General features: G+C 71.7%; 108 protein-coding genes (1 of these 108 running past the window's edge). 58 read left to right on the top strand and 50 right to left on the bottom strand.

The window, feature by feature from the left end; all coding sequences use genetic code 11:
• A protein-coding gene (locus tag ACSIH6_RS12035; RefSeq protein ID WP_435108331.1) for a serine/threonine-protein kinase crosses the window boundary here: on the bottom strand, positions 1-25 show its beginning. 1,772 nt of this gene lie to the left of the window's left edge; 25 of the gene's 1,797 nt are visible here — the first part of the coding sequence; the start codon lies at positions 23-25; the stop codon falls past the left edge of the window.
• A gap of 255 nt (positions 26-280) precedes the next feature.
• On the opposite strand from ACSIH6_RS12035, the gene ACSIH6_RS12030 reads away from it, so the two are divergent.
• From ACSIH6_RS12030 to ACSIH6_RS11970, 13 genes are all read left to right on the top strand, one after another.
• The gene (locus tag ACSIH6_RS12030) at positions 281-664 is read left to right on the top strand and encodes a DUF3054 domain-containing protein (RefSeq protein WP_435108330.1); all 384 of its coding nucleotides are present in this window, start codon (positions 281-283) and stop codon (positions 662-664) included.
• Positions 665-713: 49 nt separating this feature from the next.
• A complete protein-coding gene (locus tag ACSIH6_RS12025) occupies positions 714-1,103 on the top strand; it encodes a hypothetical protein (RefSeq protein WP_435108329.1) in 390 nt (129 codons plus the stop codon).
• 36 nt (positions 1,104-1,139) lie between these two features.
• The gene (locus ACSIH6_RS12020; protein WP_435108328.1) at positions 1,140-1,892 is read left to right on the top strand and encodes a TrmH family RNA methyltransferase; all 753 of its coding nucleotides are present in this window, start codon (positions 1,140-1,142) and stop codon (positions 1,890-1,892) included.
• Positions 1,893-1,943: 51 nt separating this feature from the next.
• Positions 1,944-2,579, top strand: coding sequence for a GNAT family N-acetyltransferase (locus tag ACSIH6_RS12015; RefSeq protein ID WP_435108327.1), 636 nt, complete (start codon positions 1,944-1,946; stop codon positions 2,577-2,579).
• A gap of 126 nt (positions 2,580-2,705) precedes the next feature.
• Positions 2,706-3,344 (top strand): GNAT family N-acetyltransferase, encoded by a 639-nt coding sequence (locus tag ACSIH6_RS12010; RefSeq protein ID WP_435108326.1) that lies wholly within the window; start codon positions 2,706-2,708, stop codon positions 3,342-3,344.
• Positions 3,345-3,403: 59 nt separating this feature from the next.
• A complete protein-coding gene (locus ACSIH6_RS12005; protein ID WP_435108325.1) occupies positions 3,404-4,369 on the top strand; it encodes a glycoside hydrolase family 113 protein in 966 nt (321 codons plus the stop codon).
• A gap of 158 nt (positions 4,370-4,527) precedes the next feature.
• Positions 4,528-5,028 carry a hypothetical protein gene (locus tag ACSIH6_RS12000; RefSeq protein ID WP_435108324.1) on the top strand — a complete coding sequence of 167 codons (501 nt, stop codon included), beginning with the start codon at positions 4,528-4,530 and terminating at the stop codon, positions 5,026-5,028.
• On the top strand, positions 5,025-6,254 hold the full coding sequence (locus ACSIH6_RS11995; RefSeq protein WP_435108323.1) for an NRAMP family divalent metal transporter: 1,230 nt from the start codon (positions 5,025-5,027) through the stop codon (positions 6,252-6,254). Before ACSIH6_RS12000 ends, ACSIH6_RS11995 begins: the two co-directional genes overlap by 4 nt.
• A 1-nt stretch (position 6,255) precedes the next feature.
• On the top strand, positions 6,256-6,645 hold the full coding sequence (locus tag ACSIH6_RS11990; RefSeq protein WP_435108322.1) for a hypothetical protein: 390 nt from the start codon (positions 6,256-6,258) through the stop codon (positions 6,643-6,645).
• Positions 6,642-6,974, top strand: a complete 333-nt coding sequence (locus tag ACSIH6_RS11985; RefSeq protein ID WP_435108321.1) for a PRC-barrel domain-containing protein — start codon at positions 6,642-6,644, stop codon at positions 6,972-6,974. Before ACSIH6_RS11990 ends, ACSIH6_RS11985 begins: the two co-directional genes overlap by 4 nt.
• A gap of 78 nt (positions 6,975-7,052) precedes the next feature.
• Positions 7,053-7,253 (top strand): Arc family DNA-binding protein, encoded by a 201-nt coding sequence (locus ACSIH6_RS11980; protein WP_435108320.1) that lies wholly within the window; start codon positions 7,053-7,055, stop codon positions 7,251-7,253.
• A complete protein-coding gene (locus ACSIH6_RS11975; RefSeq protein ID WP_435108319.1) occupies positions 7,250-7,636 on the top strand; it encodes a type II toxin-antitoxin system death-on-curing family toxin in 387 nt (128 codons plus the stop codon). The genes ACSIH6_RS11980 and ACSIH6_RS11975 overlap by 4 nt, the downstream gene beginning before the upstream one ends.
• Positions 7,637-7,730: 94 nt before the next feature.
• A complete protein-coding gene (locus ACSIH6_RS11970) occupies positions 7,731-7,931 on the top strand; it encodes a CopG family transcriptional regulator (protein WP_435108318.1) in 201 nt (66 codons plus the stop codon).
• Positions 7,932-8,001: 70 nt separating this feature from the next.
• On the opposite strand, the gene ACSIH6_RS11965 is transcribed toward ACSIH6_RS11970, so the two are convergent.
• The 3 genes from ACSIH6_RS11965 to ACSIH6_RS11955 are packed head-to-tail and all read right to left on the bottom strand — an operon-like array spanning position 8,002 to position 11,348.
• A complete protein-coding gene (locus ACSIH6_RS11965) occupies positions 8,002-8,748 on the bottom strand; it encodes a succinate dehydrogenase/fumarate reductase iron-sulfur subunit (protein WP_017564106.1) in 747 nt (248 codons plus the stop codon).
• On the bottom strand, positions 8,745-10,691 hold the full coding sequence (locus ACSIH6_RS11960; protein WP_435108317.1) for a fumarate reductase/succinate dehydrogenase flavoprotein subunit: 1,947 nt from the start codon (positions 10,689-10,691) through the stop codon (positions 8,745-8,747). The genes ACSIH6_RS11965 and ACSIH6_RS11960 overlap by 4 nt, the downstream gene beginning before the upstream one ends.
• Positions 10,692-11,348, bottom strand: coding sequence for a succinate dehydrogenase cytochrome b subunit (locus ACSIH6_RS11955; RefSeq protein ID WP_435108344.1), 657 nt, complete (start codon positions 11,346-11,348; stop codon positions 10,692-10,694).
• A 131-nt stretch (positions 11,349-11,479) separates the two neighbouring features.
• On the opposite strand from ACSIH6_RS11955, the gene ACSIH6_RS11950 reads away from it, so the two are divergent.
• Entirely contained in the window at positions 11,480-12,430 is a 951-nt protein-coding gene (locus ACSIH6_RS11950; protein ID WP_435108316.1) for a LysR family transcriptional regulator, read from the top strand.
• Positions 12,431-12,738: 308 nt separating this feature from the next.
• Here the strand turns inward: ACSIH6_RS11950 and ACSIH6_RS11945 are convergent, their stop codons facing one another.
• Both ACSIH6_RS11945 and ACSIH6_RS11940 read right to left on the bottom strand, forming a co-directional pair.
• A complete protein-coding gene (locus tag ACSIH6_RS11945) occupies positions 12,739-13,209 on the bottom strand; it encodes a hypothetical protein (RefSeq protein WP_435108315.1) in 471 nt (156 codons plus the stop codon).
• Between the two features lie 495 nt (positions 13,210-13,704).
• On the bottom strand, positions 13,705-14,253 hold the full coding sequence (locus ACSIH6_RS11940; protein ID WP_435108314.1) for an EF-hand domain-containing protein: 549 nt from the start codon (positions 14,251-14,253) through the stop codon (positions 13,705-13,707).
• 614 nt (positions 14,254-14,867) lie between these two features.
• Between ACSIH6_RS11940 and sdhC the strand changes: the two genes are divergently transcribed.
• Genes sdhC through ACSIH6_RS11925 form a run of 3 tightly spaced genes read left to right on the top strand, consistent with a single transcriptional unit; the run spans position 14,868 to position 18,570 of the window.
• Positions 14,868-15,680 carry a succinate dehydrogenase subunit SdhC gene (sdhC, locus tag ACSIH6_RS11935; protein WP_435108313.1) on the top strand — a complete coding sequence of 271 codons (813 nt, stop codon included), beginning with the start codon at positions 14,868-14,870 and terminating at the stop codon, positions 15,678-15,680.
• 26 nt (positions 15,681-15,706) lie between these two features.
• Positions 15,707-17,782 (top strand): fumarate reductase/succinate dehydrogenase flavoprotein subunit, encoded by a 2,076-nt coding sequence (locus ACSIH6_RS11930; RefSeq protein WP_435108312.1) that lies wholly within the window; start codon positions 15,707-15,709, stop codon positions 17,780-17,782.
• A complete protein-coding gene (locus ACSIH6_RS11925) occupies positions 17,779-18,570 on the top strand; it encodes a succinate dehydrogenase/fumarate reductase iron-sulfur subunit (RefSeq protein WP_435108311.1) in 792 nt (263 codons plus the stop codon). The genes ACSIH6_RS11930 and ACSIH6_RS11925 overlap by 4 nt, the downstream gene beginning before the upstream one ends.
• Positions 18,571-18,666: 96 nt before the next feature.
• Here ACSIH6_RS11925 and ACSIH6_RS11920 read toward each other — a convergent pair whose 3' ends face one another.
• The 4 genes from ACSIH6_RS11920 to ACSIH6_RS11905 form a co-directional block, all read right to left on the bottom strand.
• Positions 18,667-19,170 carry an ATP-binding protein gene (locus ACSIH6_RS11920; protein ID WP_435108310.1) on the bottom strand — a complete coding sequence of 168 codons (504 nt, stop codon included), beginning with the start codon at positions 19,168-19,170 and terminating at the stop codon, positions 18,667-18,669.
• Entirely contained in the window at positions 19,167-19,847 is a 681-nt protein-coding gene (locus ACSIH6_RS11915) for a hypothetical protein (protein ID WP_435108309.1), read from the bottom strand. Before ACSIH6_RS11915 ends, ACSIH6_RS11920 begins: the two co-directional genes overlap by 4 nt.
• Before the next feature lie 339 nt (positions 19,848-20,186).
• Positions 20,187-20,369, bottom strand: a complete 183-nt coding sequence (locus ACSIH6_RS11910; RefSeq protein ID WP_435108308.1) for a DUF397 domain-containing protein — start codon at positions 20,367-20,369, stop codon at positions 20,187-20,189.
• Positions 20,362-21,177 carry a helix-turn-helix domain-containing protein gene (locus ACSIH6_RS11905; protein ID WP_435108307.1) on the bottom strand — a complete coding sequence of 272 codons (816 nt, stop codon included), beginning with the start codon at positions 21,175-21,177 and terminating at the stop codon, positions 20,362-20,364. Before ACSIH6_RS11905 ends, ACSIH6_RS11910 begins: the two co-directional genes overlap by 8 nt.
• A 237-nt stretch (positions 21,178-21,414) precedes the next feature.
• Here ACSIH6_RS11905 and ACSIH6_RS11900 point away from each other — a divergent pair, with 237 nt between their 5' ends.
• The 6 genes from ACSIH6_RS11900 to ACSIH6_RS11875 all read left to right on the top strand — a co-directional run bounded on the left by ACSIH6_RS11900 (position 21,415) and on the right by ACSIH6_RS11875 (position 24,394).
• Positions 21,415-21,732 (top strand): hypothetical protein, encoded by a 318-nt coding sequence (locus ACSIH6_RS11900; protein ID WP_435108306.1) that lies wholly within the window; start codon positions 21,415-21,417, stop codon positions 21,730-21,732.
• 92 nt (positions 21,733-21,824) lie between these two features.
• Complete coding sequence (locus ACSIH6_RS11895) at positions 21,825-22,175, top strand: hypothetical protein (protein ID WP_435108305.1); 351 nt, start codon at positions 21,825-21,827, stop codon at positions 22,173-22,175.
• 209 nt (positions 22,176-22,384) lie between these two features.
• Positions 22,385-22,507 (top strand): hypothetical protein, encoded by a 123-nt coding sequence (locus ACSIH6_RS11890; protein WP_435108304.1) that lies wholly within the window; start codon positions 22,385-22,387, stop codon positions 22,505-22,507.
• Between the two features lie 359 nt (positions 22,508-22,866).
• Complete coding sequence (locus ACSIH6_RS11885; protein ID WP_435108303.1) at positions 22,867-23,361, top strand: hypothetical protein; 495 nt, start codon at positions 22,867-22,869, stop codon at positions 23,359-23,361.
• A gap of 13 nt (positions 23,362-23,374) precedes the next feature.
• Positions 23,375-23,584 (top strand): hypothetical protein, encoded by a 210-nt coding sequence (locus tag ACSIH6_RS11880; protein ID WP_435108302.1) that lies wholly within the window; start codon positions 23,375-23,377, stop codon positions 23,582-23,584.
• A 54-nt stretch (positions 23,585-23,638) separates the two neighbouring features.
• Positions 23,639-24,394, top strand: coding sequence for a methyltransferase domain-containing protein (locus ACSIH6_RS11875; RefSeq protein ID WP_435108301.1), 756 nt, complete (start codon positions 23,639-23,641; stop codon positions 24,392-24,394).
• 349 nt (positions 24,395-24,743) lie between these two features.
• On the opposite strand, the gene ACSIH6_RS11870 is transcribed toward ACSIH6_RS11875, so the two are convergent.
• The 4 genes from ACSIH6_RS11870 to ACSIH6_RS11855 form a co-directional block, all read right to left on the bottom strand.
• A complete protein-coding gene (locus tag ACSIH6_RS11870; RefSeq protein ID WP_435108300.1) occupies positions 24,744-25,085 on the bottom strand; it encodes a hypothetical protein in 342 nt (113 codons plus the stop codon).
• Between the two features lie 121 nt (positions 25,086-25,206).
• Positions 25,207-25,842 (bottom strand): MBL fold metallo-hydrolase, encoded by a 636-nt coding sequence (locus tag ACSIH6_RS11865; RefSeq protein WP_435108299.1) that lies wholly within the window; start codon positions 25,840-25,842, stop codon positions 25,207-25,209.
• A 101-nt stretch (positions 25,843-25,943) separates the two neighbouring features.
• Positions 25,944-26,927 carry an adenylate/guanylate cyclase domain-containing protein gene (locus tag ACSIH6_RS11860; RefSeq protein ID WP_017564090.1) on the bottom strand — a complete coding sequence of 328 codons (984 nt, stop codon included), beginning with the start codon at positions 26,925-26,927 and terminating at the stop codon, positions 25,944-25,946.
• Positions 26,928-27,294: 367 nt separating this feature from the next.
• On the bottom strand, positions 27,295-28,155 hold the full coding sequence (locus ACSIH6_RS11855; RefSeq protein ID WP_435108298.1) for a biotin--[acetyl-CoA-carboxylase] ligase: 861 nt from the start codon (positions 28,153-28,155) through the stop codon (positions 27,295-27,297).
• A gap of 129 nt (positions 28,156-28,284) precedes the next feature.
• On the opposite strand from ACSIH6_RS11855, the gene ACSIH6_RS11850 reads away from it, so the two are divergent.
• On the top strand, positions 28,285-28,893 hold the full coding sequence (locus ACSIH6_RS11850; protein ID WP_435108297.1) for a Uma2 family endonuclease: 609 nt from the start codon (positions 28,285-28,287) through the stop codon (positions 28,891-28,893).
• An 80-nt stretch (positions 28,894-28,973) separates the two neighbouring features.
• On the opposite strand, the gene ACSIH6_RS11845 is transcribed toward ACSIH6_RS11850, so the two are convergent.
• A complete protein-coding gene (locus ACSIH6_RS11845) occupies positions 28,974-31,619 on the bottom strand; it encodes a phosphoenolpyruvate carboxylase (protein ID WP_435108296.1) in 2,646 nt (881 codons plus the stop codon).
• 301 nt (positions 31,620-31,920) lie between these two features.
• Between ACSIH6_RS11845 and ACSIH6_RS11840 the strand changes: the two genes are divergently transcribed.
• The 3 genes from ACSIH6_RS11840 (at position 31,921) to ACSIH6_RS11830 (ending at position 35,601) form a co-directional block, all read left to right on the top strand.
• Complete coding sequence (locus ACSIH6_RS11840) at positions 31,921-33,531, top strand: acyl-CoA carboxylase subunit beta (RefSeq protein ID WP_435108294.1); 1,611 nt, start codon at positions 31,921-31,923, stop codon at positions 33,529-33,531.
• Positions 33,528-33,752, top strand: coding sequence for an acyl-CoA carboxylase subunit epsilon (locus ACSIH6_RS11835; RefSeq protein WP_274974715.1), 225 nt, complete (start codon positions 33,528-33,530; stop codon positions 33,750-33,752). The genes ACSIH6_RS11840 and ACSIH6_RS11835 overlap by 4 nt, the downstream gene beginning before the upstream one ends.
• Before the next feature lie 82 nt (positions 33,753-33,834).
• A complete protein-coding gene (locus ACSIH6_RS11830) occupies positions 33,835-35,601 on the top strand; it encodes an acetyl/propionyl/methylcrotonyl-CoA carboxylase subunit alpha (RefSeq protein ID WP_435108293.1) in 1,767 nt (588 codons plus the stop codon).
• 74 nt (positions 35,602-35,675) lie between these two features.
• Here ACSIH6_RS11830 and ACSIH6_RS11825 read toward each other — a convergent pair whose 3' ends face one another.
• Positions 35,676-36,338: a Uma2 family endonuclease gene (locus ACSIH6_RS11825; protein WP_435108292.1), complete on the bottom strand. Its 663-nt coding sequence runs from the start codon at positions 36,336-36,338 to the stop codon at positions 35,676-35,678.
• 428 nt (positions 36,339-36,766) lie between these two features.
• On the opposite strand from ACSIH6_RS11825, the gene ACSIH6_RS11820 reads away from it, so the two are divergent.
• The 3 genes from ACSIH6_RS11820 (at position 36,767) to ACSIH6_RS11810 (ending at position 41,686) form a co-directional block, all read left to right on the top strand.
• A complete protein-coding gene (locus ACSIH6_RS11820) occupies positions 36,767-38,209 on the top strand; it encodes a dicarboxylate/amino acid:cation symporter (RefSeq protein WP_435108291.1) in 1,443 nt (480 codons plus the stop codon).
• A 190-nt stretch (positions 38,210-38,399) separates the two neighbouring features.
• The gene (locus ACSIH6_RS11815) at positions 38,400-39,644 is read left to right on the top strand and encodes a chemotaxis protein CheA (RefSeq protein ID WP_435108343.1); all 1,245 of its coding nucleotides are present in this window, start codon (positions 38,400-38,402) and stop codon (positions 39,642-39,644) included.
• A gap of 704 nt (positions 39,645-40,348) precedes the next feature.
• Positions 40,349-41,686 (top strand): HNH endonuclease signature motif containing protein, encoded by a 1,338-nt coding sequence (locus ACSIH6_RS11810; protein ID WP_435108342.1) that lies wholly within the window; start codon positions 40,349-40,351, stop codon positions 41,684-41,686.
• A 360-nt stretch (positions 41,687-42,046) separates the two neighbouring features.
• Here the strand turns inward: ACSIH6_RS11810 and ACSIH6_RS11805 are convergent, their stop codons facing one another.
• From ACSIH6_RS11805 to ACSIH6_RS11795, 3 genes are all read right to left on the bottom strand, one after another.
• Complete coding sequence (locus tag ACSIH6_RS11805) at positions 42,047-42,691, bottom strand: AAA family ATPase (RefSeq protein WP_435108290.1); 645 nt, start codon at positions 42,689-42,691, stop codon at positions 42,047-42,049.
• A 34-nt stretch (positions 42,692-42,725) separates the two neighbouring features.
• Positions 42,726-43,097 carry a TFIIB-type zinc ribbon-containing protein gene (locus tag ACSIH6_RS11800; protein ID WP_435108289.1) on the bottom strand — a complete coding sequence of 124 codons (372 nt, stop codon included), beginning with the start codon at positions 43,095-43,097 and terminating at the stop codon, positions 42,726-42,728.
• A gap of 113 nt (positions 43,098-43,210) precedes the next feature.
• Positions 43,211-44,590, bottom strand: coding sequence for an NAD(P)H-quinone dehydrogenase (locus ACSIH6_RS11795; protein WP_435108288.1), 1,380 nt, complete (start codon positions 44,588-44,590; stop codon positions 43,211-43,213).
• A gap of 166 nt (positions 44,591-44,756) precedes the next feature.
• Between ACSIH6_RS11795 and ACSIH6_RS11790 the strand changes: the two genes are divergently transcribed.
• Together ACSIH6_RS11790 and ACSIH6_RS11785 are read left to right on the top strand one after the other, a co-directional pair.
• On the top strand, positions 44,757-45,311 hold the full coding sequence (locus tag ACSIH6_RS11790) for a gamma-glutamylcyclotransferase family protein (protein ID WP_190394620.1): 555 nt from the start codon (positions 44,757-44,759) through the stop codon (positions 45,309-45,311).
• Positions 45,312-45,438: 127 nt separating this feature from the next.
• On the top strand, positions 45,439-46,260 hold the full coding sequence (locus tag ACSIH6_RS11785; RefSeq protein WP_488185981.1) for a purine-nucleoside phosphorylase: 822 nt from the start codon (positions 45,439-45,441) through the stop codon (positions 46,258-46,260).
• 431 nt (positions 46,261-46,691) lie between these two features.
• Here the strand turns inward: ACSIH6_RS11785 and ACSIH6_RS11780 are convergent, their stop codons facing one another.
• The 5 genes from ACSIH6_RS11780 to ACSIH6_RS11760 form a co-directional block, all read right to left on the bottom strand.
• A complete protein-coding gene (locus ACSIH6_RS11780) occupies positions 46,692-47,321 on the bottom strand; it encodes a PH domain-containing protein (protein ID WP_435108286.1) in 630 nt (209 codons plus the stop codon).
• Positions 47,321-48,418, bottom strand: coding sequence for an adenosine deaminase (locus ACSIH6_RS11775; RefSeq protein ID WP_435108285.1), 1,098 nt, complete (start codon positions 48,416-48,418; stop codon positions 47,321-47,323). Before ACSIH6_RS11775 ends, ACSIH6_RS11780 begins: the two co-directional genes overlap by 1 nt.
• 202 nt (positions 48,419-48,620) lie before the next feature.
• Entirely contained in the window at positions 48,621-49,859 is a 1,239-nt protein-coding gene (locus ACSIH6_RS11770) for a M20 family metallopeptidase (RefSeq protein WP_435108284.1), read from the bottom strand.
• Positions 49,860-49,884: 25 nt separating this feature from the next.
• Complete coding sequence (locus ACSIH6_RS11765) at positions 49,885-51,057, bottom strand: glutamate--cysteine ligase (RefSeq protein ID WP_435108283.1); 1,173 nt, start codon at positions 51,055-51,057, stop codon at positions 49,885-49,887.
• A 182-nt stretch (positions 51,058-51,239) separates the two neighbouring features.
• Positions 51,240-52,364: a YihY/virulence factor BrkB family protein gene (locus tag ACSIH6_RS11760; RefSeq protein WP_435108282.1), complete on the bottom strand. Its 1,125-nt coding sequence runs from the start codon at positions 52,362-52,364 to the stop codon at positions 51,240-51,242.
• 231 nt (positions 52,365-52,595) lie between these two features.
• On the opposite strand from ACSIH6_RS11760, the gene ACSIH6_RS11755 reads away from it, so the two are divergent.
• Both ACSIH6_RS11755 and ACSIH6_RS11750 read left to right on the top strand, forming a co-directional pair.
• Positions 52,596-53,717, top strand: a complete 1,122-nt coding sequence (locus tag ACSIH6_RS11755) for a galactokinase family protein (RefSeq protein WP_435108281.1) — start codon at positions 52,596-52,598, stop codon at positions 53,715-53,717.
• Between the two features lie 254 nt (positions 53,718-53,971).
• Positions 53,972-55,267 carry an LCP family protein gene (locus ACSIH6_RS11750; protein ID WP_435108280.1) on the top strand — a complete coding sequence of 432 codons (1,296 nt, stop codon included), beginning with the start codon at positions 53,972-53,974 and terminating at the stop codon, positions 55,265-55,267.
• Between the two features lie 566 nt (positions 55,268-55,833).
• Here ACSIH6_RS11750 and ACSIH6_RS11745 read toward each other — a convergent pair.
• Together ACSIH6_RS11745 and ACSIH6_RS11740 are read right to left on the bottom strand one after the other, a co-directional pair.
• Positions 55,834-57,051, bottom strand: a complete 1,218-nt coding sequence (locus tag ACSIH6_RS11745; protein ID WP_017564068.1) for an NADP-dependent isocitrate dehydrogenase — start codon at positions 57,049-57,051, stop codon at positions 55,834-55,836.
• Positions 57,052-57,234: 183 nt separating this feature from the next.
• On the bottom strand, positions 57,235-57,723 hold the full coding sequence (locus tag ACSIH6_RS11740) for a DUF3017 domain-containing protein (protein WP_435108279.1): 489 nt from the start codon (positions 57,721-57,723) through the stop codon (positions 57,235-57,237).
• A 526-nt stretch (positions 57,724-58,249) separates the two neighbouring features.
• Here ACSIH6_RS11740 and ACSIH6_RS11735 point away from each other — a divergent pair.
• Entirely contained in the window at positions 58,250-58,855 is a 606-nt protein-coding gene (locus ACSIH6_RS11735; RefSeq protein WP_435108278.1) for an FHA domain-containing protein, read from the top strand.
• Positions 58,856-58,992: 137 nt separating this feature from the next.
• On the opposite strand, the gene ACSIH6_RS11730 is transcribed toward ACSIH6_RS11735, so the two are convergent.
• From ACSIH6_RS11730 to purN, 3 genes are read right to left on the bottom strand one after another with little or no spacing between them, the layout of a single operon-like run.
• Positions 58,993-59,850: a bifunctional methylenetetrahydrofolate dehydrogenase/methenyltetrahydrofolate cyclohydrolase gene (locus ACSIH6_RS11730; protein WP_435108277.1), complete on the bottom strand. Its 858-nt coding sequence runs from the start codon at positions 59,848-59,850 to the stop codon at positions 58,993-58,995.
• 16 nt (positions 59,851-59,866) lie between these two features.
• Complete coding sequence (purH, locus tag ACSIH6_RS11725) at positions 59,867-61,435, bottom strand: bifunctional phosphoribosylaminoimidazolecarboxamide formyltransferase/IMP cyclohydrolase (protein WP_435108276.1); 1,569 nt, start codon at positions 61,433-61,435, stop codon at positions 59,867-59,869.
• Positions 61,432-62,067 (bottom strand): phosphoribosylglycinamide formyltransferase, encoded by a 636-nt coding sequence (gene purN / locus ACSIH6_RS11720; protein ID WP_435108341.1) that lies wholly within the window; start codon positions 62,065-62,067, stop codon positions 61,432-61,434. Before purN ends, purH begins: the two co-directional genes overlap by 4 nt.
• Before the next feature lie 497 nt (positions 62,068-62,564).
• Between purN and ACSIH6_RS11715 the strand changes: the two genes are divergently transcribed.
• The 9 genes from ACSIH6_RS11715 (at position 62,565) to ACSIH6_RS11675 (ending at position 74,096) form a co-directional block, all read left to right on the top strand.
• On the top strand, positions 62,565-62,957 hold the full coding sequence (locus ACSIH6_RS11715; protein WP_435108275.1) for a DUF4190 domain-containing protein: 393 nt from the start codon (positions 62,565-62,567) through the stop codon (positions 62,955-62,957).
• A gap of 239 nt (positions 62,958-63,196) precedes the next feature.
• Positions 63,197-65,653 (top strand): lipopolysaccharide biosynthesis protein, encoded by a 2,457-nt coding sequence (locus ACSIH6_RS11710; protein ID WP_435108274.1) that lies wholly within the window; start codon positions 63,197-63,199, stop codon positions 65,651-65,653.
• Entirely contained in the window at positions 65,653-67,080 is a 1,428-nt protein-coding gene (locus ACSIH6_RS11705) for a ligase (RefSeq protein WP_435108273.1), read from the top strand. The genes ACSIH6_RS11710 and ACSIH6_RS11705 overlap by 1 nt, the downstream gene beginning before the upstream one ends.
• Positions 67,077-68,306, top strand: coding sequence for a phosphotransferase (locus ACSIH6_RS11700; protein ID WP_435108271.1), 1,230 nt, complete (start codon positions 67,077-67,079; stop codon positions 68,304-68,306). The genes ACSIH6_RS11705 and ACSIH6_RS11700 overlap by 4 nt, the downstream gene beginning before the upstream one ends.
• Before the next feature lie 161 nt (positions 68,307-68,467).
• On the top strand, positions 68,468-69,349 hold the full coding sequence (locus ACSIH6_RS11695) for a sulfotransferase domain-containing protein (protein ID WP_435108269.1): 882 nt from the start codon (positions 68,468-68,470) through the stop codon (positions 69,347-69,349).
• Entirely contained in the window at positions 69,346-71,109 is a 1,764-nt protein-coding gene (locus ACSIH6_RS11690; protein WP_435108268.1) for a lipopolysaccharide biosynthesis protein, read from the top strand. Before ACSIH6_RS11695 ends, ACSIH6_RS11690 begins: the two co-directional genes overlap by 4 nt.
• Before the next feature lie 228 nt (positions 71,110-71,337).
• Positions 71,338-71,796 (top strand): glycosyltransferase family 28 protein, encoded by a 459-nt coding sequence (locus ACSIH6_RS11685; RefSeq protein WP_150251844.1) that lies wholly within the window; start codon positions 71,338-71,340, stop codon positions 71,794-71,796.
• On the top strand, positions 71,793-73,454 hold the full coding sequence (locus tag ACSIH6_RS11680; RefSeq protein ID WP_435108267.1) for a glycosyltransferase: 1,662 nt from the start codon (positions 71,793-71,795) through the stop codon (positions 73,452-73,454). The genes ACSIH6_RS11685 and ACSIH6_RS11680 overlap by 4 nt, the downstream gene beginning before the upstream one ends.
• A gap of 57 nt (positions 73,455-73,511) precedes the next feature.
• The gene (locus ACSIH6_RS11675; RefSeq protein ID WP_435108266.1) at positions 73,512-74,096 is read left to right on the top strand and encodes a GNAT family N-acetyltransferase; all 585 of its coding nucleotides are present in this window, start codon (positions 73,512-73,514) and stop codon (positions 74,094-74,096) included.
• Positions 74,097-74,262: 166 nt separating this feature from the next.
• Here ACSIH6_RS11675 and ACSIH6_RS11670 read toward each other — a convergent pair whose 3' ends face one another.
• The 7 genes from ACSIH6_RS11670 to ACSIH6_RS11640 form a co-directional block, all read right to left on the bottom strand.
• Positions 74,263-75,387 (bottom strand): glycoside hydrolase family 26 protein, encoded by a 1,125-nt coding sequence (locus tag ACSIH6_RS11670; RefSeq protein WP_435108265.1) that lies wholly within the window; start codon positions 75,385-75,387, stop codon positions 74,263-74,265.
• A 103-nt stretch (positions 75,388-75,490) separates the two neighbouring features.
• Entirely contained in the window at positions 75,491-76,381 is an 891-nt protein-coding gene (locus ACSIH6_RS11665; RefSeq protein WP_435108340.1) for a sulfotransferase, read from the bottom strand.
• A 136-nt stretch (positions 76,382-76,517) separates the two neighbouring features.
• Entirely contained in the window at positions 76,518-77,882 is a 1,365-nt protein-coding gene (cysN, locus tag ACSIH6_RS11660) for a sulfate adenylyltransferase subunit CysN (protein ID WP_435108264.1), read from the bottom strand.
• A 115-nt stretch (positions 77,883-77,997) separates the two neighbouring features.
• Positions 77,998-78,927, bottom strand: a complete 930-nt coding sequence (cysD, locus tag ACSIH6_RS11655) for a sulfate adenylyltransferase subunit CysD (protein WP_435108263.1) — start codon at positions 78,925-78,927, stop codon at positions 77,998-78,000.
• A gap of 50 nt (positions 78,928-78,977) precedes the next feature.
• A complete protein-coding gene (locus ACSIH6_RS11650) occupies positions 78,978-79,769 on the bottom strand; it encodes a 3'(2'),5'-bisphosphate nucleotidase CysQ (protein ID WP_435108262.1) in 792 nt (263 codons plus the stop codon).
• A gap of 3 nt (positions 79,770-79,772) precedes the next feature.
• Complete coding sequence (locus ACSIH6_RS11645) at positions 79,773-81,206, bottom strand: sugar transferase (RefSeq protein ID WP_435108339.1); 1,434 nt, start codon at positions 81,204-81,206, stop codon at positions 79,773-79,775.
• A 473-nt stretch (positions 81,207-81,679) separates the two neighbouring features.
• Complete coding sequence (locus tag ACSIH6_RS11640) at positions 81,680-82,666, bottom strand: DsbA family protein (protein WP_435108261.1); 987 nt, start codon at positions 82,664-82,666, stop codon at positions 81,680-81,682.
• 73 nt (positions 82,667-82,739) lie between these two features.
• Here ACSIH6_RS11640 and ACSIH6_RS11635 point away from each other — a divergent pair, with 73 nt between their 5' ends.
• A complete protein-coding gene (locus tag ACSIH6_RS11635) occupies positions 82,740-83,306 on the top strand; it encodes a TetR/AcrR family transcriptional regulator (RefSeq protein WP_435108260.1) in 567 nt (188 codons plus the stop codon).
• An 88-nt stretch (positions 83,307-83,394) separates the two neighbouring features.
• Here the strand turns inward: ACSIH6_RS11635 and ACSIH6_RS11630 are convergent, their stop codons facing one another.
• The 3 genes from ACSIH6_RS11630 to ACSIH6_RS11620 form a co-directional block, all read right to left on the bottom strand.
• Positions 83,395-84,690, bottom strand: a complete 1,296-nt coding sequence (locus ACSIH6_RS11630; protein WP_435108259.1) for an SGNH/GDSL hydrolase family protein — start codon at positions 84,688-84,690, stop codon at positions 83,395-83,397.
• A gap of 80 nt (positions 84,691-84,770) precedes the next feature.
• Positions 84,771-85,493 (bottom strand): polysaccharide deacetylase family protein, encoded by a 723-nt coding sequence (locus ACSIH6_RS11625; RefSeq protein ID WP_435108257.1) that lies wholly within the window; start codon positions 85,491-85,493, stop codon positions 84,771-84,773.
• 116 nt (positions 85,494-85,609) lie between these two features.
• On the bottom strand, positions 85,610-86,626 hold the full coding sequence (locus tag ACSIH6_RS11620; RefSeq protein ID WP_435108256.1) for a LacI family DNA-binding transcriptional regulator: 1,017 nt from the start codon (positions 86,624-86,626) through the stop codon (positions 85,610-85,612).
• A 163-nt stretch (positions 86,627-86,789) separates the two neighbouring features.
• On the opposite strand from ACSIH6_RS11620, the gene ACSIH6_RS11615 reads away from it, so the two are divergent.
• Positions 86,790-87,980, top strand: coding sequence for an endo-1,4-beta-xylanase (locus ACSIH6_RS11615; RefSeq protein ID WP_435108255.1), 1,191 nt, complete (start codon positions 86,790-86,792; stop codon positions 87,978-87,980).
• A gap of 166 nt (positions 87,981-88,146) precedes the next feature.
• Here the strand turns inward: ACSIH6_RS11615 and pth are convergent, their stop codons facing one another.
• The 4 genes from pth to glmU all read right to left on the bottom strand — a co-directional run bounded on the left by pth (position 88,147) and on the right by glmU (position 92,560).
• Positions 88,147-88,812, bottom strand: coding sequence for an aminoacyl-tRNA hydrolase (pth, locus tag ACSIH6_RS11610; RefSeq protein ID WP_435108254.1), 666 nt, complete (start codon positions 88,810-88,812; stop codon positions 88,147-88,149).
• A 91-nt stretch (positions 88,813-88,903) separates the two neighbouring features.
• A complete protein-coding gene (locus tag ACSIH6_RS11605; RefSeq protein WP_435108253.1) occupies positions 88,904-89,512 on the bottom strand; it encodes a 50S ribosomal protein L25/general stress protein Ctc in 609 nt (202 codons plus the stop codon).
• 601 nt (positions 89,513-90,113) lie between these two features.
• Complete coding sequence (locus ACSIH6_RS11600; protein WP_435108252.1) at positions 90,114-91,082, bottom strand: ribose-phosphate diphosphokinase; 969 nt, start codon at positions 91,080-91,082, stop codon at positions 90,114-90,116.
• A 17-nt stretch (positions 91,083-91,099) separates the two neighbouring features.
• Positions 91,100-92,560: a bifunctional UDP-N-acetylglucosamine diphosphorylase/glucosamine-1-phosphate N-acetyltransferase GlmU gene (gene glmU / locus ACSIH6_RS11595; protein ID WP_435108251.1), complete on the bottom strand. Its 1,461-nt coding sequence runs from the start codon at positions 92,558-92,560 to the stop codon at positions 91,100-91,102.
• Positions 92,561-93,232: 672 nt separating this feature from the next.
• On the opposite strand from glmU, the gene ACSIH6_RS11590 reads away from it, so the two are divergent.
• From ACSIH6_RS11590 to ACSIH6_RS11575, 4 genes are all read left to right on the top strand, one after another.
• A complete protein-coding gene (locus ACSIH6_RS11590; RefSeq protein WP_435108250.1) occupies positions 93,233-94,195 on the top strand; it encodes an acyl-CoA desaturase in 963 nt (320 codons plus the stop codon).
• Positions 94,196-94,209: 14 nt separating this feature from the next.
• Positions 94,210-94,866 carry a TetR family transcriptional regulator gene (locus ACSIH6_RS11585; protein WP_435108249.1) on the top strand — a complete coding sequence of 219 codons (657 nt, stop codon included), beginning with the start codon at positions 94,210-94,212 and terminating at the stop codon, positions 94,864-94,866.
• An 86-nt stretch (positions 94,867-94,952) separates the two neighbouring features.
• On the top strand, positions 94,953-95,462 hold the full coding sequence (locus ACSIH6_RS11580; RefSeq protein ID WP_150251828.1) for a MarR family winged helix-turn-helix transcriptional regulator: 510 nt from the start codon (positions 94,953-94,955) through the stop codon (positions 95,460-95,462).
• 302 nt (positions 95,463-95,764) lie between these two features.
• A complete protein-coding gene (locus ACSIH6_RS11575; protein ID WP_435108248.1) occupies positions 95,765-96,748 on the top strand; it encodes a GDSL-type esterase/lipase family protein in 984 nt (327 codons plus the stop codon).
• Between the two features lie 87 nt (positions 96,749-96,835).
• On the opposite strand, the gene ACSIH6_RS11570 is transcribed toward ACSIH6_RS11575, so the two are convergent.
• Positions 96,836-97,330, bottom strand: a complete 495-nt coding sequence (locus tag ACSIH6_RS11570) for a glutathione peroxidase (RefSeq protein ID WP_435108247.1) — start codon at positions 97,328-97,330, stop codon at positions 96,836-96,838.
• Between the two features lie 287 nt (positions 97,331-97,617).
• On the opposite strand from ACSIH6_RS11570, the gene ACSIH6_RS11565 reads away from it, so the two are divergent.
• Positions 97,618-97,869 carry a type II toxin-antitoxin system Phd/YefM family antitoxin gene (locus ACSIH6_RS11565; RefSeq protein ID WP_435108246.1) on the top strand — a complete coding sequence of 84 codons (252 nt, stop codon included), beginning with the start codon at positions 97,618-97,620 and terminating at the stop codon, positions 97,867-97,869.
• Positions 97,866-98,126, top strand: coding sequence for a Txe/YoeB family addiction module toxin (locus tag ACSIH6_RS11560; protein WP_435108245.1), 261 nt, complete (start codon positions 97,866-97,868; stop codon positions 98,124-98,126). The genes ACSIH6_RS11565 and ACSIH6_RS11560 overlap by 4 nt, the downstream gene beginning before the upstream one ends.
• 104 nt (positions 98,127-98,230) lie before the next feature.
• On the opposite strand, the gene ACSIH6_RS11555 is transcribed toward ACSIH6_RS11560, so the two are convergent.
• Together ACSIH6_RS11555 and ACSIH6_RS11550 are read right to left on the bottom strand one after the other, a co-directional pair.
• Positions 98,231-100,012, bottom strand: coding sequence for an ABC-F family ATP-binding cassette domain-containing protein (locus tag ACSIH6_RS11555; protein WP_435108244.1), 1,782 nt, complete (start codon positions 100,010-100,012; stop codon positions 98,231-98,233).
• A 68-nt stretch (positions 100,013-100,080) separates the two neighbouring features.
• Positions 100,081-101,019 carry a sugar-binding transcriptional regulator gene (locus tag ACSIH6_RS11550; RefSeq protein ID WP_435108338.1) on the bottom strand — a complete coding sequence of 313 codons (939 nt, stop codon included), beginning with the start codon at positions 101,017-101,019 and terminating at the stop codon, positions 100,081-100,083.
• A gap of 177 nt (positions 101,020-101,196) precedes the next feature.
• Here ACSIH6_RS11550 and ACSIH6_RS11545 point away from each other — a divergent pair, with 177 nt between their 5' ends.
• The 4 genes from ACSIH6_RS11545 to ACSIH6_RS11530 are packed head-to-tail and all read left to right on the top strand — an operon-like array spanning position 101,197 to position 105,421.
• Positions 101,197-102,198: a zinc-dependent alcohol dehydrogenase family protein gene (locus tag ACSIH6_RS11545; protein ID WP_435108243.1), complete on the top strand. Its 1,002-nt coding sequence runs from the start codon at positions 101,197-101,199 to the stop codon at positions 102,196-102,198.
• Positions 102,199-102,216: 18 nt separating this feature from the next.
• Positions 102,217-103,575 (top strand): ABC transporter substrate-binding protein, encoded by a 1,359-nt coding sequence (locus ACSIH6_RS11540; RefSeq protein ID WP_435108242.1) that lies wholly within the window; start codon positions 102,217-102,219, stop codon positions 103,573-103,575.
• A complete protein-coding gene (locus tag ACSIH6_RS11535; RefSeq protein WP_435108241.1) occupies positions 103,572-104,528 on the top strand; it encodes a carbohydrate ABC transporter permease in 957 nt (318 codons plus the stop codon). The genes ACSIH6_RS11540 and ACSIH6_RS11535 overlap by 4 nt, the downstream gene beginning before the upstream one ends.
• Positions 104,525-105,421, top strand: a complete 897-nt coding sequence (locus ACSIH6_RS11530; RefSeq protein WP_435108240.1) for a carbohydrate ABC transporter permease — start codon at positions 104,525-104,527, stop codon at positions 105,419-105,421. Before ACSIH6_RS11535 ends, ACSIH6_RS11530 begins: the two co-directional genes overlap by 4 nt.
• 58 nt (positions 105,422-105,479) lie before the next feature.
• On the opposite strand, the gene ACSIH6_RS11525 is transcribed toward ACSIH6_RS11530, so the two are convergent.
• The 3 genes from ACSIH6_RS11525 to ACSIH6_RS11515 all read right to left on the bottom strand — a co-directional run bounded on the left by ACSIH6_RS11525 (position 105,480) and on the right by ACSIH6_RS11515 (position 108,160).
• Entirely contained in the window at positions 105,480-106,379 is a 900-nt protein-coding gene (locus ACSIH6_RS11525; protein ID WP_435108239.1) for a transketolase family protein, read from the bottom strand.
• A 9-nt stretch (positions 106,380-106,388) separates the two neighbouring features.
• On the bottom strand, positions 106,389-107,093 hold the full coding sequence (locus tag ACSIH6_RS11520; protein ID WP_435108238.1) for a thiamine pyrophosphate-binding protein: 705 nt from the start codon (positions 107,091-107,093) through the stop codon (positions 106,389-106,391).
• 83 nt (positions 107,094-107,176) lie between these two features.
• Positions 107,177-108,160, bottom strand: coding sequence for a 4-(cytidine 5'-diphospho)-2-C-methyl-D-erythritol kinase (locus tag ACSIH6_RS11515; RefSeq protein ID WP_435108237.1), 984 nt, complete (start codon positions 108,158-108,160; stop codon positions 107,177-107,179).
• 262 nt (positions 108,161-108,422) lie between these two features.
• Between ACSIH6_RS11515 and ACSIH6_RS11510 the strand changes: the two genes are divergently transcribed.
• Positions 108,423-110,378: a serine/threonine-protein kinase gene (locus ACSIH6_RS11510; protein WP_435108236.1), complete on the top strand. Its 1,956-nt coding sequence runs from the start codon at positions 108,423-108,425 to the stop codon at positions 110,376-110,378.
• 250 nt (positions 110,379-110,628) lie between these two features.
• Here ACSIH6_RS11510 and ACSIH6_RS11505 read toward each other — a convergent pair whose 3' ends face one another.
• The gene (locus ACSIH6_RS11505) at positions 110,629-111,327 is read right to left on the bottom strand and encodes a hypothetical protein (protein ID WP_435108235.1); all 699 of its coding nucleotides are present in this window, start codon (positions 111,325-111,327) and stop codon (positions 110,629-110,631) included.
• 68 nt (positions 111,328-111,395) lie between these two features.
• Here ACSIH6_RS11505 and ACSIH6_RS11500 point away from each other — a divergent pair, with 68 nt between their 5' ends.
• Complete coding sequence (locus ACSIH6_RS11500) at positions 111,396-111,845, top strand: Lrp/AsnC family transcriptional regulator (RefSeq protein WP_435108234.1); 450 nt, start codon at positions 111,396-111,398, stop codon at positions 111,843-111,845.
• Positions 111,846-111,905 lie beyond the last annotated feature (60 nt).

The raw sequence follows: 111,905 nt of genomic DNA, 5'->3' as shown, positions 1-111,905 counted from the left end.
GCATGGGCGAGGGGGCGGCGCTCATGTGGCGTGGACGACCTTCTGGATCCGGGGTTCGGGTGGGGCTGCGGGGGCACGTTCGCCACCGGCGGTCGGAGCGATCGGCGACCACCAACCTAGGACACTCCCGCGACGGTAGGGGTTCTCCCCCTCTCCGCCCGCCCCACCGGTTTCCCCCGAACCACCGCGCCCCGCGCCCGCGGCCCACCGCCGCGACACGTCGCGACGCACCGCACCGCCCCGCCCGACCGCTCCCGTGACCCGGGCATAGCCTGGCCGTATGCGTTCCTCCACCGCGCCCCGCGCCCTCGCCGCGCTGCTGGCCGACCTGGTCTGCGTGCTGGCCTTCGTCGTGATCGGCAGGACCGACCACGGGACCGGCACGGCCCTGGCCGAGATCGCCTGGACCGCGTGGCCGTTCGCCGCCGGGACGGTCCTGGGCTGGGCGGTCACCCGCGCCTGGACCGCCCCCGGCCGGATCTGGCCGACGGGCGTGTTCGTGTGGGCCGTGACCGTGGCCGCGGGGATGGCGCTGCGCGTGTTCCTGGGAGAGGGTGCCCCGCTCAGCTTCGTCATCGTCACCTCGCTGTTCCTCGCCGCGACCATGCTCGGCTGGCGCGGGGTCGCGCTTCTCGTCGCGAGAAGGCGACAGCGCCGCGCCTGAGGGGGAAGACTGGGTACACAACGCAACCTCCCTCACGAAGGAGCCCCCCGTGGCCGATCCCGTCACCCTCGCCATCGCCGCCGCCGTCGTCACCGGCGCGGTCGGCAAGATCACCGAGGCGGCGACCGGCGGCACCGTCGCCGCCTTCAAGTCCCTGCGCAAGGCGGTCTTCGCTCGCTTCCGCTCCGACCCCGAATCCCAGCAGGCCCTGGACGACGCCCTCCTGGAGCCGGAGGACCCCGAGGCGCTGGCCGCCGTCGCCGAGCACCTGGAGCGGGCCGAGGGCGCGGACCCCGGCATCCGCGGCCTGATGCAGGAACTGCGCCGCGAGGTCGTCCAGGAGGGCGACGGGGCCGTGCACAACAGCATCCAGGGGGACGTCAGCGGCAAGGCGCGCGTGTTCCAGGGCCGCGACTTCCACGGGGACATCCACCTGTAGGAGGCCCCACCGCGGAGCGTTCGTAAGCTGGAACGGATGAACGAGCACCCCGCACCCCAGTCCCCTCCCTCCGGCGCCGTCCGCGGTCCCGCCTCCCGCGCGTCCGCGGACGGCGCCGACGAGGACGAGGCGCGCGAGGTGGGCGTGGGCCCGTGGGAGGGCCCCTGGCCCGAGGGCGACCACTACGACCCCGAACTGCTGGCCGGTGGCGACCGCCGCAACGTCGTGGACCGCTACCGGTACTGGCGGCGCGAGGCGATCGTGGCCGACCTCGACACCGTGCGCCACCCCTTCCACGTCGCCGTGGAGAACTGGACGCACGACTTCAACATCGGCTCGGTCGTGCGCACCGCCAACGCGTTCGGATGCGCGGCCGTGCACATCGTGGGCCGCCGCCGCTGGAACAAGCGCGGCGCGATGGTGACCGACCGCTACCAGCACGTCCACCACCACCCCGACACGGAGGCGCTGGTGGCGTGGGCCGAGGAGCGCGGTCTGGCACTGCTCGGCGTGGACAACCTGCCGGGCTCTGTGCCGCTGGAGACCTACCCGCTGCCCAGGAACGCGGTGCTGGTGTTCGGGCAGGAGGGTCCGGGGCTCTCGGAGGAGGTGCGGCGGGTGTGCCGGGCGGTGCTGTCGATCTCCCAGTTCGGCTCGACCCGGTCGATCAACGCCGGGGCCGCGGCCGCGATCGCGATGCACGCCTGGGTGCGGGCCCACGTGTTCGACCAGCCGGTCCCGGCCGCGTTCTCCGCGGACGCCCCGGCCCCCACCACGGCACTGTCGTGATGGTTCCGTGATCTACCATGGTCGAAAGGCCCCTAGCAGAGAGATTCCGGGATGAGTCCAACCGTCACAGCAGCCTCCCGTGCCGCCACGATCGACGACGTCGCCGGTGTCGCGCGCGTTCTGGCCAGGTCAGCGCAGGAGGACCCGCTCTTCCGGTGGCTGTTCCCCGACGACGAGCTGCGGATGGCCAGGACTCGCCGCTTCTTCGCCCTGACCGCGGGTTTCGGCTACGTTCCCTCGGGTGAGACCAGGGTCGCCGAGACCAGGGACGAGAGCGAGGAGGCGCCGGTGGTGCGCGGCGCGGCGCTGTGGGCGCCCCCCACCGCCAACCCCGAGGGCCAACTGGTGTCACTGCGCACCTGGCCGCACTGGGGTCCCCTGATCGGCCGCACCCGCCTGGCCGCGTTCGTGCGCGTGTTCGCCGAGTGGAAGCTGGCCGCGCCCCAGGAGCCCCACCTGTACCTGGCGGCGCTGGGCGTGGACCCGGCCGCCTCCGGCACCGGCGTCGGCGGCGGACTGCTCACCTCGGGCCTGGACCGCGCCGACTCCGAGGGGCTTCCGGTGTTCACCCAGACGCTCAACCCCAAGACCGTCGGCTTCTACGAGCGGTTCGGGTTCCGGCTGGTGCGGGAGGCGGAGAGCCCGGAGGCGGGGACCAACTACTTCCTGCTGCGCGACCCCTCCTGAGGCCCGGCGGGCCCGCTGCCCCTTCCTGAGGAAACACCCCACCCGCGACGGTCGCGAGCCCTACCATGAGCGGTGATCGGAGCCCCGGCACAAGGGAACCCCGGCCCCAGGGAAGAGGCAGCGCCCGTGACCCCCACAGCGGTACAGGCGGTCCGCACCGCGACCATGAACGACGTGCCCGCCGTGGCACGGGTGCTGAGCCGCGCCCTCTACCACGACCCGCTCTTCCGGTGGCTCTTCCCGGACGACGGCCTGCGCATGGCGCAGAACTTCCGCGCGTGCGCGCTGCTGGCCGGGTTCGGCCACGTCCCCGGCGGCCACGCCGTCGTGGCGGAGTCCCTGGAGGGCCCCGCGCGCGAACCGGTGGTGCGGGGCGCGGCCCTGTGGACGCCGCCCGGCATCAGGCGGGAGGGCGCCGCGGTCCCGCTGCGGTCGCTGCCGCACTGGATCCGGCTGGTGGGGTTGTCCCGGCTGCCGGAGCTGGCCTGGTACAACGGCGAGCTCAGGGCGTCCGTGCCGGAGGACCCGCACTGGTACCTGTGCGTGCTGGGCGCCGACCCCGCGGCGGACGGGAGCGACGCGGGGGCGCGGCTGCTGCGCGCGGGCCTGGCCCGGGCCGACGCGGACGGCGTGCCGGTCTACCTGGAGACGGCGGACCCGGCGGACATCGGCTACTACGAGGACTACGACTTCCGGATGGTGCGGGCGGTCCACCCCACGGCGGCCCCCTCCGCCTACTGCATGCTGCGCCCCGCCGCCTCCTGAACCCGGTCGGGGACGGATCGGGTCTTCTGATCCACCGGGCCTCCTGACAGGATGGGCGCGTGGACATCCGAGGAATCTCCCACCACACCGACGGCGTACCCGAGGAGGCGGCGGCGCGCGACATGCGCGTCATCCGCGAGGACCTGCACTGCACCGCGGTGATGCTGATCGGCGCCGACACCGAACGCCAGCGGGCCGCCGCGCGCGCCGCCCTGGAGGCGGGGCTGGACGTGTGGGTGCGCCCGCAGCCGGAGAACCCGCCGGTCGCCGAGCGGCTGGAGCACCTGGCCGCCACCGCCCGCATGGCGCAGGAGCTGCGCCTGGACCACCCGGGCCGGGTGACCCTCATGGTCGGCACCGAGTTCTCGCTGACCTCCCCCGGCCTGCTCCCCGGGGCGGGCGAGTTCGCCCGCCTGCAGTTCGTCATCCGCCCGTGGCTGCGCCGCCCCTTCGAGCAGAGGATGCAGCGCAGGCTCGCCGCGCTGCTCGCCGCGGCCCTGGACGTGGCCCGCGAGAACTTCGGGGGGCCGGTGACCTACGGGGCCGGGGGCTGGGAGGAGGTGGACTGGTCGGGCTTCGACCTGGCCGGGGTGAACCTGTACCGGTTCGGGACCGACGCCGACGCCTACGAACGGCGTCTGGACGCCCTCCGAAGCGGTTCCGCCAAGCCCCTGGTGATCACCGAGTTCGGCTGCGGCGCGCACGACGGGGCCGACCTGCGGGGAGCGGGGTCCTTCCTCGCGGTGAACTGGTTCGCCGATCCGCCGCGCCTGCGCCGGGGCACCGCGCGCAACGAGGCCGTGCAGGCCGGATACCTCGACGCGCTGCTGGGGCTGTACCGGGAGCGGGGCGTGCACGGCGCGTTCGTGTTCACGTTCGCCATGCCGGACTTCCCGCACAGCGAGAACCCCGTGTACGACCTGGACGCGGCCGGGTTCGGCGTGGTGCGGACGGCCGAGGGCGATCCGTCGTCCTGGGAGCCCAAGGAGGCCTTCCACACGGTCGCCCGGCGCTACCGGACCTGAGGGCCGCGGGTCCGAGGACGGCCGCCGCGCCCCCCGTGGCGCAGCACGACCGCACGGACGACATGCCGTGACCTCGCCCGTGGCATGGCGCGGCCGCCCCGGTGACACGCCGCGGATGGGCGCGGTCACCGGATCCCGCGCGGTTAGGGTCCTGAGCCATGACCCGCAGCGATCCGCCACCGCGGGGGCGCCCCCGCGGGGCTCGGGGCCTCCTCACGCGGTGCGCGCTCACCGCTCTGGCCGCGGCCCTGGCGCTGACGGGCACGGCCTGCACCTCCCCGGCGCTGACCACGGACGCCTACCTCGACGACGCCCGGCAGACCACCGGGGACCTGCTGTCGGCCGTCCGCACGGGGACGCTGGTCGCGGAACTGGCCGAGGACGACCGGGCGTTCCAGCCCTACCTGGAGGTCAGCGCACAGGACGTGGAGGAGTCCGCCCGGTCCCTCACCGACACCTTCGGCGCCCTCCAACCGCCCTCTCCGAGCTGCGACGGCCTGCGGGACGAGTTGACGGACCTGTCCGACGCCGCCGTCCACGACCTGTCCGCCCTGCGCATCGCGCTGAGGCGGGAGGACCCCGACGGAGTGGCCGGGGCCGCCGAGGCGCTCCATGAGACCGCCGCCGCGCTGGTGGAACTCCAGGAGGAGCTCCGGTGAGGGTCCTCCTGTCCTTCACCCTGGGCATGCTCACCGCCGTCGGCGGGTTCCTGGACATCGGCGACCTGGTCTCCGCCTCCGTGGTCGGCTCCCGCTTCGGGATGTCCCTGGCCTGGGTGATCCCCCTCGGCGTCATCGGGATCATGCTCTTCACCGAGATGGCGGCGCGCGTCACGGCCGTCAGCGGCCGGGCCGTCTTCGACCTGGTCCGCGAGCGGCTCGGCGCCCGCGCGGGCCTGGCCAACCTGCTGGCGTCCTACGTCATCACCCTGCTGACCATGTCGGCGCAGATCGGCGGTATCGCGCTCGCCCTCGAACTGGCCAGCAGCGTCCACTACCTGCTGTGGGTCCCGGTGGCCATGGTCCTGGTCTGGGTGGTCGTGTGGCGGATGCCGTTCGGTTGGATGGAGAAGACCTACGGGCTGCTCGGCCTGGCCCTGGTCGTGTTCGCCGTCGCCCTGTGGCGGCTGGGCCCCGACTGGGGCGGTCTCATGGCCAGCGCCACGAGCCTCTCCCCTCCCCCGAACGAGGAGTGGTCGGTGTGGTCCTACTACGCGATCGCGCTGTTCGGCGCGACGATGACCCCCTACTCGGTCCTGTTCTTCTCCTCCAGCGGGGTGGAGGAGAGGTGGACCCCCCGCGACCTGGCCACGGCCCGGATCAACATCTTCTTCGGCTTCCCGGTGGGCGGCCTGCTCGCCCTGGCCATCATGGGCTGCGCGGCGGCCTGGCTCATGCCCGCCGACGTCCACGTGGAGGACCTGGGCCAGGTCGCGCTCCCGGTGGTCGCGGCACTGGGCAAACTCGGACTGGTCGTGGTCATCGTGGGCTTCTTCGCGGCCACCTTCGGCGCCGCCCTGGAGTCGGCCCTGGCGTCGGGCTACAGCGTGGCCCAGTACTTCGGCTGGCCGTGGGGCAAGACCCGGCCGCCCGTGCGGGCGGCGCTCTTCCACTCCGTCATCCTGCTGGGCCTGGTGGCGGGCGCCCTCTTCGTCCTCACCGGGATCGACCCGATCAAGGTGGTCGAGTACAGCATCGTGCTGTCGGCGGTGGCGCTGCCGCTCACCTACCTGCCGATCTTCGTGGTCGCCAACGACCGCCGCTACCTGGGCGACCGGGTGAACTCGCGGTTCACCAACATCGTGGGATCGATCTACCTGGTCCTGCTGCTCGTGGGGTCGGTCGTCGCCATCCCCCTGATGCTCTACACGAAAGCGGGGCAATGAGATGTCGCAGAACCAGGAACGCGAATCCGTGTTCCGGGTCGGCTTCGCCGTGCTGGACCGCCAGATCGTCGACCGCGACGGGCAGCCGGTGGGCAAGACCGACGACGTCGAGTTCTCCTGGGAGGAGGGAGCCTCGCCGACCATGACGGCGCTGCTCACCGACTCCGCCGCGCTGGGTCCCAGACTCTCGGGACGCCTGGGAAGGTTGTGGCGCACGGCGCTGAGGAGGCTGCGGCCCTCCGAACACGAACCCGTGCGGATCCCGGTGGGCGACGTCGAGGACTTCTCCCCCACGACCCGTCTGTCCACGCCCGCCCCCGAGGGGAGCCACGCGGCGGAGAGGTGGCTGAGCCGCAACGTCATCGGGCGGATCCCAGGAGCGGGGCGATGAGCGCGTTCCTGTTCAGCGAACTGCTCGGCCGCCGGGTCACGGACAGCTCCGGGCACACGGTCGGGACCGTCCAGGACGTGGTCGTGCGCCGCGACGGGGAGGCCTACACCGTCCTGGGCCTGGTGCTGGGCCGGGGCGCGTTCGCTGGCCGCCTCGGCTACGGGGGCTCGCTGGAACCTCCCTCCCCGTGGCACCGGGTCCTGAGCTGGATGCGCCGCCACGAGCGCTACGTGGCCTGGGAGGACGTCGAGAGCCTGGACGGGGCGTCCGTCGGGATCGGCGTCGGGTACGGGGACCTGCCCCGGCACTGGCGCGAGCACGAGGGCTGAGGCCACCCGGGAGGGCTCTCCTCCTCCGCCCGTCCTTCTACACCAGCAAGTGATACCACTTCCAGGTACCATCACGGCATGAACATGCATCTACGCCTGCCCGAGGACGTACACGCGGAGATCAGGGAGGTCGCCGAAGAGGACGGCAACAGCGTCAACACCGAGGTCGTCATCGCGCTGAAGGAGTTCCTCGCGAACCGTCAGACCGAGAGGGTTCGCCAGTACGCTCTGGAGATCGCCGAAGAGGACGCTGAGCTGCTGGCGAGGCTCGCCGAGTGACGCGTTACCTCACCAAGGCCGATGTCCGCGTGATCATCGAGGCGACCCTTCCCTCCTATGTGACGGTGAGGGACATCGGCCAGCTCCACGCGGCGCTGCTGCGCCCGCAGACCACCGCCTTCGGTGACGACGCCTATCCGGACGTGTGGCAGAAGGCCGCCGCCCTCATGCAGTCGATCCTCATCGGCCATCCCCTGTCGGACGGGAACAAGAGGCTGGCCTGGGTCAGCGCCAAGCTGTTCCTCCGACTCAACGGCCAGAAGGTGGGCAGACCTGACCAGAGCGCCGCCTACGACCTGGTCATCGCCGTCACCACCGGCGATCCGGTGGACGTCTCCGAGATCGCCGACCAGCTCAGAAAACTCATGCCTCCCATGGAGTGACCTCCGGAGCCGGCGACGGGCCGCACCCCCGCTCCGACACGTCGATCACCGCGTTTCCCGCCCGCCAGCCTCCGGCAGTCGCTACCTTCGTGCCATGGACATGCATCTGCACATGCACGACGGCCTCCACGCCCTGATCAGGGAGGCCGCGGAGGAGGACGGCGTCAGCGTCGAGGCCGCGGTCGTCACCGCCGTCGAGGACTTCGTCGCGGGCCGCCAGACGCGCGAGGCCCCGGAGCGCACCGGGGAGACGGCGGAACAGGGCGCCGGACCGCTCCGGCACCTGGCCGAGTGACCTCCGGGAAAGGCGACGGGCCGCGCCCCCGGAAGGAGCGCGGCCCGTGCGGTGCGACAGGGGTCGGAGGCTAGCCGACGCCCTTGCTGAGCGAGCCCAGCAGGTCGCGGTTGAGCTGCGAGATCGTGTCCAGCGGGATGCCCTTCGGGCAGACCGCGGCGCACTCACCGATGTTGGTGCAGCCGCCGAAGTCCTCCTCGTCCTGCTGGTTGATCATCTTCACCACGCGCGAGGACCGCTCGGGCTGTCCCTGCGGGAGCATGCCCAGGTGCGTGACCTTCGCGGCGGTGAACAGCATGCTGGAGGCGTTCGGGCAGGCCGCCACGCACGCGCCGCAGCCGATGCAGGTCGCGGCGTCGAACGCGCGGTCCGCGTCCGGCTTCGGGATCGGGTTGGCGTGGGCGTCCGGCGCGGTACCCGTCGGGGCGCTGATGTAGCCGCCCGCCTGGATGATGCGGTCGAACGCGCCGCGGTCCACGACCAGGTCCCTGACGACCGGGAACGCCTTGGCCCGCCACGGCTCCACCGTGATGGTGTCGCCGTCGTTGAAGCTGCGCATGTGCAGCTGGCAGGTCGTGGTGCGCTCGGGGCCGTGCGCCTCACCGTCGATCACGACACCGCAGGCACCGCAGATGCCCTCACGGCAGTCGTGGTCGAAGGCGACCGGGTCCTCGTTCTCCAGCGTGAGCTTCTCGTTGAGGACGTCGAGCATCTCCAGGAACGACATGTCCGGGGAGACGTCGGTGAGCTTGTACGTGGCCAGCCGACCCTCGTCGTCCGGCCCCTTCTGACGCCATACGCGCAGGGTGATGTTCACTTGTAGCTCCGCTGCTTCATCTCGACGTACTCGTACTCCAGGTTCTCCTTGTGGAGTACGGGCTTGCTGTCATCGCCGCCGAACGCCCAGGCAGCCACGTAGGCGAACTCGTCGTCGTGGCGCAGCGCCTCGCCGTCCTCGGTCTGGCTCTCGGCGCGGAAGTGGCCGCCGCAGGACTCGCGGCGGTGCAGGGCGTCGATGCACATGAGCTCGCCCAGCTCCAGGAAGTCGGCCACGCGGTTGGCCTTCTCCAGGGCCTGGTTGAACTCCTCGTTGGTGCCCAGCACCTTGACGTCGCGCCAGAACTCGGCGCGCAGCGCCCGGATGAGCTCGATGGCCTTGGTCAGGCCCTCCTCGCTGCGCTCCATGCCGCAGTACTCCCACATGATGTGGCCGAGCTCCTTGTGGAAGGAGTCGACGGTGCGGGAGCCCTGGATGGAGAGCAGCTTGTCGATGCGGGAGACCACCTGGTCCTTGGCCGACACGGCCTCGGGGTGCGACTCGTCGATGGCGTCGAAGGGACCCGCCGACAGGTAGTCGTTGATGGTGTTGGGCAGGACGAAGTAGCCGTCCGCCAGCCCCTGCATCAGCGCGCTGGCGCCCAGGCGGTTGGCGCCGTGGTCGGAGAAGTTGGCCTCACCGGTCACGAACAGGCCCGGGATGGAGCTCTGGAGGTCGTAGTCGACCCACAGGCCGCCCATGGTGTAGTGCACCGCCGGGTAGATGCGCATCGGAACCTCGTACGGGTTCTCGCCGGTGATGCGCTGGTACATGTCGAACAGGTTGCCGTACTTGGCCTCGACGGCGTCCTGCCCCATGCGCCCGATGGCGTCGGCGAAGTCCAGGTAGACGCCCAGACCGCCGGGGCCGACGCCGCGGCCCTCGTCGCAGACGTTCTTGGCGGCGCGGGAGGCGATGTCGCGCGGCACCAGGTTGCCGAAGGCCGGGTAGATGCGCTCCAGGTAGTAGTCGCGCTCGTCCTCGGGGATCTGGCGCGGGTCGCGGGTGTCCCCGTGCGCCTTGGGCACCCAGATGCGGCCGTCGTTGCGCAGCGACTCGCTCATCAGGGTCAGCTTGGACTGGTAGTCGCCGCTGACCGGGATGCAGGTCGGGTGGATCTGCGTGTAGCACGGGTTGGCGAAGAGCGCGCCCTTGCGGTGCGCGCGCCAGGTCGCGGTGACGTTCGAGCCCATCGCGTTGGTCGACAGGAAGAACACGTTGCCGTAGCCGCCGGTGGCCAGCACCACGGCGTCGGCGAAGTGCGTCTCGATCTCACCGGTGACCATGTCGCGGACGATGACGCCGCGCGCCCGGCCGTCCACGACGATGACTTCCAGCATCTCGTGGCGGGTGTTCATCTTGACGCTGCCCGCCGCGACCTGGCGCTCCAGCGCCTGGTAGGCGCCGATGAGCAGCTGCTGGCCCGTCTGGCCGCGCGCGTAGAAGGTGCGCGAGACCTGCACGCCGCCGAAGGAGCGGTTGTCGAGCAGGCCGCCGTACTCGCGGGCGAAGGGCACGCCCTGGGCGACGCACTGGTCGATGATCTCGACACTGGTCTGGGCCAGGCGGTAGACGTTCGACTCGCGGGAGCGGAAGTCACCGCCCTTGACGGTGTCGTAGAACAGCCGGTAGATGCTGTCGCCGTCGTTGCGGTAGTTCTTGGCGGCGTTGATGCCGCCCTGGGCCGCGATGGAGTGCGCGCGGCGCGGGCTGTCCTGGTAGCAGAACGAGGTGACGTTGTAGCCCGCCTCGCCCAGGGTCGCGGCCGCGGAGGCGCCGGCCAGGCCGGTGCCCACCATGATCACCGAGAGCTTGCGCCGGTTCGCGGGGTTGACCAGCTTGGCCGAGAAGCGCCGCTTGTCCCAGCGCTCGTTGATCGGGCCCTCCGGGGCCTTCTCGTCCCGGATCGGGTCGCCCACGCGGTAGAAGTCGTTCTCAGACAATTAACTCACCAGTCCAAAGGTGACCGCCAGAGGCGGGAGCAGGAAGCCGACGGTCACGATCAGCGACAGACCCACGGCGACCGCGTTGAGCATGCCCTGACGGCTGGCCTGGTTGACGCCGAGGGTGGCCAGGGCGCTCCAGATGCCGTGCCGCAGGTGCAGGCCCACAGCGATCACGGACAGGACGTAGAACAGGGTCACGTACCAGAACTCGGGCTGGAACCCGTTCACGAGCCGCTCGTAGGGGCTGTCGGACGCACCGCCGGGAGCGATGGTGTTCGTGGTCAGGTGCAGGATGTGGAAGACCACGAACAGCGCGACCAGGACGCCGCCGTAGCGCATGGTGTAGGAGGCGTAGCTGCGGGCCACCCTCTTCTTCACCTGGTAGCGCTGGGCGGCGGGACGCGCCTTGCGGGCGCGGGCCCACAGCGACACCGCCGCGTAGATGTGGATCAGGACGCTCGCCAGCAGGACGATGCGGAAGATCCACAGGAATCCGCTCTCGGGCAGCAGCGGGTAGCCCAGCTCCCGGAGGCTGTGGGCGTAGCCGTCAAAAGCCTCCTGGCCCGAGAAGATCTTGAGGTTGCCGTACATGTGCGCGATCAAATACAGCACGAGGATCGCCCCGGTGACCGCCATCGCTGCTTTGAGCGCCACCGTGGACCCGTAGGCCGTAGACCGCTTCTTGGTCAAGGTACTGTTCGCCACAGCCTGTCACTGTAAGTTCTGGTTAAGTCTGACGTCCAAGTCATCAGGATGCTTGAGTCGATAGACGTAGGCTATGGAACATGCAGTTCCAGCAGCTCGCCTACTTCGTCGCGGTGGCCCGCACACGCCATTTCACCCGCGCAGCAGAGCTTTCGCGCGTCGCGCAGCCCAGTTTGAGCAAACAGATCCGCGGCCTTGAGCAGGAGCTGGGTGCGCCGTTATTCAGTCGTGCCCGGGGAAACATCACACTCACACCGGCCGGTGAGGCGCTGCTTCCGCTGGCCCAGCGCATGCTCGCCGACCTGGAGACGGCCCGGCGCGAGGTCGCGGAGCTGGCCGGGGTGCGCCGGGGCCGCGTGCGGCTCGGCGCGACCCCGTCGCTGTGCGCGGGGCTGCTGGCCGACGTGCTCGCCGACTTCCACACGCGATTCCCCGGGATCGAGCTCCAGGTGGAGGAGAGCGGCTCGCGCGACCTCATCCGCGACCTGGGGCGGGGCGAGCTGGACCTGGCGCTGATCATCCTGCCGCTGCACAGCAGCGACCCCGACTTCTCCACCACGCCGATCCTGCGGGAGAACCTGGTGGTGGCGAGCCCGATGTCGGGCCCCTCCCCCAACGGGCGGGCCTCGATCCGCATCACCGAGCTGCGCGGGCGCCCCCTGGTGATGTTCCGGCGCGGCTACGACGTGCGCGAGGCGACGCTGCGCGCGTGCCGGGCGTCCGGGTTCGAGCCCGAGCTGGCCGTGGAGGGCGGGGAGATGGACGCCGTGCTGCGGTTCGTGGAAGCGGGCATGGGGCTGGCGGTGGTGCCGAGCATGGTGCTGCGCAACCGGCAGAGCCTGCGCGGAACGCCGCTGGCCCGCCCCCGCCTGCTGCGGACGGTGGCGCTGGCGCGGCGCCGGGACGTGGAGCCCTCGCACTCGGCGGAGGCGTTCCGCCGCCACCTCAACGGCTACCTGCTGGGCATGTCGCCGCAGGACCTGGGGCCGGACCTGGAGGTCCTGCTCTCCGGCGGGGACGAGTCGGACTGACCCGCCGGGCGGATGGCCGCACTCCGCCGTGTTCGTCGTCGGCCGACCAACACGAGGGTGTGGCAGGCGGTGCGCGACGAGGACCGACCGAGCACTCCGGAAAGGGTGCGGAGCGGTGTGTCGGCGGCACCCGAGGGCGGTCCGGCCATAGTGACAAGTCGCCCCTGCCCGCACTCAGACAACCCCGGTTGACGAAACCGGGCACAGCGGAGCCCCCGCGCGACGCGCGGGGGCGGTGGCGACCGGGTCGTGACCCCAGTGTCACCGGGCAACCACTGGTCACCCGCCTCCTGGGGCGCCGGACGTCACTAGTGGATGGAAATCAGCTTGATGTCGAACATCATCTTCTCCCCCATGGCCGCGCCGTCGATGCTCATCCGCAGCCAGCCGTCTTTGGGGTAGAGGGTGATCTTGCCGCTGACGAAGGACACTGCGAACTGGACGGTGACCCCCTCGGGGAGACTGCTCGTTGTCTTGACCAGGCGCAGGGTGGGGTGGAAGGGCAGCGCACAGCCCAGCTCGGCGGACATGACGCTCTCGTCGAAATCGAAGTTCACGTGCACCTGCAGGGTGCCCCACTTCCGCGGCACCTGGATGTCGTAGCCTCCCGACGAGATCCACACGTCCTCGCCGTAGACCGGGTTGCCGTTCGCGGCCTGGGCGTAGACGTGGATCTCCTCGTCGCCGGTCTTGGCGGAGGGGTACTCGACGCGGTGGTGCCCGTCCATCCAATCCTGCAGGTCGGTGTCGGTTCCGTCGGTCATGGTGAAGGCGGACATCGTGTGCTCCTTCTCAGTGGGTCGCGTGCTCGGACCGGGCCATCCTCGCCCCGTGTCCAGCCACGGCCGGGGAGAACCGGCCGGGTGTGCCGCGATCGGCCGCTGCGCGGGTCCGGTGGGTGCGCATATGGGCCGTTACCGCCCCGGGCCGGGGCACCGATGCGGTCGGTCCCGAAGGGGAACCCGGGCCGGTCCGGGTCGGCCCCGAAAGGGCCGGTATCACCGCTGCCTGCGCAAATGGGGTCTATGCCCGCCCCGGCCCGCCGCCGCCCTACGACCGCACCCACCGCGAGGCCCGCGGTTCCCCGGTGTTCGACCATGCCGCCCTCCCTGCGCTGCTGCGAGCGGGCGCCGGGGCTGTCCCGGTGCCAGGTCCGGGCAACAGAAACCCCCACGCGACGGGGCGTCGCGCGGGGGCTGTCGTGGCCGCACCGTGGCCGAACGCGGGAGGGTGGGGATCCTCCCCGTCCTCCGATCAGGAGTCGGGGCCTGTGCTCACAGGACGCCGAAGGCCACACCGCCCGCAGCCTCGGGGTCCGCACTGTGGAGGAACTCCCGATGCGCGCGGATGAACTCCTGGCGGCTGATCCGGCCGTCGCCGTCGGCGTCCAGTTTCGCGAAGCGCCGTACCGCGTCGTGGCTGACGGTCTTCTGGCTTTCCAGGAAACGGTTGCCTTCCTGCACGCTGATCTCGTTGTCGCCGTCGGCGTCGATGAGGTCGAAGACGGCGTGGGGCAGCCCGTCGTTCATGTTGAACCGGCTGGTGTCAACCGTGGTGAGGCGCAGGGCCTCGACGAACTGGTCCCGGTTCAGGCGGCTGGTGTCGGCGTTGCTGTGGCGCAGCAGCTCCACCCACAGCATCTGGTAGCAGGACAGCAGCGCCTGGGCCCTGCGGTCGTAGCGGTCCACCCCGTAGACCGCGAGGTAGCGGTCGACGAGGCGCTGGAAGTCGTCCCACTCGACGCGGCCGTCCTCATCGGTGTCGAAGGCGTCGAAGAGCCGGCCATAGCGGGTGGCGATCGGGTCGGCGGAGGCCGTGGTCATGTGGTGCGTCCTCTCGGTTGGGGAACGAGACCATCTCGTTCACCCTCCGTTACTACCCAACTACCGAGAGATGTGCACGGGGATTTTGCAAACCAGTCATGCACCGGTTCCACCCCCTGGACGTGTGCGGTGCCGACCAGCGCGGACGCGAGACCGCACTGGAGTGTGGTCCTACCGGTCAACCTCGGCCCACCAGCCCATGACCGGCCACAGCTCGCCGGGGCCGGGGGAGGCGCCAGCGAACGTGCCCGCGAGCCATCCCTGCGGCGGTTCGCCGACGGTCTCTGGGTCGAGCGTCGGATTCCGGCGGATATCTCCTTTACCACATGCCACTTGTGCCCCTGGAGCAACGGGTTCGGCATAAGGGATTTCTACCTACTTAACCCGACAAAACACCCCAAATAAGCGCTCCCAAGTGGCCTATTTCACACAGCTTTCCCCGACTCCCATCGCCCTCCGGGACGTGACCGTGATCACAACGCCCTAACGTTGCGTTGCGGGCCGGTTCGCTACGGCTCCTCCCCGCAGCCGTCCGGCGCAGCGGTCGCGGCCGAAGCGGGCGGGTACCGCGCCCCGCCCGGCCGGGACCTTCCCACAGGAGGTGCAAGACAACGGTGACAGCGACCGAAAGCGCAGGCCCCGGGGGCGGCCGGGCACGTGTCCCCCAACGAACCCTGCGCACCGACAACTGGTGGCTCGGCCCCCTCCTCACCGCGCTGGGGCTGGCCACCTTCGTCGTCTACGCGACCCTGCGGGTGCTCCAGCAGGACCACTACTGGGTCCAGGAGCACCACTACCTGACCCCGTTCTACTCGCCGTGCATCGCGCAGCAGTGCGCGCCCGACGCGGCCCTGTTCGGACGCCTGCCGGTGGAGTTCCCGCCGCTCATCCCCTACGCCCTGATCAGCCTGCCGATCCTGCTGCTGTTCCGGCTGACCTGCTACTACTACCGCAAGGCCTACTACCGCTCGTTCTGGTTCTCGCCCCCGGCCTGCGCCGTGCGCGAGCCCCACGGGGCCTACACCGGCGAGACCCGGCCGCTGATGCTGGTCCAGAACGGCCACCGCTACTTCTTCTACGCCGCCCTCGCCCTCACGGTCCTCAACACGTGGGACATGCTGGTCCCCTTCTTCCACGGGACCGACGGCGGCTTCGGCATCGGGCTGGGCAACCTCATCATGCTCCTCAACGTGGTCATGCTGTGGGGCTACACGCTCAGCTGCCACTCGTGCCGCCACGTCTTCGGCGGACGGCTGCGCAGCTTCGGCAGGCACCCCGTCCGCTACTGGATGTGGGGCCGCCTCTCCACGCTCAACCACCGGCACATGTACTTCGGCTGGCTGAGCATCGCGACCCTGATCCTCACGGACGCCTACATCGCCCTGATCGCCAGCGGCACCATCAACGACCTGCGCATCCTCAACTGAGCCAAGGGGAAGGAAGGCACGACCAGATGCCCCCCACAGCAGAACCCGGGATCACCCGGTACGCCTACGACGTCGTGGTGATCGGGGCGGGCGGAGCCGGGCTGCGGGCCGCGATCGCCGCCCGCGAGCAGGGCAAGCGCACCGCGGTGATCTCCAAGTCGCTGTTCGGCAAGGCCCACACGGTGATGGCCGAGGGCGGCGCGGCGGCCGCCCTGGGCAACGCCAACCCCGACGACGAGTGGCGCGTGCACTTCCGCGACACCGTCCGCGGCGGCAAGTTCCTCAACGATCCGCGCATGGCCGAACTGCACGCCCGCGAGGCGCCCGAGCGCATCCTGGAGCTGGAGTACTGGGGCGCGCTCTTCGACCGCACCGCCGAGGGCAAGATCAGCCAGCGCAACTTCGGCGGCCACGAGTACCCGAGGCTGGCGCACGTGGGCGACCGCACCGGCCTGGAGATGATCCGCACCCTCCAGCAGCGGGTCGTCGCGCTCCAGCAGGAGGACGCCGCGGAGCTGGGCGACCCCGAGGCGCGGATCCGCGTGTTCGCCGAGACCGCGATCACCCGCCTGGTCACCGAGGAGGACGGACCCGGCGGCGGTGCTGGTGGCAGCACTGGTGCCGGTGGCAGTACTGGTGCTGGTGGCAGTGCCGGTGCCACGGCCGTGGACGCGGACGGGAGTGCTGGCAGGGGCGCGGACGGGAGGACTCCGGGCCGGATCGTCGGCGCGTTCGGCTACCGCCGGGTGGACGGCGGGTTCGTCCTGTTCGAGGCGCCCTCGGTGGTCCTGGCCACCGGCGGCATCGGCAAGGCCTTCCGCACCACCTCCAACTCCTGGGAGTACACCGGCGACGGCCACGCGCTGGCCCTGCGGGCCGGGGCGTCCCTGATCAACATGGAGTTCGTCCAGTTCCACCCCACCGGGATGGTCTGGCCGCCTTCGGTGAAGGGCATCCTCGTCACCGAGTCGGTGCGCGGCGACGGCGGCGTGCTGCGCAACTCCGAGGGCAGGCGGTTCATGTTCGACTACGTGCCGGACGTGTTCCGCTCCCAGTACGCGGAGAGCGAGGAGGAGGCCGACGGCTGGTACGACGACCCCGCCAAGCACCGCAGGCCGCCGGAGCTGCTGCCCCGCGACGAGGTGGCGCGGGCGATCAACACCGAGGTCAAGGAGGGGCGCGGCTCGCCGCACGGCGGCGTGTTCCTGGACGTGTCCACGCGCCTGCCCGCCGAGGAGATCAGGAAGCGGCTGCCGTCCATGCACCACCAGTTCAAGGAGCTGGCGGACGTGGACATCACCGCCGAGCCCATGGAGGTGGGCCCGACCTGCCACTACGTGATGGGCGGGGTGCGGGTGGACGCCGACACCGCCGCCTCCGACGTGCCCGGGCTGTTCGCGGCCGGTGAGGTGGCGGGCGGCATGCACGGATCCAACCGGCTGGGCGGCAACTCCCTGTCGGACCTGCTGGTGTTCGGGCGCAGGGCCGGGCTGGGCGCCGCGGCCTACGTGGACGGGCTCGGAGAGCGGCCCTCACCGGCCGGGCTCCTGGACCGGATCGCGGCCGAGGCGTCCTCGTACGCGCTGGACTTCCTCAAGCAGGGCGACGGCGAGAACCCGTACACGCTGCACACCGACCTCCAGGAGACCATGAACGACCTGGTGGGCATCATCCGCAAGGGCCCGGAGATGGAGCGGGCCCTGGAGCGGCTGGCGGAGCTGGAGGAGCGGTCGCGCATGCTCAGCGCGCCGGGCGACCGGGTGTACAACCCGGGCTGGCACCTGGCGCTGGCGCTGCCCAACATGGTCCTGGTCTCGCGCGCGGTCACCACCGCCGCCCTGGAGCGCACGGAGTCGCGCGGCGGGCACACGCGCGAGGACTTCCCCGGTATGTCGGCCGAGTGGCGGCGGGTGAACCTGGCGGTGCGGGCCGACCGCGCCGACCGGGTGTCGCTGTCGCGGCTCCCGGTCGCCGACATCCCGGCCGGGCTGCTCTCCCTCTTCGAACGCGACGAGCTGGCCAAGTACCTGACGGAGGAGGAGCTGCCCGCGGCGGGGACGACGGGGGCGGCGGACGACGCGGCCGAGGAGGGCCAGTCATGAGCGAGCGTGTGTTCCGGGTGTGGCGGGGTTCGGGCGAAGGCGGGCTCGCCGAGTACCGGGTCGAGGTCAACGAGGGCGAGGTGGTGCTCGACGTGCTGCACCGCCTCCAGGCCACGCAGACCCCGGACCTGGCGGTGCGGTGGAACTGCAAGGCCGGCAAGTGCGGTTCGTGCTCGGTGGAGATCAACGGCCGTCCCCGGCTGTCGTGCATGACGCGGATGAGCGTGTTCGACGAGGACGAGGTGGTGACCGTGGCACCGATGCAGACCTTCCCGGTGATCCGGGACCTGGTCTGCGACGTGTCGTACAACTACCAGAAGGCGCGGGAGATCCCCTCGTTCAGCCCGGATCCGGCCAAGGCGCCGGGTGACTTCCGGATGCGTCAGGAGGACGTGGAACGCCAGCAGGAGTTCCGCAAGTGCATCGAGTGCTTCCTGTGCAACAACGTGTGCCACGTGATCCGCGACCACGAGGAGAACAAGGAGCACTTCTCGGGGCCGCGCTACCTCATGCGGGTGGCGGAGTTGGAGATGCACCCCGAGGACACCGCCGACCGCAGGCTCATCGCCCAGGAGGAGTTCGGGCTGGGCTACTGCAACATCACCAAGTGCTGCACGGAGGTGTGCCCGGAGAACATCCGCATCACCGACAACGCGCTGATCCCGCTCAAGGAGCGGGTGGCGGACCGCAAGTACGACCCCCTGGTGTGGCTGGGGTCCAAGATCGGTGTGCGGCCGAAGGACACTCCGCCGGTGCCCAACGTCGGGCGGTACTCGGACCTGACCTGACCTGGCCTGACCTGAACCCGGTCCCGTCCGCTGCCCCGGGGCGCACTCCCGGGGCGGCGGACGGGGTCGGCAACCGGAATCCGGGCTCGGCCCGGGTCAGCAGGTGAACACGAAGGGCCGCAGCCCGGCGGGGACCGTGGCCGGGGCCACGTCGAAGACGGCCCACACGTGGGTGCCGAGGTCGGCCCAGGGGGCGAGGCGGAAGTGCCCCCACTCCCGGGCCAGGTTCTCCACCAGGAGCAGACCGCGCTGACCCTCGGCCCAGTTCCAGTCGTCTTCCGTGCGTTCGGCCGGGATGGCCGGAATTCCGCCCCCGCCTCCCGAGTCGCTCAGGGACAGTCGCAGGGTTCGCTCGTCGGGCATGGACAGTGCTCGGACCACCTCGCCGTACGTCCGGTGCGGATCGGTGTACTTGGCGCAGTTGGCGTGGAGTTCGCTGGCGCACAGTTGGAGGGTGTCGACCAGGTCGGGGTCGAATCCGGCCAGGTCGCGGGCGAGGTCGGCGCGGACCCGGGAGAGTTCGGACAGCTCGCCGGTGTAGACGCGGTGCTCCCAGCGGACGAGCGGGCGGGGGTCCTCCTTCGTGAGGGTGGTGTTCACGCCGTCGCCCCCTGCCGCTGGTGGAGCAGGGCACGGATGCGGGAGGTCAGTTCGTCCCATTCACCGGGTGGGACGGGCCTGGGTTCCGGGGGACCAACGACAGGGCCGACCACAGGGCCGACGACGCCGAACCGGGGTGCGGGGTCGCCGAGCAGGTCGCCGCTCGGGTTTTCCCTCTGCTGCCGAACGAGGGCGGCGGCGCGTACCCGGGCCTGCTCGAACGCGCGGCGCACCTCTTCGGTTTCAGTCTCACCGGGGTTGGGGCGGAGGCTGGGGCCGCCGGGTGCGGGCTTCCGGGGTGTGGGCTGCTGGGGTGCGGGTTTACGAGGTGCGGGAACCCGGGTCTCGGCAGCGCGAAGGCTTTCGTGGGCGGCGAAGTAGGGGCGCACGAGGGCGACCTCGTCGGCGTTGAGCTGTTCGCTGGGGGGTGTGAGTCGCGGCGCGGGAAAGCTGGGGCGCGCGGGAGGCGCAGAGTTCTCGGGAGTCTCGCGACGGAAGGAGACCCGGTTCCGGCTGACCTGCACGGGAGCAGCGGGCGGCGAGGGAGCGTAGCGGCGGACGCGGGTGGAGCGTCGTCGGCGGCCGACCTCGGTGGAGTGGCGTCCGCACGGGGAGGCGAAGAGCGCGATCAGCGGGCCGAAGGCACGGCTGAGAAGCGCAGCGCTAAACTGGCGCATGCTGGCAAAATCCTTGCTGTAAAGGTGCTTAGTTGCTGGCCACGACCCCGGGCGGTGGGAAACCGTCGCGGGGTCTTTCTGCGTATGGAGTTGTGTGTTCGGGTAGAAGATTAGGGCACACGGAGCGTGATGGCGAACTTTTCTTCGAACCTGACCCCAAAAAGCCACCCGGTCGGACATAACCCCAGATCAGAGCGCCCACCAGAAAAGGACAGGTGCGTTTTCGCGCCTTGTCAGAAGTATCCTCTTCGCCCGAATTAGAATCATTTGCGCGCGCTCTGGAGGGCATGAAGAAGGGCAGCGCCTCCCCTGGAAGCACTGCCCCTTGCTGTGTGGTCGCTAGCCGTGGAGCTTGAGGGAGTCCACGAGCGCGGTCCACTCGCTGGCGGCGAACTCCAGCTGCCCCAGCTCGCGGTTCTGGGTGTCACGCACCGCCGTGCTGGCACCCTCAGCGACCTCGACGCAGTTGTTGTTACTTCCGCCGCTGTAGCTGCTCTTGTGGAAGGAGCGTCGTTCAGTCATCGAGTTCTCCTCGTACCTGCTGGACCAGTTGAAAGCTGTCGCTGGTGGATAGTGCGCCCGCCTGGATGGCTCCAAACAGCGTTACGCACTCGCGGACCTTCTCGTCGTCATCGATGATCATGTCATCCGCGACGTACTCGGACGCCGCCACCATCGGCCGATCGGGGAACACGAACACCCTGAACGACCCGGAGAGCCCCGGAGGCAGCCGCAGGCTGAGAGGAACCACCTGAAGACAGATGATGCCGTCCGCCACGAGCTTCAGAAGGTGGTCCAACTGCTCCTTCATCGTCGTGACGTCACCGAGAACGCGGCGGATCACAACCTCATCCAACACGATCCACAGTAGCGGGCGTTCCGGCACTTCAAGGACGGCGTGGCGCCTCATGCGAGACTCGACGAGCGCGTCCAGCATGTCAGCGCTTGCCCACGGACGACAGGCCCTGAAGATCGCCCACGCGTAACCCGGTGTCTGGAGGAGACCCGGAACGAGCGTCGCGTGGAACTCCCGGATCTCCACGGCCGTCCGCTCGAAGTCGATGGCGTTCTGCGAACCAGCGGGGTAGATGCTCTCCGAGTTCGACTTCGACCAGAGCCGCGCGAACACCCCTGAGGTCTCGAAGAGTTCGTCCAGCCTCCGTGCCTCCTGGAGCTGGGGTGCGTGCACGGCCAGCTCCCAGTACGAGACGAGCGACGACGAGACGTTGACGTGCTCGGCTAGGCGACCCTGCGACCACCCCCGCGTCTTCCTCCGTTTTCGCACTTCAGAGGCTATTTTCTTGTACTCGGGCTTCGGCTCCCGCGTCATCGGTCCTCCAACGGCCGCCAGCACTCGCCACATACGGCCAGGCAGTAGCCACACTTTTCCAGGGTTCAAGCGAGTTACTGAACCCGCGATGGAAGCTATAGCACTCCGACTTCCACACATGCATTATCGGGAACCAGAAAAGCACAACCGGCGACGAAGCGAGAAGTGGAACCGGATATTCCACGTTTCCATTTGTCTGTTTTAAGGGGGTCGCGCGGTGCGAGCAGAGGAAGAACGGTGAGCGCAGTGGCCTGGGACGTGAGCGACGACCGCGCGCAGTACTCGGCCGCCGAGCAGCTCCACGCGCTCCACCGCCGCCTCTGGTGGGTCATGTGGGCACCGGCGACCCGGCGCTTCTTCGCCTTCTACCAGGGCGACGCCGAGTTCGAACCCCTCTCGGACGCCACCCCGCACGGGCTGGACGCCCAGATCCGCCGCGCCCAGACGCTCATCGCCCGTACCCGCCCCACCGCGCACTGGCGCTGCCCCGTCTCCGGCTGCGCGTGGACCTCCGTCAATCCCACGCTCCACGGCCCCTGTCCCGCCCCGGGATGAACAAGCCCCGTACCGGGGGCTCGGTGTCCTTCCCCGGCTGAGCCCCCTCCCCCGCTCACTACCGCACGAACAAGCACAAGCAGGAGTCACCCATGCCCCAGCGGACACAGACGGACTACGCCCCGCTCCCCCGACGTGCCCGCTCCGGGAACCACCAACCCCACGTTCCGCACGTTCACATCCATCGGGACTCACCACACGACCCCGACGACCTGTCGGCGCTGGCCGAATCCGTCCGCCGCCTGCTCCGACAGCGCCCTGACCTGGCCTATCCCGCTCTCCATCCCGACCCCGAGAACGGAACCGCACCCTCCGTGTTCACGCTCATCGCCGACCTCCTGGTCACCCTGACCGAGGTCCACCGACTCGCCCTGACCATCGGCGCCCACGACGAGGCCGCCGACATCGCCCGCCTCATCGACACCCTCCGCACCACCACCTGATTCCGCAGAAGACCGCACTTCCCCCGCCCGCACCCAGCCACACGGACAGACCGATCCTGGCCAATGTCCTGACGCAGCGTGCTGGTGACCTCACCATTAATTCAGCCGCCCTCTCAGCCTCCACACGCCCGGTGTGGAATCACGGGCGCGCGGGCCAAAGGCGCTGACAGAGAAGTCAACGCTCACCTACATCCCACCAAGGAGCCCAGATGCACGAATCCACCGAAGACTTGTTCGTGACCCCCGAGCGCCTGGAAGTCCCGGACCAGGTCACGGAATACACGAAGACCAACGGCGACGGCGACATGCCCAACCGGTACGACGAGATCTGATCCTCTCCCGGGGCGGCCCCACGCGAGGCCGCCCCTTCCTCGTAGCGGAGCCCCCATGCTGACCGTTCACCTCCACCCCCAAGACCTGGACGACCCAAGCCTGTGGCACACCACGCCAGCAGGTGACCGCTGGACCCTGGGAACCTCACACCTGACCCCCTACCTGCATCCCTGTCTGGAAGCAGGCATGACCCTCAGACGATGGTGCTCTCCTCGTCGAGGACGGGTATCTCGACGAGTCTGAGCTGCGATGCTCTGCCCAGGAGTTCATAGCCACGGGTGCGCGCACGTTCGACGTGTACCGCCCACTGATACTGGAGACCGGCTTGGCCTCCTTACGGGCCAGGAGAGGGGGAGCGATGCAAATCCGACCAGCGTGCGCGGATGACTACGACGGTGTCGAAGCCATGGTGGCCCGGCGTGCGGCGTGGATGCTTGAGCGTGGCTTGTCCGCCCGTCCGGAGGTAGCGCAGGCCATGGCCGAGCAAGCGGCAGAAGACGACACGCCCATGTGGGTACTGGTCGACGATGCGACGATCCTGGGCTGCACCAGCGCCTACACCGAATCCCCCGAATGGGGGTTCACCGATCAGGAACGAGCGATACCGGCCCTGTTCCTGGCTTCCACCTGGACCGTGCCGAACACTCACCGGTGGGGGTGGACCCTGGCCCGGTGGGCTCTGGACCACGCCGCCCGCACCGGTCGGGACGAGGTACGTCGGGGCACGTTCGCGCCTGGGTTGGTGCGGTACTACACCTCGGTTCAGGGATGGCGCGTGGTGCGGGAAGTGGACCGGCGAACGCGCACATGCACCTTCTTGACGCGTCCCTCGGAACGGCGGTCAGACTTCTAACCTGTTCTGGGACGTGTCCACGGGATCGCAGGCGTGGCTGCGCGCCGGGGACGACGGCGGGCCGATCGTGCGCCAGCACGGCCCCAACCGGCTGTGGAGCGCTGTCGAGGAAGCCCTCACGGTATGGGAGAAGGCCGGTTCGCCACCGATCGACGCATTCGGACTGACAGCGAACCCGAGCGGTCAACGGGTGTGGCTCTGCTCACCGGACGGTCCGTCCTGACGCCTTCCGGTGTAAGGGATCCAGCGGCGGAGGAAAGCACGAGCGCGACGACACATGACCAACCCCGAAGACCTCCGGTCCCGCCTCGCTGAGGAGATCAACCCCTCCTCAGCCTGGCGGGACGGCTTCATGCGGGTTCCCCGCCACCGCTTCATCCCCGACCGGATCTGGATCGAGGACGGGGACGACCTGACGACCCTCGACAGGGCCGACGATCCCGACGCGTGGTTGCGTGCCTGCTACGCCAACCGGCCCGTCATCACCCAGATCGACGATGGAGACCCGACCGGGCGCGGGCACCGGTCCTCGTCGGCGTCCATGCCGAGCATCGTGGCCACGATGCTGGACGCCACCAACCTCGACGCCGGACAGCGGGTGTTGGAGATCGGTACCGGAACCGGGTGGAACGCCGCACTACTCGCCGACAGGGTCGGCGCCGGGAACGTGACATCGGTGGAGATCGACCCGGCCGTGGCCGCACGTGCCCAGGAGAACCTGGAGGGTCGCGGTGTCCGTGTGGTCGTCGGGGACGGTGAGAAGGGTTGTCCGCCTGACGCCCCCTACGACCGGGTGCTGGCGACCGCCGCCGTCCAGCGGGTTCCCTACCCGTGGGTGGAGCAGACCGCGCCCGGCGGCCGGATCGTGACCCCGTGGGGGACGAGCTTCCACAACGGCACGCTGCTGCGGCTGCGGGTCGGCGCGGACGGGACGGCGGCCGGGCGCTTCGGCGGGAACGCGGGCTTCATGTGGACGCGCGGCCAGCGGACACCGCACGGGCACCCTCGAAGAGCGCGTCCGTCCCGACCATGAGTACACCGAGACCACCACGGACCTGCACCCGTACGAGCCGGTCGGGGACTTCGACGCGAGCTTCGCGATCGGTCTGCGGGTTCCCGGTATGAAGGACCTGCTGGTCTTCGACGACGACGTGCCGGGCAACCCGAACTACACGGTGTACCTGATGGACCCCGGTTCGGGTTCTCGTGGGCCTCGTGGCGCGTCCAGCCCGGCCCTCATGAGTTCACGATCCGACAGCACGGCCCGCGCCGGATGGTCGGACCGCCCTGACGCCCGAGCGGCCCGGCGAAGCAGCGCCGGGCCGCGACGGTACCCCGGACCAGAGCCGCGCCCCGGGCCCAAGCGATCGCCCCGGGCCCGGTCAGAGGGCGGAGCCGTCCAGCCGGAACGGGCCCCCGCTGTCGCCGGGGCGCCAGCCCTCGGCCAGCGCGCCTCGGACGGCGGCGACCACCCGCGCCGGGGTGACCGGCTCGGGTTCCGGGCCGGTCGAGGCGCGGAAGGGGCGGCAGTACCCCCGGGGGCGGGTGTGGCCCAGGGTGACCACGAGCGGGTTACCGGGGGTCTCGGCCCCCTCGACGACGAAGGTCATCGGGCCGCCGTCGGGCTGTTCGCACTGGGCCCGCGTGAGCCTCTTACGGGTGCGCCACCGGTAGGCGGTCCCGTCCACCGTGATCCGCCGGGTTCCCTTGCGTACCAGTGTCATCCGCTCCCACCTCTCGTCGTCGGAGAGCCCACGCTAGAGGTCCGGGCGGGCTGGGTTCCACCGGTTTTCCGCGCGGCGGACCGCCGGGCACCGGACAGGCCCGCCGGAGCGACCGCCGGGCTCAGAACCCGCGGGACGCCCAGGCGTCGAGGTGTTCGGCGGCCTCGGCGACGGTGGTGGACTCCCCGTGGCCGGGATGGACGACCGTGTCCTGCGGCAGGCCCGCGAGGTGTTCGCGGATCGAGGCGATGATCGTCGGGAAGTCCGAGAACGGCTGGCCGGTGGCGCCGGGGCCGCCCGGAAAGAGGGTGTCTCCGGTGAAGACCACCCCGAGCGCGGGCGCGTACAGGCACACCCCGCCCGGCGTGTGGCCCGGGGTGTGCAGGACGTCCAGCTCCACTCTCCCCACCACCAGCGTCTCGCCGTGCAGCAGCGGGGCGTCCGGCTCCCGGTGCGGGTGCACGCGGTGCCACAGTTCGGCGTCGTCGGGGTGCAGCAGGATGGGGCAGTCGGCCAGGTCGGCCAGCGCGACGGCCGCGTTGACGTGATCGTTGTGTCCGTGGGTGGCCACGATGGCCATGAGTTCGCGGTCACCCAGACCGCGGGCGATCGCCTCGTGGTCGTGGGCGGCGTCGATGACGATGGCGCTGTCGTCGTCTCCGACGATCCAGACGTTGTTCTCGACGTCGAACCCGTTGCCCTCGAGGCTGAAGACACCCGAGGTGCGCAGACGCTGGACGGGGGAAGGGGCGTTCACCGGCTCACCACCTGTACCTCTCGCGGGCTGGTGCTACGCCTTCGAGCCTATATGGGCGGGCTCCGGCGCACACGGTGGTCGGGCGGGGAAAAACGCGGAGTTCAGCCCGCGGGCTCGAAGTTGCGGCGCAGGGCGTAGGGCTGGATGAGACCGAGTCCGTGCGCGTGCCGGGCCCGCACCCGCACCACCTGGAGGCCCTCCTCGTCGGCCAGGCTCTCGGCCAGGCTCTCGTCGATGAGGACCGTGCCGGGTCTGGCGAAGGAGGTCAGGCGGCTGGAGCGGTTGACGGTCGTGCCGAACACGTCGCCGTGCAGGGTCAGCACCGGCCCGGCGGCCAGGCCGACCCGGACGTCGGGCACCTCCACGTGGGTCTTGACGCCCGAGGCCAGGCGCAGCGCGATGTCGGCGGCCTCGGCCGGGGAGTCGGCGACGTAGAGGATCTCGTCGCCCAGGGTCTTGACGACCCGGCCGCCTCCGGAGGCGACGATGTCGGCGGCGGTGGCCTCGAAGCCCTCGACCACCCCGGCCAGCTCGACCTCGTCGAGTTCGCGGCTCAGGGTGGTGAAGGAGACCAGGTCGGCGAACCCGACCACCAGCGGGTAGTAGTTGGGCACGGCGTCGTTGTCGGACATCACCGCGAGGGTGCGCGCGGAGGAGGCCGCGAGCTGTCTGCGCCAGATGTGCAGCAGGAGCCGCTCCACGTCCGGCAGCAGCTCCTTGACCTGGTTCATCAGCGGGCTGACCGAGTCCTCGCCCTCCTGGTAGATGAGGGTGCTCAGTATGCTGGTCTGCCAGTCGGCCAGGCGCGCCATGGTCTGGCCCATCGCGCGGGCGAAGCGGACCACGCCCTCCTCGTCCAGGACGCCCTCCTGGACCAGGGAGTTGGCGATGCGCAGCGACTCGACGTCGCTCTCGGCGAAGGTGACCGTGTCGTCGCCCTGGTTGGGGAAGCCCAGGGCGCGCCAGATGCGCCCGGCCAGCTCGTTGTCGGCGCCGGCGAGCTCGATCGCCTGCTCCCTGGTGTAGACCGCTTCACCGCCGAGCAGGGCGGACTCGATCGCTTTCGGGTCGGGACGCGACGGCATACGTTCTCTTTCACGGGCCATCCCCGCCGGGGCGGGGAACAGTCACTTCGGCACCGGCCGACAATGCGGCACGGGGTTCCACTCCAGCTTACGCCCGCGGTTTCTCCCCTGACAGGGTGCCTGCCGACAGGCCCGCGCGGCCCGCGGTCGGCGACGGCCACACCCGGTGATGATCGCACACGGAAGGCCGGCGCGGGAGTGCCCCGAGGCCCCTGTGGACGGCGGCACGGCGGCGGCGGAGGACCGGTCGGGAACCGGGGCACAGGTGGACGGCGGCACGGCGGCGGATCAGGCAGGGTGACCGGGGTCAGGAACCGGGGCGCACGTGGACGGCGGCACGGCGGCGGATCAGGCAGGGTGACCGGGGTCAGGAACCGGGGCGCACGTGGACGACGTCGCCCGCGCTCAGGGCCCGCTCCCCGCCGGGACCGCGTACCAGCAGCTGGGCGTCGGCGTCGACGCCGGTGGCGGCGCCCTCCAGCACCCGGTCCCCGGGCAGGTGGACCCGCACGCGGCGCCCGATCGTGACGCACGCGTCCCGGTAGGCGGCGGCCAGCCCGCTGGCCTCGGCGTCTCCTCCGGCGGAGTTCCACGCCGTGTACAGCTCCTCGAACCCTCCCAGGACGGCGGCGAGCAGGGCGTCCCGGTCCAGGGCGGCCGAGCCCTCCCCGCGCAGGGAGACGGCGGTGTCCACGGGGAGTTCGGCGCGCTCCTGGGACACGTTGAGGCCCATCCCCACGACCACTGCGGGTTCGCCGGAGGAGAAGTCGGCCTCGGAGAGGATGCCCGCGAGCTTGCCGTCGGCCGTCGCGGGCTCCGAGCGCAGGTGCGCGGGGACGATGACGTCGTTGGGCCACTTGAGCGCGGCCTTGACCCCTGTCACCCGGTGCACGGCGCCGACCGCGGCCACGCCCATGAGCGCGGGGAGCCAGCCCAGGCGGGTGACGGGCACCGCGGGCCGGACCAGGAGGGAGAAGGTGAGGGCGGCGCGCGGCGGGGTGGAGAAGCCGCGGCCCAGGCGTCCGCGCCCGGCGGTCTGGTGCTCGGTGACCAGCACGCTCCCGTGCGGGGCGCCCCCCACGGCGCGCGCGGTCAGCTCGGTGTTGGTGGACGCGGCCTCGGGGAGCACCTCGATCCGGTGCCACATGCCGCCCGGTCGGGCGAGGGCGGCGTCGAGGTCCGCCGCGTCGAGCGGGGGTCGCGGAAAGGGGTCGGGTGCGCTGGCCATGCCCCCATTACAGCAGCGCCGCAACCCTGTCCGGAAACCCCTGTGCGGCAAAGGGCCGCCCGTTAAGCTGAAACCAGCACATGGATGATCACGCGTTGCTACGTTCAGTTACCGGAGGTGACGCGACAGATGAGTATCGCGGAGGTGGAGACGGTGACCTGGATGCCGTCCCGCTGGGAAGTCGTGTTGCGCGCCTGGGAAGAGCTGGACCTGCCCGAGGGTTGGCGGGCCGAGATCATCGAAGGCGACATCAGCATCATGACTCCCCCCAAGTACGAACACAATCGCATCGTGTGGCTGATCAACAAGCTGATCATTCGCGAGATCCTGAATGAGGACAGCAAGATCACGGAAGCCGAGGTCCTTCAGACACAGGATCTCCAAGTACCGTTGATCACCAGCTTGTACATCCCCGATCTGATCGTGCTTCCCGGGAGAGCGCCCGACCCTGAGCCGGAGAACCCGGCAGCCGATGCCCTCATGGTGGTCGAGGTGACGTCCAAGAGCACCGCGAAGAAGGATCGCAAGCCCAAACTCTGGGGCTACGCCCACGCCGGGATCCCCCTGTACCTGCTGGTGGACCGCTGGGATCCGGACACGGGTAAGGGAGAGGTCACCCTCTACTCCGGCCCGGAGAACGGCAGGTACACCAGCTCCACGAAGGTCCCCTTCGGCAAGGAGATCCACCTCCCCGAGCCGTTCGACCTCACCATCGACACCAGCGATTTCCCGGAGTAACGGGCTCCGCCCGCGTGCGAGGGCGCCCCGCGACCCCCTCCCGGGTGCGGGGCGCCGTCGCGCGCGGACCAGCGTGCGGGTCAGCCGGTGTTCTGGAGCCCGGCGGCCACGCCGTTGACCGAGAGCAGCAGCAGCCGCTCCAGGTGCTGCTGGTCCTCCTCCGACAGGGAGTCGGCCTCCTCGCCCCGCAGCGCCTCCAGCGCGCGCAGTTGCAGGTGGGAGAGCGCGTCCACGTACGGGTTGCGCAGGTCCACCGCGCGGGAGAGCACCGCCCGGTTCTCCAGCAGGCGGCTGTGCCCGGTCACCTTCAGCACCAGCTCACGGGTGCGGTCGTACTCCCCCAGCACCAGCTCGGTCAGCTCCGGCCGCCCGCCCAGCGCCAGGTACCGCTCGGCGATGGTGCGGTCGGTCTTGGCCAGGCTCATCTCCGCGTTGTCGAGCAGGGACGAGAACATGGGCCACTCGCGGTAGGCCTCCTGGAGCACGCTCAGGTCCTCCACGGCGGCCAGGCCCGTGCCGAGCCCGAACCAGCCCGGCAGGTTGACCCGGGTCTGGGTCCAGGAGAACACCCACGGGATCGCGCGCAGGTCGCCGAGCCCTCGCGCCGCGCCGCGCCGCGAGGGGCGCGAGCCCAGCCGCAGCTCGCCCAGCTGCTCCAGGGGAGTGACCTGGGAGAACCACACCGCGAAGTCCTCGGTGTTGATCAGCTCCAGGTAGGCCTCCTGGGCGGCACGGGCGATGGTGTCGGCGTGGGCGCGGTACTCGCGCTCGGCGGAGCGCTCGCGCTCCTGGACGGCGTCGGTGGAGGCCATCAGCACCGCGTGGCCGACCTGCTCGATGTGGCGGCGGGCGATCGCGGACTGCCCGTAGCGGGCGAAGATGACCTCGCCCTGCTCGGTGACCTTGAACCGTCCGCCGACCGAGCCGGGCGCCTGGGCGAGCAGGGCGCGGCTGGCCGGGCCCCCGCCGCGGCCGAGCGAGCCGCCGCGGCCGTGGAACAGGGTCAGGCGCACGTCGTGCTCGCCCGCCCACGCGGCCAGGCGGGCCTGGGCGTCGTAGAGGCGCAGGGTGGCGCTGACCGGGCCGACGTCCTTGGCGGAGTCGCTGTAGCCGAGCATGACCTCGATCCTGCGGCCGGTCTCGTCCAGGCGCTTGTTGACCTGGGGCAGCTTGAGCATGCCGTCGAGCACGTGCGGCGAGGCGTCCAGGTCGGCGCCGGTCTCGAACAGCGGCACGACGTCCAGGACCGGCACGCGTCCGGCGGGCAGGGCGTGGGTGGCCAGCTCGTACACGGCCGCGATGTCCTCGGCCGAGCGGGTGAAGCTGACGACGTAGCGGCGGCAGGCCTCCACGCCGAAGCGCTCCTGGATCCAGGCGATCACCCGGATCGTGGCGAGGACCTCCTCGGTGCGCTCGGAGGGCGTGCGCCCCTCGCGCAACTCGGCGAGCGCGGCGGCGTGCACCTCGCTGTGCTGGCGGATCTCCAGTTCGGCGAGGTGGAAGCCGAAGGTCTGCGCCTGCCAGACCAGGTGCTGGAGCTCGCCGTAGGCCTGTCGGACCGCGCCCGCCTCGGCCAGGGACTCCTGCACGGTGCGCAGGTCGGCCAGGAAGGCGTCGGCGTCGGGGTAGGCCAGGTCGGCGTCGCGCTCGCGCGTGGCGCGCAGCCGGGCGGCGGCCAGCAGCAGGAGCTGGCGGTGCGGCTCGTTGGGCGAGCGCGCCCCGATCTCCGCCGTCAGCTCGGGTTGTCCCGCCTTGGCCGAGGAGAGCGCGTCGAGTAGCGCCGGGCTGGCGGGGGTGAGGTTGGAGTAGGCGGTGAGGGTGCGGGCCACCTTGGTGCAGGCGGCCTCCAGGCCGCGCAGCACGTGCTCGGACTGGATGAGCACGGCCTCGCGGGTGATGTCGGAGGTGACGTAGGGGTTGCCGTCGCGGTCGCCGCCGATCCAGCTGCCGTAGCGCACGAAGGGCGTGGCGCGGGGCGGGCGCACACCGGTGCCCTCGGGGTCGATGGCGGCGTCCAGGCTCCGGTAGACCTGCGGGATGACGGAGAAGATCGTCTCGTCGAACGCGGCGAGGGCGGTGCGCACCTCGTCGAGCGGGTCGAGCCTGGTGTAGCGCAGCTGGGAGGTGCGCCAGAGCAGGTCGATCTCCTCCAGCAGGCGGCGGTGCGCCTCGGCCGCGGCGCTGCTGCCCTCGTGGGAGCCGTGCCAGGCCTCCAGTTGGGCGCTGACGCGCAGGATGGAGGTGGACACGGCGCGGCGTCGGGCCTCGGTCGGGTGGGCGGTGACCACGGGGTGGAACTCCATGCCCGCGACCAGCTCGTTGAGGCGTTCCTCACCCCCGTCGTCCTCGCGGATGGCGCGCACGGCCGCCGCGAGGGACTCGCGGGGCGGGTTGGCGGCGTCGTCGCGCTCGCGCAGGGCCCGCATCCGCTGGTGTTCCTCGGCCAGGTTGGCCAGGTGGAAGTAGACGGTGAAGGCGCGGGCCACCTGCTTGGCGCGCTCCAGCGGCCAGGCGGCGACGATCGCGGTGATCTCCTCCCCCGTGACCGATCCGTCGCGGGCGCCGATGACCGCTCTCCTGAGCTTCTCGACATCGGCGAGCAGGTCCTCGCCGCCGCTTTCGGCGAGGACCGTTCCGAGCATCTCGCCGAGCAGTTTGACGTCATTCCTGAGCTGCTCGGGAACTTCCTGCCGTGCACTGTCGCGTTCTGCGCTTACCGCTGTCATGGTCACCGACCCTACAGAGATCGCACCCGCCGCCAGGTGCGCGGGGGCGCATTTCTGATGTTTTGCCCGCGCGTTAACCATTGTTGCTCGCAAGAAAGGGGAGCACATTTCCTCACGCGGTTTCGGCGATACCGCGTTCCGCGCCGCGGACTCCGTGCGCACGCTCCGTGCGCCTTCCTCGCCCTCCGGAGCCGGGCCCCGGCGACGGGCCTGGTCGGAGCGGCCCAACAGCATACCTACCCGTCGGTAACCCCGGGCTGGGTTCCCGTGTGACGACCCCTCGCGGTTAACCTGCGTAGTTATGGCCACCGAAGCCCCTGAACCGCTGTCCGCGGACGAGATCGACATCCACACGACCGCGGGCAAGCTCGCCGACCTGCAACGACGCCGGTACGAGGCCGTACACGCAGGGTCTGCTCGAGCCGTTGAGAAACAGCACGCCAAAGGCAAGATGACCGCCCGCGAGCGGATCGACGCACTGCTCGATCCCGGCTCGTTCGTGGAGTTCGACGCCCTGGCCCGACACCGCTCCACCAACTTCGGCCTGGAGCACAACCGCCCCTACGGTGACGGCGTCGTCACCGGCCACGGAACGGTCGACGGGCGCCCCGTCGCCGTGTTCAGCCAGGACGTCACCGTCTTCGGCGGATCGCTGGGCGAGGTCTACGGCGAGAAGATCGTCAAGGTCCTCGACCACGCCCTCACCAACGGGTGCCCCGTCGTGGGCATCAACGAGGGCGGCGGCGCCCGCATCCAGGAGGGCGTGGTCGCGCTCGGCCTGTACGCCGAGATCTTCAAGCGCAACACCCACGCCTCGGGCGTCGTCCCCCAGATCTCCCTGATCATGGGCGCCGCCGCGGGCGGCCACGTCTACTCCCCCGCCCTCACCGACTTCGTCGTGATGGTGGACGAGACCTCGCAGATGTTCATCACCGGCCCCGACGTCATCAAGACCGTCACCGGCGAGGACGTCTCCATGGAGGAGCTGGGCGGCGCCCGCGCCCACAACACCAAGTCGGGCGCGGCGCACTACATGGGCGCCGACGAGCAGGACGCGATCGAGTACGTGCGGACGCTGCTCTCGCACCTGCCCGACAACAACCTGGAGGAGGCGCCGCCCCTGCCTCCCGAGGTCGCCCCGGGCGACGAGGCCACCGACGCCGACCTGGCCCTGGACGCGTTCATCCCGGACTCGGCCAACCAGCCCTACGACATGCGCACGATCGTCGAGTCCGTCCTGGACGACGGCGACTTCCTGGAGGTCCACGCCCAGTTCGCCACGAACATGGTGGTGGGCTTCGGTCGCGTGGACGGCCAGTCCGTCGGCATCGTCGCCAACCAGCCCATGAGCCTGGCGGGCTGCCTGGACATCGACGCCTCCGAGAAGGCCGCGCGCTTCGTGCGCACCTGCGACGCCTTCAACGTGCCGGTGCTGACCTTCGTGGACGTGCCCGGGTTCCTGCCCGGCACCGACCAGGAGTGGGACGGCATCATCCGCCGCGGCGCCAAGCTGCTGTACGCCTACGCCGAGGCCACGGTGCCCCTGATCACCGTCATCACGCGCAAGGCCTTCGGCGGCGCCTACGACGTCATGGGCTCCAAACACCTGGGCGCCGACGTCAACCTGGCCTGGCCCACGGCGCAGATCGCGGTCATGGGCGCCCAGGGCGCGGTGAACATCCTGCACCGGCGCACCCTGGCCGCCTCCGACGACGTCGAGGCCGAGCGCACCCGGCTCGTCGGCGAGTACGAGGACACCCTCCTCAACCCCTACTCCGCGGCCGAGCGGGGGTACGTGGACGGGGTCATCATGCCCTCCGAGACCCGCGTCCGGATCGCCAAGTCCCTCAGGGCCCTGCGCAACAAGCGCAAGCAGCTGCCGCCCAAGAAGCACGGGAACATCCCGCTGTGAGCGCGCCGAAGAACCCGCCGCACCTGGCCGTGGTCCGAGGCGAGCCCACCGCCGAGGAGCTGGCGGCCCTGACCGCCGTGCTCAGCGCCCGCGCCAGGGCCGCCCGGACCGCCGAGGAGCCCGCGCCCGAGCGCCCGTCCGGGTGGCGGGACCGCTCGCGCCTGGTGCGCGGCGCCCCGCCGAGGCCGGGCCCCGGCGCCTGGCGGCTGAGCACGCGATGACCCCGCCGTCCCCACACACAGACTCTCCATGGAGCGGTCGGCGCGCTGTCCGCCCCCGCGCCGAGCAGAAGGATTTCCCACCGTGCGTAAAGTACTGATCGCCAACCGCGGCGAGATCGCCGTGCGCATCGCCCGCGCCTGCCGCGACGCCGGACTTGCCAGCGTCGCCGTCTACGCCGAGCCCGACCTGGACGCCCTGCACGTCAAGGTCGCCGACGAGGCCCACTCCCTCGGCGGGTCCACCCCGGCCGACTCCTACCTGGACATCGCCAAACTCCTGGCGGTGGCCGAGACCTCGGGCGCGGACGCCGTCCACCCCGGTTACGGGTTCCTGTCCGAGAACGCCGACTTCGCCCAGGCCGTCATCGACGCCGGGCTGACCTGGATCGGCCCGCCCCCCGCGGCGATCACCGCCCTGGGCGACAAGGTCCAGGCCCGCCACATCGCCCAGAAGGTCGGCGCCCCGCTGGTGGCGGGCACCGCCGACCCCGTCGAGTCGGCCGAGGAGGTCGTGGCCTTCGCCGAGGAGCACGGCCTGCCCATCGCGATCAAGGCCGCCTTCGGCGGCGGCGGGCGCGGCCTCAAGGTCGCCCACACCCTGGACGAGGTGCCCGACGCCTACGAGTCCGCGGTGCGCGAGGCGGTCACCGCCTTCGGGCGCGGCGAGTGCTTCGTGGAGCGCTACCTCGACAAGCCCCGCCACGTGGAGACCCAGTGTCTGGCCGACACCCACGGCAACGTCGTGGTGGTCTCCACCCGCGACTGCTCGCTCCAGCGCCGCCACCAGAAGCTGGTGGAGGAGGCGCCCGCGCCGTTCCTGTCCGCGGAGCAGATGGAGCGGCTGCACACCTCCTCCAAGGCCATCCTGGCCGAGGCCGGGTACACGGGCGCGGGCACGTGCGAGTTCCTGGTGGGCGTGGACGGCACCATCTCCTTCCTGGAGGTCAACACCCGCCTCCAGGTCGAGCACCCCGTGACCGAGGAGGTCACCGGGATCGACCTGGTCCGGGAGATGTTCCGCATCGCCGACGGCGAGGAGCTCGGCTACGGCGACCCCGAGGTGCGCGGGCACTCCTTCGAGTTCCGCATCAACGCCGAGGACGCCGGACGGAACTTCATGCCCGCGCCGGGCACCATCACCGAGCTGAGCCTGCCCGGCGGCCCGGGCGTGCGCGTGGACACCGGCTGCGAGGCCGGGTTCACGGTGCCCCAGGCCTTCGACTCGATGGTCGCCAAGCTCGTGGTGACCGGCCGTACGCGCCAGGAGGCGCTCCAGCGCTCGCGGCGCGCCCTGGCCGAGTTCACGGTCGGCGGGATGCCCACGGTGATCCCCTTCCACCAGGCCGTGGTGAGCGATCCGGCCTTCGCCCCGGCCGACCCCGAGCAGCCGTTCGGGGTGTACACGCGCTGGATCGAGACCGAGTTCGAGAACACCATCGAACCGTGGTCGGGCACCCCGGGTGAGCCGGGCGAGGCCGAGCGCGAGACCGTCACCGTCGAGGTGGGCGGCAGGCGCGTGGAGGTGGTGCTTCCCGCGGGCCTGGGCTCCTCGGCCACCGCCCCGGCCGCGGGCGGCGCACGCAGGAAGCGGACCGCGCGCAAGGGCGGCGGGAACACCGTGGCGGCCGGCGGTGACGCGCTGGTCTCGCCGATGCAGGGCACCGTGGTCAAGCTGGTGGCCGAGGAGGGCCAGCAGGTCGCCGAGGGCGACACCGTGGTCGTCATCGAGGCCATGAAGATGGAGCAGCCGCTCAACGCGCACAGGGCCGGGACGGTGACCGGGCTGAGGATCGCCGCGGGCGAGACCGTGGGCAACGGCGCGGTGGTCTGCGAGATCAAGGACGCCTAGCGTCCGGGCGGAACACCGAGGAGATGTGCCGGGCGGTACCTCTCCTCGGTGTTCGTGGCCGCCCCGAGGACGCCTCAGCGGCGGGAGAGCTCGGTCAGATCGATGTCCAGGTCGCAGGGCGCACTGACTTTGAGCCGTTCCCGGTGCACGGTGAGACCGCCGTACGTACCCTTGAGCGGATCGAGTTCGTACGCGTACACCGCGATGTCCCGTTCGCCTTCCTTCTCAACCAGCCAGAAGTGGGGGATCCCCGCTTCCGCGTAGAGCTCAGGCTTACGCTTGCGATCCCTGATCTCGGATTCGGGTGAGACCACCTCGACCGCCAGCCGTACGTCCTCCGCTGCGAACGATGTGGCGTCCAGGTCGTGGAGTGCGTCCGCGCGGACCAACATGAGATCGGGTTCGGGCCTCTGCCGCCTCCCGAGTACAGCCGTCATCTCCCGACAGACCAGCATGTCCTCCGGAACCTGGGCGTCCATCTGCCGCTGGAGCAGGGTGATGGCGAACATGTGGAAGAACTTCTGGGGGCTCACGAAGACCAGATTTCCGTCGATGAGCTCTGTGTGTCGCGGAAGATCCGGGATTCGGTCGAGGTCCTCGGCGGTGAACCCGTCCTGGGGGGGCATCGGAAGCAGCAGGGCGCCGTCGAGCTCTGGGTCAGGGTGTACTGCCGCTGCTGGAACGGACATGTCACGGTCTCCGATCGTCGGATCGTTCTCGTCGCCCACGGTAGCCATCACTGTCACCCCGTAACGGTGTTTTCCACAGATTGTCCCACCCGGCCTCGCCCCTGAAGTGATCCTCGACGCATCCGCGCCGGGGAGAACGCGCCGCAGAGCCCGTGGAGTGGACGATGTGGCGCCAGGGACAGCAAGTTGTCGACACCCGCGTATGGAATAGATAAGGAACGAACGTTATTGTCCTTGTCTGTGACGAACATCTGGGGACTGACGCGACGGTGGCACATCGACCTGTGCCGCCGCGGCTGTCAGGCGTGTCGCTAGGTTCACGCGCGCCCTCCCGGGCAGCGCGCCGCGCACCCTTCCCCGCGTCACCATCCCCTCGGTGATGCCCGCCGTTTCCCGTGCCGGAAACCCCGGCGGCGCCGACCGCTCCGCCGTACGTACCCCTCCGGCTGCCTTCACCACCACTGGAGTCCCACCCCGTGTCCGCACAGAGCACAGACGCGCCCAAGAAGCGCAGAACCCTCCGTTTCCCGTTCGCGGCACAGGTCCTGGCGGGCCTGGTTCTCGGCGTCGTCCTGGGCGCCGTCGCCTTCCAGCTCAGCCCGCCCGACCCCGAGACCGGTGACGCCACCAACTGGCTCGCCGTCACCCTCCAGACCGTCGGCTCGACCTTCGTCACGCTGCTGCGGACCATCGTCCCGCCGCTGATCGTCCTCGCCGTCATCTCCTCCATCGCCAACCTGCGCAACGTCACCAACGCGGCGCGGCTGGCCTGGAAGACCCTGCTGTGGTTCGGCGGGACCGCCCTGGTCGCGGTGGGCATCGGCATCGCCCTGGGTCTGATCGTGCGGCCCGGCGTCAACAGCGGCGTGGACGCCACCACCGCCGCCGAGCCCTCGGGCACCGGCTCCTGGATGGCGTTCATCGAGAGCATCGTCCCCGCCAACTTCCTCGGCCTGGGCGCGAGCGTGTCCTCCGCCGACGACGGCGGCTTCAGCGCCTCGCTGGACTTCAACGTCCTCCAGCTGATCGTCATCGCCATCGTCCTGGGCATCGCCGCGATCAAGGTCGGCAAGGCCGCCGAGCCCTTCATCGCCTTCACCGACTCCGCGCTCCAGATCGTGCTCAAGGCCCTGTGGTGGATCATCCGCCTGGCCCCGATCGGCACCGTGGGCCTGCTCGGCAACGCCGTGTACAGCTACGGCTGGACCACCATCGGCGCCCTGGGCAAGTTCGCGCTGACCATCTACATCGGCCTGGCGCTGGTGCTGTTCGTCGTCTACCCGGTGCTCGCCCGCCTCAACGGCCTGTCCCCGGTGAAGTACTTCAGCGGCGTGTGGCCCGCGGTCCAGCTGGGCTTCGTGTCCCGCTCCTCGATGGGCACCATGCCCGTCACCCAGCGCGTGACCGAGCAGAACCTGGGCGTGCCGCGCTACTACTCCGCGTTCGCCGTGCCCTTCGGCGCGACCACCAAGATGGACGGCTGCGCCGCCATCTACCCGGCGATCTCGGCGATCTTCATCGCCCAGTTCTTCCCCGGCATCAGCCTCGGCCTCACCGACTACCTGCTGATCGTGTTCGTGTCGGTGATCGGTTCGGCCGCGACCGCCGGGACCACCGGCGCGACGGTCATGCTGACCCTGACCCTGTCCACCCTGGGCCTGCCCCTGGAGGGCGTGGGCCTGCTGCTGGCCGTCGACCCGATCCTGGACATGGGCCGCACCGCGGTCAACGTGGCCGGTCAGGCGCTGGTCCCGACCATCGTCGCCAAGCGCGAGGGCATCCTGGACGTGGCCCGCTACCACGCGCCGCGCGACGCCTCCGGCTTCGTGCCGCTGGACGAGGCGCACGACGACGTCGAGGGCGAGGTCGGTGAACCCGGTGTGCAGAAGGTCCCCGCCGGGGCCTCCGGCCAGGGCTGACACGCCGCTCCCCCGTCCCCAGCGGCCCGCCGGAGTGCTTCCGGCGGGCCGCGCCGCGTGTACGGCCGGTGAGATCGTGTACGGCCGGTGAGATCCGGCACAGGGGGAACCCCACGGGGGCGCCCGTTCGTCTAGGTTGGAGAGGGAGGCGAGAGGAACGATCATGTTGCGCCGCTTGGTAACACCCACAGTGCTGACCGCCGGGCTCGCGGCGGCGATGGTGAGCGCCGCGGTGGTGCCCGCCTCGGCCGATAACCAGCCCCAACCGCCCGAGTCCCAGGCGATCGCCGAGGAGCTCGGGAACGACAACGTCTTCATCGACCCGAGCATCGACGTCATTCCCCAGGCCGAGCAGGACGCCCTGGAGGCGTCCGCCGCCGGGGCGGACGTCCCCGTCTACTACGTGCTCCTGCCCTCCGACAGCGTGGCCTCCCAGACCGGGATGGACGCCCTGATGAACCCCGTCATGGACGAGGTCGGCGACGGGATCTACGGCGTGGTCGTGGGCGACCAGGCCTTCGAGGTCCTGTCCCCGAACGTCGAGGACACCCAGGCCATCCACGACATCGCCCTGCGGGAGGGCGGCAGCAACCAGGTCGACACCCTCGTCGCCATCCCCGACGCCGCCACCCAGGTCGAGGAGAGCGAGCAGGCCGGGGCCACCTCCGGGTTCGTGCTCCTCGGACTCCTGCTGGTGATCGTCGCCGCGGGCGGCTGGTTCGTCTACAACCAGCGGAAGAAGCGCGAGGCGGAGAAGGCCAAGCAGCTGGAGGAGATCAGGCAGATGGCCACCGAGGACGTCGTGCGCCTCGGTGAGGACGTCGCCCGGCTGGAGATCGACGTCTCCAAGGTCGACGACGCCACCCGCAACGACTACTCCCAGGCCATGGACGCCTACGACCAGGCCAAGGCCCAGCTGGACACCATCCGCGAGCCCGAGCAGGTCCGTCTGGTCACCAGTTCGCTGGAGGACGGCCGGTACTACATGACCGCCACCCGGGCCCGCCTCAACGGCGAACCGGTGCCCGAGCGGCGCGGCCCCTGCTTCTTCAACCCGCAGCACGGCCCGTCCGTGGAGGACGTGACCTGGGCCCCGCCCGGCGGCGCGCCCCGCGAGGTCACCGCCTGCGCCGACTGCGCGCGTGCGGTGCGCACCGGCGGCCAGCCCGACGTCCGCCTGGTCGAGGTGGACGGCGAACGCCGCCCGTACTACGACGCCGGTCCGGCCTACTCGCCCTACGCGGGCGGCTACTTCGGCGCGAACATGATGATGGGCATGTTCACCGGCATGATGATGGGCTCCATGATGGGGTCGATGATGGGCATGGGTATGGGCATGGGCGCCGGTGATGTCGGCGCCGGAGAGGACTTCGGCGGAGGCGACTTCGGAGGCGGGGACTTCGGGGGCGGCGACTTCGGCGGCTTCGACTTCTGACCCACGCGCAGCCGACAGAACGATGACGGGCCTCGGGCCCCGGGCGATCCGCCCGGGGCCCTTCCCGTGTTCTCCACGTTTTCCACAGGTGGTGGTTGGGGGTGTTCCGGGGTGGGGTGGGGATGGTTTCCTGGAAATAGGGGGGATCCCACCCACGTGCGTTTCGGCATGCCCTTAAACACCCGGCGCACCAACGGGAATAACGATTTGAGGGGTAGGGAGGGGCCGCCATCAGGCCTCTCCCCTACGCCATTCCTGTTGGGGGTCGTTGGCGGCGACGAAAGCGCACCCGCTGCCGCGAAAGGGCGCGGGAGTACGAGGAAACGGTCAGCGTCCGGTGGGGGTGAGGGTGCCCGACGACAAGCGGCACCAAAGGCGGGAGCGCCTGACGGAGGGCGACCAACGCCCGGGGTTCAGGGGTGGCTGGGCTCTGCTGCGTCGGCACCAACGGCAGGCGGGACCTCCAGCCTCGGACAACGCCCCCGGCCCCTGCGGCCAGGGCGGGCGACGATGACACCGAAGGCGAGCGATCATTTCGGCCGCGCATTTACGGGCACATTTTGGCCCGCCCTAATTATGACCCGCCCATCAGGGGCGAGTTCCCAGAAAGGAAGTCGGAAAGAGATCCGGAAAGGCGGGGAATTCAAGGCTGTGAATGCTGGTCACATGGCGAATGCTGGCTTATAATAAGAAGCATGGAGATGATGCTTGCAGCGCCCGACGTGGCCCCCGGGGAATGCTCCCCGGTCGTGGCCGCGCTGGCCGGTGCGCGCGAGGTCATCGATCAAGCGTGGGACGCTGAGGTGCCTCCGGGGGTGGATGAGGCCGCCGCTGAGGAAGTCGCGGCGCTGTGGGCGCAGGTGGAGAGGATCCGTTACCAGGCGCTGGCACGGATGGCGGATTTGTACGCGCGGGGTGAGGTGGCCCGCTACAGCGGCTACTCCACCTTGGATAAGTGGATCACCCACCGGTGCAAGGTCCCCGCCGCTCAGGCCAAGGATTTGGCTCGTCTGGCCCAGCACGTGCACGAGGAGACGTTGCCGGCCACGGTTCAGGCTGTGGGCGAGGGCACGGTGGCCTTGGGTGAGGCGGTCGCGATCGCCAAGGCCACCGACAAAGCCGTCCAGGTGCGTGACGCCCAGCATTTTCCTGACGAGGTGGAGTACCGGCAGGGGTTTGAGTCGGCGTTGGTGGCCGCCAAGGCAGAGCGGCCCGCGTTGTCGGTCAACCAACTCCAGTCGGTGGCTCGCCAGGTCGCTTATCGGTTGGACCCGCACCGCCTGGACCGCGACCACGAGGCCGCCCACGCTGGGCGTGGTTTGGTCGTGCATGACACGTTCCAGGGCAGCTACCAGTTGCAGGCCTGGGGCGGGTCCGGGGACGCGTTGATCGTGCGCGCGGCCATCGACACCTTCACCACCCCGCCCGGGGAGGGCGAGGACCGGTCCCGGTCTCAGCGTGAGCATGACGCGCTCATCGCGGCGTTGCGCTTTGCGACTACCCACACCGGATGCACCAACGCCCCCGCCCCGCTGGTACAGATCCGCGTTATGGTGCCGGTCAACACCTACCTGGACGCCCAGGGCCAGGAGGTTCCGGCATTGGACGAGCACGGCCGCGTCATCCCGGCCGGAGTGGTGCACGAGCTCTCCGCAGACGCGGAGGTGGTGCGGATGCTCACCGCCCCGCCCACGGGGCGGGTGCTGGACGTGGCCCCCAGCCGCCGGTTGGCCTCAGCCCGCCAACGCACGGCGGCCTTTCACGGGCACACCACGTGTGCGCATCCGGGCGGGTGCGAGGTGCCGGTGGCCTGGTGCCAGGCCGACCACGTCACCTCCTTCTCCCGGGGCGGGCGCACCGAGGTGGCGAACCTGCAACCGTTGTGCGGCCCGCACAACCGGGCCAAGTACCAGCGCGAACTCCGCGCACACCAACAACACCACCGGGCACGCAACGGCCACCAAACCCACCCGCTCCGCCAAGGCAGCCCAGGGCGAGGACACCCACCCAACGGGGATCCGGATCCACCGCCCCGGGAATGACACCCCGGTCAGGCCGGGCCCCGGCATGCCCGTGCCCGGCAAACAGCCCGGGCCCCGCGCCCACCGCTAGAACCCAAGCACCGTCGTCGCTGCCACCGTCGCCCGCCCCCACCACGGGGATCGGCAGCGCTGCCCGAGGCCCGCCAGTCTCGCTGCCTTTGGTGCCAACGCAGCAGAGGCCCACCACCCCCGAACGTCAACCGTTGACCGCCCTCCCGCACCACTACGCGGCAGCTGACGCCACCGCCGCATACACCCACCATCCCCGAACCCCCACCGTTGACCGCCCTCCCGCGCCCACGATCGGTCCAGGGTTCTCCCGACACCCACGATCGGTCCACGGTTGTCCCGCCAACGACGTCAGGAGGCGGCGGCCGCCGACGCGTGCAACTTCTCGATCCACCGGCACACGGCGTCGGCGGTCGCACCGGGTTCGGCGCTGGTGGTGTCCAGCAGGTCGACCGGGGGCTCCAGGTGCGCGGCCTCGGACTCCACCCAGGCCGCGTACTCCAGCGTCTCGGCGATCCGCTCCTCATCCCACTCGCGCCAGGCGGGGCGGGCCCGCAGGCGCCCAGCCAGGACGCCGGGCTCGCAGGTCAGCGCGAGGTAGTGGACGCCGGTGAACAGGGCGCGCTCGGGCAGGTGCTCCAGCTCCGGCGGCACCACCGTGCCGCACAGCACGACGGGCCGTCCGCTCTGCTGGACCATGGCCGCGGTGCGCAGCCAGGTGGAGCGGAACAGCCGGTGGTGGTCGGCGGGGTCGCGGAGTCCACCGACCCACAGCAGATCCTGTTCCAGGACGACGAAGCGGTCGCGGAGCCGCTCCAGCAGCACTCCGGCGATGGTGGACTTGCCGGTGCCGCTGGGCCCCGACACGCAGTACAGGGGCAGGCGCAGGAAGGGGCGGGTGCGCTGGCAGAAGGCGCAGCGCAGCACAGAGACCCCCGCGGCGGTGTCGGGGGTCTCGTCCCATTCCCCGCAGTGGGTACAGATCAGCGGGTGCACGGGTTACTCGATCAGGTTGTCGGAACGGCTCGGCTTAGTCGAAGAGTCCCTCGAGGAAGCTCTTCTTGCGGCGTCCGCCGTAGCCGCGCGGGGAGTCGGGGTAGCCGCCACGGCCACCGGGAGCGCCCCGGTAACCCTTAGGGGAGTCGGGGTAGCCACCGCGGCCGCCGCGGTAGCCCTTCGGGGAGTCCGGGTAACCGCCGCGGTGCTGCTGCGGGTAGCCGTGGGGCGGGGCCTGGTGGGGGTCGGGCGGCGGCGCGACACCGTAGTGCCGCTGCTCGGCGTTCACGACCCTCTCCAGTTCACCCCGGTCGAGGAAGATGCCCTGGCATCCGTCACACCGGTCGATGTGGACGCCCTGGCGGTCGAACGTGCGCATGGTGCTTTGACACTTGGGACAGATCACGAAACGACATTACTCGATTCTTGTCAGAAGCGGGTAAAGAGGTCGCCCGCCCGAACCCGCCGCCTCCCCCCGGCGGGCCGGGCGGCCCCCTGCTCCGGTTCCGGGCGCTCCCTCTACTCCGGGGAGGCCAGCATGAGCGAGCGGGCGGCCTCGGTCACGCTGCCCGACAGCGACGGGTACACCGAGAAGGTGTGCGCGATGTCGTCCACGGTCAGGCGCTGCTGGACGGCGATGGACACGCCCAGGATGAGCTCGCTGGCGCGCGGGCCGACGATGACCCCGCCCAGCACGATGCCGGTGTGCTGACGGCAGATCAGCTTGACGAAACCGTCCTTGACCTCGTTCATCTTGGCGCGCGGGTTGGTGTTGAGCGGCAGGGTGACCGACCGGCCGTCGATCCGGCCGCTGCGCACGTCCTCCTCGCTGGCGCCCACGGCGGCCAGTTCGGGGTGGGTGAACACGGTGGAGGCCACGGTGGAGAGCTTGAGCGGGGACACGGCCTCGCCGAGCGCGTGCCACATGGCGATGCGGCCCTGCATGGCGGCCACGGAGGCCAGCATGTTCACGCCCGTGCAGTCGCCCGCGGCGTACACGCCGGGGACGGTGGTGCGCGAGACCCGGTCGACCTCGACGAAGCCGCCGTCGCCCAGGCGGACACCGGCCTCCTCCAGGCCCAGGTCCTGGGTGTTGGGGATCATGCCGACCGTCATCAGGCAGTGGCTGCCCTCCACGGTGCGGCCGTCGGAGAGGGTGACGAGCACGCCGTCGTCGGTGCGCACCACCGATTCGGCGCGGGTCTTGTTCAGGACGGTCATGCCGCGGCGCATGAAGACCTGCTCCAGCACCTCGGCGGCGTCGGGGTCCTGGGTGGGCATGACGCGGTCGCGCGAGGAGACCAGGGTGACCTGGGAGCCGAGGGACTGGTAGGCGCTGGCGAACTCGGCGCCGGTGACGCCGGAGCCGACCACGATCAGCCTCTCCGGCAGCTCCTCCATGTCGTAGAGGTGGCGCCAGGTGAGGATGCGCTCGCCGTCGGGCTTGGCGGAGGGCAGCTCGCGGGGGTGGGCGCCCGTGGCGATGAGGACGACGTCGGCGCGCAGACGCTGGTCGCCCACGGCGACGATGTGCGGGTCGACCAGGCGGGCCTCGCCGCTGACCACCTCCACGCCCTCCTTGACCAGGCGGGCGCGGGTGTCCTCGGACTGGGCCTGGGCCAGGAGCTTGATCCGGGAGTTGATCCGGTCGGTGTCCACCCGGACCGCGTCCTCGTCCTGGGCGCCGCGGATGTGGATGCCGAGGCTGTCGGACTCGCGTACGTACGTGGTGCGGGTGGACGTGGCGATCAGACTCTTGGAGGGCACGCAGTCGGTGAGGACACAGGCACCGCCGATGCCGTCGCGTTCCACCACCGTCACGTCCGCGCCGAGCTGCGCGGCGACCAGTGCCGCCTCGTAGCCCCCGGGTCCGCCACCGATGATCACGACCTTCGTCACGCTGCCTCACTCCCTCTGCGGCCTGACCGCCACGCGCGTACCCCCGGTCCGGGTGATATGCGGGCATGGCGCGGCACCACCTGTTCTCGTCGCTTGTTCCCATTGTCGACCATGCCGACCGGGGGAAATAGCAGGCACCCCGGGCCAACCGGTCTACGATGGCCCCGTGTCCATCTACGCGGCGTACGGAACCAGTCTCCACCCCGGGCAGATGGCCCGGCGGGCCCCGCACTCCCCCCTGATCACCACGGGCTGGTTGGAGGGTTGGCGTCTGACCTTCGGCGAGTGCCTTCCCGAGCCCGGGGGCGCGCTGGCGACCCTGGTCGAGGACGCGGACCGACGGGTCTTCGTGGCGCTGTACGACCTCATGGAATGGGACGAACCCCACTTGGACTTCTGGCAGGGGGCCCTGGAGGAGTCGCGCGGGGGCCAGCGCCGTCTGCGGGGCGTATCCGAGGACGAGTACGAGGAACTGCGGCGCAGTCGGGCGCTGTGGTCGGTCGCGGGCGACGGACGGGCCTACCGCAAGGTCACGGTGCGCGCCCGGACGGCGGACCGCGGCGTGGTGACGGCGTGGGCCTACGTGCTCGACGGCTACGAGGGCGGGATGCCCTCGGCGATCCAGCTGGGCGAGCTGGCGGTGGCCGCCGAGAAGGCCGGGGCGCCCGACTGGTACGTCTCCGACCTACTCGCCCGGGAGTGCCTGCCCACCGAGCTGTGACCGCCGCGCTCCCCTCCCCCGGGAGGGAGCCCCCGCGCACGCCGCCCGGCCGACCGGCGGCCCGCGGGAACACACGTGCGCACGCTCCCGGACGCCGCGGTCACGCGGAGGTAGCATCCGTCGTGTGATGGAACCAGAGCAGCAGCCGAGGACGACCGGCGAGGCCAGGAAGCTGGCGGCCGACGCGGCGCGCGAACTCCTGTCCCGCACCGGGGCCGACAGCTTCGACGCGCTGGTGGTGCTCGGCTCGGGTTGGGCGGGCGCGGTGGACACGCTGGGCTCGTACGACATCGAGCTGGACGTCACCGACCTGCCCGGCTTCCACGCGCCCGCCGCCGAGGGGCACTCCGCCAAGGTCCGCAGCATGTGGGTGGGCGACAAGCGCGCCATCGTGTTCATGGGGCGCGTCCACCTCTACGAGGGTCGCGGTCCGCTGGAGGTGGCCCACGCTGTCCGCACGGGCGTGGCCGCGGGCGCGGGGACCGCCGTGCTGACGGGTGCCGCCGGGTCGCTGCGCACGGACTTCGCCACGGGGCAGCCCGTGGTGGTGCGTGACCACATCAACCTGACCGCCCGGTCCCCGCTGGTCGGGCCCTCGTTCGTGGACCTGACGTCGGCCTACAGCCCCCGGCTGCGGCGGGCCGTCCAGGAGGCGGACGCCTCGGTCCCCGAGGGCGTGTACGTGTGCACGACGGGGCCGCAGACGCAGACCCCGGCGGAGCTGAAGGTGTTGCGGCAGGCGGGCGCGGACCTGGTGGGCCACTCGATCGCCCTGGAGGCGGTCGCGGCGGTGGAGGCGGGCGCCGAGGTGCTGGGGCTGGCGGTGGTCAGCAACGACGCCGTGGGGGCGGTGTTCGAGCCCTTCGAGGCCGAGCGCGCCCTGGAGGTGGTCACGCAGCGGGCCCGCAGGCTGGGCGAGCTGCTCAACAGGGTGCTCAGCCAGTCCTAGCAAGCCCGCGCGCCCGGAGAGGCCGAGTGGCGCTCCAGCGGCGGGTGGTGTCGTGTTGGGGCGCCTCCGACCGGGCCCGTCCGGTACCGGCGTGGCGAGCGTACACCCCGAGGCCTTGGGATGGACGGTACCGACCGGGTTCCGGTCGGAGGCAGTGCTTGCCCCGGTGCCCGCGTCGCGCGGAATCCCCGCAGATCCCGTTGGACTCGCGACCCGGGCACCTTGTACTCCCGTTATTCAGTTGAACCGCGCGCGTCACCCTCGGGGGAAGTTCCGGGTGGACGGCCATCCGCGCGAAGTCGTCCGCCCGGAACACTCTCCCTTAGGCATGCCTTACCTAACCAGAACTCGGGAGGCGCGTCAACCCCTGACACGGCGGACCCGGCCGCCACACGGGGGTGGGGCCGGGTCGGATCCGGGAGGGAAAGCGCTCAGGCCAGCAGGAACACCGCCACGAGCAGGGCCGCGGTCGCGCCGATGACCACGATCACCTCCAGGGGGACCATGGTCTGGGGCTCGTCCTCCGCGCCCAGCGCGGCGGGACCCGCCTCGTCCACGTTCCTGACCGGCCCGCTGAGCGGGCGTGCCTTGTGGCGCTCGGCGTCCTGGCGCAACTGCCGGGCCGCCAGGTCCACCGGACGCGTGGAGGCGGCGTCCTCGTCGTCGTCCGGGTCGAGGAAGCCCCCCTCCCGGCGCATGTTGTCGCGGACCCGCTGGCGCTTGGTCTCGCGCAGCGGCCACGAGCGCACCACTCCCCCCGGCGTGTGCACCCGCAGGACGTCGGTGACGTCCACCCAGAGCACCGCCGCCCACGGCACGAAGGTCTCGCGCAGCGGGTTGACCACCCGCAGGCCGCGCTCGGTGGAGACCACGCGCGGGCGGAGCCAGGTCAGGTGGACCGCGGAGACGGTCGCGATCAGCAGTGCCCCAGCGATCCAGGCCTGGCGGCCCTCGCCGCGCAGGAGCACGTCCACCAGCAGCAGGGCGGCGACCACGATCCACGCGATCGCCGCCACCCGTGTGAAGGTGGAGTAGTGGGTGGTGGGGTTGGGTCTGTCCATCAGGAGGTCGTCCACTTCAGCTGCGCGAAGCCGGGCTTGATGACCCCGTTGATCAGCGCCAGGCGCTCGTCGAAGGGCAGGAAGGCCGACTTCATGGCGTTGACCGTGAACCACTGGAGGTCGTCCCAGCCGTACCCGAAGGCCTGGGAGAGCCGGGCGAACTCCTCCGACAGGCTGGTGCCGCTCTGGAGGCGGTTGTCGGTGTTGACGGTGACGCGGAAGCGCAGGTCGCGCAGGAGCCGGATGGGGTGGTCGGCGATGGACTCCGCGGCTCCGGTCTGCACGTTGGAGCTGGGGCACATCTCCAGCGGCACCCGCTTGTCGCGCACGTACTGGGCCAGGCGGCCCAGCCTGGGGGCGCCGCCGCCCTCCGTGTCGATGTCGTCGATGATGCGCACGCCGTGGCCCAGGCGGTCGCACCCGCACCACTGGAGGGCCTCCCAGATGGAGGGGAGGCCGAACGCCTCGCCCGCGTGGATGGTGAAGTGGAAGTTCTCCCGGCGCAGGTACTCGAACGCGTCCAGGTGCCGGGTGGGCGGGTTGCCCGCCTCGGCGCCCGCGATGTCGAACCCGGACACGCCCGCGTCGCGGTAGCGGACCGCCAGCTCGGCGATCTCCGAGGAGCGCGCGGCATGGCGCATGGCGGTGACGAGCTGACCTGTGCGGATGCCGCGCCCCTGGTCGGCGGCGCGCTTCTCGCCGAGTTCCAGGCCCTCCTGGACGGCCTCGACGACCTCCTCCAGGGTGAGCCCGGCCTCCAGGTGCTGCTCGGGGGCGTAGCGCTGCTCGGCGTAGACCACGCCGTCGGCGGCCAGGTCCTCCGCGGCCTCGGCGGCGACCCGCACCAGGGCGTCACGGGTCTGCATGACCGCCGTGGTGTGCGCGAACGTCTCCAGGTAGCGCTCCAGCGAACCGGAGTCGGAGGCCTCGCGGAACCACCGCCCCAGTTCCTGCGCGTCGTAGGTGGGCAGGCCGGTGTAGCCGGTCTCCCGGGCCAGTTCCACGATGGTGGCCGGGCGCAGCCCGCCGTCGAGGTGGTCGTGCAGCAGTACCTTCGGCGCCCGCCGGATCTGGTCGACTGTGAGTGGCTGGTTCATGGATTCAGGATGCCACCAGCTGGGGAGGCGCCCTGACAGGCGGGCGCGGGTCGCCGGATCAGGCGGACGGGAGCAGTACGCGGACGGGGGCGGTACGCGGGCGGGGAGCCGGTCGGTGCTATGCGCTCGTGCGCGCTGGGGTCCGCCGCCGTCCGTGCGCACGGCGGCGCGGGGCTCCCCGCCCCTGCTTTCCGCGGGCCGCTCAGGCCATGGCCTCCTCGGTGTCCACGCGGGTGTCGCGGCGCGAGCTCTCCCACAGCGCCGTCAGCGCGGTGGTCACCATGAAGCGGGTGCCCGTGCCGATCGCGCGCTCGTCCACGTCGAAGGTGCCCCGGTGCAGGTCCAGCATGGGACCGTCCCAGTCCGGGGAGTGGGTGCCCAGGCGGGCCAGCGCGCCGGGGACGTGCTCCAGGTACCAGGCGAAGTCCTCGCCGCCCAGGCTCTGGGGGGTGGAGGCCGCCGCCTCGGGGCCCAGAGCGGCGGCGACGGCCTCGCGCATGACGGCCACGCTGGTCGCCTCGTTGATGGTGGGCGGCACGCCGCGCCGGTAGGTCACCTCGGCCTCGGCGCCGTAGGCGGAGGCCACCGACTCCACCAGCCCCTTGATGATGTCGGGGGCCGCGTGCCAGGCCTCGTCGTCCAGGCACCGCACGGTGCCCTCGGCGACCGCGTCGTCGGGGATGACGTTGGGCGCGGAACCGGCGCTGATCCTGCCCCACACCAGGCTGAACCCGGCCCGGGGGTCGATCCGCCGCGACAGCGCGGCGGGCAGCTCGGTGACGACCTTGCCCAGGGCGTAGACGAGGTCGGAGGTCAGGTGCGGGCGCGCGGTGTGCCCGCCCGGGCCCGACAGGCGCACCATGAGCTGGTCGCAGGCGGCGGTGATGCCGCCCGTGCGCAGCCCGACCCGGCCCGCCATCAGGCGGGGGTCGCAGTGCAGGGCGAAGACGCGGTCCACACCCTCCATGGCCCCGGCGTTGATCACCTCCACGGCGCCGCCGGGGAGTTCCTCGGCGGGCTGGAAGATGAGCCGGACCCTGCCCGGCAGCGCGCCCGCCCTCTCCAGCTGCGCCAGGAAGACCCCGGCCGCCAGCACGACCGTGGTGTGCACGTCGTGCCCGCAGGCGTGGGCGACCCCCGGCACGGTGGAGCGGTAGGGGACGTCCTTCTCGTCCGTCAGCGGCAGGGCGTCGATGTCGGCGCGCAGGGCCACCAGGGGACCGGTGCCGGATCCGATGTCGCAGACCAGACCGGTGCCCTGGGGCAGTTCCCGGGGTTCGAGGCCCACCCCGCGCAGGCGTTCGGCGATCCGCCCCGTGGTGCGGTGTTCGGCGAAGGCGAGTTCGGGGTGCATGTGCAGGTCCCGGCGGAAGCCGCTCAGATCCCGCCCGTGTCGCGCCAGGAAAGCGGTCAACTGCTCCGGCAGGTCATGTCCCTGCATGCGAGGGTCCCCTCTTCTCCACGTCTCAGCGCGTACCGGCTCCGTCGCCGGCACCGACCCTTGCGCGGGTGGGAGGACCGCCCTGGAGCTCGGCGGCGAGCATGTCCACGACGTCGTCGAGGGATCCACCCCCGGCGATGACCGCGCGCTGACGTTCGTAGGAGGCGCCCTTGTCCAGGATCTCGGAGATCAGGTCCAGGTCCTCGGCGCAACCCAGGCGGGTCGCGACCGGTTTCAGCTCGCGGACCAGCTCGTACAGGTCGTCGCGGAGCGGAACCGTGGTTCCGCGCGCGTCCGTGATGACACGAGCGTCGAGTCCGTAGCGGGTGGCACGCCACTTGTTGTCCTTCACCACCCAGGACGGCGGGTTGGGCAGACCGTACCCGCGGTCGAGCTGGTGATCGAACAGCTCCACCAGGCTCTGAGAGAGCGCGGCGGCCATTCCCACCTCGCGCAGGGTGGGAATACCGTCGAACATCCGGATCTCGATGGTGCCGAAATCAGGGTGCGGACGGATGTCCCACCACACTTCCTTGATAGAGGCGATGGTACCTGCCCGGAGAAGCGTTTCGAGGTATTCCTCGAAAGCCGCCCAGTGCGGAAGGTTCGGCGGCGGCCCCGCGGTGGGCAGCGTGCCGAAGATGACGGACCGGGAGGAGGCCAGACCGGTGTCCTGTCCGCCCCAGAACGGGCTGGACGCGCTCAGGGCGAGGAAGTGCGGCAGGTAGCGCGTCAGGGCGTTGACCATGGGGATGGCCTTGTCCCTGTCGCGCACGCCGACGTGGACGTGGACGCCGCACGTCAGGATGCGCCGGACCAGCCACTGCATCTGCTCGACCAGCTCGCCGTAGCGCTTGCCGGGGCTGAGCTCCTGGTCGCGCCAGTCGTCGATGGGATGGGTTCCCGAGCAGGTCAGCGTGGTCCCCCAGGGCGTGAGGACCTCCCGCATGCGGTCGAGGTTGCGGCCCAGGTCCCCCCTGGCCTCCTCGACCGTCTCGCAGATCCCGGTCACGACCTCCACCTGGGACTGCATGAGCTCGTGGCGCAGCGGCGGGGCGGAGTCGGAGCTGAGCTCGGGGAGTTCGGCGAGGAGCTTGGGCGCCTCCTGCCTCAGGTGCCGACTGCGCCGGTCGACGAGCTGGAGTTCCCACTCCACTCCGATCGTCGCGCGTTCGGACGAGTTGAATGCGATTCCCATCTGCCCTCCGAAGGGGGTGTTTGCCGACCGTCTCCGACCGTCGCGCCGTCGCGCCCCGGAGAACCGGTCAACCGGGACAGAGGAGGACTACCCCCCACGCACCGCACGCATACGGGACAATCGCCTCGCGTAATGCGAATTCCATGGAAAGAATTTCTGTTTCGGCCGCGCCGCCGGAACGCCTATCCGCGGCCGCCGACGCGGCGGCGCAGCGCCCACGCCGCGGTGCCCGCGGCGGCCGCCGCCCCCAGCAGGGACAACACCCCGGCCAGCGCGCGCCGGGCCCGGCCGCGCTCGGCCGCCTCCCGCGCCGACACCCGCGCCGACACCCCCGGAACCCGGTCCGGGCGGGTCCAGTCCATGCCGTACTCCTCCGGCAGGGGCAGGGAACCGGTGTAGGGCGGCGGCATCGGCAGCCACGTGGCCGTCCACGCCGCGCTGAACATCACCAGGCGCATCACGAGGTTGATCCACACCAGCAGTCCCACCAGGACGGCGAAGGACGCGTAGACGGGGTTGCTGAGCGTCCCGGCCAGCAGCACCGCCGCCGCGGCCTTGAGGACCTCGAACCCGACCGCGCCCAGCAGGGCGCCCCGCCACATCATCCGCGTGGGCCGCCCGCTGCCCGACAGCAGCGCGAACGCCAGCAAGAAGATCGCCATGTTGGCGCCGATCGCGATGGCCAGGGCCAGGGCGCGCAGGGACAGGTTGGCCAGGAGGGAGCCGTCCAGGCCCACCAGCCCGAGGAGCCACTGCGTGGCGGTCTGGGCGACGCTGGTGAAGGCCACCGCGAGCAGCAGCGCCGTGCCCAGGCCCAGCATGACCAGCAGGTCGACCAGCTTGCGCAGGAGGAGGTTGGGGCCCTCCTTGAGGTTCTTCAGCCAGATGGAGTGCAGTGCCTCGCGCAGCGCCGACACCGCGTTCAGGCCCGCGTAGAGCAGACCGAGCGCGCCGATGACGCTGGCGCCCACGCGGGCCTGGGCGATCTCGTCGATGGGCAGTTCGCCGGACAGGCCCGGCAGGACGCCGTCCAGCGCCTGCTGGAGGTAGTCGCCCACCTCGACCTGCACGGCCGCGAGGTAGCCGACCGCGGCGAAGGCCAGCGCCAGCAGCGGGAAGAAGGACAGGAAGGCGAAGTAGGTGACCGCCCCGGCCAGCTGGTTGCCGTTGCGGTCGGCGTAGCGCTCGTAGGCCCGGACCAGGTGGTCGACGGCGGGCCTGCGCCGCCGCAGCTCCCAGTACGTGTCCATGCCCAGGTTCCGGTAGTGCCTGCCGGTGTCCCTGGCCCGGTCCAGCGCTGCGGCCACGCGGCCTCCCTCTCCGTCTCCCGTGTCACCCGTGTCCTACCCCGCGTGGCTCCGTGGTCACCGGTGGCCCGCAACCGTAGCGGTGCCGCGCTTCCCCGTGAAGCCTCCGCGCCGGGTTCGGCGGCGAGGACCCCCGTAACGGGACGAAGCGCTTCACCGGGGGTGATCACGGACACGTCCGGGCCTTGGGCAGACTTGGGGGCGAAAATCCATCCGGAGAAGGGGGCCTCGGTGGGGAGCGCGGGGGCGCGGCTGCGTGCCGTGTTGGGTGTGCGGTCGGCGGGTCCTCGGGGGACGTGGCCCGAGGAGGCGCCGGACGCCGACGCACTGGTCAGGAACTTCGAGACGCGGTTCGGGACCCCGCCCGAGGGCGTGTGGCACGCGCCCGGGCGCCTGGCGGTCATGGGCGAGCACACCGCGGCCAGCGCGGGGGTCGGGCTATACGCCGCCCTGCCCTGGGGCGTGACGGCCGCCGTGGGCCCCGCGCCGGACCGGGGCGTGCACGTGGCCGCGCCGAACGGCCCGCTGCGCGCCCGGGAGGCGGCGGCGCGGGCGGTGGCCGGGGCCGTGGCCGACGCGCGCCGGACGGGCGTCCTGAGCGGTGACACGGGAGTCCGCGCGGTGCTGGGCTCGGACCTGCCCGAACACGCCTCCCTGGGTTACGCGGCCGCCGTGGGCGCGGCGGTGGCGCTGGCCCTGTCCGACCTGGGCGGCGGACCGCCGCCCGAGGGCGCCACCGCCGACCAGCGGGTGGCCCTGGCGGCCCGCCCCGGGTGCGCGGTCCGGGTGAACCTGAGGACCCTGCGCACCACCGTGCTGCCGTTCGACCTCGCCGAGGCCGGGCTGCGGCTCGTGGTGGCGGACACCGGCGCCCTGCCCCGGCGCGACCTGCGCGCGGCCCGCTCCGCCGAGCTGGAGCGCGCGCAGCGGACGCTCGGGCCGCTGCGCGCCGTCCAGGATCTGTCCGGGGCGTTGGAGAGCCTGCCGGACCCCGTGCTGCGCCGCAGGGTCGAGTACGCGGTGACCGAGGTGCACCGGCTCAACGCGGCCGTGGGGCTGCTGCGCGCCGGGCGCTTCGGGGAGATCGGGCCGGTCCTGTCCGCCTCCCACCTGTCCCTGCGCCGCTTCGGACTGCCCACTCCGGAGGTGGAGCTGGCCGCGGAGACCGCCGCCCGGGCCGGGGCGCGCGGGGTGCGGATGTCCGGCTGGGCCGGGACCGTGCTGGCCCTGGCCGCCCGGGAGCGCGTGGAGGGGATCGGCGAGGCGCTGGCCCGGGAGTTCCGCGCCGACGGACGGGTCCCTCCGCGCGTGCGCGCCGCCGTGCCCTCCGCGGGCGCCCACCGACTGCGCTGATCCGGCCGGACCGGGCACCGGCCGGGAACGTCGCTGGCGTAACACAAGGGGTCTGAGCTGCGGCGCTGGAAGCGGACCGGTCCGACGGGCGCGGGGCCCCGGGTACCGTGCGGAGGCGATCGCGCGGACGGCCCCTCCGGGATCCCGGAGACCGAACCGGGACATCACGCCGAACCCCGCTACCCTTTTCGCGATCACACAGGGTGGAAGTAAGCGACGAGGCGATCCACGACGCTGAGCAGATGGGCGATGCGATGGCTGACCGACGGAACCGGGACGACCCCGGTCGCACCGGCGAGCACGACAGACCGGGCGTGTTCCGGCGCGGCGGGACCCCTGGCAGGCCGGACGAGTTCGAGAAGCTCTACCGTCCGCGCGAGTCCGAGCAGAGGGTGGTCGGCGAGACGCGTCGCCTCCCGCCCGCCGAGGACGTGCCCCCGGTGCGGCCGAGGCGGCCCCAAAAGCCTCAGCAGTCCCAGAGGTCCCGGCGCACCCACAGCGCCGGGCGCGTCTACGACGGCCGCGGCATCGAGCGCAGGCGCAAGGAGCGCAAGCGCAGACTGGCCACCACCATCACGGTGACCGTGCTGGCCCTGGTCCTGGTCCTGCCCCTGGCCTTCGTCGGCGGGTTCTACGTGTACGCGAACTCGCGGCTGGAGCGGGTGGAGGCCCTGCTGGACTACGAGGGCCGCCCGGACGGGCAGCCCGGCACGACCTACATGATCGTCGGCTCCGACAGCCGTCAGGGCCTGTCCGAGGAGCAGATGGACGAGATGGCCACCGGCTACGCCGAGGGCCGCCGGACCGACACCATCATGGTGCTCTACATCCCCGACGACGGCGACCCCGTCATCGTCAGCGTCCCCCGCGACTCCTACGTCCCCCTCGCCGTCCCCGGCTACGCCGACAACAAGATCAACACCGCCTTCGCCGACACCGTGTGCGGCACGAACGACGCGGGCGAGGAGGTCTGCGGCGGCCCCGCCCCCCTCGTGGAGACCTTCGAGCGCGCCTCAGGCGTGCACATCGACCACTACGTGGAGATCGGCATGGGCGGCTTCGTCGACATCGTGGACGCGGTCGGCGGCGTCGAACTGTGCCCCGAGGAGGCCATGGTCGACCCCAAGGCCGGGCTGGACATCGAGGCGGGCTGCCAGATGATGGACGGCGGCACCGCCCTGGGCTACGTGCGCACCCGCGCCACGCCGCGCGCCGACCTGGACCGCATCGCCCGCCAGCGCGAGTTCTTCTCGGCGCTGGTCCAGACGGCCAGCGCGCCCTCCACCCTGTTCAACCCCTTCGAGTCCGTCCCGCTGGTGCTCGCGGGCACCGACACCTTCATGGTGGACGAGGGCGACGACCTGCGGCACCTGGGCAGCATGCTCCTGGCGATGCGCGGCGGTACGCAGACCACCGCGATCCCCGTGGGCCAGACCCCCACGCTGGACGGGGTCGGCTCGGTGGTGGTCTGGGACGAGGTCCGCTCCGAGGAGATGTTCGGCGCCATGCGTGCCGGGGATCCGATCCCCGAGAGCGCCTTCCAGGAGTAGGCCGGACGCCGGACCGCCGCGGGCCAGGGGAGAGCAGGCGGTCCGGGGAAAGGCGAAGGGCCCGTCGCCGAAGCGACGGGCCCTTCTTCGTGACGTTCCGTACTGTGCGCGCCTACCCCCCAGCGGGCGCACGGCCGGCACGTCGGTCATAGTGGCAGAGGAGCCGAAACCCGCTCTGGCCTGCCGGTTCTCACCGGCATGTCTCCACAATAGGTCAAAGCTCGCTTAAGGTGCGAATCCTGTGCACGTGGCCTATGTCGCACCCTCGGGCCTCTGCGGTGATCCGGCGTCGCCATCCTCCCACCGCGGACACGCGTATGTACGCCGAACACGGGAAACACGCCGGGAAACTTTGGCCGACCGCGGGCCCAGAACCCCGCGAACACCGCGTTTGCGACAACCGGACCCGCTCGAAAGCGGGTTGCGCCCCGCCCCGGACACGGCGACGCCCGGCCGCCCCTCGGGGGCGACCGGGCGTGACCGAGATCTCACCCGGACGGTCGGGATCAGGACCGTCCGGGCCCCACCCGGCCCCGCGCACCGCCGCACGGGCGGAGCGCAGGGACTCAGGCCAGGCGCTTGGCGAGGTTCTCGTCCAGAGCGGCGAGGAACTGCTCGGTGGTCAGGAACTCCTGGTCGCCGCCGACGAGAAGCGCGAGGTCCTTGGTCATCTGGCCGCCCTCGACGGTCTTGATGACGACGTCCTCCAGGGTGTTGGCGAACTCGACGACCTTGGGGGTGTTGTCGAGCTTGCCCCGGTGCTCCAGGCCGCGGGTCCACGCGAAGATGGAGGCGATCGGGTTGGTGGAGGTGGGCTTGCCCTGCTGGTGCTGGCGGTAGTGGCGGGTCACCGTGCCGTGGGCGGCCTCGGCCTCGACCGTGCGGCCGTCCGCGGTGCGCAGGACGGAGGTCATCAGGCCGAGGGAGCCGAAGCCCTGGGCGACGGTGTCGGACTGCACGTCACCGTCGTAGTTCTTGCAGGCCCAGACGTAGCCGCCCTCCCACTTGAGCGCGGCGGCGACCATGTCGTCGATGAGGCGGTGCTCGTAGGTCAGGCCCGCGGAGTCGAAGCGGTCCTTGAACTCGCTCTCGAAGACCTCCTGGAACACGTCCTTGAACATGCCGTCGTAGGCCTTGAGGATCGTGTTCTTGGTGGACATGTAGACCGGGTAGTTGCGGTCCAGGCCGTAGTTCAGGCTCGCGCGCGCGAAGTCCTCGATGGACTTGCGGAAGTTGTACATGCCCATCGCGACGCCGCCCGCCTCGGGGAAGTTCGCGATGTCGAACTCGACCGGCTCGCTGCCGTCGGCCGGGGTGTAGGTCATGGTGACCGTGCCGGGGCCGGGCACCTTGAAGTCGGTGGCCTTGTACTGGTCGCCGTGGGCGTGGCGGCCGATGATGATCGGCTTGGTCCAGCCCGGGACCAGGCGGGGCACGTTCTCGCAGATGATGGGCTCGCGGAAGACGACGCCGCCGAGGATGTTGCGGATGGTGCCGTTGGGCGACCGCCACATCTTCTTGAGGCCGAACTCCTCGACCCGGGCCTCGTCCGGGGTGATGGTGGCGCACTTGACGCCGACGCCGTGCTCCTTGATGGCGTTGGCGGCGTCGACGGTGATCTGGTCGTCGGTGCGGTCGCGCTCCTCGATGCCCAGGTCGTAGTACTTCAGGTCGACGTCGAGGTAGGGGAGGATCAGACGGTCCTTGATGAAGGACCAGATGATCCTGGTCATCTCGTCGCCGTCGAGCTCGACTACGGGGTTCTCGACCTTGATCTTGGCCATGGCTGTGTGGCTGTCCCTTCAGTCTTCGCTGCCGCCTCGTGCGTCGCGGACCCGCGTCCGGCTCGTGGCCGGAGGCCGGTCCGCGCACCCGGCGGTCCACCGGTCCCGCCCGGGGTCCGTGCTCCCCGGGGAGGCGGTGGCTTCTCGGTGTCGCGGTATCTCGACGTCAAGCTTATTCGACGCCTAGGCGGACAGTTGCGGCGCCACCCATGCCAGCACGATCAGCAGGACCGCCAGGGTGGTCAGGGTGAGCAGGTCGATCCACCGGCGGCGCACGGCGAGCATGCCGACCCAGTCCCGGGGCAGGAGCACCCGGAAGGTCGCCGCCAGCAGCAGCGCGCCCGCGATGATCGCCGGGCCGCGCTTGAAGTAGGCCGCGGCCACGACCACGATCCCCGCCGCGAGCGCCGACATGACCAGGAAGTAGGGCACCTGCGAGAGCCAGTACGGCGCCTCGGGCCCCTCCTCCCCGGCGGTCCGCCCGCGCGCGACCTCCCCGGAGTCCGCTCCGGAGTCCCGTCCGGAGCCGCCGGGCTCCGGCCCGTCGGGGCCGCCCCCGTCCGGTGGGCCCCCCGCGGGAACCCGCCCGCCGCGGGCCGCCTCGCCGGGTGCCCTCGCACCGGGCGCACCCTCGTCCGCGTCCGCCAAATCCGCCTGCCCCGCCTTGTCCACCGCGTCCCGACCCGTTCGGTTACGAATGTGCTTGGCCGCCTCGCGGCTCGTTCACGGTCTTCTCCCGGGGAACTGGCACGGACCGGCCATCCGTCGAGGACTGGCTGTCCGAAAACCGAACACCGCTCCGGAGGCTCACGTCCGTGAGGGTTTCGGCGGCGCCGCGCGGGAAGCGAGGCTTCCCGTCCGGGAGAGACAGCGCCCATTGTAGTGATCCGTATCGCCGACTCCTCAGGGCTCACGGAAACGGACTCGCCCCGGCCCCAACAGCCCGTGACCGTTTCCCGCTTCCGGTTCGGCCACAGAGCCGTATTTGCACGCCTTATCCGTCTAACTCCGGAGTAAGCGCGTAGAACGCTTACCGCCCGGGTAACCAAGGTGGAGATGAGTGCACCGGTGAGCGAGGACCACCCCCATGAAGCCCACTCCACGCGTAGACCGAACCGTCACCCCCCGACAACCTCCCCTCCACCACCGTCGGCCGCACCCCCACCGGCAGCGCCACCCCAGTCCGGGAGGAACCACCGTGGACGGGCCCTACCTCCGCGTCGAAGAGACCGGGGACATACGCCAGCTCGCCGGTGAGGTCACCACGGTCGGCCGCGGGGAGGGCGCCGACATCCGGCTGAACGATCCGAGCGTCTCCCAGCTGCACGCCGAACTGGTCCGCCGCGGCCCCTACGTCTACGTGGTGGACCTGGGCCTGTCGCGCAACGGGACACGTGTGAACGGCCGCCCCATCGCCCGCCGGGTTCTGGAGGAGGGCGACGTGGTGAGCTTCGGCACCGCGCGCTGCCGGGTCGGCGGGCTCCCCAAGGAGCAGATCAGCCCCGACATCGAGCTGCGCCGCGGTGCCGCCCCCGAGCTCACCCGCCGGGAGCTGGACGTGCTGACCGCGCTGTGCCAGCCCGCGCTGTCGGAGGAGGCCTTCGTCGCCCCCGCCACCGCCCGGGACATCGCCGAGGCGCTGGTGGTCACCGAGGCGGCGGTCAAACAGCACCTGTTGCGGCTGTACCAGAAGTTCCGCATCCCCGAGGGGCAGAACCGCAGGACGCGGCTGGCCAACGAGGTCGTGGCGCTGGGCCTGGTGCGGCCGATGCCGATGGGCGGATCGGCCCGCAAGGCCAGTTGAGCGTTCCCGGCCCCGCCGGAGGGGTCCTCCGCCAACGGTCGGGTCGAGATCGGCTACTCGGCGTGAGCGGCTTCGGCCCGTGTGTGACGCCGGAGCCGTCCCGGGCCCCGCCTCGGACGGGGCCCGGAGAGGCGCGGCTAGAGGGCGGCGGCCTGCCGCTCGGCGGCCTCCACCACGTTCACCAGCAGCATCGCCCGGGTCATCGGGCCCACGCCGCCAGGGTTCGGGGACAGGTGCCCGGCCACCTCGGCCACGTCGGGGACGACGTCGCCGACCAGGCCCGACTCGGTGCGCGAGACGCCCACGTCCAGCACGGCGGCGCCCGGCTTCACCATGTCCTTGGTGATCAGCCCCGGCACACCGGCACCGGCGACGATGATGTCCGCGCGGCGCGTGTGCTCGGCCAGGTCCCGAGTGCCGGTGTGGCACAGGGTGACGGTGGCGTTCTCCGACCTGCGGGTCAGCAGCAGGCCGAGGGGGCGGCCCACGGTCACGCCGCGCCCGACCACGACCACCTCCGCGCCACGGATCGGCACGTCGTAGCGGGTGAGCAGCTCCACGATGCCGCGCGGGGTGCACGGCAGCGGCGCCTCCTGCATCAGCACCAGCCTGCCGAGGTTGGAGGGCTGGAGGCCGTCCGCGTCCTTGACCGGGTCGATCAGGCCCAGCACGCGGTTCTCGTCCAGGCCCCTCGGCAGCGGGAGCTGCACGATGTAGCCGGTGCAGGCCGGGTCGGCGTTGAGCTCGTGGACGGCCTGCTCCACCTGCTCCTGGGTGGCGTCGGCGGGCAGGTCGCGGCGGATGCTGGCGATGCCCACCTGCGCGCAGTCGCGGTGCTTGCCGCGCACGTAGGAGTGGCTGCCCGGGTCGTCGCCGACCAGGACGGTGCCCAGGCCGGGGGCGACGCCGCGGTCGTGCAGTTTCGCCACGCGCTCGGAGAGCTCCTCACGGATGGACTTCGCGACGGCCTTGCCGTCCAGAACGATCGCGCTCATGCGTGTGTCTCCTCGCTCAGTGGAAGAAGTGCCGGGTCCCGGTGAGGTACATGGTCACCCCGGCCGCCTTGGCCGCGGCCACGACCTCCTCGTCGCGGACCGAGCCGCCGGGCTGGACGACGGCGCGGACCCCCGCCTCGGTGAGGATCTCCAGGCCGTCGGGGAAGGGGAAGAAGGCGTCGCTGGCCGCCACGGACCCGGTCACCCTCTCGCCCGCGCGCGTGACCGCCAGGCGGGCGGAGTCCACGCGGTTGACCTGGCCCATGCCCACGCCCACGGTGGCGCCGCCGGAGGCCAGGAGGATGGCGTTGGACTTGACCGCGCGCACGGCCTTCCAGGCGAAGGCCAGGTCGGCCAGGGTGGCCTCGTCGGCGGGCTCGCCGGTGGCCAGGGTCCAGGTGGAGGGGTCGTCGCCGGGGGCGTCGATCGCGTCGCGCGACTGCACCAGCAGGCCGCCGCTGATCTGGCGGTGCTCCACGCCCGCGCCGGAGCCGGAGCCGTCCGCCACGAGCAGGCGGATGTTCTTCTTGCGGCTGAGGACTTCCACGGCCGCGGGCTCGAAGGCGGGGGCGACGACGACCTCGGTGAAGATCTCCGCGATCTGTCCGGCCAGCTCCTCGCCGACGGGGCGGTTGGTGGCGATGACGCCGCCGAAGGCCGACACCGGGTCGCAGGCGTGCGCCCTGCGGTGGGCCTCGGCGTTGTCGGCGCCGACGGCGATCCCGCACGGGTTGGCGTGCTTGATGATGGCCACGCACGGCTGGTCGAAGTCGTGGGCGGCGCGCAGCGCGGCGTCGGCGTCCACGTAGTTGTTGTAGGACATCGCCTTGCCGTGCAGCTGCTCGGCTCCGGCCAGGCCGGTCTCCGGGGCGCCCGCGACGGTGTACAGCGCCGCCTTCTGGTGCGGGTTCTCGCCGTAGCGCAGCACGTCCCTGCGGCTGTGGACGGTGCCCAGGAAGCCGGGCCAGCCCGACTCGGCGGCCTCCTCGTCGGGGGCGTAGTCGGCCGCGAACCACCCGGCGACGGCCGCGTCGTAGGCGGCGGTGTGCTGGAAGGCGAGTCCGGCCAGGCGCTTGCGCTGCTCCAGGGTGAAGCCGCCGTCGCGGACGGCCTCCAGGGCGGCGTCGTAGCTGCCCGGGTCGACCACGACCGCGACGCTGCCGTGGTTCTTGGCTGAGGCGCGCACCATGGCGGGGCCGCCGATGTCGATCTTCTCGATGCAGTCGGCCTCGGAGGCGCCGGAGGCGACGGTGTCCTGGAAGGGGTAGAGGTTGACCACGACCAGGTCGAAGGGGGCGATGCCCAGCTCCTTGATCCTGGCGACGTGCTCGGGGTTGTTCCGGTCGGCCAGGAGCCCGGCGTGCACGGAGGGGTGCAGCGTCTTGACGCGGCCCTCCATGATCTCGGGGAAGCCGGTGACGTCCTCCACGGGGGTGACGGGGATGTCGGCGGCGCGCAGCCGCGCGGCGGTGGAGCCGGTGGAGACGATCTCCACCCCGGCCTCGGCCAGGCCGATGCCCAGCTCCTCCAGACCGGTCTTGTCGTAGACGCTGATCAACGCACGCCTGATGGCCTGCTGGGTCACCGGTTCTCCTTCGTGTCGGTCGCGTCGGTGACGCGCTGCTCGGTGCGGCCGAACCGCACGTGCCTGCCGTCGATGGTCCAGCCCTCGCGGGCGAGCCTGCCGACCGTGTCGACCAGCATCGTCCGCTCCACGGACTTGATGCGCTCGTGGAGGCTGGCTTCGTCATCGCCCTCCTCGACGGGCACCGCCACCTGGTCGATGATCGGACCGGAGTCGACGCCCTCGTCGAGGAAGTGGATGGTGGTGCCGGTGACGCGGACACCGTGGGCGAGCGCGTCACGCACGGCGTGCGCGCCGGGGAAGGAGGGCAGGAGCGCGGGATGGATGTTGACCGCCGGGTGGCTGCCGATCACGGCGGGGCCGAGGATGCGCATGAAGCCCGCGGAGACCACCAGGTCGGGGCGGTGCTCGTGGATGCGCTCGGCCATGGCGGCGTTCCACCGCGAGCGGTCGGAGTAGTCGCGGAAGGGGACGACGAACGCGGGTACCCCGGCCTCCTCGGCCAGTTCGACGCCGCGGGTCCCCTCGCGGTCGGAGCCGACGGCGACGACGGTCGCCCCGTAGGCCGGGTCCCTGGCCGCGTCCAGCAGGGCGGCCATGTTGCTGCCCGTGCCCGATATGAGGACCACCACTCGCGCGGACAATGCTTCTCCCATTGTGTAGAGAACGGTGCGAGAGCCGCCTCCCGCCTCCGGGGGCGCCGGGGGACGGCGCAGCATCCGGATCTCGCGTACGCCGGTCCGGGGGTTCGGCGCGCGCGCCGGACCGCGCCACCCCGCCGCAGGCGCGGTGTGTGACGCACGCCAGCCCATGCCATCGCGCCGAAGGCAGGGTTTGCGGGTGACCCGATCGTCCTCCGCCGCGCGGCCCCTGGTGGGCGTCCGTGGACCGGAGGCGTCCGTTGAGGGTGGCGGCGGGTGACGTGCGGGCAGCGGGCGCGCCCGCTGGGCCCGCCCGCGATCACACCCTATCGGTCCAGGTAGCGTCTACCCACGGGGAGTGGGTGTTGGCCGGCCTGTGACGGGGGTCTCGGCGGCCCGCGGACCGGCGTGACCATGGACGACGGGTAGCCTCCGCGCAGCGGAGGCGACCACGGCGCCCCGAGAGGGGCGCGCATAAGGAGTGAACCTTGACCGACAACAGCCCGGAGCCCCGGACCGAGGGGCAGCCGCCCAGAGCCGAACGCGGCGGCCTGTGGGGCCTGTTCTTCGGGGCGGCCGGCCTGCTGCTGCCGCCCTACGGGGTCGTGCTGTCCGTGTTCGGTGTCGTGCAGGGCTTCCGGGCGAGGCGGGCCGCGCGGGCCAACCGCACCGAGGCGCCGGGCGCGCTGATGAGCGTGGTCGTGGGCGTGCTGGGGATCGTGATGTCGCTGGCGCTGTTCGCGGTGGCCGTGGTGTACCAGGAGCAGATGGCGCAGTACCGGAACTGCTCGGCCCTCGCGCACACGGTCTCCAGCCAGAACGAGTGCGACGAGGCGTGGGAGTCCTCCACCGGCCTTCCGCCCACGGTGGTCATCAGCTAGGGGACGTCCGGCCTCGGGGTCCGACCACCCCGGCGGCGCCTGAGGGGGCGGTGGGAGTGTCCCGCCGCCCCTTTCGCGTGTCCGGGGTCCTCCTCGGTCATGACGTGCTCTCCCGTTCCGGTCGCTTCCCGCATCGAGAAACGGCCGCTCGCCCATGCCTCGAAGATCCCCCAAGGGATTACACTTAGTATGCAATCAATCACTAAAAGTGTTGACCATCTTTGTGCGGAGAGGACTCGATGGACACCGACGCCCCCGGCCCGTCCGGACCGGAACTGAGGGAGTACACGGCACTGCTGCGCCGCCGCCGGCGGTTCGTCGGCGCCGGCGTGCTCGGCGGGCTGACCCTGGCCGCCGCCGCGGTGATCGGACTCCCCGCCGCCTACACCTCCGTCTCCGCCGTCCAGGTCCAGCCCAGCGGGATGGCCGAGTTCACCGGGGAGCGCTCCGGCCGCCTGGCCGGGGACGTCAACCTCGACACCGAGGCGCAGGTCCTGCTGTCGGACCGCGTGTCGTCCGCCGTGGCCGAGTCCCTGGGCGAAGGAGGCGGCACCGCGCCCCCCGTGGAGGACCTGCGCGAGCGGGTGGACGTGAGCGTGCCCCCCAACAGCAGCGTCCTGGAGATCAGCTACTCAGCCGGGAGCCCCGAGGCCGCGCGGGCGGGCGCGCAGGCCTACGCCGACGCCTACCTCGAACTGCGCCGCGAGCGGATCGCCGGGCTGATCGACAGCCACCTGGAGGCACTGCGCGGGGAGCAGGAGGCCCGCTACGAGGCCCTCGCCGAGGCCGCCGGGGAGTCCGCGGACCCCGGCGCCGACGCGCGGGTCGAGGCGCTGCGCGCGGAGATCACCGAGCTGGGCAACGGCATCAGCCCGCTCAGCGCCCTGGCGGAGACGGTCGAGCCCGGGAGGGTCATCACCCCGGCGGGGCTCCCCGAGCGCGCGAGCAGCCCGCTGCCCGCTCTGTGGCTGGTCGGCGGCGCCGCGCTCGGCCTGCTGGCGGGGCTGCTGGCGGCCGTGGTCCGCGACCGCCTCGACCCGAGGCTGCACGACGCCGAGGAGACCGGGCGGATCGGGGCGGTGCCGGTACTGCTCGACCTGTCCGAGCGGGTCGGTCGCGGCCAGCGCTCCCCCGGGCTGCTGACGGACGGTGACCGCCGCGGTCAGCGGGTCAACGAGTTCGCGCACCTGGTGCGCGCCCGCCTCGCCGCGGGCCCCGTTCCCGCGGCGGCCGACCGCCCTTCGGAGGGCGCTGGGCTGACCGGAACCGGGTCGGGTGGGACCGGAGTGACCGACCGCGCCGGAAGGGCCGCGGGAGCGGGCGGCGCCGAGGGGGAGTCCGGGCTGGCCGAGCTCCTCGAAGGCGAGGAGGCGGTTCTCGGGCGCGTCCTGCTCGTCACCGCGACCACCCCGGGCCGCGCGGGTGCGGCGACCGCGGTGAACCTGGCCGCGTCCCTGGCCCGCACGGGCTCGGAGACGCTGCTGGTGTGCACCGACCCCCGCACCGACACCGTCGGGGAGCTGTTGGGGCTGCCGGAGGGCCCCGGCCTGGCCGAGGCGCTGCTGGAGGGCGAGGACCCCGCCGACCTGGAGGCGCGGCCCGACGTGGTGCCCCGCCTGCGGGTCCTGCGGTACGGGTCGCCGGGCCTGGACGCGCCGGTGCAGGGCACCGCGATGCCGGAGCTGGTGCGGCTGCTGCGTGCGGGGGCGGAGTACGTGGTGGTGGCGGTGGCACCGGTGAGCGAGCGCGCCGACGCGCACGCGCTGGCCGGTTCGGCCGACCTGATGCTGCCGGTGGTCGAGTTGGGCCGCACGCGCCGCGCCGAGCTGAGGGGGCTGCTCGTCCTCGCCGACCGGTTCGGGGTCCCCGTCCCGGGCACGGCCGTCCTGCCGCGCCAGCCGCTGGCCGGGCCCGCGCCGCTGGCGTCGCCGTCCGCCGCCGGAGTGCGTGGGGAGGAGGAACTCGCCGGAGCCGGTCGCACGCCCGGAAGGGACGAAGGGACCGGGAAGGCCGAGGGGCCGACCGGGACCGCGAAGGGCCGCACCGGTGCGGGGATCACGCTGACCGGCATCGTCAGCGAACTGCCCGCGGCTGCCGGAATCAAGGGGGCGGAGGGGCGCGGTGAGACGGCCCTGCCTCCGGCGCCCAGGGAGGCGGAAGGGGTCCCCGGGGTGCCCGGTCCCCGGCGGGCGGAGGCCACGGAGGATCCGGCGGAGCCCTCGGAGGACGTGGAGCCTCCCCGCGACGGTGGGATACCCGCGGGTCTGGAGGTCCCCCGCGTGCTGGGAGGCGACGGTGCCACCCAGGTCCCGGCGGCACCCGAGGTCACCGAAGGCTCCCCTGCCACGGAGGCCACCGAGGCCGACCGGGCGGCGGAAGTCACCGCGGACCCGGACACAGCTGGCACGGACACAGCTGGCACCGACACGGCTGACACGGACAAGACCGACGGGACCAGCGGTGACACCGCGGGAACCACCGCGGCCCCGGGCACGGCCTCGGAGGCGGAGATGGCCTTCGGACTGGCCCGGACCGCTGAGGCACCGGAGCCCCACGCCCTCGAGGTGACCGTCAGCGGCGCCGAGGCCACCGAGGCCCTCGTGGCCTTCGCCTCGGAGGGGACCGAGGACTCCCAGACGACCGGGACCGCCGAGGACTCCGCCTCCCCGGACACCGCCCCGGGGACCCGGAACTGATGGCCTGGAGCACGTCCGCCCGCGTTCCCCGGCCGACCCCCGAGGCGGTGGGCCCCGTCGTCGGGGGCCTCGGGGGCCCGCTCCCGGCGGGCGGAACCGGCGACGTCGCCGGTCGGCCGCTGCTCTGGCTGCTGGCCGGGTACCCGCTGTGGTGGGCGCTGGGCCTGGGGCAGTTCGCGTACTGGCTGTTCGCGGTCCCGATGGTCGCCGAACTGGTGCGCCGCCACCGGACCACGGGGCTGCGGGTCCCCCCGGGGTTCTGGCTGTGGGCGCTGTTCCTGCTGTGGACGGTGCTGGGCCTGTGCCTGGTCCAGCTGGAGATGCCCGGCACCGTGCCGGACAGCGGCGGATACGGCGGCGCCGTGCTCCGTGCGGTCAACTACCTGGTGCTGACGGTCCTGATGCTCTACGTCGGCAACCTCTCCGAGCGCGAGCTGCCCACGCGCGCGGTCGCGGGCGCGCTGGCGGTGCTGTGCCTGGCCACGATCGCGGGCGGTTACCTGGGCATGCTCGCGCCCCGGTTCGAGTTCACGGCCCCGGCGGAGTACCTGCTCCCCGCCTCCCTGACCTCCGACCCCTACATGCAGACCCTCATCCACCCGGCGTCCGCACAGGTCATGGACATCTTCGGGTACGAGTCGGCCCGCCCGAAGGCCCCCTGGGAGTACACCAACATCTGGGGGTACATGCTCTCCCTGCTGCTGGTGTGGCTGGTGGTGGGCTGGGTGGCGCAGGGTTCGGGATGGGTGCGCTGGGGTGCGTTGGCCGCCGCCGCGCTGGCCGTGGTCCCCGCCGTGTACTCGCTCAACCGGGCCCTGTGGGCGGGGCTGGCGCTGTCCGCGGCCTTCGCGGCCCTGGTGGCGCTGCGCCGCGGCCGGGCGGTCCTGGTGGGCGCCTGCGCCGTCGCGTGCCTGGCGGTGTTGCTGGCGCTGGCCGCCTCACCGCTCGCCGACGTGGTGCGGGCCAGGCTCGACAACCCGCACAGCGACGGCGGCCGGGCCGCCACCAACGCCGCGTCCGTGGAGGCCGCCCGGCTGTCCCCGGTCATGGGGTGGGGCACCACCCGGGAGAGCCTGGGCAGCTCGGACTCGATCGCGGTCGGCCCCACCGCCGAGTGCCCCGGCTGCGGCCAGCACGTCATCGGCAACGCGGGTCAGCTGTGGATGACGCTGATCGCCGGCGGCTGGGTGGGCACCGGCCTCATGCTGGCCTTCTTCGCACACGTCGTGTGGCGCTACCGCCGCGCGTCCTCGCTGGAGGGGCAGGGCGCGCTGCTGACCGTGCTGCTGCTGTTCTGGTACATGTTCTTCTACGTCGCGCTGATGTCCCCGCTGGCCGTCACCATGGTCGCCGTCGCCCTGCTGTGGCGGGGCGAGGAACCGGTGCTCCGGCGGCGGACCGCGCGCACCCGCGGGGGTCTTTGGTGAACAGCGAGACGACCTACCTGACCGACCTCGCCGCGGTGCTGTGGCCGTGCGGCGGACTGCTCGGCCCCGGCGACCGCGGTATGCGGCGGCTGGTCCGCCGCGACCGGGGCACCCAGTACCTTCCGGTCCCCAACGCGCAGAACCCCCGGGTGATCCTGCCCGCCCACGACCGGTCGGCGGCCACCCGGGGCATCACGTCCTTCTCCCAGGGGCACTCGTTCCGGGAGCGGGCGCGCACGCTGCTGCTGACCGGGGCGTTCGCCACCGGGCTGGCTCCGCTCCTGCTGCGCGACCGGCTCTACGTGGGGGCCGGTCCGGGCATCGAGCACGCGCTCACGTCGGCGCTGGACCGCGAGCTGGCCGTCGCCATCCACGTGGGCCCGCCCCGGGCCAACCGCAAGCCCGTGCTCCTGCTGCTCACGCCCGGCGGCCGCACGATCGGCTACGCCAAGGTGGCCGTCAACGACCTGACCTCGCGCCTGGTGCGCGCCGAGACGCGGGCCCTGCGCCAGCTGGCCGAGGCCCGCCTGCCGGACGTGACCGTTCCCCGGCTGATGCACGAGGGCGAGTGGAACGGCCATCCGCTGCTGGTGCAGGAGGCGCTGCCGGTCGGCGTCCAGACCGACCGGCCCACGCGGCGACAGCTGCTGAGGTGCGTGACGCAGATCGTCGGGCTGTCCAGGGTGCGGCGCCGAAGGCTGTCCGACAGCCCCTACCGGCGGTCGTTGGAGGAGCGGATCGTGACACTGGGCACGCGTCCCGAGGTGGCGCCGCTGCGCGCCGCGCTGCGCCGCCTGCCCGACGTGTACGTGCCATTCGGCGCCTGGCACGGCGACCTGACCAGGTGGAACATCGCCAGCACCGCCCGGCGCGCGTTCGTGTGGGACTGGGAACGGCTCGCCATGGACGCGCCCGCGGGCTTCGACGCCCTGCACTACGACCTCAACGAGTGCGTGCAGGCCGGGGTCCACCCGGGCGTGCACCGGTGGCTGGAGAGCGGGTCGCGGCTGCTGCGCGACCCCCTGATGTCCGAGACCGGGGTGAGCCACCACACGGTGTCCACCGTGATGGCGCTGTACCTCATCGACCTGGCCACCCGGTACCTGCACGACCGGCAGGACGAGAGCGGCGGCCACCTCGCGGCCTTGGACGACTGGCTGCTGCCCGCGCTGGAGGGGCTCCAGGAGAGGGCGGCCCACGAGGCCCGCGAGGCCCGCCAGGTCTGAACGGCCCGCCCCCATCTGAACGGCCCGCCAGGTCCGAACGCCTCGCCAGATCCGGACGGGCCCGCCGGACCAGGCCCCCCGATCGATCGACACGACCCACCGAACCCGGGTGCCGAGGACGGCGGCCGGGGTGACCGAAACCGCGACAGAAGGAGCACGTGATGCCCCGGAGCACCGTTCCCGTCCTGTTCCACCGCATGGCCGTCCCGGCCCGGGAGGCGCTCCTGCCCCTCGCCGACGGCCTGGGCGCGCTCACCGCACCGGCCCGCGCGCTGCCCGACTTCCTCGTCTGCGGGGCGCAGCGCTCGGGCACGACGTCGCTGTTCAGGTCGCTGTGCCTGCACCCGTGCGTCACCGGACCCACCCTGCGCAAGGGGGTGCACTACTTCGACACCGGCTACCGCGGCGGCCCGGACCGGTACCGGGCGTACTTTCCCCTGCGCGCGTCGCTGCGAGCCCGGCGGGAGCGCCTCCGGGTGAGGGTGGTCGAGTCCAGCCCGTACTACCTGTTCCACCCGTTGGCCGCCGAGCGGATCGCCCGCGACCTGCCGGACGTGCGGGTGGTGGTCATCCTGCGCGACCCGGTGGAGCGTGCCTACTCGGCGCACGCGCACGAGACCGCGCGCGGGTTCGAGACGGAGCCGTTCGAGCGGGCGCTGGAGCTGGAACCGGAGCGGCTGGCCGGTGAGGAGGAGCGGATGCTGGCCGACCCCGGGTACCGGTCGTACTCCCACCAGCACCACGGCTACGTGGCGCGCGGCCGCTACGCGGACCAGCTGGCGCGGATGGAGAAGCACCTGGGACGGGACCGGATGCACGTGGTGGACCACGCCGACCTGTTCGACGGCACGGCGCGGGCGCTGAACGGGGTGGAGCGGTTCCTGGGGCTGCCGCCCGGGCCGGGGAACGCCCCGGGCAGGCACAACGCGCGCGCCCGGACGACGATGCCCGAGGGGCTGCGCGCGGAACTGACCGCGCGGTTCGCCGACAGCGACGCCCGGTTGGCGGACTGGTGGGGGCGCGTCCCCTCGTGGCGCGCATGACCGCCGCCGCGGAGCGGGAGCGGGCGGGGCTGCGCCGCGTCCTGCGCGGCGGGGCGGTCAACATGGCGGGGGCCGTGGTCGGCGCCGCGCTGAACCTCGCCGTGATCGTGACGATCACGCGGGCGTTCTCCCAGGAGACGGCGGGGCTGCTGTTCTCGGCGACGTCGGTGTTCCTGATCGCCGCGGTGGTGGCCAACCTGGGCGCGTCGGACGGGTTGGTGTACTTCATCGCCCGGATGCGGGTGTTCGGGGAACCCGGGGGCGTGCCCCGGCTGCTGCGGACGGCCGTGGCCCCGGCCGTGCTCGTGGCGTGCGCGCTGGCGATGCTGCTGTTGGTGTGCGCCGGGCCGGTGGCGCGGGGCCTGGGCGGCGACGGGGCGGAGGTCTACCTGCGGCTGCTGGCGGTGTTCCTGCCGTTCGCGGTGCTGGCGGACACGGCCCTGGCCGCGACGCGTGCCCACCACGACATGGCCGGAACCGTGCTGGTGGACAAGGTGGGCCGTCCGCTGGCGCAGCTGGCCCTGGTGGCGGGGGTAGCGCTGTCGGGGGCGGCGGGGCTGTTGGCGCTGGCGTGGGCGGGGCCGTACCTGCCCGCGGCCGTGGTGGCGTGGTTCTGGCTGGGCCGTGTCGTGCGCCGGGCCGTTCCCGAGGCCGGTGGTCTCCCCGCGGAGGCGGACGGCTCCGGGAAGACGGACGGCCCCGGGGAGACGGACGGCCCCGGGAAGACGGACGGCTCCGGGAAGACGGACGGCCCCGAGGAGGCGGTGCCCGCAGGGAAGCAAGGCGCCGCTGGTGGCCCCGGTGGCACCGGGACGGCTGTGATTCCGGGGACTGGCCATGCCCATGACGAGCCCGCGACCACGGGAACGACCGCGGTTCCGGAGGCCGACGGTGCCGCCGGTGCGCCCGTGCTCACCGGAACAGCTGTGACTCAGGAGTCCGTGGAACGGGTGGACGCGCGGACGTTCTGGTCCTTCTCCCTGCCGCGCGCGGTGGCCGCGGTCGCCCAGATGGGTGTGCAGCGCGGCGGCGTGGTCCTCGTGGCACTCCTGAGCGGGCTGACCGGAGCGGCGGTGTTCACGGCGGCCACGCGGGTCATGGTGGTAGGCCAGTTCGGCACGCAGGCGGTGCTGTACGCGGCCCAGCCCAGGTTCGCCGAACAGCTGGCGACGGGCGACCACGCCGGGGTCCGGACCCTCTACCAGGCGGGAACGGCGTGGCTGGTGTGCCTGCTGTGGCCTTTGTACCTGTCGGTGCTGGTGTTCGCCCCCGAGGTGATGCGGCTGTTCGGGCCGGAATACGCCGCGGGAGCGACGGCGCTGGCCGTGGTGTGCGCGGGCCAGCTGACGGCCGCCGCGCTGGGCATGGGCGACCTGGTCCTGACGATGACCGGTCTGACCCGGCTGAACCTGGTCAACAACGTGCTGTCGCTGGCGGCGAACGTGCTGGTGTGCGTGCTGCTCGTGCCCGTGGCCGGAGCGGCCGGGGCGGCCGTGGCCCTGGTGGCCGCGATGCTGGTGCGCAAGCTGCTCCCGCTGTGGCAGCTGCGGTCCCGCGTGGTGCTGCACCCGTTCAGCCGTCCGGTGCTGGCCGCGACGGCCAGCGCGCTGACGTGGTTCGGCGCCCTGCCGCTGTTGTTGGAGGCGCTGCTGGGCGGCGGAACCGCGACGCTGGCGATGGCAGTGGCCTCGGGAGCCGTGGGGCACCTGGTGACGGTGTGGTCGCTGCGGGGACTCCTGGGCCTGGGCCCGCGCCGGTGAGGCATACGGCGGCGGTAACCGACGACGCCCACCGGAGGCGGTGCGGGCACACGACGGTGACCAGAGGTGGTGCGGGCACGCCGAGGCGGGCGGGCCCGGGGGACCCCCCGTTATCCATGAAAGCCCCTGCGCGCGCCCTGCGGAAGACGCGCTTCTCGCCTGTGGACAACCGGTGCGCCTCGCCGCGACCATCCCAGCGACTACACAGAGTTATGAAATGATGACCACATGTCTCCACGACCGGTTCTCCTGGTGGCCTCCAGCGGAGGGCACCTCACCCAGCTGTGCTCACTGCGCCCCTGGTGGCGCCACCGCGAGCGCGTGTGGGTGACCTTCCGGACCCCCGACGCCGAGTCCGCCCTGGCCGGCGAGCGCGTCCGGTGGGCCTTCCACCCCACCACCCGCCACGTGGGCAACCTGCTGCGCAACGCCTGGCTGGCCGTCCGCGTCCTGCGCGAGCGGCGCCCCTGCGCCGTGGTCACCACCGGCGCCGGGGTGGCCCTGCCGTTCTTCGCCCTGGCGTGGCTGCTGCGGATACCGACCGTCTACATCGAGGTCTACGACCGTCTCGACACACCGACGCTCACCGCCCGGCTGTGCCGTCCGTTCACCCGGCTGTTCCTCGCCCAGTGGGAGGAACAGCGCGCCTTCATGCCGACCGCCATCACGGTAGGACCGCTGCTTTGACCGAACAGACCACGCGTCCCGTCCCGCGCTCCGACGACAGCGGCCACCCCGACGTGGTCGTCAGCCTCGGCACCGACCACCACTCCTTCGACCGGCTGGTCCGCTGGATCGACGACTACGCCCGGCGCCACCGGACCTTGCGCTTCCTCGTCCAGCACGGGCACAGCGCCGCCCCCGCCGTGGCCGCGGGCACCCCGTTCCTGCCCGGAGAGGAGCTCGGCGAGCACATGCGCCGGGCCCGGGTGGTCGTCGCCCACGGCGGACCGGGCACCATCGTCCAGGCACGCCGCGCCGGACGCCTGCCCATCGTCGTCGCCCGCGACCCCGAACTGGACGAGCACGTCGACGAACACCAACTCCTGTTCGTGCGGCGCCTGGAGGAGGCGGGCCGGATACGTTCCTGCGCCACCCCCCAGCAGCTCTCCGCACTCCTGGACAGGGCGCTCGCCTCGCCCGGGGACTTCCGGGTGGACCCCGGCGACGGCGAGGGCACCGAGCGCGCCGCGCTGCGCGCCGGGGAGCTCATCGACCTGCTCACGGGCACCCGGGACGCGGCGGCGGAAACCGCCGCGGACCCCGCCGCCACGGCCACCGACTCCGCCGTCCGCACCGCCGGAAGCGGCACGGAACCGCTGACCACCACCCGCACCGCCGCACCGACCACCACACGAACCGTCCCCCAGGCCGCCGACCACACCTCCGACCGCACCGCCGCCCAGACCGGCGCGGCCGACGCGGCCGACACCGCGCCCCGACCCGGCGTGACCGTGGTGGTGCCCACCCGGGACCGGCCGGAACTGCTGCGCCGCACCCTGCGGGCGATCAGCGAGCAGGACTACTCCGGTCTCATCACCACGATCGTCGTCTTCGACAACGACCAGCCCGACCCCTCCCTGGCCCGCTCCGACGGCGACCGCCCCGTGCGGGTGGTCACCAACACCCTCACCCCCGGCCTGGCCGGGGCCCGCAACACCGGCGTGCTCGCCGCCGACACCGACCTGGTGGCCTTCTGCGACGACGACGACACGTGGCTGCCCGGTAAGCTCCGGGCACAGGTCGACGTCATGCTCGACGAGCCCGGCACCGAGCTGGTGTGCTGCGGCATCCGGGTGGTCTACGACAGGGTCGAGGCGGTCCGCAGCCTGGACCGCACCAGCGTGACCTTCGGCGACCTGCTGGGGTCGCGCCTGACCGAGCTGCACCCGTCCACGTTCCTCATCCGGCGCCGCGCCATGATCGACGGCTGCGGAACCGTCAGCGAGGAGATCCCCGGCAGCTACGCCGAGGACTACGAACTGCTGCTGCGGCTGGCCCGACGCGGCCCCATCCGCAACATCCCCGAACCGGGTGTGCGGGTGCTGTGGCACCGCAGGTCGCACTTCTCCGGACGCTGGCGGACCATCTCCACCGCCCTGCGCTGGCTGCTGGACCGCTACCCCGAGTTCGCGCTGGTCCCGCGCGGCCACGCGCGCGTGGCCGGGCAGATCGCCTTCGCCGAGGCCGCCTCCGGGCGCCGGCGCGCCGCGCTGCGCTGGATCGGCACCACGGTCCGCAGCCGCCCGGCCGAGGCCCGCGCCTACCTGGCGCTGGCGGTGGTGTGCGGGGTGCCCGCCGGGTGGATCACGCGCGCGCTGCACCTGCGCGGCAGGGGCGTGTAGCCTCGGTCCGCGCGCCGGGCCCCCGGCGCGCGGACCGAGCAGCCGGAAAGGACGCGCATGATCCGGAAAGCCACCCCCGAGGACGTCGAGGGGGCGGCGGACACGCTGGCCGCCGCTTTCGCGGACTATCCCTTCACCCGTCACGTGATCAGCGCCGACGGTCACGGGACGCGGCTGCGGGAGTTCCAGCACGTCTTCCTCGCCGACGTCGGCCTTCCGTACGGGCGGGTGTGGGTGAGCGACGACCTCCAGGCGGCCTCCGTCTGGACGGTGCCCGGCTCCGACGGCGCGCAGGAGGCCATGGAGGCCCTGCTCCCTCGGCTCGTGGAGCTGGCGGGCGACCGCGCCCCGGCCTACGCGGCGGCCGAGGCCGCCATGGCGCCGTACCGGCCGGAGGAGCCGGTGTGGTTCCTCGGCACCGTCGGCGTCCACCCCGCGTCCCGGGGTCAGGGCCTGGGGCGCGCGGTGATCGGCGCTGGCCTGCACGAGGCCGACGCGGCGGGCTTCCCGGCGTTCCTGGAGACGTCGACGGAGGACAACGTGGGCCTGTACACATCGCTCGGCTTCCGGGTGACCGCCGAGTACGAACTGCCCGGGGGCGGCCCGCGCACCTGGTCCATGTTCCGGCCCGTGGGCGGCTGAACCCGGTACACCCCCGCGCGCACGGGCCTCACCGGGCGAGGACGCGGCACCGGACCGAGGGCGGCGGCACGCCCCCGCGCACGGCCCGCACACGCGCGCGGACCGCCGCCCCCTGTGGGAGCGGCGGTCCGCGCGGACCGTCCGGGACGGTCCGGGCCCCGGGCGGTCAGCCCCGTTCCTGGGCGTACTCGGCCAGGTCGCGCACCTGCTCGGGCAGGTACACGTACGGGTCCTGCCCGGCCGCCTCGAAGCCGCGCTGGGCGTACTCGTTGGCCCGGATCCGGAAGTCGCAGTCCGAGGACAGTTTGTTGTCCCACACCTTGACCGCGCGCACCCGCTCGTAGCGGCGCAGCACGTCGGGGATCTCGGAGTACCACTCCAGGGTCTCCTGCGGGCCGATGGGCGTGGTGCCCATCTCGCCGATCATCACCGGCTTGTCCGGGTCGATCCCGTGCTCGGGCCCCTCGTTCTGGAACCACTCGTAGGCCGGGCGCATCATGTCCTCGAAGGAGTACACCTCGTCCCAGTGCGGCTGGGAGTCGCAACCGGTCATATTGTAGGCCTCCCAGCTGACCCAGTCGACGTAGTCGTTGCCGGGCCACAGGCCGGGGAGGCGGTCGAAGTTGCCCTCCCACCCGGTCACGTTCCACACCCAGATGGCGTTGTCCGCGCCCTCCTCGCGGTACAGGTCCACGATGTGCCGCCAGGCCCGCACGAACTCCTCGGGTGTGCCGCGCCTGTCGTAGCGCGTGTTGGCGTCGGCCTCGTGGTCGAAGGTGACGAAGTAGGGCACCCCCAGGTCCGCGATGGCGTCGGCCTGGGACCGCAGGGAGTCGTCGAACTCGCCGTCGATGATGGACTCGTAGGAGACCGCCGGATGCCCGGAGCGCGTGAACCGCCGGGCCTCGATGTTGGTGTGCACGAACCTGCCCTCGGCGATCAGTTCCCGTTCGCGCCTGCCGGGGATGTTCGCCTGGTCGACGCCGCGCCAGGTGTAGACGATGTCCATGCGGCGGTTGACCGCCTCCTCCAGCGGCTCGATCCGGTCCTGGTAGGGGCTGGCCCCCCACCAGACTCCGCACGAGGGCTCCAGGATCTCCGAGACGGTGCACTCCTCGTCGGCGGCGTATCCCCCGCCCCGGGGGAACTCCGTCGCCCCCACCGGCCGGTCCGAGGGTTGCCGTGGAGAGGACGAGGTCCCGCCCGCCGGGCTGTCCCCCGCCCCGGCCAGTGTCAGGACGAGGGTCAGTGCCCCCGTCGTCGCCAGTGCCCGTACCGGTCCCCTGTCCACGGCGAACTCCCCCTAGCTCTCCAAATGTGACTCAGAGTGTTCAGATAAACACCATACGTCATATTTGGGGCGGACAACAGTCCCTGAAGTGGCAAAACGGACTTCAGTAGCCGTAACGCCCCCGGGACGGAGCCGTCACGGCGGCCACCAGGCGCCGCCGCCAGGAGGGCATCGCCTCGCGCCACCCGTGGTCGGCGCGGACCCCGACGCGCCCGGCCGAGAAGCGCATCGGGTTGCCCGACACGGCGTGCCCCTCCGACAGGCCGGAGCAGCCCCGCGCCGCGTCCGGCGGGGTGCCCGCGTACCCCGCGAACTCCGCGATCCGGTCGAACTCGTCGCCGGGGTCGGCGACGAAGTCCTCGTAGCGCACGCGCAGGGTCGGGACGCCGCGCCGGGCCAGGGCGTCGAAACAGGCGTTCTGGGTCATCCACTGCACCGACGCCCGTCCGGCCGAGTAGCGGGCCATCTCCGGCTCGCTGCTGTCGGGGGAGGCGTCCGGGCGTGCCACGCGCCTGGCCCAGGAGTGGGCCACCGCACGCGGGTCGCGCACCACGTGCAGCAGGCGCATCCGGGCGCCGTAGCGCCAGCGCAGGCAGGCGGCCAGGGAGGCGTGCTTGCTGGCGTCCACGATCACGTGGGCGCCGCTGACCAGGGACACCGCCGAGTACAGGCGGTGGTAGAGCTCGGTGTAACGGTCGCACCGGGAGGCGAGCAGGCCCTGGCGGGGGCCGTTGAGCAGCACCGGCAGGAACCGGGTGCGGTCGACGCGGTCCTTGAGCCGCAGCACCTCCCCGGTGTCCAGACGGTCCCAGCCGCCGAAGGCCTCCTTGCCCACGTCGGACCAGAAACCGCAACCGGAGAACGGTCGGCCGCAGCCGCACCGCTCGTCCTCCACCAGTCCGCGCCGCCACAGGTGCACGACCTCGCCGACCGAACAGAACCCGGGCAGTTCGCCGAGGAGCCGCTCGATCAGGGTCGAGCCGGAGCGGCCCATTCCGCCGACGAACACCAGTCGATAACCATCGTCCACCCCACCAGGCTATTACTTTCGGTCATGGACCGCAGTCCCTTCGTGACGACCGGAGGGGTGCGGAGGGAACCGCCCCGCTCCCCCGGCGCCCCGACCGGGGTCAGTCGGTCTTGACGACCATCCCCGCGGCGACCGTGACGTTGGTGGACTCGTCGATGAGGATGAACCCGCCCGTCTGCCGGTTCTTGGCGTACTCGTCCACGAACAGGGGCTGGGTGGAGCGCAGCCGTACCCGGCCGATCTCGTTGAGCGACAGGTGCTCGGCCTGCTCGTCGCGGTGCAGCGTGTTGACGTCCAGCCGGTACCGCAGGTCCTTGACCACGACCTTCGCGGTGCGGGTGGTGTGCTTGAGGACGAGCTTGGAGCGCGGCTCCAGCTTGCGCGCGTCCGTCATCCAGCACACCATCGCCTCCACGTCCTGGGTGACCGCGGGGGCGTTGTTGGGGCGGCAGATCATGTCGCCCCGGGAGATGTCGATCTCGTCCTCCAGCAGGAGGGTGACCGACATCGGCGAGTAGGCCTCGGTGACGTCGCCGTCGGCGGTGACGATCCTGGCGATCCGCGTGTTCAGCCCGGACGGCAGGTGGGTGACCTCGTCGCCCGGCTTGAGGACGCCGCCCGCGAGCTGGCCCGCGTAGCCCCGGTAGTCGTGCAGCTCGGGGTCGGCCGACCTGTGCGGCCGGATCACGTACTGCACGGGGAAGCGCGCGTCGATGAGGTTGCGGTCGGAGGCGATGTGCACGTTCTCCAGGTGGTGGAGCAGGGAGGGCCCGGTGTACCAGGGCATGTTCTCCGAGCGGGTCACCACGTTGTCGCCGTTCAGGGCCGAGATCGGCACGAACGTCAGGTCGCACACGTCCAGCTTGGTGGCGAAGTCGGCGAACTCGGCCCTGATCTCCTCGAAGCGGTCCTGGGAGTAGTCCACCAGGTCCATCTTGTTGACCGCCAGCACCAGGTGGGGCACCTGGAGCAGGGTGGTGAGGAAGGCGTGGCGGCGGCTCTGCTCCTGGAGGCCCTTGCGCGCGTCCACCAGGATGATGGCGAGGTCGGCCGTGGAGGCGCCGGTGACCATGTTCCGGGTGTACTGGATGTGCCCGGGAGTGTCGGCGATGATGAAGGTGCGCTTGGGGGTGGCGAAGTACCGGTACGCCACGTCGATGGTGATGCCCTGCTCGCGCTCGGCGCGCAGGCCGTCGGTGAGCAGTGCCAGGTTGGTCTGCTCCTCGCCGCGCGCGACGCTGGTGCGCTCCACCGCGTCGAGCTGGTCCTCGAAGATGGACTTGGAGTCGAACAGCAGTCGACCGATCAGGGTGCTCTTGCCGTCGTCGACGGAACCCGCCGTCGCGAACCGCAGGATGTCGTTGCTCATGCTTGCCTGGTCCAATGCGGAGTGTGTGGTCTGCGGAGAACGGGTTCCGGCGCGGGCGCCAGTGGGCTGGCCGGAAACGTTGCCGGTGTGGTGCATAGGTTCCTGACCTGCGATGATCTTGTACTTATAGCCGATGTCGGCGCTCGAACCTCGCTGTAAGTACAAGATCACGACGGATGAGGCGGGCCATGAACCTTCTCCGGCCGTCGCGCTAGAAGTAGCCCTCGCGCTTGCGGTCCTCCATGGCGGCCTCGCTGGTGCGGTCGTCCGCCCGCGTCTGCCCCCGTTCGGTCACCCGGGTCGCGGCGATCTCGGCGATGATGTCGTCGATCTCCACGGCCGTGGACTTGACCGCTCCGGTGCAGGTGAGGTCGCCGACGGTGCGGTAGCGGACGGTCTCGGTGAACGGGACCTCGGTGTCGTCGCGGTTGATGATGGGCGAGTCCGACAGCAGGATGCCGTCGCGCTCGAAGACCTCGCGCTCGTGGGCGAAGTAGATGGAGGGCAGCTCCAGCCGCTCCCGCTTGATGTAGGCCCACACGTCCAGCTCGGTCCAGTTGGAGATCGGGAAGACCCGGATGTGCTCGCCCCGCTCGATGCGGGTGTTGAACACGCTCCACAGCTCGGGGCGCTGGTTCTTGGGGTCCCACTGGCCGAACTCGTCGCGGAAGGAGAAGACCCGTTCCTTGGCCCGGGCCTTCTCCTCGTCGCGTCGCGCACCGCCGAAGGCGGCGTCGAAGCCGTTCTCCTCGATGGCCTCCAGCAGCGCCGAGGTCTGGAGTCGGTTGCGGCTGGCCCAGCGGCCGGTGGGCTCGGTGACCTTGCCCGCGTCGATCTGCTCCTGCACCGAGGCCACGACCAGGCGGACGCCGGCCTCGGCGACCCGGCGGTCACGGAACTCGATGACCTCGTCGAAGTTGTGGCCGGTGTCCACGTGCATGACGGGGAACGGAACGGCGCCGGGCCAGAACGCCTTCTCGGCCAGGCGCAGCATGACGATGGAGTCCTTGCCGCCGGAGAAGAGCAGCACCGGCCGCTCGAACTCCGCGGCCACCTCGCGCATGATGAAGATGGCTTCGGCCTCCAGGACGTCCAGCTGGGAGAGCTGGTAGCGTCCGGCCTGCTGACTCGCCTGACCCATGAATCCGCCTTAGAAATACCGACAGGGCCGACGGCGGAGGGGTCGTCCTATCAGCCCCCCGCGTGCGGACCCGCGCTGTCCAGGTCCGCGCCGTCGCGGATGCTCGCCAACAACATACCCGACAATTCCGATCGGCATACAAGGACATCCGGCAGCGACGGGTCCGCCGTGTTGTACCGCAGCGGGGAACCGTCGATCCGGGAGGTGTGCAGACCCGAGGCCCGGGCCACCGCCACCGGGGCGGCGCTGTCCCACTCGTACTGGCCGCCCGCATGCACGTAGATGTCGGCTATGCCGAGCAGCACCGCGCAGATCTTGGCGCCCGCCGAGCCCATCGGGACCACCTCGGCGCCCAGCTGGGTGGCCATCCGCTGGACGAAGGCCGGGGGCCTGGTCCGGCTGGCGGTGATGCGCAGCCGCTGGTCCGAGGGGCGTTCCTCGGGCAGCCACGGCGGGTCGACCGTGGACAGGGTGCTGCCCTGGGCGGGCAGCGCCACGGCACCCGCGACCAGGTCGCCGTTCTCCCACAGCGCGACGTGCACCGCCCAGTCGGTGCGCCCGGCCTCGGCGAACTCGCGCGTGCCGTCGAGGGGGTCGATGATCCACACCCGGCGCGCGTTGAGCCGCGCGGGGTCGTCGGCCCCCTCCTCGGAGAGGACGGCGTCGCTGGGCCGCAGCCGTCCCAGCGCGGAGAACAGGAACTCGTGGGAGGTGCGGTCCCCCAGGGTGCGCAGGACGTCGGGCTCGTCGAAACCGTGTCGGGCGCGCAGGCGCAGCAGCAGCTGCCCCGCCTCGCTCGCCAGGTCCCGGGCCACCTCATGATCGTTTCGGATGTTCTTCACCGGCTAGTATGCTCCCGCCCCACGGATCACCGCTGACCACGTCTTCCACAAGATCTGGACGTCCAGTGTCAGCGACCAGTTTTCCACGTACCGCAGATCGAGACGGACCGATTCCTCCCAGGAGAGGTCGGAGCGGCCGCTCACCTGCCACAGACCCGTCATACCCGGCTTGACCACCAATCTGCGGCGGACGTCGTCCCCGTAGCGGGCGACCTCCTCCGGAAGCGGCGGCCTCGGGCCGACGAGCGACATCTCCCCCCGGACCACGTTGACGAGCTGGGGAAGCTCGTCGAGCGAGTACCGGCGCAGCCAGGCCCCCACGGTCGTCACCCTGGGGTCGCGGCGCATCTTGAACAGCACGCCCTCGTGCTCGTTGCGGGGCTGGAGCATCGCCTTCAACGCCTCGGCCCCCACCACCATCGTACGGAACTTGTAGACGGTGAACTCGCCCCCGCCCCTGCCCACGCGCGTCTGGGTGAAGAGGGCGGGCCCGCCGCCCTCGGACCGGACGAGGACGCACAGAGCGAGGAACAGCGGCGACAGCAGCACCAGGGCCAGGGCGGCGGCGCAGCGGTCGAAGGCGCCCTTGAGGACGCGGCGCGCGCCCACCAGTTCGGGGTGCTCCACGTGCAGCAGGGGCAGCCCCGCGACCGGGCGGATGGAGGTGCGCGGCCCGGCCACGTCCATGAGCGCGGAGGCGACGATGAGGTCGGTGCCGGTCTCCTCCAGCCGCCAGGCCAGGCGGCGCAGCTCGGCCCCGTCCATCTCCGGGCAGGCCAGGACCGCGACGGTGTCGGCCCCGACCAGGGCGGCGGCCTCCGCGGCGCCGGTGAAGGTGCCCAGGACCGGGCAGCCCTCCACCTCGTCGGCGCCCGGACCGGGGGCGGCCTCCCCCTGGGGCAGGCACACGCCCACGACGCGCATGCCGTGGTAGACCTCGCCGCGGAACCGGCGGACCAGGTCGCGGACGGCCACGCGGTAGCCGACGACCACGACCCCGCTCATGCACTGGCCCGAACCGCGGCGCCGGTGCAGGGCCTTGCGGCGCGCGTACCTGAGGCCGAGGGTGAGCAGGAGGATGAGCGGCAGGGTGACGAGCGCGTAGCCGCGGGCGAGGTCGAAGCGCATGGCGTAGGCGCCGACGGCGATGGTCGCGGCGAGGGCGATCCCGGCCGTGGCGACGCGGCGGTACTCCTCCGTGCCCACGCCGAGGAAGCGGCGGGCGTAGCCGCCGCCCAGGTAGACGAAGAGGATCCACACGGGGGGCAGCAGAAGGGAGAGGGCCAGGTAGGGCAGGGTGGTGGCCGCCCCGAGGGCGGAGGGGAAGCGGGCCGCCGTGCCGCTGAGGGTGGCGGTGAGGGCGGCGGCCAGGTCCAGGCCGACCAGGCTCACGACGTAGGGGCGCACCCAGGCGCCGTTGGTCCCGCCGGGGGCGATCGCTCCGCGCCGCCCGGTGGCGCCCGCGGCCCCGGGGATCCCTGAGACCCCCGGGATCCCGGTGCCGACCACGATCCGCGTCGACTGTTCGCGGACGGTCTCCGTCCGGCTGGTTGTGACCACGTACACTCCCCCAAGACCCACGACTCTGGCAGCTCACACGGCATCGCTCCGCGCACCACGGGAGAGCACTCTGAGGACGTGAGCGGGGCAGGTGCGTCGGGCGCGGAGACCAACGCCCCGAACAGTAACCAAAAGTAGTGGAAAAGTCGCGCAGTGTTGCGGCTTGTTGGGTAAGAAGCCCCGTTCAACACAAGAATGTGTCTGTGCCGAGATCCGTTCGGCCACGCAGGGGTGACCTGATGGGGACACCGGTGGCCGCCCGGGGAACGCAGCCGAAACCCGGACCTCCCGGCGGCGGCCCGCTCCGCGCGGTCCGGATGTCCGAGTGCCCGCACGGCCCGGGCGCCGGGTCAGACGTACTCGGGGACCATGGCACCGGCCAGGCGCAGGTGCGGCTCCGCCAGCTTCCGTTCCCCCTGCCGCTGGAGCGTGCGCCCCAGGAGCAGGCGCGCGTACGCGTCGTCCGGGCTCCGCGCGATCAGCTCCTCCAGCGTGCGGCGGGCGCGGCCCAGCTGCGCGGAGCGGTAGTAAGCGCGGGCCGCGAGCAGGCACACGTTCCGGTCCGCGGCGTGCTCGTCGAGCATCGGCCGGAGCAGGGTGAGCGCGCCGAGGGGGTCGCCCCGGTCCAGCAGGGACTCCGCCTGGCGGAAGCGCTCGACCTCCTCGGGGAGTCGGCGCGGGGTGTGCCCGGCGGCTCCGACCAGGAAGTCGCGGATCGCGTCGGGGTGCTGGGCGCCCTCCAGGGCCCGGCCGTTGACCACCAGGGTCGGGGAGGTGCGCACGCCCGCGGCCCTGCCCCGCAGGAGGAGCTCGCGGGCCCGCTCCTCCCCGGCGCCGCCGGCCAGGAGCCGGCCGCAGTCGGGGAACCCGGCCTCGCGGGCGACACGGTCCAGGACGTCGACGGAACCGATGTCCTCGGCCGCCGTGAAGTGGGCGCGCAGGATGCCCTCGGCGACGGCGCCCTGGAGGCCGGGGCCTCCGGTCTCCAGGGCCAGGGCCAGGATGCGGTGGGAGTCGTGGCTGCTGACCCTCCACGCCGCGCCCCAGCGGGGGCCGAGCCCCTCGGCCGCGGCGACCTCGGCCACGCGGACGCGGTTCTGGGCCGGGGTGAGATCGGGCGCACAGGCCCTCAGGGCGGTGTCCACGAGGGGGTCGCGCAGAAGGGGGTCCAGGGGTTCGGCCACGGTCGGGGCGGCGGGGTCGATCCGGTAGGGGCGCCAGACCACTTCGACCACCTCGCGGAGCTCGCCGTCGAGCCCGGTCAGCGCCCGCTCCAGGCGCCGCTTGCCGATGTACGTCCAGGGGCAGACCGTGTCGGCCCAGATCTCGATCCTCATGGGGACAACATAAATGACATCCGTTGCTTAAACAACATGTGTATATGAGAAACAGGTGTCGTATACTGCCTCCGTGAACCCCGACGACCCCCGTGTCCAGCGCACCCGCGATCGCCTGCGCACCGCCCTGCTGTCCCTGACCGCGGAGAGCCCGTCGGGCACCGTCACGGTCTCCACCGTGGCCAGGCGGGCCGGGGTCAACCGCGCGACCGTCTACCAGCACTACGCCGACCTGGACGCGCTGGTCGCCGACGCCATGGAGAGCGCCGTCGCGCACGTGGCGCGCTGCGCGGCGCTGTGCCCGCTGGACGCGCCCCGCGACCGGGCTCCGGACCCGCTGGTGGACCTGTTCGGACACGTGGCGGAGAACGCGGTGCTCTATCGCCGGATGCTGTCGGACCACGGCAGCGCCCGCTTCACGAACCGGTTGCGGGGGCGGCTCACCGAGGAGTTGGCCGCGCGGTTCGCACAGGGGGCGAGGCCGCCCGGGTTCGACGACGTGCCGGTGCGCACGCACGCCTCCTACCTGGCGGGGGCGCTGGTCGGTGTGATCGCCGACTGGGTCGGCGTCGGAGAGGCGGACGGGGCCGCCGCGCCGGAGGAGTCCGCGCTGGCCTTCTGGCGCCTGGTACGCGGCTGAGGCGAATACCGGACACGGAAGCGGCCCGCGTCCCGGCCCCGGCCGCGCCAGGAGTGGTCGCGGGCCGCCCCTCTCCCTCCCGGTGTGGTTACCCCTCCCGCCCCGGACGGAAGAGCCGGGCCGGTACGGCGTCGGCCATGGCGGCCATACCGGCGTCGTTGGGGTGCAGGCCGTCGCCGCTGTCGTAGGCGGGCAGCAGGCTCAGCGGGTCGGCCGGGTCGCGCATCACCTCGTCGAAGTCGATGACGGCGTCGTACTCCCCGCTCGTGCGGATCCACGCGTTGACCGCCTGGCGCTTGGCCTCGTTCTCCTCGGTGTGGAACCCCAGGGTGTCGCCCCCGAACGGCAGGATGGTGCCCCCGTAGACCCGCAGCCCGGCCGCGTGGGCGCGGGCGATGATCTGGCGGTGGGCGCCGATGATCTCCTCGGCCGTGACGGTCTCCGAGACCGGGGCCACGGTGCCGGGGTGGCCCAGGTCGTTGACCCCCAACAGGACGATGACGTGGCCCACGCCCGGGTGGGCCAGCACGTCCCGGTCGAAGCGGCGCAGGGCGCTCTGCCCGAAGAAGGCCGCGAAGTCCTCGGCGTCGCCGCCCTCGGGCGGGTTGGGGTCGTGCAGCAGGCGGTTGCCCGCGATTCCCGAGTTGAGCACTCCGGTGTGCGGCAGGCGCCGGGCGAGCAGGTCCGGCCACCGGTGGTTCGCGTTCACCTCGGTCTCGGAGCCGTCGGTGATGGAGTCGCCCAGGGCCACGACCGCGTCGGCGAGCCGCGTGCGGGACCGCACGCTGACCCCCGAGAGGAAGTGCCACTGGGTGAGCGTGCGGGTCGCCTCGACGGACGTGTCACCGGTGACGTCGCCCGCGGCCACCGCGTTCTCCTGGAAGGAGGAGGCGTGCAGGGTGGTCACCCGGGTCTCCTCCGGCAGGTGGATGCTCACGACCAGGTCGGAGCGTGCGGGCAGTTCCAGCGGTACCGGGTCGCTGACCATGGGCGCGCCCGCCGGGACGGTCACCGACGCACGGCCGCCGAAGGTGACCGTGCGGTCGGTGGCCGGGTCGATGTCGGTTCCCGAGTCGCCCGCGCGCAGGGCCACGTGCACCTCGCCCACGCGCAGCGCGCTCTCCCCGAACTCGTTGGTCAGGCGCAGGCGCAGCCGGTCGCCGCCGACGCTGGTGTGCACGACCTGGCGGATGGTCTCGTCGTGCAGGACCGGTGTAGCCGTGGCGGGCGTGGCGGTCGGCGCGGCCGCCCAGGTGCCGACCCAGTTCCCGGCGTCGGCCTCGGCCGGTACGGCCGCGGCGCTGGTGGCGCTCCAGCCGCCGAGCAGGAACAGCGTGCTCGTCATGACGACGGCCAGGCCTCGCCGGGCGCGGATGGGGGACATGGTCTTCTCCTCGGACGTGGGGGCTGTCAGCGCGGGGCGGGGCGGGACGGAGCGCGGAGGACCGGGGGAAGCACGTCCCGTCAGCGTCGGGCGGGGCGGGTGAAGTGCCAGCCCTCGGCCCTCAGCGCCGGGATGATCCGGGCCACGGCGTCGACGGTCTGGCCGCGGTCGCCCCCGCCGTCGTGCAGGAGCACCACCGATCCGGGGGTGACGCCCTCCTCCAGCCGCCGGACGAGTTCGTCGGTGCCGGGCGGTGCCCAGTCCTCGACGGCCAGGCTCCAGCCCAACGGCTGCATGCCCAGCCCGGCCGCCACCTCGGGGCTCTGGCCCCAGGCCCCGTAGGGCGCCCGGAAGTAGGGAACGCGGGCGCGGGGCACCGCCTCGCGGATGGCCGCGCTGGTCTCCAGCAGGTCCGCGCGGATCCGTTCCGGCGACCAGGCGCTCATGTCGTCGTGGCGCATGGAGTGGTTGCACAGCGTGTGCCCCTCCCGCGCGATCCGCCGGACGAGGTCGGGGTGCTGGCGCACGTGCTCACCCCAGAGGCAGAACACGGCGTGGACGCGGTGTCGTCGCAGCACGTCGAGCAGCCGGGGAGTGTCCCGCGGGTCGGGCCCGTCGTCGAAGGTGAGGGCCACGGCACGGCCGCCGCGCTGCGTGGAGTCGACGATGTCGGGGGTGGCGTGCCCGCCGGGGGAGGGCGGAGCGGGGCGGGCGCCCGCGGGAGCCGCGGCGCACAGGGCGAAGCCGAGGACGAGCAGGACGGCGAGGACGCGGCCCCGCGTCCGTCGGGGGGTGGTGGTCACGCTGGTCTCCTTGGCACGGAGCCTGGGGGGTTTCCGGAACATTCCGGCGAAAGCAGCCTAAGGAGCGCCGTGTCGGGGTGTCAACGCTCTCCCCCCGTTCCCCGGCGTCCGCCCGCTCACGGCGGCGGGGCGGTGCTGTCCCGCACGACGAGCTCGGTGGCCAGCTCGACCCGCGGGCTCTCGATGGTCTCGCGCTGCACGAGGCGGTGCACGGTGCGCACCGCGAGCCTGCCCATGTCCGACAGCGGCTGGCGCACGGTGGTCAGGGACGGCGAGGACCAGCGCGCCTCGGGCAGGTCGTCGAAGCCGACCACGCTGACGTCGGCGGGCACCCGCAGGCCGCGTCGCCGCAGCGCCTCGTAGACGCCCAGCGCCATCTGGTCGCTGGCCGCGAACACGGCCGTGGGCGGCTCGGCGAGCCCGAACAGCCGCTCCCCCGCCCGGAAGCCGGACTCGTAGCCGAACTCCCCCGGCACGACCAGCTCGTCGTCGACCGCGAGCCCCGCGGTCTCCAGACCCGCCCGGTAGCCGTCGAGCCGGGCCCGGCTGCACCACAGCTCGGGGCGCCCGGCGACGAAGGCGATGCGCCGGTGGCCGAGGTGGATCAGGTGCTCGGTGGCGCTGAGGCCCCCTGCCCAGTTGGTGACGCCGACCGTGGGCGTGTCCAGGTCCGGGACGCCGACCGGGTCGACGACCACGGCGGGCACGTGCAGCTCCCTCAGCTCCTCGCGCAGCTCGGGGTCCAGGTCCGTGGTCACGAGGATCGCCCCGTCGGTGGCGCGCGAGCGCACGTTCTCCAGCCACTGGCGGGTGGAGCTGACCCGGCGGTGGATGGCCGACACCACGATGCCGGTCCCGCTCTCGTGCGCGGCGTCCTCCACCCCGCGGATGATCTCGACGGCCCACGGGCTGTCCAGGTCGTTGAAGACGAGGTCGAGCAGGCCGACGCGCTCCCGGGGCCGACCTCCGCGGCGCCGGTAGCCGTGGGCGCGGATCAGGCTCTCCACGCGCTCGCGCGTGGCGGGGGCGACGTCGCCCCGGCCGTTGAGCACGCGCGAGACCGTCGGCGCGGAGACGCCCGCCTCCTCGGCGATGGCGGAGATCGTGACGTCTCGGGACGGGGTGTCGGGCATGGTCCTCCTTTGTGCTCACCCAGAGTACGAGCACAGCTGGTGGGGCGACAGCGCCGAGACGGGATCTTGACGCTGCGCCCGGCGACGACCTAGGGTCCATTGACCTTCACATGTTACGGAACTTTCCGGAATTTTCGTCGGTCGCCAGATCGGAGATCCCCCCATGAAGCCGCTCCGCCTCGTCACCGCCGTCCTCGCCGCGACGGCGTTGTCGGTCCCCCTGGCCGCCCCCGCGGTCGCCTCCCCCGGGCACGACCACGGCAACGGTCACGGCCACTGGCCGCCGAACCACCCCCGACACGCCAAGCCGGGCACGCTGCGCTGGGCCGCGCCCGACGGCCTGGTCATCGGCACCGCCGTCGCGGGCGGCGGACACCACGAGGACCAGGACTACCCCGACCCCTTCACCTCGGACCGGCAGTACCGCCGGATCCTGGCCCGGGAGTTCAGCTCGGTCTCCCCCGAGAACCAGATGAAGTGGGAGTACATCCACCCCGAGCGGGGCGAGTACGCCTTCGGGATGGCCGACAGAATCGTGGACTTCGCCGAGCGCCACGGCCAGGACGTGCGCGGGCACACGCTGCTGTGGCACAGCCAGAACCCCGAGTGGCTGGAGGAGGGCGACTTCACCGACGAGGAGCTGCGCGAGATCCTGCACGACCACATCACCACCGTCGTCGGCCGCTACGAGGGCCGGATCTCGCAGTGGGACGTGGCCAACGAGATCTTCGACGAGTCGGGGGAGCTGCGCACCGAGGACAACATCTGGATCCGCGAGCTCGGGCCGGGGATCATCGCCGACGCCTTCCGCTGGGCCCACGGGGCCGACCCGTCGGCGGAGCTGTACTTCAACGACTACGGCGTCGAGGACGTCAACGCCAAGAGCGACGCCTACCACGCGCTGACCCAGGAGCTGCTGGCGGACGGCGTGCCGGTGCACGGGTTCTCCGCCCAGGTGCACCTGAGCATGCGGTACGGCTTCCCGCCCGGCCTGGAGGAGAACCTCCAGCGCTTCGACGACCTCGGCCTGGGCACAGCGCTGACCGAGGTGGACGTGCGCATGGCGGTGCCCGAGGGCGGGGAGCCGACCGGGGAGCAGCTGGAGCGGCAGGCCGACTACTACGGGCAGGCGCTGGAGGCCTGCCTGGGGGTGGAGGGCTGCGACTCCTTCACCATCTGGGGCTTCACCGACAGGTACTCGTGGGTACCGGTGTTCTTCGAGGGCGAGGGCGCGGCGACCGTCATGGACGGGGACTTCGACCGCAAGCCCGCCTACTTCACCCTCCGGTCCCTCCTGAAGGAGGCCGAGGACGACGGGCAGGGCCGCCCGCCCTGGGCGGGCCACGGCCGGTAGCCGGGTACCGCGCCCCCGTCGCCGCGCCCGTCGGCCTTCCTCCGCCGGCGGGCGCGGTACTTCCGGTCCAGCGTGCGCCGTGCCCGACTCGGGCGCCCCCGCGCAGGACCCCTGGCGAAAGCGGTCGTCCGGCGGGCGTGTGAGTCCCGCCCCGGCGCCCTGGAGGTCAGGCGGCGGTGTGGTAGATGTTCTGCGCCCGGCCCAGGCCGTCGGTGAGGACCGTGCGCACCGCGTCGGCGGCGCGTTCGACGTTGAGGTCCAGCTCGGCGCGCTCGGTGGAGGAGAAGTCCTTGAGCACGTACGCGGCCGGGTCCATCCGGCCCGGCGGGCGGCCCACCCCGAAGCGCACGCGGATGTAGTCCGGGCTGGACAGGGACGAGGTCATCGACTTCAGACCGTTGTGCCCGCCCGGCCCGCCGCCCTTCTTGAGCTTGAGCGCGCCGAAGTCGATGTCCAGCTCGTCGTGCACCACGACGATCCGCTCGACCGGGACCTTGTAGAAGCGGGCCAGGCCGGAGACCGGGCCGCCCGACAGGTTCATGAAGCTCCGCGGCTTGGCCAGCACCACGGGAACACCGTCCAGGCGGGTCTCCACCACCTCGGCGTGCGCCTTGTGCGCCTTCCAGCGCTCACCGCCCGCGAGTGCCTCCACCACCAGGAAACCGGCGTTGTGCCTGTTCCCGGCGTACTTGGGCCCGGGATTGCCCAGCCCCACGACGAGCCAGCGCTCGGTATCGGCCATGTCCTCGTTCTCTCCGCCGACGTTGCTGTCCCCGGCGCTCTCCGCGCCGGAGCCCCTGCCGCCGAACAGCCTGCCCCACCAGTTGCCCATGGGGCACGACCCTACCGGGACGGCGGCTGACACGACGGACGCGCGGCCCCTCTCGGGAGACCGCGCGTCGTCGTGTGTGGCTTGCGACCGCCTACTCGGCCTCGGCGCTTTCGGTGGCCTCGGCGCCCTCGGTGGCCTCCTCGCTGGTCTCCGGCTCCTCCTCCACGCGGGGGGCGGAGACGGTCAGCAGGAGGGTCTCGGGGTCGGTGACCAGAGTGACGCCGGAGGGCAGCTTGAGATCGGCGGCGCTCGGGTTGGCGCCGACCTCCAAGCCCTCGATGACGAACTCGACGCCCTCGGGGATGTGGGTGGCCTCGGCCTCGACGGCCACGGTGACGAGCTCCTGGTTGAGCACACCCGGGGCCTTGACCTCACCGATCAGGTGGACCGGGATCTCGACCTCGACCTTCTCGCCCTTGGAGACGACCAGCAGGTCGATGTGCTCCAGGAAGCCCTTGATGGCGTCGCGCTGCACGCTCTTGGGGAGGGCAAGGTTGTCCTTGTCCAGGCCGTCGAGGCGGATCAGGACGTTGGGGGTCTTCAGGGCGAGCATGAGCTCGTGGCCCGGCAGGTTCAGGTGGCGGGGCTCGGTGCCGTGGCCGTAGAGGACGGCCGGCACCTTACCCGCGCGGCGGGCGCGACGAGAGGCGCCCTTGCCGAATTCCGTGCGGGGCTCGGCAGCGATACGTACCTCGGACACGACAAAACTCCTCGGGTTCAACCCCGCAGCACGGGGAACACGACTCCAGTAGCACGAACGATTCCCGCCCTCGGCGGTGAATGCGGCGGGGACTGCCCTCAGGCAGGGACGCAACCGCCCTGGTTCCAGGCGTGCCCGGCGAGCCGCCACCGGACCCGCCCGGCCCGGGAACGCTCGTCGCGCACCCCTGCCCGCCTTTCACACGCAGCCTTCTTAGGGCTCCGCCTGGGCACGGGGACACTCGGTCAAGTCTAATGGCTTCGCCGACGACTCCGAACATGGCCCGCGATTCCCTCCCCGGTCCGGACAAGCCCCCAGAGAAACCTGCGGGCCGGGCGGCCTCCGCGTGGACGTCGGCGAGAACATCCGCCTCGGCGGCGGGGGCTTGGCCCTGCCCGCCCTCCAGGCCGCCGTCAAGGCTCCGGGGACACCGGTCCGGGCACGCCGGGACCGAGAACGCGCCGGTCCACGCGCTGGAGACCGTCCGCGCCGCCGCGCGCCGCTCCCGGAAGGGGCCGGAAACGGCGGGGACCTCCCGCGGCCCGCCCGGAAGGGCGGCCGCGGGAGGTCCCGGACGGCAGGCAGGACGCGCGTCCCCCACCTACTCGAACAGGCTCGTGACCGAGCCGTCGGTGAAGACCTCGCTGATGGCGCGGGCCACCAGCGGCGCGATCGAGAGCTGGGTGAGCTTCCCGAAGGAGCGCTCCTCCGGAACGGGCAGCGAGTTGGTGATGACCACCTCGGAGATCCGCGAGTTCTGGAGGCGCTCGGCCGCCGGACCGGACAGCACGCCGTGCGTGGCGGCCACCAGGACCTTGGCCGCGCCCTGCTCGAACAGGGCCTCGGAGGCCTTGACGATGGTGCCGCCGGTGTCGATCATGTCGTCCACCAGCACACAGACGCGGCCCTGGACCTCGCCGACGACCTCGTGGACGCGGACCTGGTTGGCCACGTCCGGGTCGCGGCGCTTGTGGATGATCGCCAGCGGGGCGCCGAGGCGGTCCGCCCACTTGTCGGCGGTGCGCACCCGGCCCGCGTCCGGCGAGACCACGGTGATCTCGGAGCTGTCGACCCGGTTGGCGATGTGGTCGGCCAGGATCGGCAGCGCGAACAGGTGGTCCACCGGGCCGTCGAAGAAGCCCTGGATCTGGTCCGTGTGCAGGTCGACGGCCATCATCCGGTCCGCGCCCGCGGTGCGGAACAGGTCGGTCATGAGGCGGGCCGAGATGGGCTCGCGGCCGCGGTGCTTCTTGTCCTGCCGGGCGTAGCCGAAGAACGGGGTCACCACGGTGATCCTCTTGGCGGACGCGCGTTTGAGCGCGTCCACCATGATCAGCTGCTCCATGATGGACTCGTTGATCGGGTCGGAGTGGCACTGGATGACGAACGCGTCCGAGCCGCGCACCGACTCCAGGTAACGGACGAAGATCTCACCGTTGGCGAAGGTGTCGAACCGGGTGGGAACCACGTCGATCCCCAGTTCCTTCGCGACCTCCTCGGCCAGGCTCGGGTGCGTGCGCCCCGAGAAGAGCATCAGGTTCTTCTGGCCGGTGGCCTTCATCCCGGTCACGTGTTTCTCCCCCACAGTCACTGCTTGTCGTCGGCTCTGTGCCGATCGGCCTGCTCCGCCGCCTCGGCGGAGGGCGTGCCCGGGCGCTTGCGCCGGGTCCAGCCCTCGACGTTGCGCTGGCGGTGCCCCTCGGAAACCGCGAGAGCACCGGGCGGCACGTCGTCGCGGACCACGGTCCCCGCCCCGGAGTAGGCGCCGTCGCCCACGCGGACGGGGGCGACGATGGTGTTGTCGCTGCCGATCCTGACGTGGTCGCCGATGACGCTCCGGGACTTGTTGACCCCGTCGTAGTTGACGAACACCGAGGAGCAGCCGATGTTGCTGCCCACGCCGATGTCCGCGTCGCCGACGTAGGTCAGGTGCGGGATCTTGGACTCGGCGCCGACGTTCGAGTTCTTGACCTCGACGAAGGCTCCGGCCTTGGACCGCTCGGCCAGGCGGGTGCCCGGCCGCAGGTAGGTGTAGGGACCGACGGAGGCCCCGGGGCCGATCTCGGCCCGGTCCGCCGTGGTCTCGCGTACCGTGGCGCCCGCGCCGACGACCGTGTCCCTCAGGTCCGCGCGGGGGCCGACCACGGCGTCCTCGCCGACGGAGGTGGCGCCCAGCAGCCGGGTCCCGGGTTCGAGCACGGTGTCGCGGCCGATGGTGACCTGGGCGTCCACCCAGGTGGTGGCGGGGTCGACGACGGTGACCCCGGCGAGCATGTGCTCGTTGACCAGCCGGTCGTTGAGGACGCGGCGGGCCTCGGAGAGCTGGACGCGGTTGTTGACGCCCTGGACCTCGTGCCAGTCCCCCGCCGCCCAGGCGCCGACCCGGTGGCCGTCGCCGCGCAGCAGGGAGACGGCGTCGGTCACGTACTCCTCGCCCTTGGCGTTGTCGGTGGACAGGCGCTGGACGACCTCGGACAGCAGGGCGCCGTCGAAGGCGTACATGCCCGAGTTGACCTCGTCGACCGCGTGCTGCTCGGGGGTGGCGTCGGCGTGCTCGACGATGCCGGTGAAGTCGCCGTCGGCGTCGCGGACGATGCGGCCGTAACCGTGGGGGTCGGGTACGCGCGCGGAGAGCACTGTGACGGCGTTGCCCTCCTCGTCGTGGGCCGCGACGAGCTCCGCGAGCGTGGAACCGCGCAGGAGGGGGGTGTCTCCACAGGTCAGGACCACGGTGCCGCTGAGCTTGACGCCCTTGGCGGCCAGGTCCTCGATCGCCATGCGCACGGCGTGGCCGGTGCCGTTCTGCTCCTCCTGGACCGCGGTGGCGGCCTGGGGGGCGATCTCCTCTAGGTGGGATCTGACCTGCTCACGCGCGTGGCCGACGACCACGACCGCGTGCTGGGGATCGAGTTCCCGCGCCGCCGCGAGCACGTGGCCGAGCATGCTGCGGCCGTTGAGCTCGTGGAGGACCTTGGGAAGCTTCGACTTCATTCGGGTGCCCTCGCCCGCCGCGAGGACGATGACGGCAGCCGGACGGTTCACGCTCACTGAGGAGTCCCTCGTGGTAGCTGGTGGCTGAGATGTCGGCTCACCCTTTCGGCGGCGCGACCCGCGTGCCGCACGGGCGGCCGTCGGATGACCAGCGGCCGACATGGGAAGGATACATGTGCGTCACCAGCGCCCCACGGGCGCGTGACGCGGGGGTGAGCGGCTGTTGGCCGCGCCGCGCCTGTGGCGTCGGTTTCCGAGGGCTCGGTGTGAGATGCGCCGCTTCGGATGGTTGTGTCCGTTCCGCAGGGGTACGCGGTGTGAGACGGGACGTGCGGCCCGGCGCGCCGCGCGCGGTCTTTCGGACGGCGGCGGACACCGTGTTCCGGGCACGTCCTCGGCGGGACGCGCGCGGACCCGCCGGAGCGCCCCGCGCGTATGCGCGCGCGACGCCGGGGTAGCTCCCGGACCAGGGCTCGAACCTGGACGATGGGGACCAAAACCCCACATGCTGCCGATTACATCATCCGGGAACGCGTCGGGGTGGAACACACCACCCGCACGCCAGCCACCAAGATAGCGCCTTTCATGGAGGGCTTGCCAAACCTACGGCATCGTAGGTTACGGTTACGTAGGAATAGGTTGGGTCGTCGCGGCGGTCACTCAGGTGCCCTCGAACGCCGCCCTGACCGCGACGACGTCGCCTGACTGCCTGACAGCGAGGAAGAACCCATGACCGCTGCTCCCGAGCTACCGACCGAGAACACCGAGCGCAAACGCGAGGTGATCCCCGAGTACGAGCCCGAACTGCGCGGCAAGGCCGAGCGGTACACGGTCTTCGCGTTCGTGTTCGTGCCGCTGATCGCGCTGCTGGCCTCGCTGCCCTTCTTCTGGGGCTGGGGCCTGACCCTGACCGACATCGCCATCGCCTCGGTCTTCTACCTGATCAGCGGGCTGGGCATCACGGTCGGCTTCCACCGCCACTTCACGCACGGCTCGTTCAAGGCCAAGCGCCCGCTGCGCATCGCGCTCGCGATCGCCGGCTCGATGGCCATCGAGGGCAGTGTCATCAAGTGGGTGGCCGACCACCGCCGCCACCACAAGTACGCCGACGCCGAGGGCGACCCGCACTCGCCGTGGCGCTTCGGCGACGACTGGAAGTCGGTCGCCAAGGGCCTGTACTACGCGCACATGGCGTGGATGTACCTGGACGACAAGAAGACCTCGCCGCGCCGCTTCGCGCCCGACCTGCTCAAGGACAAGGACATCGTCCTGGTCGACAGGCTCTTCGGGCTGATCGTGGTCTTCTCCCTGGGCGCCCCGGCGCTCATCGGCGGCCTGGTCACCATGTCCTGGTGGGGCGCGTTCACGGCCTTCTTCTGGGCCAGCCTGGTGCGCATGGCCCTGCTGCACCACGTCACCTGGTCGATCAACTCCATCTGCCACACCATCGGCGAGGAGAACTTCGAGGTGCGCGACCGCTCCCGCAACGTGTGGTGGCTGGCCATCCCGTCCTTCGGCGAGTCCTGGCACAACCTGCACCACGCCGACCCCACCTGCGCGCGCCACGGCGTGCTCAAGGGCCAGATCGACATCTCCGCCCGCGTCATCTGGGCCTTCGAGAAGCTCGGCTGGGCCTCCAAGGTCCGCTGGCCCAACAACGAGCGACTCGCCGCCAAACGGGTCAGCGTCTAGGATCGGTAGCCATCATGGGAGCAGCCGACAGCGATCAGAGGATCCGTGTGCGCCGCAAGCGCATGACGGGCAAGGAGCGTCGGCAACAGCTGGTGGAGATCGGCCGGGAGCTGTTCGCCGAGCGCGGGTTCGACGCGGCCTCCGTCGAGGAGATCGCCGCGCGGGCCGGTGTGTCCAAGCCCGTGGTGTACGAGCACTTCGGCGGCAAGGAGGGCATCTACGCGGTCGTGGTCGACCGTGAGATGCGCACCCTCCTGGCGATGATGGGCGAGGCCCTCTCCGCCGACGGCGCACGGAACAAGATCGAGAACGCGGCCCTGGCCCTGCTGCGGTACGTGGAGGAGAACACCGTGGGGTTCCGGGTGCTGACCCGGGACTCGCACGCGGCCTCCGGCACGGGAAGTTTCGCCAGTCTGCTCAACGACATCGCCAGCCAGGTCGAGCACATCATGGTCGACGAGTTCGCCGAACGGGGTTACGACCCGGCGCTCGCCCCCATGTACGCCCAGGCCCTGGTGGGGATGTGGGCCCTGACCGGCCAGTGGTGGCTGGAGGTGCGCAGGCCCAAGCGCGAGGTGGTCGCCGCGCACCTGGTCAACCTGGCGTGGAACGGGCTGTCGAGCCTGGAGCCCAAGCCGAAGCTGAGTCCGGGCAAGCGCAGGGCGGGCTGACCTCGGACGGACCTCCTTGACCGGTGGGGCGGGTGTGCACGGCATATCCGCCCCACTATCTTGATGTCAAGAGATAAGCTGTCCCCATGCGCGATGAGGTGGATGGGCTGATCGAGGCGTGGCGCTCCGAACGCCCCGACGTGGACGTGACGCCGCTGGAGGTGTTCAGCCGGGTGTCGCGGCTCGCGCGCCACCTGGACCGCGCCCGGCGCACCGTCTTCACCGAGCACGCCCTGGAGCCCTGGGAGTTCGACGTGCTCGCCGAACTGCGCCGCTCCGGTCCCCCGTACGAGCTGAGCCCCGGGCGGCTGCTGCGCGCCACCCTGGTGACCTCGGGGACCATGACCAACCGGGTGGACCGGCTGGCCGCGGCCGGTCTGGTGCGGCGCCGCCCCGACCCCGCCGACAAGCGCGGGGTCCTGGTCCGGCTGACCGAGCAGGGCGCCCAGCGCATCGACGCGGCCCTCAAGTCGCTCCTGAGCTACGAGGAGACCCTGCTGGCGCCGATGGCCGACGGCGACCGCGAACAGCTGGCATCGTTGCTGAGACGCCTCCTGGCGCCCCTCGACAGGGGCCCCGAGGGTCAGCAAGGCTAGGCCGAGCGGTACGCGTCCCTCACCGGGGTCCGGACATCCACACGAACGAGGCGGGCGCGCAGGAGATCGCCGCCGTCCTCGCCGAACGGGTCCGCTGGCCAAAGGATGCTCCTCTCCGCTCCCGGTCGCGGGAGGAACCGGTGTCTCCCCTGCTCAAGTGTCTCCCCTGTTCGAAGGGCCGTGGGCCGCCGCCGTGTGTCGGACGCCGCACGGCCGTACCGCGTGAGAACCGCGCGTCCCGGGGTAGTGCAGCCCCGGTACGCGCAGTCGATCGTTCGGGGGGACACGTGCGAGTCCGTTGGATGGCCGTGGCGGCCGCGGCCGTGCTGGTCGCGGGGTGCTCGGGCAACGGTGGCGGGGGCGGTGAGGGCGGCGGCTCCGGCGGCGGTGAGGACGGCGGGGCGGACTCCGGCGGCCACTACCTGTCCCTGGGCGACTCGATCAGCGTGGGCGTACAGCCCGACGGGAACGGCGCACCGGTGGAGACCTCCGAGGGGTACACCGACGTCCTGTACCGCACCCTGAAGGAGGACCGGCCGGAGCTCCGGCACGAGCGGATGGGGTGCGCGGGCGAGGACACCACCACCTTCATGGAGGGCGGTCTGCCCGGCTGCGACCCGCGCTACGAGCACGGCTCGCAGCTGGAGGAGGCCGAGGCCTTCCTGGCAGAGCACGAGGGCGAGGTCGACCTCGTCACCCTCACCATCGGCGCCAACAACTTCACCAGCTGTGTGCGGGGGATCAACACCCCCGAGGGGCAGGCCCCCGACTCCGGGGACGTGGACATCGACCGCGCGTGCGTGGACGAGGGCCTGGAGCGGCTCCGGGAGGAGACCCCCGAGATCGCCGAACGGCTGCGCGAGGCGGCGGGACCGGACACGCAGATCATCGGGATGACCTACTACAACCCGTTCCTGGCCTTCCTGCTGATGGACGGGGACCCCGCCCAGCAGGCGGCCGCGTCGGCGGAGGAGGCCGAGGAGCTCTTCCCCGAGACCGAGGCGCGCGGGGGTCTGGCCGAGGAGGCGGTGGACATCCTGCTGGAGGTCAACGGGACGATCGCCGACGCCTACCGGGCGGAGGGGATCGACGTGGCGGAGGTGGACGCGGTCTTCGAGTCCACCAACCAGGAGGTGCCCCAGGGCAGCGAGACGGGGCTGCCCGCCAACCTCCAGAACGTCTGCGACCTGACGTGGATGTGCCACGGCGAGCGGGGACCGGACATCCATCCCAACGAGGAGGGTGCGCGCGAGATCGCCGCCGTCTTCGCCCGGCAGGTCGACTGAGGCGACCGGGTCGTCTGACCGGCGGGTCCGGCGGACCCGGCGGCCGCGTTCGGGGACGGGCCGCCGGGGAGCGGGCGAAGGCGGCGTCTACTCCGCGCCGCCGGGGAGCGCCTTCTCGATGAGCGCGGTGATCCTGGGGTCGTCGGGCTCGGTCGAGGTGCGGAAGCGGTGCACGGTGCCGTCGGGAAGGACGAGGAACTTCTCGAAGTTCCACTTGACCTTCCCTGCCCTGCCGTCCTCGTCGGTGGCCGAGGAGAGCGCCGCGTAGAGCGGGTGCTGCTGCCTGCCGTTGACCTTGGCCTTGACCGTCATGGGGAAGGTGACGCCCCAGGTGGCCGAGCAGTACTCGGCGATCTTCTCCTCGCTGCCGAACTCCTGGAGGAACTGGTTGCTGGGGACGCCGAGCACGGTGAACCCCCGGTCTCCGTACTGGTGCTGGAGCTTCTCCAGCCGCTCGTACTGCGGGGTGTAGCCGCAGCGCGAGGCGACGTTGACCACCAGCCTCACCTTGCCGGACCACTCGCCGAACGTCGTCTCACGTCCGTCGATCAGGGTCACGGGGATCTCGTCCAGGTCGCTCATCCGCGTCCATCTCCTTGCTTGCCGGGGCGCCGACGCCCACCGCGTGGCGTGGTGCTTCACGACGTATTCGGAGCACACGCCGCCGTGGCTCGGATTCTTTCTCAGGAAAGGGTCCCGGTCCAGCCGTACCGCCCGTGCACCGCGCCCCTCTTCACCACCCGTGCCGACGCGTATGCGCGCGGAGACGCCCCGCCATCCATGGATGTCCGCGGGCATTGACCCAGCACGCACGTACGCGATCTTGTACAATGAGTTTCCTTGTACGTTACAGCGCTGGGAGGCCAGACGTGAAGACGATGAGCTACTCGGAGTCCCGTGCCAACTACGCGGCCACGCTCGACTCCGTCGTCGACGATCGCGAGGAGGTCGTGATCACCAGAGCCGGGCACGAGCCCGTGGTCATGATGGCGCTGTCGGAGTACGAGACCCTGAAGGAGACCGCCTACCTCCTCCGCAGCCCGGAGAACGCGCGGCGCCTGGTCACCGCGATCGAGGAACTGGAGTCCGACCAGGGCATAGAGCGGGGTCTGGCCGAATGAGACTGGTCTGGGCCCAGAGCGCCTGGGAGGACTACGTCTGGTGGCAGGGACAGGACCGCAAGATCCTCAAACGCATCAACGCCCTGATCAAGGACATCGACCGCAACGGAAACGAGGGCATGGGCAAGCCCGAGCCGCTGCGGCACGGTTTCCAGGGTTACTGGTCCCGCCGCATCACCGACGAACACCGGCTGGTGTACAAGATCAGCGGGGATGAGATCCGGATAGCCGCCTGCCGCTACCACTACGGGAAGTGACGGCGGAGGGCGGGATCCGTGCCCTCCAAGCCGAACGCCCGACCGGAATGCTCCGGCCGGGCGTCCTTCGCGGTCCGCCGCGCCGGGTCGGTACGGCCGGGGCCTCACTCGCCGACGAGTTCGGCCTGCTCCAGCCAGACCTCCTCCAGCTCCCCGCGCTCGGCGGCCAGGGCCTTGGCCTCGGCGTCGAGTTCGGAGAGCCGGGTGTAGTCCTCGGCCGCGGCGGCCATCAGCTCGTGCAGCTCCCCCTCGCGCCTGGCGATGCGGTCCATGCGCCGCTCGACGCGCTGCATCTCCTTCTGCGCGGCGCGCCGCTCGGCCGCCGACACCGCGGGCCGCTGATCCGCCGGGGCCTGGGCCGCGGCGGTCTCGGAGGCGCCCAGCGGCACGGTGGCCTCACCGGCGCTGGCCGCGCGGCGCTGGAGGTACTCGTCCACGCCCCCGGGCAGGAAGGCCAGGCCGCCGTCGCCCATCAGGGCCAGCACGCGGTCGGTGATGCGCTCCAGGAAGTAGCGGTCGTGACTGACCAGCACCAGGGATCCGGGCCAGCCGTCGAGCAGGTCCTCCAGCTCGGTGAGCGTCTCGATGTCCAGGTCGTTGGTGGGCTCGTCCAGCAGCAGCACGTTGGGCTCGTCCATGAGCAGGCGCAGCAGCTGGAGGCGGCGGCGCTCACCTCCGGACAGGTCGCCGATCGGGGTCCACTGGCGCTCACCCCGGAAGCCGAACCGCTCCAGCATCTGGCTGGCGGTGTAGTCGCGCTTGCCGATGGTGATGTGCTCGCGCACGTCCATGACCGCCTGGAGGGGACGGGCGGCGGGGTCGAGTTCGACGACGTTCTGGGACAGGTGGGCGAGCTTCACCGTCCGGCCGGTGCGCACGGTGCCGGAGTCGGGCTCGCGCTCCTCGGCCAGGATCTTGAGCAGGGTGGACTTGCCCGCGCCGTTGACCCCGACCAGGCCGACCCGGTCGCCGGGGCCCAGCTGCCAGGTGAGGTGGTCGAGCAGGGTCCGGTCGGGGATGGCCACCGACACGTTCTTGAGGTCGATGACGGTCTTGCCGAGCCGGGAGCTGGCGAACTTGACCAGTTCGACGGTGTCGCGGAGCGGCGGCTCGTCGGCGATGAGCTGGTTGGCCGCCTCGATGCGGAACTTGGGCTTGGAGGTGCGGGCCGGGGCACCGCGGCGCAGCCAGGCCAGCTCCTTGCGCATGAGGTTCTGGCGGCGCTCCTCGGACACGGCGGCCTGGCGCTCGCGCTCGGCCTTGGCCAGGACGTAGGCGGCGTAACCGCCCTCGTAGCGCTCGACGGCGCCTCGCCCGACCTCCCAGGTGCGGGTGGTGACGGCGTCCAGGAACCAGCGGTCGTGGGTGACGACCACGAGCGCCTCGGGACGGCCGCGCAGGTGCTCGGCGAGCCAGGCGATGCCCTCGATGTCGAGGTGGTTGGTGGGCTCGTCGAGGACGATGAGGTCGTGGTCGCCGACCAGGAGCCGGGCCAGGCCGGAGCGGCGCCGCTCACCGCCGGAGAGGCCCGCCATGGGGGTGTCGAGGGCCCAGCCGCCGAGGAGTCCGCGCAGGATGTCGCGGACGCGGGCGTCGCCCGCCCACTCGTGCTCGGCCTGGTCGCCCAGGACGAACTCCCCCACCGTGGTGTCGGGGAAGGTGTCGCGCTGGTGCAGGAAGCCGATGCGCAGCCCGCGGTTGTGCACCACCCGCCCGGAGTCGGGCTTGGTGATGCCGGAGAGCACGGAGATGAGCGTGGACTTGCCGCCGCCGTTGCGGCCGACGACGCCGATGCGCTCACCCTCGTCGACGCCGAGCGACACCTTGTCGAGGAGTACGAGCGGCCCGTAGGCCAGGGACACGTCCTGAAGATTGACCAGATTCATCACTGTCCATTGTGGCGGCAGTGCCGTGGTGCGCTGACCGTCACCGGTCCCGGGACGGCTCCCGGGCCTCACCCCCGTCCCGTCGGCTCCTCGTCGAGCAGCAGCCGGGCCACGGCGTCGTCCGTCACCAGCGTCGACACCAGGCCGCTGCGCAGCGCGGCGCCGATCGCCCTGGCCTTGGCCTCGTCCCCGGCCCCGGCGACCGCCACCACCTCGGGCACCCGGCGCAGCTGGTCCGCCCGGACGCTGATGACCCGCTCGTCGAGGTCGGAGCGCACCTGGCGCCCGTCGGGGTCGAACAGCTGGGCGGACATCTCCGCGCACACGCCCAGCGCGGTGTACCTGTCCCGCGAGTCCGGGTCCAGCGCCTGGAAGACGGTCGAGTTGCGCTCGTCCCAGCCCCCGATGGCCACCACGGCCGTCGTCAGGCGGTCGAAGTGCGCGAACGCGGAGGCGATGCCCGGGTCGGCCCGCAGCGTCGCCGCCGTCGCGGCGTCCGGCAGGATGAGCGGCGCGTAGATCGGGTACGCCGGCCCTCCCGAGAGCGCGGCCGCCCGGCGCACCGTCTCGACCGACCCGCCGCCCTCCGCGTGCTCGGACAGCACGCCGTTGAGCTGCACCACCGTGCAGCGCGGCAGGTCGACCATGTCCACGCCCATCAGCTGGAGCGACCTGCTCCAGGCCAGCCCCAGCACCTCGTCGGGCCGCACGATCTCCGACAGCAGCCGCGCCGCCACCGACCCCAGCGCCCGGCGGGTGTCCCGCGGGTCGTCCAGGGCGTCCACGACGATCGCCCGGCGCAGGCCGAAGGCAGCGCGCATGCGTTCGGACAGCTCCCCGTCCAGTCGGGCGGGCAGGCGGATGTCGATGCGCACGATCCCGCTGCTGCGGGCGGTCTCCAGGTCCCGGGCGACCTTGAACCTGCTCAGGCCGAACTCCTCGGCGATCTCCACCTTGGACCGCCCGTCCAGGTAGAACCTGCGGGCGATCGCGGCGAGCCGCACCATCTCCGCGGGGCCGCTGGGTGCCGTCTCCTGAACCTCACCACGCTGATCGCTCATACGTGCAGGAGTGTACTCGAATGTGCTCCCATCCATTGACAGCGGTTTCCCGTGGGCGTTCAATGTTCGAAACATCTGTGACTCATGTCGCTCACATGAGCGTTCAACGGGAGGTTCTCCACCGTGCGTGCCGCCATCATCACCGAACCGGGCTCCGTCACCGTGGGGGACCGCCCCGACCCGCACCCCACTCCGGACGGCGTGGTGATCCGGGTCGGCGCCTGCGGGATCTGCGGGACGGACCTGCACATCGCCGACGGGGAGTTCCCGCCCAGCCCCTACCCGCTGGTGCCCGGGCACGAGTTCGCCGGAACGGTCACGGCCGTCGGCGAGAGCGCCCCGGGGGACCTGCGCCCGGGCGACCGGGTGGCCGTGGACCCCTCCCTGTTCTGCGGGCACTGCGAGTACTGCCGCGCCGGGCGGGGCAACCTGTGCGCCAACTGGGGCGCGATCGGCGACACCGTCGACGGCGCGTTCGCCGAGTACGTGGCCGTCCCCGCCGCCAACTGCTACCGCCTGCCCGACTCGGTGAGCATGCGCGAGGGCGCCCTGGTCGAGCCGCTCTCGTGCGCCGTCCACGGTGTCCGGCGCATCGGGGTGGAGACCGGCGAGCGCTTCCTGGTGGTGGGCGCCGGGACGATGGGCCTGCTCCTCCAGCAGCTGTTGCAGCGCTCCGGCGCGCGCGTCACCGTGGTCGACCGCAACACCCGCCGCCTGGCCATCGCGGCCGACCTGGGCGCCTCCGCCACCGCGACGGACACGGCCGAACTGGGCGACGAGCGCTTCGACGCCGCGGTGGACGTCACGGGCGCGCCCTCCGCCATCGAGGCGGCCTTCAATTCGCTGAGGCGGGGAGGGCGCCTGCTGGTCTTCGGGGTCGCCGACGAGGCGGCCCGCGTGTCGCTGTCGCCGTTTCGCGTCTACAACGACGAGATCACCGTCGTGGGCTCCATGGCCGTGCTGAACAGCTTCGGGGCGGCCGTGGACCTCATCAGCACCGGCGCGGTGCGGACCGCTCCGCTGCTCACGGACGCCCTGCCCCTGGAGAAGTTCCCCGAGGCGCTGGCCATGATGCGCGCGGGCACCGGGGTGAAGGTCCAGGTCGTCCCCGACGAGTCCGCCTGACCCGGGAAGGCAGTGAACGTGCACACCACCTATGCCGTCCGGGCGACCGCCGTGGCCGCCTCCGGGCTGCTGCTCACCGGGTGCGCCGGGATGGGCGCCCTCTCCTCCGAGGACGGCGCCGTCCGGCTGACCGTCGCGATCGTGTCCAACCCGCAGATGCAGGACGCGATCTCCCTGGAGTCGCGGTTCCGCGAGGAGCACCCCGGCATCGGGATCGACTTCGTGTCGCTGCCGGAGAACGAGGCCCGCGCCAAGATCACCACCTCCGTGGCGACCGGCGGAGGCGAGTTCGACGTCGTCATGATCAGCAACTACGAGACCCGCCAGTGGGCCGAGTACGGCTGGTTGGAGAACCTGCAACCCTCCATCGACGCCGCCGAGGGCTACGACCACGAGGACTTCGTCCCCTCCATCCGGGAGGACCTGTCCTACGAGGGCGACATGTACTCGGTGCCCTTCTACGGCGAGTCCTCCTTCCTCGCCTACCGGAAGGACCTGTTCGAGGAGGCCGGCGTGGAGATGCCGGAGAACCCCACCTGGGAGGAGGTGGCGGACCTGGCCGCCGAGCTCGACGGCGTGGAGCCGGGTGTCTCGGGGATCTGCCTGCGCGGCCTCGCGGGCTGGGGCGAGGTGCTGAGCCCCTTCAACAGCGTCCTGAACACCTTCGGCGGACGCTGGTACGACGAGGACTGGAACGCCGAGATCGACTCCCCCGAGTTCCGGCGCGCGGCCGAGTTCTACGTGGGCCTGGCGCGCGAGCACGGCCAACCGGGCGCCGCCAACAGCGGGTTCGGGGACTGCCTGAACCGCTACTCCCAGGGCCGGGCGGCCATGTTCTACGACTCCACCTCCATGGTCAGCACCATCGAGGACCCGGACTCCGCGACCGTGGCCGGGCTCAACGGCTACGCCGCGGCGCCGGTGGCCGAGACCGACTACGGCGGCTGGCTCTACACCTGGGCGCTGGGCATCCCCTCCACCTCCGAGCACAAGGAGGAGGCGTGGGCGTTCCTGGAGTGGATGACCGACAGGGACTACGTCCGCACCGTCGCCGAGGAGTACGGCTGGCAGCGGGTGCCGCCCGGCAACCGGCTCTCCACGTTCGAGGTCCCCGAGTACCAGGAGGTCGCGCGGGCCTACGCCGAGCCCATGCTCCAGGGCATCCAGCGCGCCGCCCCCGAGGACCCGGGCACGCGCCCGGTCCCCTACGAGGGCATCGGCTTCCTCGCCATCCCCGAGTTCCAGGACCTGGGCACCCGGGTCAGCCAGCAGCTGAGCGCGGCCATAGCCGGGCAGATCACCGTCGAGCAGGCGCTGGAGCAGAGCCAGGAGTACGCCGAGGCCGTCGGTGAGACCTACGAGGAGGACGAACGATGAGCGCTGTGACCGCGCCCGCGCGCGAGGCGCCCGCGGCACCGACGCCGCCCGAGAGGCCGAGGCGGAGCCGCGGTGGGGGCGGATGGGCCCGCAGGGCCCCGCTCCTGCCCGCCCTGGTGTTCATGCTGGTCGTCACCCAGCTGCCGTTCCTGGCCACGGTCGTGTACTCGCTGCGCTCGTGGAACCTGCTGCGGCCGGACTCCCAGGCGTGGGTGGGCCTGGCCAACTACGCGGCGGTCTTCACCGACCGGCAGTTCCTGGGCGCGGCGGCGAACACGGTGCTGATCACCGCCTCCTGCGTCGTGGTGGCGATGCTGCTGGGCATCGGACTGGCGCTGCTGCTGGACCGGAAGTTCCGGGGGCGCGGCGTGGTGCGCACGCTCGTCATCACCCCGTTCCTGATCCTGCCCGTGGCCACGGCGCTGCTGTGGAAGCACATCATGCTGGAGCCGGTGTTCGGCCTGGTGAACTTCGTGCTGTCACCGTTCGGGGTCGAGTCGTTCGACTGGGTCTCCCAGGCGCCGGTGCTGTCGGTGGTGGCCGCCCTGGTCTGGCAGTGGACGCCGTTCATGATGCTGCTGGTGCTGGCGGGACTCCAGAGCCAGAGCGGTGACGTGCTGGAGGCGGGCCAGGTCGACGGCGCGTCCCGGTGGCAGATGTTCGCCTGGATCACCCTGCCGCACCTGCGCCGCTACATCGAGCTGGGTGTGCTGCTGGGGTCGGTCTACGTGGTGAACACCTTCGACACGATCTACATGATGACCCAGGGCGGACCGGGCACCGCCAGCTCCAACCTGCCCTTCTACGTCTACCAGCGGACCTTCCTCGGGTTCGACATCGGCCAGTCCGCGGCCATGGGCGTCGTGGTGGTGGTCGGCACCATCATCGTGGCGACGCTGGCCCTGCGGCTGATCTTCCGCACGTTCATGAACGCACAGGAGGTGAGCTCGTGACCGCCCGAGCCCCCGAACGCCCCGCGGGCGCCGGAGGCGGCGCCGTCGCCGCACGCGCGCCGCGCGGGGCCCGCCGCTCCCGGGCCCGTCTGGGGGGCGCCGCCCTCACCGTGTTCACGTGGGCCGTGGGACTGGTCTTCGTGTTCCCGGTGCTGTGGCTGGTGCTGACGGCGTTCAAGGAGGAGAACCAGGCCGCGACCGACCCGCCGACGCTCTTCTTCCAGCCGACGCTGGACCGGTTCTCCACCGTCCTGGGCGCGGACTTCCTGCCGTACCTGGGCAACTCGATGATCGCCACCCTGGCGTCCACACTCCTGGTGCTGCTGCTCGGGCTGCCCGCCGCCTACGCGCTGTCGGTGTCCCCGGTCAAGCGGACCCAGGACGTGCTGTTCTTCTTCATCTCGACGAAGATGCTGCCGGTGGTGGCAGTCGTGGTGCCGATCTACGTCGCCGCCGCGCACCTGTCGATGCTGGACAACGTGTGGACCCTGGTGGTGCTGTACACGGCGATGAACCTGCCCATCGCGGTGTGGATGCTGCGGTCGTTCTTCCTGGAGGTGCCCAAGGCGATCGTGGAGGCGGCCCGGGTGGAGGGCGCCGGGCTGGCGCGCGTGCTGTGGTCGGTGATGATGCCGGTGATGGCCCCGGGCATCGCGGCGACCGCGCTGATCTGCATGATCTTCGCCTGGAACGAGTTCTTCTTCGCCGTCAACCTGACCGCCGCCCGGGCCGCGACCGTCCCGGTGTTCCTGACCGGCTTCATCACGAGCGAGGGACTGTTCGTGGCACAGCTGGCGGCGGCCGCCGTCATGGCGTCGCTGCCCATCGTGGTGATCGGCTGGGCGGCCCAGCGCCAGCTCGTGCGCGGCCTGTCGATGGGCGCCGTCAAGTAACGGTCGCCGCGGAGGCGGGTGCCGGGACGCGGGGCCCGCGGGTCACACCAGCAACAGGTCACACCAGGAAGAAGGTCCGGGCGGACTTGGCGATGCCCTCGGTGTCCAGCCCGTGCGCCTGGGCGTGCTGCACCGGGGTCCCGTAGGCGCGCACCTCGCGGTCCCGGGCCACGCCCAGGCCCAGCTGGCGGTGACGCCGGTCGGCCAGCGCCGCGGCGACCTCGTGCGCCGAGGTCCCGCGCAGGTAGGGCTCCACCACCAGCACGTCGGCGTTGCCCGCCGCGCCGACGAGCGTGCTCAGCCCCTCACGGTCGAAGGGGCGCACGGTGGCCGTGTAGGCGACCGTCACGTCCAGGTCGGCGGTGGCCTCCAGCACCCGGTCCAGCATCGGCCCGACCGCCACCACCACCCCGGCCGAGCGCGGCGAGCCCGTCCGCACCACGCTGAGGCGTCCGTCCAACGGCATCGCCGCGCGGTTGGAGGTCCCCGACAGCCGCACGTACACGCGGTCCTCACCCGGCAGAGCGGCCTCCAGGGCGGCGCGCACCTCGTCGGGGTGCCCGGGCGCGTACACGGTCCACCCCGGCAGGGTGTCCAGCAGCGCCACGTCGCCGGGCGCCTGGTGGGTGCGCCCCTCCTCCGCGGCGTCGTAGGAGCCGCCGATGCTCACCAGGACGGCGCCGACGCCCTGGTGGCCCAGGTCCAACTTGACCTGTTCGAAGGGCCGCTCCACCAGGAACGGCGCGTAGCTGTGCACGACCGGACGCATCCCGGTCAGGGCCAGTCCCCCGGCCACGCCGATCATGGCCTGCTCGCGGATGCCCACGTCGATCACCCGCCCGGGGTGGCGGGCGGCGGCGCCCCGGAACATGCCCGCGGAGATGGCGGCCAGGACGACGGTCAGGCGGGGGTCGGTGTCCATGGCCCGGTTGACGGTGGCGGCGAAGGTGTCACGCATGAGGCTCTCCTAGGAACGGACGCGGGCGACGACGGCCAGCGGCCGTCCGGGGTGGGGTCGGGTGAGTGCCCCGTACAGGGCGTCGTGGTCGCGTCCGGAGACGTCACGGGCCTCCCAGCCCTCGACCTCGAAGCGGGCGCCGATCCCGCCCGGCCACCCGTGGCCGGAGGAGGCGTTGTCCACGGCGACGACGGTGAGGTTGTCCACGCCGAGCCGTCCGGCGACCGCGATGGCCTCGTGGTTGCTGCCCTCGTCGAGTTCGCCGTCGCCGACGAGCACCACGACGCGGGGCCGCGCGCCGTCCGCGCGGCGGATCCCCCGGGCGCGCAGGCCGAGCGCGCTGCCCAGCCCCAGGGGCAGTCCGTGACCGAGCGACCCGCTGCCGATCTCCGCCCCCGGCACGAGCAGCCGGTCCGGGTGGTGGCCGAGCGGCGAGTCGAAGGCGGTCCAGCCGCGCAGCGTCGGCACGTCCAGGAAGCCCTTGGCCGCGAGCACGGCGTAGAAGGCCGCGGGGCCGTGCCCCTTGGAGAGCAGGAAGCGGTCCCGGGCCGGATCGTCGGCGGTCTCGGGGGTGACGGACAGCACACGGTCGTAGAGCACCCACACCACGTCGAGCGTGGAGTGGGCCGCTCCTTTGTGCTTCTCGTCACCCTCCATGAACCCGATGAGGGCGGGCAGGTCGGCGTAGCGCGAGAGGGCGGTTGCGGTCGTCATGTCCACCAGTGTTGAACCACAACAAAGGTTGAGGTCAACTGGCGCGGGCCGCCTCCGACCAGGAAACGCAGGAGTGATTTAGGTCACAGGACAGTGGCCCCGAGGACGTCCCCGTACGCCGTCACGACCTGCTCGCACAGTCCGCTGCCCTCCAGCGCCGCCACCACCGCGGCCTCCCGCTCCGCGACGACCGACTCCTCCTCGTCACCCCCGCCGACCAGGAAGGCGCAGGTCGGACCGGACCCCGACACCAGGGAGCCCAGGGCCCCCGCTCCGGCGCCGGTCTTGAGGGTGCGTTCCAGTTCGGGCAGCAGCGAGAGCGCGGCCTCCTGGAGGTCGTTGGTCAGCGCGGCACCCAGGGCCGCCGGATCGCCGCTGGCGAGCGCGTCGGCCAGCGCACGGTCCCGCCGGGGTTCGGGGGCGTCCGGCCGGATGCGGTCGTACTCGGCGAACACGCTGGCCGTGGACAGGCCGTGCGCCGACAGCGCGAAGACCCACCGGAACCTTCCCGGGCTGGTCATCGGCCGCAGGATCTCCCCGCGCCCCATGCCCACCGCCGTGGCGCCCAACAGCGCGAAGGGCACGTCGCTGCCCAGGTCGGCCGCGTACCCCACCAGCTCCTCCAACGGCAGGTCGCAGCCCCACAGGCGGTCGCAGGCCAGCAGGGCGGCCGCGGCGTCCGCGCTGCCCCCGGCCATGCCGCCCGCCACCGGGATGTGCTTGTCCAGGTGGACCGTGACCGGGAAACCCCGGCCGGTCCGCTCCGCCAGCAGGGTCACGGCGCTCGCGGCCAGGTTGGATCCGTCCAGGGGCACGCGGGACAGGTGGGACCCCAGCGCACCGCTCGCGGTCAGTCCGGCGAAGACCTCGGCGGCGGCGGATCCGACACCGCCGGACGGGCTCGGTCGGCGCGAGGAAGCCGCCTGGACGGTAACCTCATCGAACAGTGAGACGGCGTGGAACACGTTGACGAGGTCGTGGAACCCGTCCTCACGTCTGGGCCCCACCGCCAACTGGAGGTTCACCTTCGCGGGGACCCGCACGGTTACGGTGGTATTAACGGTCACGAGTCCCCAATCGTAAAGGAACCCCCACCTTGCGTGAACACAGAGCCCTCCAGGGGCGTCGGTGTGTTCACCGCCTTCCGTCGGCGCGTACGCCGTCAGAGGAAAACGGGAACCCCGGACGCGGTTCGGGGATCGTCACCACTGTCATGTCAGTTTCCGCCCGCCCCCAGAACGGCCCAGTCAGGCCCGTGAGTGGGAATCCGGGCACAAACACCGCTACCTTGGGGCAAGGCGGAGTTTGGACACCGTCGGGGAGGGTCGCTTGCCGTCGGATGGGCTCCCGAAGAACCTGGAACCGCTGGCCGCCGGGGATCCGGCCACCATCGGTCCCTACGTGCTGTCCGGCAAGCTGGGTAGCGGCGGCATGGGAACCGTCTACCTGGGCAGCACTCCCGAGCGCAACAACCAGGTAGCCATCAAGGTCATCCGCCCGGAGCTCGCCTTCGACGAGGCGACGCGGGCGCGCTTTCGCGACGAGATGGAGAACGCCCGCAAGGTCGCCTCCTTCTGCACCGCCAAGGTGCTCGACCACGGGACGTTCGAGAACCGTCCCTACATGGTCACCGAGTACATCGCGGGCACCGCCCTGGCCGAGCACATCGCCGAGAACGGTCCCCTGGACTCCTCGACGCTGCACGGCTTCGCGCTGGGCGTGGCGGCCGCCCTGGCCGCCATCCACCGCACCGGGCTGGTCCACCGCGACCTCAAGCCCGCCAACGTGCTGCTGTCGCTCTCGGGGCCCCGGGTGATCGACTTCGGCATCGCCCGCGCGATGAACACCGCCACCAACCACACCCAGACCGGCATCGTCATGGGCAGCCCCGGCTGGATGGCGCCCGAGCAGCTGCTGGAGGAGAAGGTCACCACCTCGGCGGACATCTTCGCCTGGGGCTGCCTGGTGGCCTTCGCTGGAAACGGCACCCACCCCTTCGGCAACGGCGACGCGATGACGCTGGGCAAACGGGTGCTGTTCGCCGAACCCCAGATCGGCAACCTGGACAGCCCCCTGGACCGCCTGGTGACGCGCGCGCTGGCCAAGGAGCCGGGCCGCCGTCCCACCGCGCAGGACCTGCTGCTGGAGCTGGCGGGCGGCGAGGACAACAGCAACCCCAACGACATGGTCTCCCACGCGCTGCACCAGTCGTGGCGGCCCAACCTGCCGCCGGTGCCCCCGCCCGGCATGCCCCACCCCCAGCAGGGGCCGCGCCAGACCATGACGGGCATGCGGCACCCGGCGCCCGGCCAGTACCAGGGCGCACCGCCCATGCCTCCGCCCGCGCACCAGACGGGCAACTACCCGCGCCCGCAGGGGCCCCCGCCGGGCCACCCGGCCGGTCCCCCGCCGGGGGGCCAGGCGCAACAGCAGGGCGGCCCGGCCCCCGGCGTCCAGGCTCCGGGCGGGCAGCCCCAGGGCGGGCCGGTGCAGCAGCCCCGGCCCGTGCCCGGTTCCCCCCAGGCGCCGCACCCGGCCTCGACCGGTCCGATCCCGATGGTTCCCCCGGCCGACCAGCAGACGGGCCGCCGGGGTCCGCAGCCCTACGTTCCGCCGGTGCCGCCGCCACCACACCAGCCCGCCGCGCCGAACCGGCGCAGGGGGACGGTCGTGGCCCTGGTTCTGGGCGCCGTGGCGCTGCTGGCGGCGCTGGTCATCATGGCGACCGTGCTGACCAGCCTCAGCGACTGGTCGCTCTTCGGGGACGGGGACTCCCAGGGGGACGCCTCCGAGCAGACGGGCGCCGCCCAGGAACCGCAGGATCCCGAGCCCGGCGACGAGTCCCCCGGCGGTGCCAACGAGGAGGAAGCGCCCAGCGAGGTGCCCGGCGGGATGTCGGGCGCCTCGGCCGACCGCATGGTCGAGTACTGGATCAGCGGGGTCAGCTGCGGCCTGACCGAGCACAACATCCGCTCGGAGCTGCCCTCGACCGGCCAGTACTGCGTGGTGGACCTGGAGCTGGTCAACACCAGCGACGAACTGGTGGAGTTCGAACACACGGCGCAGCACATGACGACCAACGGGGAGCCGGTCAACGCCCAGATGCCGTCCGTCCGCGAGGTCGAGGACCCGCTGTGGGACCCGGACGGGATCCGCCCCGGGGTCACCGCGAAGGGCGAGCTGGTGTTCATACTCCGCGACGACATGGAGCCGCGGACGCTCGTCCTCAACCACCGGACGGGTGCGGAGGCCACGGAGATCAACATCGAGCGCATCGTGGACTGAGTCCGGGACGGGCCGAGACCACAACAGGCCGGGACGTACCGGGGCGGCTCGGGGCGGGGCGGGCCTGTCGGAGGGCAGCACCGTGCCGACGGGGTGGGAGGCCCCCCGTACATCCAGGACACCGCATCCGCACCCGCTCCGCCACCCCCGGTTCGCGCCTGTGGACAACCGGCGCCCGGGACGGCACCGCCGGAGTCCGGACCAGGGTCGGGCACGGCGGCTCGCTGGAACCTCGCGGGCGTGTGACGGCTCAGCCCGTCGCCCGCAGGAACGCGGCCGCGCCGAGGACGAGGACGACGAGGGAGCCGACCACGCCGACGGTCTTCTGGGCCCGCTCGGTGATCCTGCCCCCGAGAAACGCACCGGCTCCGGCGAGCGCGAGCTGCCAGAGCGCCGAGGCCGCGGCGACCCCCGCGACGAAGGCGGCCGCCGCCGACACCGCCGCGCCCACCCCTTCCAGCGCGGTGGTGAGCGCGGTGAAGTACACCAGGGTGACCGGGTTGACGGCGGTCAGACCGAGGAAGACAAGGAACACCCGCCCCGTGTGCGTCCTCGGCACCGTCTTCGAGGTCACCGCGGCCGTCTGCCGGAGTGCCTCCGGCCCCGAGGCCTTCTCCGGGCGCCCCGGGCGCGGCCCGCGGACCTTCGGCCGGAACGCTCCCCGGGACCGCCACAGCCCGTGGACGCCCAGCGCGACGAGCACGATCCCGGCCACGGCCACGGGCGCCCTGCCCAAGGACGCGGCCCACGCTCCCACCGTCGAACCGAGGACGACCGCGGCGACGCAGTAGGCCGTGTCGACGGCGGCCACCGCCAACGCGCCCGCCGAGGCCGAGGCGAACCCGCCGGTGATCCCCTGTCGGACCAACAGCACTCCGATGGCGCCCAGGGGCATGGCCACCCCGAGTCCGGCGAGGACCCCCGCGACGAACAGCTCTCCCGTATCCATGCGGGCAGACTGCCGCAGTGTCCCGGAACCGGCGGAGAAGATCTCCGTTCCACGGATATTCTTCCCGCGTGGACGACATCGACAGCAGGATTCTCGGCATCCTGCGCGAGAACGGCAGGATCTCCTTCAGCGCTCTCGGTGCCGCCGTGGGCCTGAGCGCGAACGCCGCGGCCGCGCGTGTACGCAGGTTGGAGCGCGACGGCACCATCGTCGGCTACCGGGCCGTCCTCGCCGAGGGCTCCCCTCTCCCGCCCTGCGGCCTGGAGGCCTACGTGGACGTGCGGCTTGGGAACGGCGCCGACCACGACACGTTCCTGGCCCGGATCGCGGACATCCCCGAGATCCACGACGCCGTGCACATGACCGGGCCCCACGACTACCTGCTGCACGTGTTCGTCCCCGGCACGGCGGCGCTCGACCACCTCCTGCGCCGCCTCAAGCAGCACTCCGGAGCGGCGCAGACGCACACCCGGATCGCGCTGAGGGAGACCCTGCCCCGGAGCCGTCGCCCGAGCTGACCGCGTGCCGTGCGACGGCGGAGGCGCCCGGGACGGCACCGCCGAAACGAACGGACGGGC

The organism is Nocardiopsis synnemataformans (genome assembly GCF_965343085.1).
Taxonomy (GTDB): domain Bacteria; phylum Actinomycetota; class Actinomycetes; order Streptosporangiales; family Streptosporangiaceae; genus Nocardiopsis; species Nocardiopsis alborubida.
This window is presented reverse-complemented; position numbering and strand designations above follow the sequence as displayed.

What these genes read in the sequence shown, in the direction of transcription:
- ACSIH6_RS12030 (WP_435108330.1), top strand. Translation starts at nt 281, where the DNA reads ATGCGTTCCTCCACCGCGCCCCGCGCCCTCGCCGCGCTGCTGGCCGAC.
- ACSIH6_RS12020 (WP_435108328.1), top strand. Translation starts at nt 1,140, where the DNA reads ATGAACGAGCACCCCGCACCCCAGTCCCCTCCCTCCGGCGCCGTCCGC.
- ACSIH6_RS12015 (WP_435108327.1), top strand. Translation starts at nt 1,944, where the DNA reads ATGAGTCCAACCGTCACAGCAGCCTCCCGTGCCGCCACGATCGACGAC.
- ACSIH6_RS12000 (WP_435108324.1), top strand. Translation starts at nt 4,528, where the DNA reads ATGACCCGCAGCGATCCGCCACCGCGGGGGCGCCCCCGCGGGGCTCGG.
- ACSIH6_RS11990 (WP_435108322.1), top strand. Translation starts at nt 6,256, where the DNA reads ATGTCGCAGAACCAGGAACGCGAATCCGTGTTCCGGGTCGGCTTCGCC.
- ACSIH6_RS11985 (WP_435108321.1), top strand. Translation starts at nt 6,642, where the DNA reads ATGAGCGCGTTCCTGTTCAGCGAACTGCTCGGCCGCCGGGTCACGGAC.
- ACSIH6_RS11980 (WP_435108320.1), top strand. Translation starts at nt 7,053, where the DNA reads ATGAACATGCATCTACGCCTGCCCGAGGACGTACACGCGGAGATCAGG.
- ACSIH6_RS11970 (WP_435108318.1), top strand. Translation starts at nt 7,731, where the DNA reads ATGGACATGCATCTGCACATGCACGACGGCCTCCACGCCCTGATCAGG.
- ACSIH6_RS11950 (WP_435108316.1), top strand. Translation starts at nt 11,480, where the DNA reads ATGCAGTTCCAGCAGCTCGCCTACTTCGTCGCGGTGGCCCGCACACGC.
- ACSIH6_RS11945 (WP_435108315.1), bottom strand. Translation starts at nt 13,209, where the DNA reads ATGTCCGCCTTCACCATGACCGACGGAACCGACACCGACCTGCAGGAT.
- ACSIH6_RS11940 (WP_435108314.1), bottom strand. Translation starts at nt 14,253, where the DNA reads ATGACCACGGCCTCCGCCGACCCGATCGCCACCCGCTATGGCCGGCTC.
- ACSIH6_RS11930 (WP_435108312.1), top strand. Translation starts at nt 15,707, where the DNA reads ATGCCCCCCACAGCAGAACCCGGGATCACCCGGTACGCCTACGACGTC.
- ACSIH6_RS11925 (WP_435108311.1), top strand. Translation starts at nt 17,779, where the DNA reads ATGAGCGAGCGTGTGTTCCGGGTGTGGCGGGGTTCGGGCGAAGGCGGG.
- ACSIH6_RS11915 (WP_435108309.1), bottom strand. Translation starts at nt 19,847, where the DNA reads ATGCGCCAGTTTAGCGCTGCGCTTCTCAGCCGTGCCTTCGGCCCGCTG.
- ACSIH6_RS11910 (WP_435108308.1), bottom strand. Translation starts at nt 20,369, where the DNA reads ATGACTGAACGACGCTCCTTCCACAAGAGCAGCTACAGCGGCGGAAGT.
- ACSIH6_RS11905 (WP_435108307.1), bottom strand. Translation starts at nt 21,177, where the DNA reads ATGACGCGGGAGCCGAAGCCCGAGTACAAGAAAATAGCCTCTGAAGTG.
- ACSIH6_RS11895 (WP_435108305.1), top strand. Translation starts at nt 21,825, where the DNA reads ATGCCCCAGCGGACACAGACGGACTACGCCCCGCTCCCCCGACGTGCC.
- ACSIH6_RS11890 (WP_435108304.1), top strand. Translation starts at nt 22,385, where the DNA reads ATGCACGAATCCACCGAAGACTTGTTCGTGACCCCCGAGCGCCTGGAA.
- ACSIH6_RS11885 (WP_435108303.1), top strand. Translation starts at nt 22,867, where the DNA reads ATGCAAATCCGACCAGCGTGCGCGGATGACTACGACGGTGTCGAAGCC.
- ACSIH6_RS11875 (WP_435108301.1), top strand. Translation starts at nt 23,639, where the DNA reads ATGACCAACCCCGAAGACCTCCGGTCCCGCCTCGCTGAGGAGATCAAC.
- ACSIH6_RS11870 (WP_435108300.1), bottom strand. Translation starts at nt 25,085, where the DNA reads ATGACACTGGTACGCAAGGGAACCCGGCGGATCACGGTGGACGGGACC.
- ACSIH6_RS11860 (WP_017564090.1), bottom strand. Translation starts at nt 26,927, where the DNA reads ATGCCGTCGCGTCCCGACCCGAAAGCGATCGAGTCCGCCCTGCTCGGC.
- ACSIH6_RS11855 (WP_435108298.1), bottom strand. Translation starts at nt 28,155, where the DNA reads ATGGCCAGCGCACCCGACCCCTTTCCGCGACCCCCGCTCGACGCGGCG.
- ACSIH6_RS11850 (WP_435108297.1), top strand. Translation starts at nt 28,285, where the DNA reads ATGAGTATCGCGGAGGTGGAGACGGTGACCTGGATGCCGTCCCGCTGG.
- ACSIH6_RS11845 (WP_435108296.1), bottom strand. Translation starts at nt 31,619, where the DNA reads ATGACAGCGGTAAGCGCAGAACGCGACAGTGCACGGCAGGAAGTTCCC.
- ACSIH6_RS11840 (WP_435108294.1), top strand. Translation starts at nt 31,921, where the DNA reads ATGGCCACCGAAGCCCCTGAACCGCTGTCCGCGGACGAGATCGACATC.
- ACSIH6_RS11825 (WP_435108292.1), bottom strand. Translation starts at nt 36,338, where the DNA reads ATGGCTACCGTGGGCGACGAGAACGATCCGACGATCGGAGACCGTGAC.
- ACSIH6_RS11810 (WP_435108342.1), top strand. Translation starts at nt 40,349, where the DNA reads ATGCTTGCAGCGCCCGACGTGGCCCCCGGGGAATGCTCCCCGGTCGTG.
- ACSIH6_RS11785 (WP_488185981.1), top strand. Translation starts at nt 45,439, where the DNA reads ATGGAACCAGAGCAGCAGCCGAGGACGACCGGCGAGGCCAGGAAGCTG.
- ACSIH6_RS11780 (WP_435108286.1), bottom strand. Translation starts at nt 47,321, where the DNA reads ATGGACAGACCCAACCCCACCACCCACTACTCCACCTTCACACGGGTG.
- ACSIH6_RS11775 (WP_435108285.1), bottom strand. Translation starts at nt 48,418, where the DNA reads ATGAACCAGCCACTCACAGTCGACCAGATCCGGCGGGCGCCGAAGGTA.
- ACSIH6_RS11770 (WP_435108284.1), bottom strand. Translation starts at nt 49,859, where the DNA reads ATGCAGGGACATGACCTGCCGGAGCAGTTGACCGCTTTCCTGGCGCGA.
- ACSIH6_RS11765 (WP_435108283.1), bottom strand. Translation starts at nt 51,057, where the DNA reads ATGGGAATCGCATTCAACTCGTCCGAACGCGCGACGATCGGAGTGGAG.
- ACSIH6_RS11750 (WP_435108280.1), top strand. Translation starts at nt 53,972, where the DNA reads ATGGCTGACCGACGGAACCGGGACGACCCCGGTCGCACCGGCGAGCAC.
- ACSIH6_RS11745 (WP_017564068.1), bottom strand. Translation starts at nt 57,051, where the DNA reads ATGGCCAAGATCAAGGTCGAGAACCCCGTAGTCGAGCTCGACGGCGAC.
- ACSIH6_RS11730 (WP_435108277.1), bottom strand. Translation starts at nt 59,850, where the DNA reads ATGAGCGCGATCGTTCTGGACGGCAAGGCCGTCGCGAAGTCCATCCGT.
- ACSIH6_RS11710 (WP_435108274.1), top strand. Translation starts at nt 63,197, where the DNA reads ATGGACACCGACGCCCCCGGCCCGTCCGGACCGGAACTGAGGGAGTAC.
- ACSIH6_RS11705 (WP_435108273.1), top strand. Translation starts at nt 65,653, where the DNA reads ATGGCCTGGAGCACGTCCGCCCGCGTTCCCCGGCCGACCCCCGAGGCG.
- ACSIH6_RS11695 (WP_435108269.1), top strand. Translation starts at nt 68,468, where the DNA reads ATGCCCCGGAGCACCGTTCCCGTCCTGTTCCACCGCATGGCCGTCCCG.
- ACSIH6_RS11690 (WP_435108268.1), top strand. Translation starts at nt 69,346, where the DNA reads ATGACCGCCGCCGCGGAGCGGGAGCGGGCGGGGCTGCGCCGCGTCCTG.
- ACSIH6_RS11685 (WP_150251844.1), top strand. Translation starts at nt 71,338, where the DNA reads ATGTCTCCACGACCGGTTCTCCTGGTGGCCTCCAGCGGAGGGCACCTC.
- ACSIH6_RS11675 (WP_435108266.1), top strand. Translation starts at nt 73,512, where the DNA reads ATGATCCGGAAAGCCACCCCCGAGGACGTCGAGGGGGCGGCGGACACG.
- ACSIH6_RS11665 (WP_435108340.1), bottom strand. Translation starts at nt 76,381, where the DNA reads ATGGGCCGCTCCGGCTCGACCCTGATCGAGCGGCTCCTCGGCGAACTG.
- cysN (WP_435108264.1), bottom strand. Translation starts at nt 77,882, where the DNA reads ATGCACCACACCGGCAACGTTTCCGGCCAGCCCACTGGCGCCCGCGCC.
- cysD (WP_435108263.1), bottom strand. Translation starts at nt 78,927, where the DNA reads ATGGGTCAGGCGAGTCAGCAGGCCGGACGCTACCAGCTCTCCCAGCTG.
- ACSIH6_RS11640 (WP_435108261.1), bottom strand. Translation starts at nt 82,666, where the DNA reads ATGAGGATCGAGATCTGGGCCGACACGGTCTGCCCCTGGACGTACATC.
- ACSIH6_RS11630 (WP_435108259.1), bottom strand. Translation starts at nt 84,690, where the DNA reads ATGTCCCCCATCCGCGCCCGGCGAGGCCTGGCCGTCGTCATGACGAGC.
- ACSIH6_RS11620 (WP_435108256.1), bottom strand. Translation starts at nt 86,626, where the DNA reads ATGCCCGACACCCCGTCCCGAGACGTCACGATCTCCGCCATCGCCGAG.
- ACSIH6_RS11615 (WP_435108255.1), top strand. Translation starts at nt 86,790, where the DNA reads ATGAAGCCGCTCCGCCTCGTCACCGCCGTCCTCGCCGCGACGGCGTTG.
- pth (WP_435108254.1), bottom strand. Translation starts at nt 88,812, where the DNA reads ATGGGCAACTGGTGGGGCAGGCTGTTCGGCGGCAGGGGCTCCGGCGCG.
- ACSIH6_RS11590 (WP_435108250.1), top strand. Translation starts at nt 93,233, where the DNA reads ATGACCGCTGCTCCCGAGCTACCGACCGAGAACACCGAGCGCAAACGC.
- ACSIH6_RS11585 (WP_435108249.1), top strand. Translation starts at nt 94,210, where the DNA reads ATGGGAGCAGCCGACAGCGATCAGAGGATCCGTGTGCGCCGCAAGCGC.
- ACSIH6_RS11580 (WP_150251828.1), top strand. Translation starts at nt 94,953, where the DNA reads ATGCGCGATGAGGTGGATGGGCTGATCGAGGCGTGGCGCTCCGAACGC.
- ACSIH6_RS11575 (WP_435108248.1), top strand. Translation starts at nt 95,765, where the DNA reads ATGGCCGTGGCGGCCGCGGCCGTGCTGGTCGCGGGGTGCTCGGGCAAC.
- ACSIH6_RS11570 (WP_435108247.1), bottom strand. Translation starts at nt 97,330, where the DNA reads ATGAGCGACCTGGACGAGATCCCCGTGACCCTGATCGACGGACGTGAG.
- ACSIH6_RS11560 (WP_435108245.1), top strand. Translation starts at nt 97,866, where the DNA reads ATGAGACTGGTCTGGGCCCAGAGCGCCTGGGAGGACTACGTCTGGTGG.
- ACSIH6_RS11555 (WP_435108244.1), bottom strand. Translation starts at nt 100,012, where the DNA reads ATGAATCTGGTCAATCTTCAGGACGTGTCCCTGGCCTACGGGCCGCTC.
- ACSIH6_RS11550 (WP_435108338.1), bottom strand. Translation starts at nt 101,019, where the DNA reads ATGGTGCGGCTCGCCGCGATCGCCCGCAGGTTCTACCTGGACGGGCGG.
- ACSIH6_RS11535 (WP_435108241.1), top strand. Translation starts at nt 103,572, where the DNA reads ATGAGCGCTGTGACCGCGCCCGCGCGCGAGGCGCCCGCGGCACCGACG.
- ACSIH6_RS11525 (WP_435108239.1), bottom strand. Translation starts at nt 106,379, where the DNA reads ATGCGTGACACCTTCGCCGCCACCGTCAACCGGGCCATGGACACCGAC.
- ACSIH6_RS11520 (WP_435108238.1), bottom strand. Translation starts at nt 107,093, where the DNA reads ATGACGACCGCAACCGCCCTCTCGCGCTACGCCGACCTGCCCGCCCTC.
- ACSIH6_RS11505 (WP_435108235.1), bottom strand. Translation starts at nt 111,327, where the DNA reads ATGGATACGGGAGAGCTGTTCGTCGCGGGGGTCCTCGCCGGACTCGGG.